The 113,544-nt window shown below is 64.1% G+C and carries 105 protein-coding genes, 1 tRNA gene and 1 other RNA gene (1 of these 107 only partly in view); 50 read left to right on the forward strand and 57 right to left on the reverse strand.

The annotated features are described in order from the left end of the window. Both NR193_RS00505 and NR193_RS00510 read right to left on the reverse strand, forming a co-directional pair. A protein-coding gene (locus tag NR193_RS00505) for a tripartite tricarboxylate transporter substrate binding protein (RefSeq protein ID WP_256748945.1) crosses the window boundary here: on the reverse strand, window positions 1–544 show its 5' portion. 401 nt of this gene lie to the left of the window's left edge; only the first 544 of its 945 coding nucleotides appear in the window; its start codon is at window positions 542–544; its stop codon lies beyond the left edge, outside the window. 307 nt (window positions 545–851) lie between these two features. Further along, complete coding sequence (locus tag NR193_RS00510) at window positions 852–1,916, reverse strand: ABC transporter substrate-binding protein (RefSeq protein ID WP_256748946.1); 1,065 nt, start codon at window positions 1,914–1,916, stop codon at window positions 852–854. A 119-nt stretch (window positions 1,917–2,035) separates the two neighbouring features. Between NR193_RS00510 and NR193_RS00515 the strand changes: the two genes are divergently transcribed. Next, the gene (locus tag NR193_RS00515; protein ID WP_256748947.1) at window positions 2,036–2,710 is read left to right on the forward strand and encodes a response regulator transcription factor; all 675 of its coding nucleotides are present in this window, start codon (window positions 2,036–2,038) and stop codon (window positions 2,708–2,710) included. Continuing rightward, entirely contained in the window at window positions 2,710–4,119 is a 1,410-nt protein-coding gene (locus NR193_RS00520; protein ID WP_256748948.1) for a sensor histidine kinase, read from the forward strand. Before NR193_RS00515 ends, NR193_RS00520 begins: the two co-directional genes overlap by 1 nt. Here the strand turns inward: NR193_RS00520 and NR193_RS00525 are convergent. The 18 genes from NR193_RS00525 to NR193_RS00610 form a co-directional block, all read right to left on the reverse strand. Continuing rightward, window positions 4,100–4,801 (reverse strand): tRNA (guanosine(46)-N(7))-methyltransferase TrmB, encoded by a 702-nt coding sequence (locus NR193_RS00525; RefSeq protein WP_256748949.1) that lies wholly within the window; start codon window positions 4,799–4,801, stop codon window positions 4,100–4,102. The genes NR193_RS00520 and NR193_RS00525 overlap by 20 nt on opposite strands. 21 nt (window positions 4,802–4,822) lie before the next feature. Beyond that, entirely contained in the window at window positions 4,823–6,088 is a 1,266-nt protein-coding gene (gene metK / locus NR193_RS00530) for a methionine adenosyltransferase (protein ID WP_256748950.1), read from the reverse strand. Window positions 6,089–6,256: 168 nt separating this feature from the next. After that, window positions 6,257–6,676, reverse strand: a complete 420-nt coding sequence (locus NR193_RS00535) for a helix-turn-helix domain-containing protein (protein ID WP_091579562.1) — start codon at window positions 6,674–6,676, stop codon at window positions 6,257–6,259. 139 nt (window positions 6,677–6,815) lie between these two features. Continuing rightward, window positions 6,816–8,408: an apolipoprotein N-acyltransferase gene (gene lnt / locus NR193_RS00540; protein WP_256748951.1), complete on the reverse strand. Its 1,593-nt coding sequence runs from the start codon at window positions 8,406–8,408 to the stop codon at window positions 6,816–6,818. A gap of 99 nt (window positions 8,409–8,507) precedes the next feature. Next, a complete protein-coding gene (locus tag NR193_RS00545) occupies window positions 8,508–8,978 on the reverse strand; it encodes a VOC family protein (RefSeq protein ID WP_256748952.1) in 471 nt (156 codons plus the stop codon). Between the two features lie 16 nt (window positions 8,979–8,994). After that, a complete protein-coding gene (locus tag NR193_RS00550) occupies window positions 8,995–10,089 on the reverse strand; it encodes a hemolysin family protein (RefSeq protein WP_256748953.1) in 1,095 nt (364 codons plus the stop codon). A 28-nt stretch (window positions 10,090–10,117) separates the two neighbouring features. Beyond that, window positions 10,118–10,624, reverse strand: coding sequence for an rRNA maturation RNase YbeY (gene ybeY, locus NR193_RS00555; protein WP_256748954.1), 507 nt, complete (start codon window positions 10,622–10,624; stop codon window positions 10,118–10,120). A gap of 18 nt (window positions 10,625–10,642) precedes the next feature. Continuing rightward, window positions 10,643–11,635, reverse strand: coding sequence for a PhoH family protein (locus tag NR193_RS00560; RefSeq protein ID WP_256749320.1), 993 nt, complete (start codon window positions 11,633–11,635; stop codon window positions 10,643–10,645). Between the two features lie 83 nt (window positions 11,636–11,718). Further along, complete coding sequence (gene miaB / locus NR193_RS00565) at window positions 11,719–13,077, reverse strand: tRNA (N6-isopentenyl adenosine(37)-C2)-methylthiotransferase MiaB (protein ID WP_256749321.1); 1,359 nt, start codon at window positions 13,075–13,077, stop codon at window positions 11,719–11,721. Between the two features lie 137 nt (window positions 13,078–13,214). Next, on the reverse strand, window positions 13,215–14,015 hold the full coding sequence (locus NR193_RS00570) for a 1-acyl-sn-glycerol-3-phosphate acyltransferase (RefSeq protein WP_256748955.1): 801 nt from the start codon (window positions 14,013–14,015) through the stop codon (window positions 13,215–13,217). Window positions 14,016–14,035: 20 nt separating this feature from the next. Beyond that, window positions 14,036–14,530, reverse strand: coding sequence for a ribosomal protein S18-alanine N-acetyltransferase (gene rimI, locus NR193_RS00575; RefSeq protein ID WP_256748956.1), 495 nt, complete (start codon window positions 14,528–14,530; stop codon window positions 14,036–14,038). Between the two features lie 61 nt (window positions 14,531–14,591). Next, the gene (gene tsaB, locus NR193_RS00580; protein WP_256748957.1) at window positions 14,592–15,269 is read right to left on the reverse strand and encodes a tRNA (adenosine(37)-N6)-threonylcarbamoyltransferase complex dimerization subunit type 1 TsaB; all 678 of its coding nucleotides are present in this window, start codon (window positions 15,267–15,269) and stop codon (window positions 14,592–14,594) included. Between the two features lie 109 nt (window positions 15,270–15,378). Next, window positions 15,379–16,485 (reverse strand): DUF1513 domain-containing protein, encoded by a 1,107-nt coding sequence (locus NR193_RS00585; RefSeq protein WP_256748958.1) that lies wholly within the window; start codon window positions 16,483–16,485, stop codon window positions 15,379–15,381. 65 nt (window positions 16,486–16,550) lie between these two features. Next, window positions 16,551–17,630: an imelysin family protein gene (locus tag NR193_RS00590; protein WP_256748959.1), complete on the reverse strand. Its 1,080-nt coding sequence runs from the start codon at window positions 17,628–17,630 to the stop codon at window positions 16,551–16,553. Next, on the reverse strand, window positions 17,630–19,228 hold the full coding sequence (locus NR193_RS00595) for a di-heme oxidoredictase family protein (RefSeq protein WP_256748960.1): 1,599 nt from the start codon (window positions 19,226–19,228) through the stop codon (window positions 17,630–17,632). The genes NR193_RS00590 and NR193_RS00595 overlap by 1 nt, the downstream gene beginning before the upstream one ends. Window positions 19,229–19,240: 12 nt before the next feature. After that, window positions 19,241–19,726 carry a bacterioferritin gene (gene bfr, locus NR193_RS00600; RefSeq protein WP_256748961.1) on the reverse strand — a complete coding sequence of 162 codons (486 nt, stop codon included), beginning with the start codon at window positions 19,724–19,726 and terminating at the stop codon, window positions 19,241–19,243. Then, window positions 19,692–20,003 carry a (2Fe-2S)-binding protein gene (locus NR193_RS00605; protein WP_256749322.1) on the reverse strand — a complete coding sequence of 104 codons (312 nt, stop codon included), beginning with the start codon at window positions 20,001–20,003 and terminating at the stop codon, window positions 19,692–19,694. The genes bfr and NR193_RS00605 overlap by 35 nt, the downstream gene beginning before the upstream one ends. A 131-nt stretch (window positions 20,004–20,134) precedes the next feature. Further along, window positions 20,135–21,427 carry an imelysin family protein gene (locus tag NR193_RS00610; RefSeq protein WP_256749323.1) on the reverse strand — a complete coding sequence of 431 codons (1,293 nt, stop codon included), beginning with the start codon at window positions 21,425–21,427 and terminating at the stop codon, window positions 20,135–20,137. A 453-nt stretch (window positions 21,428–21,880) separates the two neighbouring features. On the opposite strand from NR193_RS00610, the gene NR193_RS00615 reads away from it, so the two are divergent. After that, entirely contained in the window at window positions 21,881–23,134 is a 1,254-nt protein-coding gene (locus NR193_RS00615; protein ID WP_256748962.1) for an NAD(P)/FAD-dependent oxidoreductase, read from the forward strand. Window positions 23,135–23,164: 30 nt separating this feature from the next. Here NR193_RS00615 and NR193_RS00620 read toward each other — a convergent pair whose 3' ends face one another. Further along, window positions 23,165–24,442 carry a 4-aminobutyrate--2-oxoglutarate transaminase gene (locus tag NR193_RS00620; RefSeq protein ID WP_256748963.1) on the reverse strand — a complete coding sequence of 426 codons (1,278 nt, stop codon included), beginning with the start codon at window positions 24,440–24,442 and terminating at the stop codon, window positions 23,165–23,167. Between the two features lie 228 nt (window positions 24,443–24,670). Between NR193_RS00620 and NR193_RS00625 the strand changes: the two genes are divergently transcribed. Genes NR193_RS00625 through NR193_RS00635 form a run of 3 tightly spaced genes read left to right on the forward strand, consistent with a single transcriptional unit; the run spans window position 24,671 to window position 29,981 of the window. Next, complete coding sequence (locus NR193_RS00625; protein WP_256748964.1) at window positions 24,671–25,810, forward strand: efflux RND transporter periplasmic adaptor subunit; 1,140 nt, start codon at window positions 24,671–24,673, stop codon at window positions 25,808–25,810. Continuing rightward, complete coding sequence (locus tag NR193_RS00630) at window positions 25,807–26,886, forward strand: efflux RND transporter periplasmic adaptor subunit (RefSeq protein ID WP_256748965.1); 1,080 nt, start codon at window positions 25,807–25,809, stop codon at window positions 26,884–26,886. Before NR193_RS00625 ends, NR193_RS00630 begins: the two co-directional genes overlap by 4 nt. Then, window positions 26,883–29,981 carry an efflux RND transporter permease subunit gene (locus tag NR193_RS00635; RefSeq protein WP_256748966.1) on the forward strand — a complete coding sequence of 1,033 codons (3,099 nt, stop codon included), beginning with the start codon at window positions 26,883–26,885 and terminating at the stop codon, window positions 29,979–29,981. The genes NR193_RS00630 and NR193_RS00635 overlap by 4 nt, the downstream gene beginning before the upstream one ends. A gap of 16 nt (window positions 29,982–29,997) precedes the next feature. On the opposite strand, the gene NR193_RS00640 is transcribed toward NR193_RS00635, so the two are convergent. The 13 genes from NR193_RS00640 to ffs form a co-directional block, all read right to left on the reverse strand. Beyond that, window positions 29,998–30,378: a hypothetical protein gene (locus tag NR193_RS00640; protein ID WP_256748967.1), complete on the reverse strand. Its 381-nt coding sequence runs from the start codon at window positions 30,376–30,378 to the stop codon at window positions 29,998–30,000. Continuing rightward, window positions 30,375–31,124 (reverse strand): ABC transporter ATP-binding protein, encoded by a 750-nt coding sequence (locus tag NR193_RS00645; protein WP_256748968.1) that lies wholly within the window; start codon window positions 31,122–31,124, stop codon window positions 30,375–30,377. Before NR193_RS00645 ends, NR193_RS00640 begins: the two co-directional genes overlap by 4 nt. Next, window positions 31,121–31,969: an ABC transporter ATP-binding protein gene (locus NR193_RS00650; protein WP_256748969.1), complete on the reverse strand. Its 849-nt coding sequence runs from the start codon at window positions 31,967–31,969 to the stop codon at window positions 31,121–31,123. Before NR193_RS00650 ends, NR193_RS00645 begins: the two co-directional genes overlap by 4 nt. Then, the gene (gene nikC / locus NR193_RS00655) at window positions 31,966–32,892 is read right to left on the reverse strand and encodes a nickel transporter permease (protein WP_256748970.1); all 927 of its coding nucleotides are present in this window, start codon (window positions 32,890–32,892) and stop codon (window positions 31,966–31,968) included. The genes NR193_RS00650 and nikC overlap by 4 nt, the downstream gene beginning before the upstream one ends. Before the next feature lie 196 nt (window positions 32,893–33,088). Then, window positions 33,089–34,150: an ABC transporter permease gene (locus NR193_RS00660; RefSeq protein WP_256748971.1), complete on the reverse strand. Its 1,062-nt coding sequence runs from the start codon at window positions 34,148–34,150 to the stop codon at window positions 33,089–33,091. An 18-nt stretch (window positions 34,151–34,168) separates the two neighbouring features. Further along, window positions 34,169–35,812, reverse strand: a complete 1,644-nt coding sequence (locus NR193_RS00665) for an ABC transporter substrate-binding protein (protein ID WP_256748972.1) — start codon at window positions 35,810–35,812, stop codon at window positions 34,169–34,171. A gap of 262 nt (window positions 35,813–36,074) precedes the next feature. After that, entirely contained in the window at window positions 36,075–37,325 is a 1,251-nt protein-coding gene (locus NR193_RS00670; RefSeq protein WP_256748973.1) for a lytic murein transglycosylase, read from the reverse strand. Window positions 37,326–37,350: 25 nt separating this feature from the next. Beyond that, window positions 37,351–37,956, reverse strand: a complete 606-nt coding sequence (recR, locus tag NR193_RS00675; protein ID WP_256748974.1) for a recombination mediator RecR — start codon at window positions 37,954–37,956, stop codon at window positions 37,351–37,353. An 89-nt stretch (window positions 37,957–38,045) separates the two neighbouring features. Continuing rightward, window positions 38,046–39,041 (reverse strand): cell wall hydrolase, encoded by a 996-nt coding sequence (locus NR193_RS00680; protein WP_256748975.1) that lies wholly within the window; start codon window positions 39,039–39,041, stop codon window positions 38,046–38,048. 133 nt (window positions 39,042–39,174) lie between these two features. Continuing rightward, a complete protein-coding gene (locus tag NR193_RS00685) occupies window positions 39,175–39,582 on the reverse strand; it encodes a hypothetical protein (protein WP_256748976.1) in 408 nt (135 codons plus the stop codon). 19 nt (window positions 39,583–39,601) lie between these two features. Beyond that, complete coding sequence (locus tag NR193_RS00690; RefSeq protein ID WP_256748977.1) at window positions 39,602–39,925, reverse strand: YbaB/EbfC family nucleoid-associated protein; 324 nt, start codon at window positions 39,923–39,925, stop codon at window positions 39,602–39,604. Between the two features lie 30 nt (window positions 39,926–39,955). Next, window positions 39,956–41,776, reverse strand: coding sequence for a DNA polymerase III subunit gamma/tau (locus NR193_RS00695; RefSeq protein WP_256748978.1), 1,821 nt, complete (start codon window positions 41,774–41,776; stop codon window positions 39,956–39,958). Window positions 41,777–41,881: 105 nt separating this feature from the next. Next, an RNA gene (gene ffs / locus NR193_RS00700) (signal recognition particle sRNA small type) lies at window positions 41,882–41,978 on the reverse strand. Window positions 41,979–42,133: 155 nt separating this feature from the next. Here ffs and NR193_RS00705 point away from each other — a divergent pair. Genes NR193_RS00705 through NR193_RS00715 form a run of 3 tightly spaced genes read left to right on the forward strand, consistent with a single transcriptional unit; the run spans window position 42,134 to window position 43,891 of the window. Next, window positions 42,134–42,553 (forward strand): HIT family protein, encoded by a 420-nt coding sequence (locus NR193_RS00705; RefSeq protein ID WP_256748979.1) that lies wholly within the window; start codon window positions 42,134–42,136, stop codon window positions 42,551–42,553. Window positions 42,554–42,606: 53 nt separating this feature from the next. Next, the gene (gene nudC, locus NR193_RS00710; protein WP_256748980.1) at window positions 42,607–43,548 is read left to right on the forward strand and encodes an NAD(+) diphosphatase; all 942 of its coding nucleotides are present in this window, start codon (window positions 42,607–42,609) and stop codon (window positions 43,546–43,548) included. Between the two features lie 37 nt (window positions 43,549–43,585). Next, window positions 43,586–43,891, forward strand: coding sequence for a Dabb family protein (locus tag NR193_RS00715; protein ID WP_256748981.1), 306 nt, complete (start codon window positions 43,586–43,588; stop codon window positions 43,889–43,891). A 56-nt stretch (window positions 43,892–43,947) separates the two neighbouring features. Here NR193_RS00715 and NR193_RS00720 read toward each other — a convergent pair whose 3' ends face one another. Then, window positions 43,948–44,811 carry a prephenate dehydratase gene (locus NR193_RS00720; protein WP_256748982.1) on the reverse strand — a complete coding sequence of 288 codons (864 nt, stop codon included), beginning with the start codon at window positions 44,809–44,811 and terminating at the stop codon, window positions 43,948–43,950. A gap of 46 nt (window positions 44,812–44,857) precedes the next feature. After that, complete coding sequence (locus NR193_RS00725; protein WP_256748983.1) at window positions 44,858–45,586, reverse strand: 3-deoxy-manno-octulosonate cytidylyltransferase; 729 nt, start codon at window positions 45,584–45,586, stop codon at window positions 44,858–44,860. 193 nt (window positions 45,587–45,779) lie between these two features. On the opposite strand from NR193_RS00725, the gene NR193_RS00730 reads away from it, so the two are divergent. From NR193_RS00730 to NR193_RS00760, 7 genes are all read left to right on the forward strand, one after another. Further along, window positions 45,780–46,475, forward strand: a complete 696-nt coding sequence (locus NR193_RS00730) for a cytochrome c family protein (protein ID WP_256748984.1) — start codon at window positions 45,780–45,782, stop codon at window positions 46,473–46,475. A 168-nt stretch (window positions 46,476–46,643) separates the two neighbouring features. Further along, on the forward strand, window positions 46,644–48,521 hold the full coding sequence (locus tag NR193_RS00735) for an extracellular solute-binding protein (RefSeq protein WP_256748985.1): 1,878 nt from the start codon (window positions 46,644–46,646) through the stop codon (window positions 48,519–48,521). After that, window positions 48,521–50,389, forward strand: coding sequence for an extracellular solute-binding protein (locus NR193_RS00740; RefSeq protein WP_256748986.1), 1,869 nt, complete (start codon window positions 48,521–48,523; stop codon window positions 50,387–50,389). The genes NR193_RS00735 and NR193_RS00740 overlap by 1 nt, the downstream gene beginning before the upstream one ends. Window positions 50,390–50,419: 30 nt before the next feature. Next, complete coding sequence (locus tag NR193_RS00745; RefSeq protein WP_256748987.1) at window positions 50,420–51,514, forward strand: microcin C ABC transporter permease YejB; 1,095 nt, start codon at window positions 50,420–50,422, stop codon at window positions 51,512–51,514. Further along, a complete protein-coding gene (locus tag NR193_RS00750) occupies window positions 51,514–52,659 on the forward strand; it encodes an ABC transporter permease (protein WP_256748988.1) in 1,146 nt (381 codons plus the stop codon). The genes NR193_RS00745 and NR193_RS00750 overlap by 1 nt, the downstream gene beginning before the upstream one ends. Then, entirely contained in the window at window positions 52,656–54,287 is a 1,632-nt protein-coding gene (locus NR193_RS00755) for an ABC transporter ATP-binding protein (RefSeq protein WP_256748989.1), read from the forward strand. Before NR193_RS00750 ends, NR193_RS00755 begins: the two co-directional genes overlap by 4 nt. A 28-nt stretch (window positions 54,288–54,315) precedes the next feature. After that, complete coding sequence (locus NR193_RS00760; RefSeq protein WP_256748990.1) at window positions 54,316–55,257, forward strand: glyoxylate/hydroxypyruvate reductase A; 942 nt, start codon at window positions 54,316–54,318, stop codon at window positions 55,255–55,257. Between the two features lie 44 nt (window positions 55,258–55,301). On the opposite strand, the gene NR193_RS00765 is transcribed toward NR193_RS00760, so the two are convergent. After that, window positions 55,302–55,598 carry a hypothetical protein gene (locus NR193_RS00765; protein ID WP_256748991.1) on the reverse strand — a complete coding sequence of 99 codons (297 nt, stop codon included), beginning with the start codon at window positions 55,596–55,598 and terminating at the stop codon, window positions 55,302–55,304. 184 nt (window positions 55,599–55,782) lie between these two features. After that, the gene (locus tag NR193_RS00770; RefSeq protein ID WP_256748992.1) at window positions 55,783–56,700 is read right to left on the reverse strand and encodes a class I SAM-dependent methyltransferase; all 918 of its coding nucleotides are present in this window, start codon (window positions 56,698–56,700) and stop codon (window positions 55,783–55,785) included. Between the two features lie 107 nt (window positions 56,701–56,807). On the opposite strand from NR193_RS00770, the gene NR193_RS00775 reads away from it, so the two are divergent. Continuing rightward, the gene (locus tag NR193_RS00775) at window positions 56,808–57,815 is read left to right on the forward strand and encodes a ligase-associated DNA damage response exonuclease (RefSeq protein WP_256748993.1); all 1,008 of its coding nucleotides are present in this window, start codon (window positions 56,808–56,810) and stop codon (window positions 57,813–57,815) included. A gap of 4 nt (window positions 57,816–57,819) precedes the next feature. Beyond that, a complete protein-coding gene (locus tag NR193_RS00780) occupies window positions 57,820–59,421 on the forward strand; it encodes a cisplatin damage response ATP-dependent DNA ligase (protein ID WP_256748994.1) in 1,602 nt (533 codons plus the stop codon). 126 nt (window positions 59,422–59,547) lie between these two features. Here NR193_RS00780 and NR193_RS00785 read toward each other — a convergent pair whose 3' ends face one another. Continuing rightward, on the reverse strand, window positions 59,548–60,687 hold the full coding sequence (locus NR193_RS00785) for a hypothetical protein (protein WP_256748995.1): 1,140 nt from the start codon (window positions 60,685–60,687) through the stop codon (window positions 59,548–59,550). A gap of 333 nt (window positions 60,688–61,020) precedes the next feature. On the opposite strand from NR193_RS00785, the gene NR193_RS00790 reads away from it, so the two are divergent. Then, window positions 61,021–61,096 (forward strand) — tRNA-Thr (locus NR193_RS00790). Window positions 61,097–61,235: 139 nt separating this feature from the next. On the opposite strand, the gene NR193_RS00795 is transcribed toward NR193_RS00790, so the two are convergent. Both NR193_RS00795 and NR193_RS00800 read right to left on the reverse strand, forming a co-directional pair. Further along, entirely contained in the window at window positions 61,236–61,868 is a 633-nt protein-coding gene (locus NR193_RS00795) for a DsbA family protein (protein ID WP_256748996.1), read from the reverse strand. After that, on the reverse strand, window positions 61,861–62,553 hold the full coding sequence (locus NR193_RS00800; RefSeq protein ID WP_256748997.1) for a L,D-transpeptidase: 693 nt from the start codon (window positions 62,551–62,553) through the stop codon (window positions 61,861–61,863). Before NR193_RS00800 ends, NR193_RS00795 begins: the two co-directional genes overlap by 8 nt. Window positions 62,554–63,146: 593 nt before the next feature. Here NR193_RS00800 and NR193_RS00805 point away from each other — a divergent pair. The 8 genes from NR193_RS00805 to NR193_RS00840 all read left to right on the forward strand — a co-directional run bounded on the left by NR193_RS00805 (window position 63,147) and on the right by NR193_RS00840 (window position 68,920). Continuing rightward, window positions 63,147–63,335 (forward strand): YodC family protein, encoded by a 189-nt coding sequence (locus NR193_RS00805; protein WP_091584531.1) that lies wholly within the window; start codon window positions 63,147–63,149, stop codon window positions 63,333–63,335. Between the two features lie 203 nt (window positions 63,336–63,538). After that, window positions 63,539–64,006, forward strand: a complete 468-nt coding sequence (locus NR193_RS00810; RefSeq protein WP_256748998.1) for an EF-hand domain-containing protein — start codon at window positions 63,539–63,541, stop codon at window positions 64,004–64,006. A 45-nt stretch (window positions 64,007–64,051) separates the two neighbouring features. After that, window positions 64,052–64,594: an RNA polymerase sigma factor gene (locus tag NR193_RS00815; protein WP_256748999.1), complete on the forward strand. Its 543-nt coding sequence runs from the start codon at window positions 64,052–64,054 to the stop codon at window positions 64,592–64,594. Between the two features lie 119 nt (window positions 64,595–64,713). Then, window positions 64,714–65,166 (forward strand): hypothetical protein, encoded by a 453-nt coding sequence (locus tag NR193_RS00820; protein WP_256749000.1) that lies wholly within the window; start codon window positions 64,714–64,716, stop codon window positions 65,164–65,166. Further along, on the forward strand, window positions 65,163–65,618 hold the full coding sequence (locus tag NR193_RS00825) for a periplasmic heavy metal sensor (RefSeq protein ID WP_256749001.1): 456 nt from the start codon (window positions 65,163–65,165) through the stop codon (window positions 65,616–65,618). Before NR193_RS00820 ends, NR193_RS00825 begins: the two co-directional genes overlap by 4 nt. Window positions 65,619–65,726: 108 nt before the next feature. Next, window positions 65,727–66,011 carry a GCG_CRPN prefix-to-repeats domain-containing protein gene (locus tag NR193_RS00830; protein WP_256749002.1) on the forward strand — a complete coding sequence of 95 codons (285 nt, stop codon included), beginning with the start codon at window positions 65,727–65,729 and terminating at the stop codon, window positions 66,009–66,011. A gap of 118 nt (window positions 66,012–66,129) precedes the next feature. Next, on the forward strand, window positions 66,130–67,647 hold the full coding sequence (locus NR193_RS00835; RefSeq protein WP_256749003.1) for a DUF1800 family protein: 1,518 nt from the start codon (window positions 66,130–66,132) through the stop codon (window positions 67,645–67,647). 34 nt (window positions 67,648–67,681) lie between these two features. Further along, window positions 67,682–68,920, forward strand: coding sequence for a DUF1501 domain-containing protein (locus tag NR193_RS00840; protein ID WP_256749004.1), 1,239 nt, complete (start codon window positions 67,682–67,684; stop codon window positions 68,918–68,920). Window positions 68,921–68,945: 25 nt separating this feature from the next. Here the strand turns inward: NR193_RS00840 and NR193_RS00845 are convergent, their stop codons facing one another. The 5 genes from NR193_RS00845 to NR193_RS00865 form a co-directional block, all read right to left on the reverse strand. Further along, window positions 68,946–70,526, reverse strand: coding sequence for an indolepyruvate oxidoreductase subunit beta family protein (locus tag NR193_RS00845; protein WP_256749005.1), 1,581 nt, complete (start codon window positions 70,524–70,526; stop codon window positions 68,946–68,948). Next, on the reverse strand, window positions 70,519–72,672 hold the full coding sequence (locus NR193_RS00850) for an indolepyruvate ferredoxin oxidoreductase subunit alpha (protein WP_256749006.1): 2,154 nt from the start codon (window positions 72,670–72,672) through the stop codon (window positions 70,519–70,521). The genes NR193_RS00845 and NR193_RS00850 overlap by 8 nt, the downstream gene beginning before the upstream one ends. Window positions 72,673–72,718: 46 nt before the next feature. Further along, a complete protein-coding gene (locus NR193_RS00855; RefSeq protein ID WP_256749007.1) occupies window positions 72,719–73,201 on the reverse strand; it encodes a MarR family winged helix-turn-helix transcriptional regulator in 483 nt (160 codons plus the stop codon). After that, window positions 73,201–74,772 (reverse strand): NAD(P)/FAD-dependent oxidoreductase, encoded by a 1,572-nt coding sequence (locus tag NR193_RS00860; protein WP_256749008.1) that lies wholly within the window; start codon window positions 74,770–74,772, stop codon window positions 73,201–73,203. Before NR193_RS00860 ends, NR193_RS00855 begins: the two co-directional genes overlap by 1 nt. 78 nt (window positions 74,773–74,850) lie before the next feature. Then, window positions 74,851–75,642 carry a cyclase family protein gene (locus NR193_RS00865; RefSeq protein WP_091584595.1) on the reverse strand — a complete coding sequence of 264 codons (792 nt, stop codon included), beginning with the start codon at window positions 75,640–75,642 and terminating at the stop codon, window positions 74,851–74,853. A 119-nt stretch (window positions 75,643–75,761) separates the two neighbouring features. Here NR193_RS00865 and NR193_RS00870 point away from each other — a divergent pair, with 119 nt between their 5' ends. From NR193_RS00870 to NR193_RS00930, 13 genes are all read left to right on the forward strand, one after another. Then, window positions 75,762–77,336, forward strand: coding sequence for an NAD(P)/FAD-dependent oxidoreductase (locus NR193_RS00870; protein ID WP_256749009.1), 1,575 nt, complete (start codon window positions 75,762–75,764; stop codon window positions 77,334–77,336). Window positions 77,337–77,461: 125 nt separating this feature from the next. Next, on the forward strand, window positions 77,462–78,991 hold the full coding sequence (locus NR193_RS00875; RefSeq protein ID WP_256749010.1) for an ABC transporter substrate-binding protein: 1,530 nt from the start codon (window positions 77,462–77,464) through the stop codon (window positions 78,989–78,991). Window positions 78,992–79,081: 90 nt separating this feature from the next. Then, entirely contained in the window at window positions 79,082–80,089 is a 1,008-nt protein-coding gene (locus NR193_RS00880; protein WP_256749011.1) for an ABC transporter permease, read from the forward strand. Beyond that, window positions 80,082–80,930 (forward strand): ABC transporter permease, encoded by an 849-nt coding sequence (locus NR193_RS00885; protein WP_256749012.1) that lies wholly within the window; start codon window positions 80,082–80,084, stop codon window positions 80,928–80,930. Before NR193_RS00880 ends, NR193_RS00885 begins: the two co-directional genes overlap by 8 nt. Beyond that, window positions 80,927–81,805, forward strand: coding sequence for an ABC transporter ATP-binding protein (locus tag NR193_RS00890; protein WP_256749013.1), 879 nt, complete (start codon window positions 80,927–80,929; stop codon window positions 81,803–81,805). The genes NR193_RS00885 and NR193_RS00890 overlap by 4 nt, the downstream gene beginning before the upstream one ends. After that, window positions 81,798–82,634: an ATP-binding cassette domain-containing protein gene (locus NR193_RS00895; protein ID WP_256749014.1), complete on the forward strand. Its 837-nt coding sequence runs from the start codon at window positions 81,798–81,800 to the stop codon at window positions 82,632–82,634. The genes NR193_RS00890 and NR193_RS00895 overlap by 8 nt, the downstream gene beginning before the upstream one ends. Before the next feature lie 77 nt (window positions 82,635–82,711). Next, entirely contained in the window at window positions 82,712–83,311 is a 600-nt protein-coding gene (locus NR193_RS00900; protein ID WP_256749015.1) for a VOC family protein, read from the forward strand. A gap of 143 nt (window positions 83,312–83,454) precedes the next feature. Beyond that, window positions 83,455–85,749, forward strand: coding sequence for a bifunctional salicylyl-CoA 5-hydroxylase/oxidoreductase (locus NR193_RS00905; protein WP_256749016.1), 2,295 nt, complete (start codon window positions 83,455–83,457; stop codon window positions 85,747–85,749). Further along, window positions 85,746–86,519, forward strand: coding sequence for an SDR family NAD(P)-dependent oxidoreductase (locus NR193_RS00910; RefSeq protein WP_256749017.1), 774 nt, complete (start codon window positions 85,746–85,748; stop codon window positions 86,517–86,519). The genes NR193_RS00905 and NR193_RS00910 overlap by 4 nt, the downstream gene beginning before the upstream one ends. Continuing rightward, on the forward strand, window positions 86,513–86,983 hold the full coding sequence (locus NR193_RS00915) for a MarR family winged helix-turn-helix transcriptional regulator (RefSeq protein ID WP_256749018.1): 471 nt from the start codon (window positions 86,513–86,515) through the stop codon (window positions 86,981–86,983). The genes NR193_RS00910 and NR193_RS00915 overlap by 7 nt, the downstream gene beginning before the upstream one ends. Further along, window positions 86,980–87,792 carry an enoyl-CoA hydratase family protein gene (locus tag NR193_RS00920; protein WP_256749019.1) on the forward strand — a complete coding sequence of 271 codons (813 nt, stop codon included), beginning with the start codon at window positions 86,980–86,982 and terminating at the stop codon, window positions 87,790–87,792. The genes NR193_RS00915 and NR193_RS00920 overlap by 4 nt, the downstream gene beginning before the upstream one ends. Then, a complete protein-coding gene (locus tag NR193_RS00925; protein WP_256749020.1) occupies window positions 87,792–88,940 on the forward strand; it encodes an acyl-CoA dehydrogenase family protein in 1,149 nt (382 codons plus the stop codon). The genes NR193_RS00920 and NR193_RS00925 overlap by 1 nt, the downstream gene beginning before the upstream one ends. Window positions 88,941–89,004: 64 nt before the next feature. After that, entirely contained in the window at window positions 89,005–89,400 is a 396-nt protein-coding gene (locus NR193_RS00930; RefSeq protein WP_256749021.1) for a RidA family protein, read from the forward strand. A gap of 56 nt (window positions 89,401–89,456) precedes the next feature. On the opposite strand, the gene NR193_RS00935 is transcribed toward NR193_RS00930, so the two are convergent. Continuing rightward, complete coding sequence (locus NR193_RS00935; protein WP_256749022.1) at window positions 89,457–90,548, reverse strand: LLM class flavin-dependent oxidoreductase; 1,092 nt, start codon at window positions 90,546–90,548, stop codon at window positions 89,457–89,459. A gap of 123 nt (window positions 90,549–90,671) precedes the next feature. Between NR193_RS00935 and NR193_RS00940 the strand changes: the two genes are divergently transcribed. From NR193_RS00940 to NR193_RS00965, 6 genes are all read left to right on the forward strand, one after another. Then, a complete protein-coding gene (locus tag NR193_RS00940; RefSeq protein ID WP_256749023.1) occupies window positions 90,672–91,433 on the forward strand; it encodes an HpcH/HpaI aldolase/citrate lyase family protein in 762 nt (253 codons plus the stop codon). A gap of 202 nt (window positions 91,434–91,635) precedes the next feature. Further along, the gene (locus NR193_RS00945) at window positions 91,636–92,826 is read left to right on the forward strand and encodes a pyridoxal phosphate-dependent aminotransferase (RefSeq protein WP_256749324.1); all 1,191 of its coding nucleotides are present in this window, start codon (window positions 91,636–91,638) and stop codon (window positions 92,824–92,826) included. A 73-nt stretch (window positions 92,827–92,899) separates the two neighbouring features. Further along, window positions 92,900–93,697 carry an ABC transporter substrate-binding protein gene (locus NR193_RS00950; RefSeq protein WP_091584467.1) on the forward strand — a complete coding sequence of 266 codons (798 nt, stop codon included), beginning with the start codon at window positions 92,900–92,902 and terminating at the stop codon, window positions 93,695–93,697. A gap of 166 nt (window positions 93,698–93,863) precedes the next feature. Beyond that, window positions 93,864–94,538: an amino acid ABC transporter permease gene (locus NR193_RS00955; protein WP_256749024.1), complete on the forward strand. Its 675-nt coding sequence runs from the start codon at window positions 93,864–93,866 to the stop codon at window positions 94,536–94,538. 47 nt (window positions 94,539–94,585) lie between these two features. Next, window positions 94,586–95,860 (forward strand): cysteine desulfurase-like protein, encoded by a 1,275-nt coding sequence (locus NR193_RS00960; RefSeq protein ID WP_256749025.1) that lies wholly within the window; start codon window positions 94,586–94,588, stop codon window positions 95,858–95,860. A 1-nt stretch (window position 95,861) separates the two neighbouring features. Then, the gene (locus tag NR193_RS00965; protein WP_256749026.1) at window positions 95,862–96,335 is read left to right on the forward strand and encodes a GNAT family N-acetyltransferase; all 474 of its coding nucleotides are present in this window, start codon (window positions 95,862–95,864) and stop codon (window positions 96,333–96,335) included. 133 nt (window positions 96,336–96,468) lie between these two features. Here NR193_RS00965 and NR193_RS00970 read toward each other — a convergent pair whose 3' ends face one another. From NR193_RS00970 to NR193_RS00990, 5 genes are read right to left on the reverse strand one after another with little or no spacing between them, the layout of a single operon-like run. Further along, on the reverse strand, window positions 96,469–97,302 hold the full coding sequence (locus tag NR193_RS00970) for a dipeptide ABC transporter ATP-binding protein (RefSeq protein ID WP_091584458.1): 834 nt from the start codon (window positions 97,300–97,302) through the stop codon (window positions 96,469–96,471). After that, the gene (locus NR193_RS00975; protein WP_256749027.1) at window positions 97,299–98,150 is read right to left on the reverse strand and encodes an ABC transporter ATP-binding protein; all 852 of its coding nucleotides are present in this window, start codon (window positions 98,148–98,150) and stop codon (window positions 97,299–97,301) included. The genes NR193_RS00970 and NR193_RS00975 overlap by 4 nt, the downstream gene beginning before the upstream one ends. After that, window positions 98,150–99,061: an ABC transporter permease subunit gene (locus NR193_RS00980; protein WP_256749028.1), complete on the reverse strand. Its 912-nt coding sequence runs from the start codon at window positions 99,059–99,061 to the stop codon at window positions 98,150–98,152. The genes NR193_RS00975 and NR193_RS00980 overlap by 1 nt, the downstream gene beginning before the upstream one ends. Beyond that, the gene (locus NR193_RS00985; protein WP_256749029.1) at window positions 99,061–100,068 is read right to left on the reverse strand and encodes an ABC transporter permease subunit; all 1,008 of its coding nucleotides are present in this window, start codon (window positions 100,066–100,068) and stop codon (window positions 99,061–99,063) included. Before NR193_RS00985 ends, NR193_RS00980 begins: the two co-directional genes overlap by 1 nt. 43 nt (window positions 100,069–100,111) lie before the next feature. Further along, window positions 100,112–101,710 carry an ABC transporter substrate-binding protein gene (locus tag NR193_RS00990; RefSeq protein ID WP_256749030.1) on the reverse strand — a complete coding sequence of 533 codons (1,599 nt, stop codon included), beginning with the start codon at window positions 101,708–101,710 and terminating at the stop codon, window positions 100,112–100,114. Window positions 101,711–102,164: 454 nt separating this feature from the next. Between NR193_RS00990 and NR193_RS00995 the strand changes: the two genes are divergently transcribed. Continuing rightward, window positions 102,165–104,138 (forward strand): long-chain fatty acid--CoA ligase, encoded by a 1,974-nt coding sequence (locus NR193_RS00995; protein WP_256749031.1) that lies wholly within the window; start codon window positions 102,165–102,167, stop codon window positions 104,136–104,138. An 8-nt stretch (window positions 104,139–104,146) separates the two neighbouring features. After that, window positions 104,147–104,896 carry a methyltransferase gene (locus NR193_RS01000; RefSeq protein ID WP_256749032.1) on the forward strand — a complete coding sequence of 250 codons (750 nt, stop codon included), beginning with the start codon at window positions 104,147–104,149 and terminating at the stop codon, window positions 104,894–104,896. Here the strand turns inward: NR193_RS01000 and NR193_RS01005 are convergent. Beyond that, window positions 104,880–105,602: an HAD family hydrolase gene (locus tag NR193_RS01005; protein ID WP_256749033.1), complete on the reverse strand. Its 723-nt coding sequence runs from the start codon at window positions 105,600–105,602 to the stop codon at window positions 104,880–104,882. The two genes, NR193_RS01000 and NR193_RS01005, sit on opposite strands and share 17 nt — an antisense overlap. 5 nt (window positions 105,603–105,607) lie before the next feature. Beyond that, window positions 105,608–107,251: a glucose-6-phosphate isomerase gene (gene pgi, locus NR193_RS01010; protein WP_256749034.1), complete on the reverse strand. Its 1,644-nt coding sequence runs from the start codon at window positions 107,249–107,251 to the stop codon at window positions 105,608–105,610. 315 nt (window positions 107,252–107,566) lie between these two features. Here pgi and NR193_RS01015 point away from each other — a divergent pair, with 315 nt between their 5' ends. Both NR193_RS01015 and NR193_RS01020 read left to right on the forward strand, forming a co-directional pair. Next, window positions 107,567–109,060 carry a PLP-dependent aminotransferase family protein gene (locus tag NR193_RS01015; RefSeq protein ID WP_256749035.1) on the forward strand — a complete coding sequence of 498 codons (1,494 nt, stop codon included), beginning with the start codon at window positions 107,567–107,569 and terminating at the stop codon, window positions 109,058–109,060. A 187-nt stretch (window positions 109,061–109,247) separates the two neighbouring features. Continuing rightward, window positions 109,248–110,837 (forward strand): trimethylamine methyltransferase family protein, encoded by a 1,590-nt coding sequence (locus NR193_RS01020; RefSeq protein WP_256749036.1) that lies wholly within the window; start codon window positions 109,248–109,250, stop codon window positions 110,835–110,837. A gap of 19 nt (window positions 110,838–110,856) precedes the next feature. Here the strand turns inward: NR193_RS01020 and NR193_RS01025 are convergent, their stop codons facing one another. The 3 genes from NR193_RS01025 to NR193_RS01035 all read right to left on the reverse strand — a co-directional run bounded on the left by NR193_RS01025 (window position 110,857) and on the right by NR193_RS01035 (window position 113,531). Further along, a complete protein-coding gene (locus NR193_RS01025) occupies window positions 110,857–111,255 on the reverse strand; it encodes a hypothetical protein (RefSeq protein ID WP_256749037.1) in 399 nt (132 codons plus the stop codon). A 63-nt stretch (window positions 111,256–111,318) separates the two neighbouring features. Continuing rightward, window positions 111,319–112,710 (reverse strand): chromate efflux transporter, encoded by a 1,392-nt coding sequence (chrA, locus tag NR193_RS01030; protein WP_256749038.1) that lies wholly within the window; start codon window positions 112,708–112,710, stop codon window positions 111,319–111,321. Further along, a complete protein-coding gene (locus NR193_RS01035; protein WP_256749325.1) occupies window positions 112,707–113,531 on the reverse strand; it encodes a chromate resistance protein ChrB domain-containing protein in 825 nt (274 codons plus the stop codon). The genes chrA and NR193_RS01035 overlap by 4 nt, the downstream gene beginning before the upstream one ends. Window positions 113,532–113,544 lie beyond the last annotated feature (13 nt).

The raw sequence follows: 113,544 nt of genomic DNA on the forward strand, positions 1-113,544 counted from the left end.
CGCCGCCGGAAAAGGCGATGTAGTTGATCTTGGTGGGGTCCACGCCAACAGCCTTGGCAAGAAGGCCGGCAGCAATGTGGTCGGTCCCTCCGGCAGAGCCGCCGCCCCAGGAGACCGCGCCCGGATCGGCCTTGAGCTTGGCAACCAGCCCAGCCATATCCTTGATGTCGGACGCGGCCGGAACAACGATCGCTTCATATTCGCCGGTCAGCCGGGCGATCGGGGTGATCTGGTCGAGCGTCACCGGCGAGGCATTGGTAAGGATCGCGCCGACCATGACATAGCCACCGACGATGAGCTGGGTCGGATCGCCATTGGCCTGATTGACGAACTGCGCGAGGCCGATGGTGCCGCCGGCTCCGGGAACGTTGTTGACCTGCACGCTGCTCGATATCTTTTCGTCCTGGAGCGCGGTCTGCATCGAACGCGCCGTCTGGTCCCAACCGCCGCCGGGGGCTGCGGGAGCCATGATCTTGTAGTCGGCCGCTGCGGCCGGCAGGGCGAGTGCGCCCGCAATGATGGATGCCAAAACGAATTGCTTCATTGCCGTTCCTCCCTTGCTACCCGCATGTGCGGGGCAAATGCTTGTTCAGTTTCGAAGCCCGCGCCAGGCAGCGTCCCGAAATGACAAGGAAGGAGCTGGCCGGCTCAGGGTCCGGCCACTATGGGCAGCGTTTCCAGCCTACCTGCACGGCGGCAGTGCCGGCCGTCGGTAGTCTTTGCGGAAACGTGTTCGAAGTCCTCCCGAACTTTCCGAGCCTCGCCGCCTCCACGGATGGGCCAAAACCTACCTAGCATGGCAACCTGACATCAGACTGACACCGATGCAACAGGATAGGAATATCGCGCTGTCAGGGACTGCGCAGCGCAGCGTTCCAGCGTTCGATGAGGCGCATGCGCTTTACCTGATCGAGATAGACCATCAGGCCCGGGCTGACCGGGACCGGACGCAATTGTGCGCCGAGAACCTCCTGCATCCTGTTTGCCGTGTTCTCACCCGAAACGTCTGGATTGACGGCGGCGATCTCGAGTTCGCGCGCCATCACCGTCTGTCCTTCCGCGGACATGAAATATTCGAGATAGCGGCGACCGAGGTCGGGGGAGTGGGAGCCGGTCGGCACCAGCCCGATGCGCGACATCACCACCGTATAGTCCTTGGGCAGGACTATGCCGACGTCGGGATCTCTGGCGGCCCAGTCGGCGGCATAAGAACCCAGGATGTTGTAGCCAAGCACAAAGCGGCCATCGGCGATCCGCTCGAGGATGGCGGAGCTGGTCGAATAGAGCTTCACACCCGCCGCTCCCATGGCGCGGATCACCGACCAGATATCCGGATACTGCTCCTGGTCGCGCGCCATGAACATGAAACCAACGCCGGAACGCTCGATGTCGTAAGTGGCGATGCGGCCATAGACCTTGTCGCCCTGGGTCCTGAGGAAATCGACGAACTGGCCGCGCGTGGCTGGCGGCGGAACGTCCTTGAAGCTCGGCTTGTGATAGACGAACACCGCGGGCTCGAAGGTCAGCGCATAGGCCGTGTCGCGCCAGTTTGCCCAGCGCGGCCAGCGATCGGAGAGCGGCAGACGGCTTTCCTGAGCATAGCCGTCATTGGCGAGCTTGACCTGGAGGTCCATGGCCGAGGAAAAAGCAATGTCGGCGGTGCCCTTGCCGGCGTCCGTTTCGGCCACGACACGATCATAGATGTCGGTCGTCAACAAATCCTCGTAGCGCACAGCGACATCGGGATTGGCCCTCTGGAAGCCATCGATCATCGGTTTGGCCAAGGGCACGTCCAGCGAGGAATAGACGACCAGCGTGCGTGCGTTCGAAGCACCGTCAAGTGCGGGGAAGAGGGTGACCTCGGCCCGCGTGGGCGCCGAAAGACAAACCAGAACGGTGAGGATGGCCAAGCGCATGGTCGCCAGACCATGCATCAACAATGCGGGTCGTACAACGGCGACACGCGACGGACGCAAATGACGCGGCTCTGGACCTTTGCCTGTCGAATAGGCATCGTCGGTGCAGGGAGAACCCAGTGCGCATTCTGGTGGTAGAGGACAATCAGACGTTGGCCGGTGGGCTCGCGGCCGTGCTGAGAAGCAGCGGCTATGCCGTCGACGTGGTCGGCGACGGTGCGTCGGCCGTGGCGGTCCTTGCCACCGAGCGGTTCGACCTCGTCATTCTCGACCTTAACCTGCCCCAGATGGACGGTCTCGAAGTGTTGCGCACCATGCGCGGCCGACAGCATGACGCGGCGGTGCTGATCCTGTCGGCACGCCACTCGCTGGACGAAAGGGTCAAGGGGCTCGACCTTGGCGCCGACGACTACATGGTCAAGCCCTTCGATGTGGGCGAACTGGAGGCACGGGTCCGCACGCTGCTGCGCCGTCGCGCCGGCCTCAAGGCAGCCACCGTTGCCTTTGGCGAGGTAGTGCTCGACCTCAACACGCGCAGTTTCTCGTCCCTGGGAGCGGTGATCGACATTCCGGCGCGGGAGCTGGCATTTCTCGAAACGCTGTTCATGCGCGCCGGCAAGGTGGTGGCCAAGCAGGCGATTATCGAATCGCTTGCCGGTTTCGACGAGGATCTGAGCGCCAACGCCATCGAGCAATATGCCAGCCGCCTGCGCAAGCGGCTGGCGCCATACGGGCTGACGGTCAGAACCGCACGCGGCATTGGCTATTACCTCGAAAAGATCCCACGCGCCTGATGGTGCAGACAACGCCATATTCGCTGCGAGGGCGGCTGCTGGTCTGGCTGCTGGTGCCGCTGGTCATCATGGGCCTGATTGCGCTCGCCGACACCTATCGCGAGGCCGTGAACACGGCAAACGCCGTGTCGGACCGCGTGCTGGCCGGCTCGGCGCTGGCCATTGCCGAGCGCATCGTGGTGGCCGAGAACGGCGTGCTGGAGGTCGACGTTCCCTATGTGGCGCTCGAAATGCTGACATCGGCGGCACAGGACCGCGTCTTCTACCGCGTCGACGGCCCCGGTGGCGTCTTCATAACCGGATATCAGACGCTGCCGGTGATCAAAGGGCTCGCGCGGGAGGAAAGCGGCTATGCCGATGGCAGTTTTCGCGGCGAGCCTATCCGGCTGACATCGCTGTCCCGCGCCGCTTCGACGGGGGCGAGTTCCGTGCCCTTTGTCGTTACCGTCGCCGAAACGACGATTGCCCGCTCGCAATTGGCCCGGACCATCCTGTTGCGCTCCGCATTGCGCCTGGCCATCCTGATCGGCGGTGCAGCGGCCATCGTGTGGCTCGCCGTCACCTTTTCGCTGAGGCCGCTCTATCGGCTGCGCGATGCCATTGCCGAGCGCAACCCCGACGATTTGCACCCGATCGAACAAGCGGTGCCGAAGGAGGTGCGCGGGCTGGTCGACACCGTCAACTCGTTCATGGGAAGACTTGGTTCGGCACTCGGCGCGATGCGGCATTTCACGGGCAATGCGAGCCATCAGCTGCGCACGCCGCTGGCCATCATTCGCACACAGCTGGCGCTTTCGGCGCGCGCTCATTCGCTTGAAGAGGCACGCCGTGCCGCCGCGATCGGAGACGAGGCGATCGCCCATGCCGAGCGGGTCATCGCCCAGCTCCTGTTGCTGGCCAAGGTCGACGAAGCGACATCCGATCGGCTGAAGAGCCTTGGCGCGATCAATCTGACCGAACTTGCGCGGACGCTGACTGCCGACTTTGTCGCCCACGCCCACAGTGCCGGCATCGACCTCGGCTTCGAGGGCGAACGGGCGCAGTTTGTCCGCGGCGAGCCGATGCTGTTGAGCGAAATGATCCGCAATCTGATCGAAAATGTGCTCGCTTATGCCGGCAGCGGGACGGAGGCGACCGTCAAGGTCTTCGGTAGCGGCGCCGATGTCATTCTGGAAGTGGAAGACACCGGACCCGGCATTGCGGCGGGCAAACTGGATAGCGTACGCCAGCGCTTCGTGCGCGGCGACGCCGGCGGCAAGCCAGGAGCTGGGCTCGGCCTGCCGATCGTAGAGGAGATCGGGGCGCTGTTCGGCGGCCGGCTCGACCTGTCGGCAGGCAAGGACGATTGCGGCCTGCGCGTCCGCGTCACCTTTTCAACGGCGAACCGGGTCAGCCCCGCACGAAGGTAAGGTAGGCCGGCCGCCGGCCCTCACGAATGGCCTTCGCCTCGTAGCGGGTGCCGGGCCAACCGTCATAGGGACGATGCCAGTCCGCCGCCTCCGTAGCCTGCCAGGCGAACCCGCCATGCGCCCGGCAATGCAGCAAAGTCCAGTTTACATAGGTGTCGATGTCGGAGGCGAAGCGGAATTTTGAACCCGGCTTCAGGACGCGCGCGAAACGGTCGAGATTGACCGAGCTGACGAAACGGCGCTTCCAGTGCTTCTTCTTCGGCCAGGGATCCGGATAGAGAAGGTCGATGCCGTCGAGCGAAGCCTGCGGCAACCAGTCGAGCAGCCGGGTGGCGTCGTCGTCATAAACCCGAAGATTGGCGAGTGGCTTTTCCTTGACCGCTATCATCATCTTGGCCATGCCGTTGACGAAGGGTTCGACGCCGATAAAGCCGATCGTTGGCGCCTCGGTGGCGCGATGCAGCAGATGTTCGCCGCCGCCAAAGCCAATTTCGAGGCGAACGGCCGAAACATCCGCTTCAAACAGAGTGCGCGGATCAGCCGGCGGTTCAGCTGTCAGATCGAGCCGGTATCTGCCAAAGCCGCTTTCCAACGCGGCCGCCTGCTGCGGACGCATGGTCTTGCCGCGCCGGCGACCGAAAAATGCTTCGGTCGCGCGGCGTGGTCTATCCTTCGGTTCCATAGCGAGGCCTTGGCGCCGCTATCAGGCGGCAACCGCGTCCCTGAGTGCCTTGGCGAGATCGGTCTTTTCCCAGGAGAAAGACCCATCCCGGCCGGCCTTGCGGCCGAAATGGCCGTAGGACGACGTCTTGGCATAGATCGGCTTGTTGAGATCCAGATGACGGCGGATGCCGGACGGCGAGAGATCCATGACGGTGCGCAGCGCTTCCTCGAGCTTGGCCTCGTCGACCTTGCCGGTGCCGTGCAGGTCGACATAGACCGACAGCGGCTGGGCGACGCCGATGGCGTAGGAAAGCTGGATGGTGCAACGGTCGGCGAGTTTCGCCGCGACGACATTCTTGGCCAGATAGCGGGCCGCGTAGGCCGCGGAACGGTCGACCTTGGTGGTGTCCTTGCCGGAGAAGGCACCGCCGCCATGGGGTGCCGCACCACCATAGGTGTCGACGATGATCTTGCGGCCGGTCAGCCCGGCATCGCCATCCGGTCCACCGATGACGAACTTGCCGGTCGGGTTGATGTACCACATGCAATTGTCGGCGATCTTGAGGTCGCCCAGTGCCTCGCGGATATAGGGCTCGACAACCTGGCGCACCTTCTTGGAGTCCCAGCTTGCATCGAGGTGCTGGGTGGAGAGCACGATCTGCGTGGCTTCCGCCGGCTTGCCGTCGACATAGCGAACGGTGACCTGGCTCTTGGCGTCCGGCCCGAGCTTGCCGGCCTCGCCGCTGCCTTCGTGGCGGGCGGCGGCCAAAAGCTCGAGGATCTTGTGGCTGTAATAGATCGGCGCCGGCATCAGATCCGGCGTCTCACGGCAGGCATAACCGAACATGATGCCCTGGTCGCCGGCACCTTCCTCGCCCTGACGGTCTGAAGCGTTGTCGACACCCTGGCCGATATCGGGCGACTGGCCGTGCAGCAGGACCTCGATCTTCGCCGTCTTCCAGTGGAAGCCGGCCTGCTCGTAGCCGATTTCACGGATCGCCTTGCGGGCGACAGACTTGAACTTGGCCGGATTGACGATCGGGTGACCGGCGGCATCCTTCAGGATGTTGCCTTCCTTGTCCTTCTTCAGCAGCGTCTCGGGGACGCGCACCTCACCGGCGATGACGACGCGGTTGGTGGTTGCCAGCGTCTCGCAGGCGACGCGGACTTTCCACGGATCCATGCCGGTCTTCTTGGCTTCGCGATAGACCAGATCGACGATCTCGTCGGAAATCCGGTCACAGACTTTGTCGGGATGGCCCTCGGAAACGGATTCCGAGGTAAAGAAGTAATTCTGCCGCGTCACGGGTGTCCCCTCTTGAAAAACGATCGGCAGGCTGCCGATTTTGGCGCGCCACGTGTTAGCGGGGCGGAGCGCCGCTCGTCAAGCGGTGCCGCCGTCCTGGCATGAATGTCAATGCAGTTATCTTGTGCCACCGGCGGCAAGTCGCCGCCGGTGGCACGGGATTGCGGATCAGTCGGGATCGTCGGCGGAGAGGGACTTGACCAGATCTATGATCCTGCGGCGCACCTTGGCGTCGGCGATCTTGACAAAGGCCCGGTTGAGCTGAAGACCTTCGGGACTGCCGCAGAATTCGACGGCGAAAGCCATCGACGCATCTTCGGCAAAGCCACGGCCGGCAACGGCCTCCTGGCCCGGCGCATCCTCGAAAAAGAAGGCGACAGGCACGCCGAGTATGGAAGCGATCGCCTGCAGGCGGCTGGCGCCGACGCGATTGGTGCCCTTTTCATATTTCTGAATTTGTTGAAATGTGATGCCGAGATTCTCGCCCAGTTTCTCCTGGCTCATTCCCAGCATATTGCGGCGAAGCCGAATGCGGCTCCCAACATGGATGTCGATCGGATTCGGTTTCTTCTTGTTGTCTTCTGCCATTTTTTCCTCGCCGAATTTTTTCGGCTTTCTCTATTTTTTTCCTGCCCAAATGGAGCCGGAGGCAACTGCCCCAACAGAACGATCAACCGACTTCGAGAAATTTCAGGCGTTACAGTATGAGTTTCTAATGTGCGGGCTGTCAATTCACCCGTAGCCTTTGCCTTACGTTCAACAGCGCCGCCGCAACGGCAAACAGCAACATGATCAGCATTCCGTTAATCCACCGCTGGCCGGAGGATATGATCCTCTGTTCGGAAATCGGCACATGTGCATCGATGGCTCCGCGCGCGTCGATCGCCAGCGCATCGACGATGCGTCCGCGTGGATCGACAACGGCCGAGATGCCGTTGTTGGCGGCACGCAACAATGGCAATCCATTCTCCACCGCGCGAATCTGAGCCTGCCTGAAATGCTGGTACGGACCCGGCGTGTCGCCGAACCAGGCATCATTCGTGACGTTCACAATAAGCTGTGCTGACGTTGCGTCAACTGCCACCAGATCGGGAAAAATCACCTCATAACAAATAAATGGCAGCGCGCGAATACCGCCCGGCAGCGTGAGGGCATGCCGCTCGTTGCCAGCGGTAAACGTCATCGGCCCGGCAACCAACTGCTCGATGCCGAAACGCTCGAGCAAATCGGCGAAAGGCAGGTATTCGCCGAACGGCACCAGATGAACCTTGTCCACGGCATCAGTGATTTCACCCTTGTCGTCGATCGCCACCACGGAGTTGTAGTAGCGGCTGTCGGCGTTGGCGGCCGAGCCGCGTTCCTCGCGCACGACGCCGGCTATCAGCGTCTGGCCATCGCCCAGCATGTCGCCCAGCGCCGTCAACGCGTCGGGGCGCTCGGTGAACAGGAACGGCACCGAGGTTTCCGGCCACAGGATCAGTTGCGGCTTTGCATGACCGGGATCCGGTGCCTTGGCCGACAGGCCCATCAGGACCGCGAAGATGCGGTCGCGCACAGAAGCGTCCCACTTTTCCGACAGATCCACGGCCGGCTGGACGATACGGACATCCAGGCTGCGCGCCGCCGGCTTCTCGGGAGCGGCAAGCCTGACATAGCCGAAGCCGGCATGGGCAGCGGCGAGGATGACAAACAGCGCCGCGCCGAGGCGAAGATGCCGGCGCGCCGCCAGCAGCGCCGGCAGCGCGAAGAGGAACACGGCGAGTACGTTCATGCCGATCATGCCGGTGACCGAGACGCTCTGCATCAGCAAGGGCACGGGCATTGCGGCGTAGCCGATCGCATTCCAGGGAAAACCGGTGAACAGGAAGCCGCGCAGCCACTCCGCCAGCCCGAAGCCGAAGGCAAGGGCGGCAATACGGCCTATGTCGCTGCTCCACAAAAGCCGCGCCATCATTGCCGCAAAGCCATAGAAAAAGGCGAGCCCGAAGGGAATGCCGACCACCGCGAAGGGGAGCGCCCAGGCAAAGCTGTCGGCCTCGACCAGCAGCGCCGAGCCGATCCACCACAAGCCGGCAAGGAAATAGCCGAAGCCGAACCACCAGCCGACGGCAAAAGCCGGCCGCAGGCGCCGTAACAGGCTGCCGGACGCTTCGCCGGTGGCGCCGTCGAGCAGCCAGACCAGCAAGGGAAACGAGATGAAACAGGCGGCGAAGAAATCGTAAGGCGCCTGGCCAAGCACCGCCAGCGCCCCCGCGAGAAACGCGACGAGCGCGCGCCGCCAACCCCAAAGCAGAATTATCCGGCCGGCAAGGCGCTCCATGCATACTTCCGAGTCGCGCGAATCAGGAAGCAAGATTTAACAGGCTGTGGTCCGCGCTCCAAACGGCAGCGATCCCGCGAGAAGCGCGCCGGGGCCGAGTCAGCGATGCCAGCCGTCGATGCGCAGACCGCTCAATCGCTCCGCCTCTTCACGCGGAACCACGCGAATGGGTTGCGTGAAGGTCCAGACATGGCCCTCGGGATCACGGGCCCGATACTGACGTTCGCCATAAAACTGATCGGCTGGCTCCTGGATGATCTCCGCGCCCTTTGCCCTGGCTTGTTCGCAATGGGCGTCCAGCCCTTCCTTCAGGCGCACATAGACGCACTGGGTGTTCCTGCCGGCGACCGAAGCCGGGCTGGCGACGTAGTCGGCCCATTCGGAATCGACGATGATGTAGCTGTCGCCGAACCGCATCTCGGCATGGACGAGCTTCCCCTCGGCATCGCCGACCACCATGCTGCGCACGAAGCCGAAGGCCGCTTCAAGCCAGTCCAGCGCGGCACGAGGGTCCTTGTAGAAGACACCGGAGCCCAGACTCGAGTGCTTGAACGGGTCGTCGAGCGTCATCGGGCGAGCGACAGGCTCACGCCTGCTCGGCACGGGCGGTGGCGCGGCGGCGGCGTTCAGCCTTCTGGATTTGCACGATGCGCACGCGCTTGACGCGGCGCGGATCTGCATCGAGCACGTGGAACTCGAAGCCGGGAATGGCCTGCACCACCTCGCCCCGGGCCGGAACGCGGCCAAGCGTGTTGAAGATCATGCCGCCGATTGTGTCGACATATTCGCCGTGTTCGCCGGCGGCAAAATCCCCACCGATCATCTTGGCGACATCGTCGATCTCGGCCTTGCCGTCGACGATGAACACGCCGTCACCGCTCTGGGTGATCATCGGCTCGTCGTCGTCATGCTCGTCCTCGATGTCGCCGACGACCATCTCGACGATGTCTTCCAGCGAGGCGAGGCCATCGGTGCCGCCATATTCGTCGATCACCAGCGCCATCTGCGTGCGCGTCGTCTGCATGCGGCCCATCAGGTCGGAGGCAAGCATCGACGGCGGCACGAACAGCACCGGGCGGATCAGGTTGAGGTCGCCAATGGTGCGTGCGAGGTCGACCTGCGCGAGATCGAGAACCGTGGCGGCAGGGGTTTTCCTGCTCGTGCGGCCCTTCTTGACCCGCGCTATCTTGGTGATGTGGGCCAGCACGTCGCGGATATGGACCATGCCGCGCGGGTCATCGAGGGTCTCGGAATAGACCGGCATGCGGGAATGGCCGGATTGCTCGAAGGTGCCCAAGAGATCGCCGAGCGTCGTCGTGATCTCGACCGCCTCGATGTCGGCGCGCGGCACCATGACGTCCTCGACGCGCACTTCGCGCAGCCGCAGGATGTTGTTGAGCATGGCGCGTTCGCCGGGCGAGAAGGCGCCGGTATCGCTCGTCGTTTCGGCAAGCGCGCCGGCGATTTCCTCACGCAGACTGGTGCCGTTGCGCTGCCGGAACAAGCCCAAAACGCGTTCGAACAGGGAGGGACCGGCAGGCGAAGACTCGCTGGCAGCGCTGCCGGTGTTGGCAACACCTAGGGTAACGGTACTCGGACTTGATCCCTCTTCCGAAGTATCGGAAGCCTTGGTAGCACTGCCGGCGTCGGGGCGGGCGGCAGTCTCTGGTTTGTCGTTCATCGTCGTCCGGTCAATTGGTCTTTTGTAGTTACGCGTAGGGATCGGGAATGGCAAGCCTTGCGAGCGCTGCGCGTTCGACGGCCTCCATCTCCTCGGCCTCGGCGTCGGTCTCGTGATCATAGCCCATGAGATGCAGCAGGCCATGGATGACGAGATGGGAGATATGGTTCTCCAGGGGCTTCTCTTCCAGTGCCGCCTCGCGCGCGACAGTTTCAGCGGCCAGCACGATATCGCCCAGCATCGGCGGCAGCGGGCCACCCCTGGGGAACGGAAAAGCCGGGAAAGACAGGACGTTGGTTGGCTTGTCCTTGCCGCGCCAGCCGGCATTGAGCGTGCGTATGTGGGCATCGTCGGAAAAAACGACGCTGAGTTCGGAGCGTCCTGCCGCGCCGGTTTCGGCGAAGGCGGCACCGGCAGCCCGCTCGACCAGCCGCAAAAGTCCGGCCTCTTCAGGCCAGTTTCCCGCTTCGACGGCCAGGTCGATGTCGACGGGCAGCGATATCTCCCCACCGACCGGTTTTATGTCCTCAGGCATGAAGCCGCATCGTCAAAATCAATTCTCGGCGCCGAGGCCGCGCGCCAGCTTGGCATCCCGGTCGTACGCCCTGACGATTTCCGCCACCAGCGGATGGCGAACCACGTCGACATCGTTGAAGCGCACGGTCACCGCGCCTGCCACGCCGTCGAGGACACGCAAGGCTTCGACCAGACCGGATTTGGTGCTCGGGGGAAGGTCGATCTGGGTTGGATCGCCGGTGACGATCATGCGCGAGTTCTCGCCCAGACGGGTCAGGAACATCTTCATCTGCATCGGCGTGGTGTTCTGCGCTTCGTCGAGAATGACCGCGGCATGCGCCAGCGTGCGGCCGCGCATGAAGGCGAGCGGCGCGATCTCGATCACCTCGGCGGCAATGGCCCGCTCGACCTTGTCGGCCGGCATCATGTCGTAAAGCGCATCATAGAGCGGACGCAGGTAGGGATCGACCTTCTCCTTCATGTCACCCGGCAGGAAGCCAAGCCGCTCACCGGCCTCGACCGCCGGCCGCGAGAGGATGATGCGCTCGACCATGCCGCGCTCGAGCAGCATCGCCGCATGCGCCACCGCCAGATAGGTCTTGCCGGTGCCGGCCGGACCGATGCCGAACACGAGTTCCGACCGCTCCAGCGCCCGCATATAGGCGTCCTGGTTCAGCGAGCGGGCATAGATGGTCTTCTTGCGGGTGGTGATCTGGGCGGCGGAGACCTTGCCCTTGCGCTCCAGCGTCGGCAGGGTCAGCTGATCATCGGCGGCGACCGCCATGCGCACGGCGCCGTCGACGTCGGACTGACCGATATCCACGCCCTTCTGCAGAATGCCGTAGAGATTATCCAGGGCGCGGCGCGCCTGCTCGGCGGCCGAAGCGGACCCCTTGATGGTCAGCTGGTTGCCGCGCGAGCGAATGTCGACGCCGAGCTTCTGCTCGAGCCTGGCGAGATTTTCGTCGAACTGACCGTAAAGGGCGCTGGCAAGCTTGTTGTTGTCGAAAGTCAGAACGATGTGCGCCATGTCAGAAGCCCCAGATGCCGGTACCGGGGGCAGGTTCTTCAGCTCTGCTGCGCTCAACCGTCTCTCCTCATCTGCCGAGACCCTCAGGCCAATTCGGCGAACAGGCTGTTGTAGCCCGTCTTCGTGATTCGCACCTGGATAATGTCACCGATTTCGCCGGCCTTTTCATCAACAATAACCGGCTGCAGCCAAGGCGAGCGGCCAACCTTCTGGCCGGCCTGGCGGCCGGGCTTCTCGATCAGCGTGTCGATGGTCCTGCCGACGAGGCTCGAGCCGAAGTCCTGCTGCTGCTTCACGAGCAGCGCCTGCAGCCGCTGCAGGCGCTCATCCTTGACCGTTTCCGGCACATGGTCGGCCATCTCGGCGCCAGGCGTGCCAGGGCGGGGCGAATATTTGAACGAAAAGGCCGAGGCGTAGTTCACCTGGCGCACCAGTTCCATGGTCGCCTCGAAATCCGCTTCGGTCTCGCCGGGGAAACCGACGATGAAGTCACCGGAAAGCGCGATATCCGGCCGCGCGGCGCGGATGCGGTCGAGCAGCGCCAGATAGTCCTTCGCCGTATGCCGGCGATTCATCGCCTTGAGGATGCGGTCGGAGCCCGATTGCACCGGCAGATGCAAATAAGGCATCAACGCCGGCAGATCGCGGTGGGCGGCGATCAGTTCATCATCCATGTCGCGCGGGTGGCTGGTGGTGTAGCGCAAGCGCGCCAGCCCCGGGATTTCGGCGAGCCTGAACAGCAGCCGGCCAAGGCCCCATTCCTCGCCACTTTCGCCCTGTCCATGCCAGGCATTGACGTTCTGGCCGAGCAGCGTCACCTCGCGCACGCCGGCTTCCGCCAGACGCTGCGCCTCCGCGACGATCTGCGCCACCGGCCGCGACACTTCGGAGCCCCTGGTATAAGGCACGACGCAGAAGGTGCAGAACTTGTCGCAGCCCTCCTGCACGGTGAGGAATGCGGTTACGCCGCGCTTGATGACCTCGGCGCGCTTCGGCTGCGGCAGATGCTCGAACTTGTCCTCGATGGCGTAGTCGGTTTCGACGATCTTTTCGCCGCCGCGCACCCGCGCCAATACGTCGGGCAGCCGGTGATAGGTCTGTGGGCCGATGACCAGATCGACGGCCGGCGAACGGCGGATGATCTCGGCCCCTTCGGCCTGCGCCACGCAGCCGGCGACGCCGACCAGCATTTCGCGCCCGGTGCCGGCGCGTTCTGCCTTCATCTCGCGGATACGGCCAAGCTCGGAATAGACCTTTTCGGCCGCTTTCTCCCTGATGTGGCAGGTGTTGAGCAGCACCAGATCGGCCTCGCCGATGGTGTCGGTCGCGGTATAGCCGTCGGCGGCCAGCGCATCGGTCATGCGCTGCGAATCATAGACGTTCATCTGGCAGCCATAGGTCTTGATGAAGACCTTCCTGGTCGCTCCAGCCGGCGCGGCCATCCCTTCGGCGGTGGCGTCGATGTCGTCACGCTCTATCGTGTTCAAGTCCATCCGGCGGCTTCTAACGCCTTTCCGTGACAAAAAACAGACGATTCTCCGCGGCCACTGTCATGGTTGCCGGCGGGCGCGCGGCCCGGCTAACGGCTGGGGCGCGGATCGGCAAGCGCCGCGTGCATCATCTCGCGCACCTTGCTTTCCATCAGCTTCGATGTTTCCTTGCGGTTCGAACCCTTGGAAAAGGCGATCGGCTCGCCGAAATGCACCTCGACATCGAGGGCGCCCTCCGCTAGCAGCACCCTGAGATGCGGCATCAGGTCCTCATCGCCGATCCAGGCGGCAAGCGGGCGGTGCCGGCGGCCGAGCGGCACGCCATGCAGGCGCGTGTAAGCGATCGCCACCGGCTGGATGAACACCTGCTCCGTCGCGCCTTCCGAAATCGCCATCGAGGCGGCGCCAAACAGCGTGCTCTTGAACGGCAGGACGACGTTGCCGTCGCCTGTCGAGCCTTCGGCGAACAGCACCATGGCGTCGCCCTTGGCCATGCGGCTGGCGATTTCGCTTGCCTGGTCGCCCGACGAACGCTTGCGCTCGCGCTCGATGAAGACGGTGCGCTGCAGCTTCGACAGCATGCCGATCAGCGGCCAGCCTTCCATGTCCGCCCTGGCGATGAACTTCACGTCGACCATGGAGCCAAGCACCATGATGTCGGTCCAGGAGATGTGATTGGCCGCCACCAGCAACGGGCGCTTGGTCGAAAGCGTGCCGTGGACATGGACGCGCATGCCGAGCGCCCTGATGATCAGCCTGTGCCAGATCTTCAGGATGAACGTTTCCGGCCACCAGCCGGTCTTCATCGACAGGATCTGCAACGGCACGAGGATCAGCGAACCGGCAACGACGAGGCCCAGCGCCAGGAAAATCCTGATTTTCTTGATCATCGCCCTATCCCGGCCTCTGGCTAGCGAAGATCGCGGCGCATGACAAGCGCACCGGTCGGGCCGCGCTCGGGCGACTTGTAATAATTCGGACGCTTGCCGACCTCGCGGAAGCCCAGCCGCCGATACAGCGCGATCGCGGCGACATTGGTCTCGTCGACCTCGAGGAAGAGCGCTTCGGCGCGCTGCGCGTGCAGTTCGCGCAGCACCGCATCCATCAACTGCCAGCCAAGCCCCTGCCGGCGATGGGATCGCGCCACCGCGACGGTCAGGATCTCGCCCTCGCCGGCGGCCAGCCTGGCCAGCACGAAGCCGACCGGCGGCTTGGAGCCCTGCCCGGTTTCGCGCGCGGCATAGCCGAACACGGTCTCCTGTTCGAGCAAGGCGGCGAATTCGCCATCGGTCCACGGGCGGACAAAGTCCTCGCGGTGCAGCAGCGAGACCGCCGGGCTGTCGGCGATCTTCAGCGGCTCGAGCGCATAGTCCCGACGACGCGGCTGGAGAAAAGGTATGCGCATTAATTTCCGTTTTCTTGTTCGACCATGATCTTCTCCGAAAACCGGCTTCCACTTTTCGGAATCATGGTCCGAGCCTCGACAAAATGAACCCGGCCTGCGGCTTGGCGTCCGCACCGCGCAAATAGAGCGGTTTCGGCCTTTCGCCCTCCCCCTTGGCGGCGGCCAGCCGAGCGTATGTGAGAATGTCGGCAGTGGCCGTGCGAGGGCCGATATCGAAGGCGCGCCCGGCCGATGCGGCAATCTGCGCCGCCGCGGTGCCGGCAAGCACCGGAGAGCTTTCCGTCGCCATGGTGGTGGCATCCGCCAAGGTGGTCACCGCCGGACCGTAAGTCAAAACCGACATTTCATCGTAAAGGGCGGCATGGATTTCCTCGCGCCCGGCATCGAGCGCCGCCAGCACGGCGCGCCCCGGAAATGTCACGGCTGCTTCAGCCGCCAGTGCCTCGAGCGTTGTCACCCCGATCGCCGGAACCTTCAGCGCCAGTGCCAGGCCGCGCGCGGTGGAGACGCCGACACGCAGGCCGGTGAAGGAGCCGGGGCCGACAGAGACGGCAATGGCGCCAAGACCGGCATAGTTGGTTGCGGCTGCTTTGAGCGCTTCAGCGATGACCGCCATCAGGTGCTCGGCATGGCCCTTGCCGAGATCGAGCACCGAGCGGCCGAGTTCCCGCTTCGCCTCCGCATCATAGACGCAAGCGGCGCAGAGATTGGCGGCACAGTCGATGGCGAGCACTTTCATGAAACGACCGGTTCGAGAAACCGTTTCCCTGTGCCCGCCACGGCGCGCCACCGCAAGGGGATAGTGCATAATTTGTTAAGCGGCTTCGCTTCGGCCAGGCCGGAAGTGTCTATGCGACTGGCGCGATACGCAGCATATGGTTGTCCCAGACATAGTCTGGCTCGGACCGTGTCGCACCACTGCCCGCGACGATCTCGCCAGCGCCGGTCGTCGCCATGAAGGCGGTTCTGTCGGGCGCCACGCCGCAGACCTCGACCAGTGCGCTGGTCGAGACGACCTTGCCGCTCGCCGCATCGATCACGGCAAGCGAATTGCCCTCCGGCGACGAGACGGCGACGGTACCGGCAACCGGATTGGCGGCGACGGAGCCGATATAGTTGCGGAAGCCGGTCAGCACGTCCCGCGGCATGTCGAGCAGTTGCAAGTCCTTGCCGCGCGCAGCGCGGCCGACCAGCAGCGGGCGATCGGTGCCCGGCCCCCTGTACTGGCAACCGAACCAGACGGTGCCGGTCTGGTCGGTGTCCATGTGACGGATCGAAAGCTGGTGGAGTGCGGCCGGCAGTTCGTGCTTTTCGACGAGGTCGCCGGTGACGCGGTCGATGAGCACATAGGACGGCTTCATGGTCGCGATGTTGAGCTCGGCGCGGCCGTAGTCCGGGTGGGTCTCGATGCCGCCATTGGCGACGGCAATCGTCCTGCCGTCCCCCATGAGCAGAAGTTCGTGCGGCCCCATTCCATAGGTCGGGAACTCGCCGATACGGTTGAATTTTGCGCGCGCATCATAGACGCCGACCACGCCGGCGGCGTTGTCAAAGTCATTCTCGGTGGCGTAAAGCAAAGCGCCGTCGGTCGAGAACACGCCATGGCCGAAGAAATGCCGGCCGGCGATGCTGGCGATGGTCAGCGGCGCGTCGCGTCCATTGTGATCGAAGACGACCGCGAAGGTGCCGGGCTGGCGAGCAAAGACCACCGAACGCTTCGACACCGGATCGAAGGTGACGTCGTGGCCGCGATCGGGCAGATCGATCGCATGCAGGACCTTGCCGGCCTCGGACAGCACGGCGGCGCCATAGCTGCCATCGCGCTTGACGAATGCGGTGGCGAAGACGGCGTCGGCGGCAAGCGTCTTCGACCATGCCGAAGGCGCCATTGCAGCCATGAAGCCTGCCCCGGCGGCCCTGAGGAAATCACGGCGATCCATGAGTGGCGTTTTCAAGGATCAGTCTCTCTTTTCGAGCATGATCTTTTCCGAAAACCGGCTTCCACTTTTCGGGATCATGCTCAGTCCCCATCCAGCGACGAGAAGCCGGCGGTCAGGCCGAATTCGGCGGTCAGCCTGGTGCCGAACAGGGTCGACAGGCTGGAGGTGATCAGCGCGAAATGGTCGAGTTTGTCACGCAGCACGGGATCGGCAAGTGCCTTGTCGATCGGACCTTTGACGGCCTTGGCTGTGGCAACGCCGTTGACCAGCTGGATATGGATCGATTCCGCAATCCAGCGCGCATCGGGCGGCAATGCGTCGCCAAGCTTCGAAGCCTGGAACAGCGTATCGATGCCGGCGAGGTTTCCAGCCAGTGAATTGGTGGTGTTTTGCGAGCGCCAGTAGATCGCCTGTTTCGGCTTGTCCGCATCCGGCTTGCCGCCGAAAAAGCCTTTCAGGCGGACATCGCGGACCATTTCCAGCTCATTGATGAAGACGCCGACCAGTTCCGTCACCGCTTCGTTGCCGTCGCGGTAAAGCGGGTTCTGCGGCCCCGGATTGGCCCAAAGGGCGGCAAATCCGTCCGGTTTGTTCCAGGCATAGCTGACGTCGCCGGCCATGGTTTCGATGTTGCCGGCAAGGGCAGCGCCATAGGCGCAGCGATAGGAACCGCCTTTGCCGGTCAGCGCATCGGCGCCGTCGCCGTGAAGGACGAATTCCAGCGCGCCCAACCCTTGCATGGCAACGCTCTTGCCGGCCAGTTGAGCCGGATCGGTGGCGGTCGGGTCCTTGTCCACCAAGGCAGCCTGCACCTGTTTCAGGCCGATGCCCTTGCGATCCGGCCAGAACAGCATGCGTTCCAGCCGGTTGTTTTCCTTGATCGGCCCGAAGCCGATGATTTCGGCTGACGACCAGGCATCGACCGTGGCTGAAAATTCGGCACGCGCAGCGTCAAGCTCCCCTTGCGAGGGCGTGGTGCAGAGCTTGCGCACGGATCCGGTCAGGGTTTCCGCATGCTGGTGCAGGCTGGCATAGGCCGGGCGAACAAACCCATCGATCGCTCGCTGGATGATGTCGGAGGCTTTCACCGCCGCCGATGCCGGGAAGACGCCCAGCAGAGCCAGAGGCAGAACGAGAACCAGTGCGGAACGCTTCAGCATCAGAGTGACTCCAGGAATTTGACCAGGGCATCGCGGTCAGTGGCGCTGGCGGCGGCAAAACGGTCACGCGCCTTCTGTGCCTCGCCGCCATGCCACAGGATCGCCTCGGCCAAGGTGCGCGCGCGGCCATCATGCAGAAAGAAAGAGTTGCCGTTGACCGTTTCAGTGAGGCCGATGCCCCACAGCGGCGGCGTGCGCCACTCATTGCCCGTCGCTTCCCCCACGGCCTGGCCATCGGCCAGATCGGGTCCCATGTCGTGCAGCAGGAAATCGGAATAGGGCCAGATCAGCTGGAACGCCTGCGCCTTGTTGGGCGTGTCGCGACGGGTGACGAATTTGGGCGTGTGGCAGGCAATGCAGCCGACGTCGTAGAAGACCTTCTTGCCGGCCAGTACGTCCGGCTTGTCGAGGCCGCGGCGTGCCGGCACGGCCAGGTTCTGCGAATAGAAGGTGACCAGGTCCGTCACCGGCGGCGGTGCCTCGACCGGGCCGAGGCGCTGCTGCACGCCGTTCGGCATGGCGAGACATTTTGGCTGAGCTGCGGTGCAATCGCCCCAGTGTTTCGGCACTTCGGGCGTCGAGATGCCGATATCGCCGGCAAAGGCATCCGCCGCCTGCTGGCGGATCGACGCGGTCTGTGCCTTCCAGCCGAAACGGCCAAGCGTCAGCTCGCCGCTCTGGCCGTCGCGCACGATGTTCGGCCGGCCGGAAATGCCGTCGCCGTTGCGGTCGTCCGGGTCGGCGTTGGCGAGGATGTCCGCCGGCGCAATCTGTTCGATCAGGCCAAGGCCGATCATCGGTGGGGTCAGGCGCGGCGACAGCGTGGTGCGCGGATCGAGCGGCCCATAGGTGGGATCAGTGACCGAATAGGTGGGTTTACGCAGCGAAACCACGCTGTCGTCCGCCAGCGTCACCTGCCGTTCCTGATAGTCGACATGCATCCTGCCTTCGCTGCGCAGGCCGGGCACGGCCAGTTCCTGCAACTGCTTGCCATAGACCGGGTCGGGGAAATTGAGCACCTTGTGGTCGGCAAGCGCGGCTTTCTCTTGCGCGCTGCTCGCCTCGCGCGCCAGTCGCAGGAACATCGACGTGGTGCCGGCGTCACCTTCCGGCGGATGGCCGCGGCCATCCTTCAGATGGCAGTTCTGGCAGGCGCGTTCGTTGAACAGCGGACCAAGGCCGTCCGATGCCTGCGTCGAGGATGGCGACGACACCCAGTTCTTGCGGAAAAGGGCGTTGCCGAGCTTGAAGGTGCCCTCTTCCTCGAAGGTGATGTTGGCCGAGGATTGCGAGAAGGAATCGCGGCTGACGTCCTTCCGCGACGTTCCAGCGCCACCCTGCATCAGCTCGAATTGCTCGGGTTTGGAAAAATCGGTGGTCGGCCTGACGATGGCGGTGACGCGCGCCTGATCCTTCGCATCGAGGTCGGTGCGCTTGGCGGCGAGGCCGGCGGGCTGAGGGTCGCCGGCCATCGCGGAAGAGGTGAACGCCACCACGACGATGACGCAACGCCTGCCGACGAACCTGGCTGGTTTCTGACGGAGCGGCGAGCCTTCGGCCCGCCGCAAGCGGCGCACGAATTCTAGCAGGCGCCGCATTCCAGCATGCCCTTAATCCGCCTCGTCCGCCGATGCGGCGTTGAGCTGGCCGTATTTTTCCTCGCCAATCGAGGCAAGCAGGTCGAGCTGCGTCTCGAGGAAGTCGATGTGACCCTCCTCGTCAGCCAGCAATTCCTCGAACAGTTTCATCGTCACGTAGTCGCCCGCTTCCTCGCAGATCTCGCGCGACCGCTTGTATGCCGTGCGCGCGTCATACTCGCCGGCGAGATCGGATTCGAGCACTTCCTTCACATTCTGCCCGATGCGCAGCGGCGCGACGGACTGCAGGTTCGGGTGGCCTTCGAGAAAGATGATGCGAGCCACGAGCCGGTCGGCATGGTGCATCTCCTCGATCGATTCCGCGCGTTCCTTTTTCGCCAGCTTGGCATATCCCCAGTCTTCAAGCAGACGGAAATGCACCCAGTATTGATTGACGGCACCGAGTTCCAGAAACAGAGCCTCATTAAGCCGCTCGATGATCTGCTGTTCGCCTTTCATGGGTTCTGCTCCCGTATTGGACGCGCAGGCCTCTGACGCGATCCAGGTGTGAAACGACATCCACGCCGCTCGCCTCCGAGCGGGCGTGGTAATTTTCGGTGACCCGAATGATCGTTTCGACCACATTTGGAAAGCAGCCGCAACAACGACCGCGCTTCTGCATGGCATGATAGACCTTGGCCGGCACGATCAGTTGCCAGGGGTCCTGATCCAGCAGCCCGACGATCGTCTGCTCGATCTCCTTCTCGGTGATGATGTTGCAATGGCAGATCAGCATTACGTTGCTCTGGCTGACGGCGCTCCGGCACCGTTTGGCTGGTATTTCCTGGTCGGGCATGATTTTTTCCGAAAACCGGCTTCCACTTTCGCTTACGCGGGCCTCCGGTTCGGGTCACGCCATGACGGCTCTTACTTGAACACCTTGTCCGGCGCGTCGAGGCTGTCGGAACCCTCGAAGGCAATGTCGTTGAGCTTCAGCGAACCGACAGCGCGTTCAATCGACTTGGTCTGGTCGACCAGTGCGTCGATCGCTGCCTGCACGGTGGCGTTGCCTTGCGTGTTGCCCTCGGCGATCTGCTGGTCGTAGGCCTCGCCGGCCAGTGCCCGCGCCTTGATCGCCTCCATCCTGGCGACGCTGACATCGAGCTTGTCCGACAGCTCCTTGTCGATCGCCGGATCGGCCGCTTTCACCATATCCGACACCGAAGGACCCGAAACCACGGTGCCGTCGAGCCTGGCATAGCTGGCATGATAGGCGGCGCGAATGCCGATGGCGTCGTAGAGATGCGAGTTGTAGGTGTTGTCGGAAAAGCAGTCATGCTCCTCTTCCGGATCATGCAGCAGCAGACCAAGCTTCATGCGCTCGCCGGCCAGTTCGCCATAGGACAACGAGCCCATGCCGGTGAAGATGATCGAGATGGCGGTGTTCGGTTCGCCATCGACGAGGTTCTTGCGCGCGGCGCCGTCCTCTTTCCAGTCGTTGACCATCTTCTGCAGGTCGGAGACCAGAAGGTCGCTCGCCGACTTCAGGTACTGGGCGCGGCGGTCGCAATTGCCGCCGGTGCAGTTTTTGAGATCGTAGTCGGTATAAGGGCGCTCGCCGGCGCCCGGACCGGTGCCGTGCAGGTCCTGGCCCCAGAGCAGGAACTCGATGGCGTGATAGCCGGTGGCGACGTTGGCTTCGATGCCGCCGGCTTCCTGCAGCGTGCCGGAGAGGAATTCCGGCGTCAGGTTCGAGGCGTCGACCTTCTTGCCGTTGATCTCGATCTCCTTGTTGGCGATCACATTGGCCGTATAGAGCGAATTCGCGTCCGACTCGCTGCCGTAGCTCTTGGCGACATAGTCGATCAGGCCTTCGTCCAGCGGCCAGGAATTCACCTCGCCTTCCCAGTCGTCGACGATCTTGTTGCCGAACCGGTAGACTTCGGTCTGCTGGTAGGGAACGCGGGCCGCCTTCCAGACTTCGCGAGCCGCATTGAGCGTTTCCACCGAGGGTTTGGCGAGCAGCGCATCGACCGCCTTGTCGAGCGCCTGCGCCGTGGTCAGCGAGTCCTCATATTTGGCGAGCCCGATATCGGCATAGGTCTTGATGACCGCCTTAACGTCGGTTTCCGCCTTGGCCGGCAACACGAACACCGCCGCCGTCAGCAGCGCCGTGGCGCCGATCGCTGCAAGCCTGCCGCCATACCGTGCCGTGATCATCGCTCTCATGACTGCTATCTCCTCGAAATTCAGTGAAAAGCTGGCGCCAATGGCGCGGAAACGGACGGCCCACGCCAGGGCATGTGCATGCAACCGGAGGGGATAGGGACCGCGCGACGGCGCGGCTGGCGTAAGAAAGACACCGAAATGCCTCCAATCGAAAGGGTTCAAGGCCCAGACATCAAAGGGATGCGCTTGATGCGCGAGCCCTCCATAAAGCGTCGGCGCCGCTGGAAGTCAACTGGCGAAAGAGATAAAATTCAATTGAAACAACAGTTTAGAATTATTCTAAACTACAACTGTCAACTTTAGCCGCACCTCCTTGTGCCGCTCGCGCCGTGGAACCACATGATTGACAGACGCCATTCCGGGTGCGACCCGAACGCATACGCTCGCGACGGTGTCAGGCAGATGCCATCTGGCGAGACGTCCTAGAATCTGTCGAGGGCTGCGATGAAGAACGGTGTGGTCATTGTCGGTGCTGGTCATGCGGGCGTGCAAGCGGCCGCCAGCCTGCGCGAGGAAGGGTATGACGGGCCGGTGATCCTCGTCGGCGACGAGAACGAGCTGCCTTATCACAAGCCGCCGCTGTCCAAGACCTTCATCAAGGATGGCGAGGCGAAACCCCAGCCCTTGCGCGGCGAAGCCTTCTACAGCGGCGGCGCGATCGACTATCGGCCGGGCGTCAAGGTCGACCGGATCGATGCCGGCGGGCGGTTCCTGGACCTTGCCGGCGGTGGCGCGCTTGCCTTCGATCACCTGATCCTGGCGACCGGCTCGCGCCCGCGCACCCTGCCGCTGCCAGGCGCCGATCTGTCCGGCGTGGTGTCGTTGCGCTCGCTCGCCGATGCGCGGCTGATCCGCGACCTCAGCGCGCGAAGCGACGAGGTCGTCATCCTCGGTGGTGGCTTCATCGGGCTGGAGATCGCCGCCACGCTCAGGGCAGCCGGCCGCACGGTGACGGTGGTCGAGGCGGTCGACCGGCTGCTCGGCCGCGCCGTGGCGCCGGTCGTGGCGAGCCATGTCCGGCAAAGGCTGGAAGCGATCGGCGTGCGCATCCTCACAAGCACCAGCGTTGCAAGGCTGGAAGGCGAAAACGGCCATGTCGTGGCCGCGGTCACCTCGTCAGGTGAAAGGCTGCCCGTGCGCATGGTCATTGTCGGCATCGGCGCCGTGCCGAACGTCGAACTGGCTGAGGCCGCCGGCCTCGGCATCGCCAACGGCATTCGTGTCGATCACCAGATGCGGACCTCGGCGCCGGAAATCCTCGCGATCGGCGACGCCGCTTCCTACCGGCACTGGTTCACCGGCGGCGACGTGCGCCTGGAATCGGTGCAGAACGCCACCGACCAGGCACGGCTTGCCGCACGCACGATCACCGGCCATGCGGACGCCTATTCGGCGGTGCCATGGTTCTGGTCCGACATTGGCGACATGAAGCTGCAGATGGTCGGCCTGACCGCTGGCGGCGACAGCCATGTGGTGCTGGGCGACCTGCCCGACAACAAGTTCTCGATCTACCACTATGCCGGCGCCCGGTTGCTCGGCATCGAATCGGTCAACCGCCCCGGCGACCACATGCTTGGCCGCAAGATGCTCGGCGCCGGCTTTTCGCCGACACCGCAGACCGTCGCTGACGGCCCCGAGGGCCTGAAAGCGGCGCTGGCCGCTTTCCTTGAAAAGGAACCGGCCAGAGTGGCAGGATAATCCTGCCCCTCCAGGCCGGCACGCCCTCAATCAGGCGGCGCAGACTTCGCGGATCGAGCTTTCCAGAATGTCGAGCGCCTCGTTCATGACGCCGTCCTGGATGGTGATCGGAGCCAGGAAGCGGATGACGTTGCCGTAGACGCCGCAGGTCAACAGGATCAGGCCCTTGTCCAGCGCCTTCAGCCTGACCGCGTTGGCGATCTCGGCCGACGGCAGGCCTTTCTTGACGTCGTTGAACTCGACCGCGTTCATGAAGCCCGGGCCTCTGATATCGACGATTTCGGGTACCTCGTCGCGGATCGACTGCAGCCGCTGCTTCAATCGCCCGCCCAGCGCATTGGCCCGGTCGCAGAGCTTTTCCTCTTCGATCACGTCGAGCACGGCGTGCGCCGCGGCGACGCCGATCGGGCTGCCGCCATAGGTGCCGCCGAGCCCGCCGGGGCCGGGTGCATCCATGATTTCGGCGCGGCCGGTGACCGCGGCGAGCGGGAAACCGCCGGCCAGGCTCTTGGCCATGGTGGTGATGTCGGCCGCCACGTCGTGATGGTCCATCGCGAACATCTTGCCGGTGCGGGCAAAGCCGGTCTGCACCTCGTCGGCGATCAGGAGCATGCCGTGCTGGTCGCAGAGCTTGCGCAGCGCCACCATGAAATCGCGCGGCACTTCATAGAACCCGCCCTCGCCCTGCACCGGCTCGACGATGATGGCGGCAACGCGGGCGGGATCTACATCGGCCTTGAACAGGCGGTCGAGCGCGGCCAGCGAATCGGCAACCGATACACCATGCAGCGGCACCGGGAACGGCGCGTGATAAACGTCGCCCGGCATGGCGCCGAAGCCGACCTTGTAGGGAACGACCTTACCGGTCAGCGCCATGCCCATGAAGGTGCGGCCGTGGAAGCCGCCGGCGAAGGCGATGACCGCCGGGCGCCCGGTGGCGTTGCGGGCGATCTTGATGGCGTTCTCGACCGCCTCGGCGCCGGTGGTGACGAAGATCGTCTTCTTTTCGAACTTGCCGGGCAGCATGGCGTTCAGCCGTTCGGCCAACCGCACATAGCTCTCATAGGGTACAACCTGATGGCAGGTGTGGGTGAAGCGGTCGAGCTGTGCCTTGACCGCTTCGATCACCTTGGGATGGCGATGCCCGGTGTTGACGACGGCGATGCCCGACGAGAAGTCGATGTAGCGGCGGCCTTCGACATCCCAGATTTCCGAGTTTTCAGCCCGGTCGGCGTAAATCTGCGTGGTCATGCCGACGCCGCGTGAGATCGACTGGTTCTTGCGTTCGGAAATTGCTGAATTCTTCATGGTATCCCTCATCGGGCTGGCGCCCGTTCTCGTTTGATCACCGTCTTCTGACCTTATTTCACGTTTTCCTCAAGTCGGCACCACCAGCGGTCGATTGGGCCTGCGGCTCCAGCATGGCCTTAACCAGTCGGGCGATACGCCTGCGAGACCGGTTTTCTTTTTCCGAGGATCGATTATCCTCCCGGTTGTCCGCGAGGCATCGCGATCGGCCCGCGGCTGAGGGAGCCCATGAGCAGGAACGCGACATCGTCTGTCTCGCCGCCATCGGTCAAAGCTTCCAGCCTTTTGTCTTTTCCAGCCGCCTCGGCAATTTTTGCCTGCACGGCCGCGATGCTGCTTACCGGCTGCCAGAAGCAGGAGGCGGCTGCAAAAAAGCTGCCGGTGATGGTGCGCACGGAGACCGTGGCGATCGCCAACTTTGCACCGCGGACCTCGCTCACCGGGGTGATTGCCGCGCGCACGCTGAACAATCTGTCGTTCCGGGTCGGCGGCCGCGTCGCCGAGCGGCTTGTCGATGTCGGCCAGCATGTCGATCAAGGCACCGTGCTCGCGCGCATCGATCCGCAGGAGCAGGAGTCCGATTTGCGCTCGGCGCAGGCCGACCTCGACGCCGCGCAGGCGCAGTTGACCCAGTCCGCCGCCGCCTTCGAGCGGCAGAAGACACTTCTGGCCCAGGGTTTCACCACCAGGCGTGACTATGACGCGGCCGACCAGGCACTGAAGGTGGCGCAAGGCAGCGTCGATGCCGCGCAGAGCGCGTTCGCCAACGCCCAGCAGAACCTGTCCTTCACCGAACTCAAGGCAGGCGCCGCCGGCGTGATCACCGCCCGCCAAGTCGAAGCGGGGCAGGTGGTGCAAGCGGCGCAAACCGTCTTCACCGTCGCCGAGGACGGCGACCGTGACGCGGTGTTCAACGTCCAGGAAACTCTGGTCGCCAGGGCGCCGGCCTCTCCGGCGGTGACGATCACGCTGTTGTCCGACCCCCAGGTCAAGGCGACGGGCAAGGTCCGAGAAATCTCGCCGGTGGTTGATCCGGCTTCGGGTTCGATCCGGGTCAAGGTCAGCATTCCCGACACGCCCGCCGGCATGCCGCTGGGGGCGGCGGTCATCGGCTCGGTCAGCGCCAAGCCGACGAAGGCTGTCCTGCTGCCCTGGCAGGCGCTGACGTCGAGCGCCGGCAATCCGGCGGTGTGGGTGGTCGACCCCGCGACCAAGGCGGTGACCACGACGCCGGTCGAGGTGCTGGCTTTCGAATCGGGCACGGTCGTGATCGCCAAGGGGCTGGACGAAGGCCAGAGCGTCGTTACCTCGGGCGGACAGTTGCTCAGTCCTGGACAAACGGTCGAGATATCGGGAGCGGACCAATGAGCCAGCTGCCGCGTATCCTGCTTGGCCTGTTCGCGCTTGGCGCGCTCGCCGGCTGCTCGAAGTCGGATGAAAAGCCGCCGGAGATCGTCCGGCCGGTGCTGTCGGTGGTGGTCGAGCCGCGCACCACCCAGACCTTCGGCTTCGCCGGCTCGGTCGAACCGCAGTACAGCGCCGACCTCGCCTTCCGATTGCTTGGCCGGGTCGTCTCGCGTGACGTCAAGGTCGGCGACATCGTCAGCAAGGGCACGACGATCGCCGCGCTCGACCCGACCGCGCTGGAGCTGGCCGTCCAGGCGGCCCAGGCCGAACTTTCCAATGCCGAGGCGCAGTTCGCCAACGCCGCCGCCAGCGAGGAACGCCAACGCCAGCTGCTTGCCGCCGCCAACACCTCGCAGGCCGTCTTCGATGCCGCACAACAGGCGCGCAAGTCAGCCGAGGCCGGTGTCGAGCGGGCCAAGGCCGCGCTTGCCAAGTCGCAGGAGCAGCTTGGCTATGCCAGACTGTTCTCGGATTTCGACGGCGTCGTCACCGCTACCGGCGCCGAGGTCGGGCAGACGGTCTCGGCGGGCCAGACTGTCGTCACTGTGGCACGCTCCGATCTGCGCGAAGCGGTGGTCGATATTCCCGACCAGTTGACTGGCGATCTCGTCGCCGGCACGCCGTTCCAGGTCGTCCTGCAATCGCTGCCGACGATCGAGACCCAGGCCAAGCTGCGCGAGATCGCGCCGCAGGCCGAGGGCTCGACCCGCACCCGCCGCGTCCGGCTGACGCTCACCGACCCGCCGCAGGCCTTCAGGCTCGGCTCGACGGTGACCGCGACGCGCATGACCAAGGTGGCCCCGACGATCGAACTGCCGCTGTCGGCGCTGCTCGAAAAAGACGGCTCCGACAGAGTGTGGATCTTCGATCCGCAGACATCGAGTGTGAGCGCGCACGAGATCAAGGTTGCCGCCAAGGGCGCCGCCACCTTTACCGTCGCCGAAGGCCTGGAGGCCGGCATGCGCGTCGTCACCGCCGGCGTACATAGCCTGGCCGAGGGACAAAAAGTCAGGATTCTCGAAGGAGGGGCCACGTGAAAGGCTTCAACCTCTCCGACTGGGCGCTCAGCCACCGCTCCATGGTCTGGTATTTCATGCTGGTCTTCGTCGTCGCCGGTGTGTTCTCCTACCTCAATCTCGGCCGTGAGGAAGATCCAAACTTCACCATCAAGACGATGATCATCCAGGCCAACTGGCCGGGCGCGTCGGTCAAGGAGACCCTGCAGCAGGTGACCGACCGCATCGAGAAGAAGCTCGAGGAGCTCGACAGCCTCGACTTCACCAGATCCGTCACCACCGCCGGCCAGACCGTCATCTTCGTCAACCTGAAGGACACCACCAAGGCGCGCGATGTCGTGCCGAACTGGATTCAGGTGCGCAACATGGTCAACGATATCAAGGGGCAGTTTCCGCAAGGCGTGCAGGGACCGTTCTTCAACGACCGCTTCGGCGATGTCTTCGGCAATATATACGCCTTCACGTCGGACGGGCTGACGCCGCGCCAATTGCGCGACTATGTCGAGGACGTCCGCACAAAAATCCTGACCGTGCCCAATGCCGGCAAGGTCGATCTAGTCGGCGCGCAGGACGAGGCGATCTATCTCGAATTCTCGACCCGCCAGATCGCGGCCCTTGGCCTCAATCAGCAGGCGATCGTGGCCAGCCTGCAGGCGCAGAACGCGATAACGCCGTCGGGCGTCATCCAGTCGGGGCCGGAGCGCATCAGCGTGCGTGTAGGCGGCCAGTTCACCTCGGAGGAGAGCCTGCGCGCCATCAATCTGCGCGTCAATGACCGCTTCTTCCGGCTGAGCGACGTGGCGACGATTTCCCGGGGCTATGTCGATCCGCCGACGGCGCTGTTCCGCTTCAACGGCGAGGATGCGATCGGGCTCGCCATAGGCATGAAGCCCAACGCCAACCTGCTGCAATTCGGCGAAGCCCTGCATGAGGAGATGAACAAGGTGCTGGCCGACCTGCCGATCGGCGTCGGCGTGCATCTGGTGGCCGACCAGCCCGTCATCGTCGAGGAGGCCGTCTCCGGCTTCACGCGCGCGCTGTTCGAGGCGGTCGCCATCGTGCTCGCGGTGTCGTTCATCAGCCTCGGCATGCGCGCCGGCTTCGTGGTGGCGCTGTCGATCCCGCTGGTGCTGGCCATCACCTTCACGGTCATGGCCTATCTCGGCATCTCGCTGCAGCGCATTTCGCTCGGCGCGCTGATCATCGCGCTCGGCCTTCTGGTCGACGATGCCATGATCGCCGTCGAAATGATGGTGGCGCGACTGGAGGTTGGCGACACTCTGCGCAAGGCGGCGACCTATGTCTACACCTCGACCGCCTTCCCGATGCTGACCGGCACGCTGGTAACGGTCGCCGGCTTCATTCCGATCGGTCTCAACAACAGCGCCGCCGGCGAATACACCTTCACGCTGTTCGTCGTCATCGCCGTGTCGCTCTTGGTATCATGGATCGTCGCGGTGCTGTTCGCGCCGCTGCTCGGCGTCACCATCCTGCCGGCGACCATGAAGCAGCAGCATCACGACCAGCCCGGCCGCTTCACTTCGCTGTTCCGGCGCGTCCTGGTCGGCTCGGTGCGCCATCACTGGCTGACCGTCATCGCCACGGTGCTGTTGTTTGCCGCCTCGATCGCCGGCTTTGGCCTTGTCCAGCAGCAGTTCTTTCCGCCCTCCGACCGGCCGGAGCTGATCGTCGACTGGAACCTGCCGCAGAACTCATTCATCGCCGAGACCCGCGACCAGATGGAGCGCTTCGAGCAGCGGGCGCTGGTCGGCAATCCCGATATCGACCATTTCAGCTCCTATATCGGCCAGGGCGCGGTGCGCTTCGTGCTGGCCTATGACGTGCAGCCGGCCAATCCTTATTTCGGCCAGACCGTGATCGTCACCAAGAGCATCGAGGCGCGCAACCGGGTCAAGCCGGCGCTGGAAAAGCTGCTGCGCGAGGAGTTCGTGGGGACCGATGCCTTCGTCAAGCCGCTCGAATTGGGGCCGCCGGTCGGGCGCCCGGTGCAGTACCGCGTCGGCGGTCCCGATATCCAGACGGTGCGGGAGCTGGCACAACAGTTCTCCGGCGTGATTTCCGCGAATCCGAAGCTGGCAGCACCCACCTTCGACTGGAACGAGCCGCAGCGTGTGCTGAGGGTCGATGTGCTGCAGGACAAAGCGCGCCAGCTCGGCATCACCTCTTCCGACATTGCCAGCGCGCTGAACAGCACGGTCGGCGGCGCAACCATTACCCAGGTGCGCGACGCCACCTACCTGATCAATGTGGTGGCGCGTTCGCGCGAGGCCGAGCGCGGCTCGATCGGAACGCTGCAGAACATGCAACTGCCGACCGGCACGGGCGAATCCATCCCGCTCGCCGCGGTGGCCAATTTCCGCTACGAGCTCGAACAGCCGACGGTGTGGCGGCGCGACCGCATTCCGACGATCACCGTGCGCGCCGGGCTGGTCGGCGACGTGCTGCCGGCAACCGTGGTCAACGAGCTGAAGCCTTCGGTCGACGCCTTCATCGCCAAATTGCCGCCGCGCTATTCGATCGCCACCGCCGGCTCAGTCGAGGAAAGCGCCAAAAGCCAAGGGCCGATCGCGGCGGTGGTGCCGCTGATGCTGTTCATCATGGCGACCATCCTGATGGTGCAGTTGCAGAGCTTCCAGCGCCTGTTCCTGGTCGTTGCGGTGGCGCCGCTCGGCCTGATCGGCGTGGTGGCCGCGCTGGTGCCGAGTGGGGCGCCACTCGGCTTCGTCGCCATCCTCGGCGTGCTGGCGCTGATCGGCATCCTGATCCGCAACTCGGTCATCCTGATCGTGCAGATCGAGGACCTTGTCCGCGAGGGCAAGGACCGCTGGGCGGCCGTCATCGAAGCCACCGAGCACCGCATGCGGCCGATCGCGCTGACGGCGGCGGCCGCGAGTCTCGCGCTGATCCCGATCGCGCGCGAAGTGTTCTGGGGTCCGATGGCCTATGCCATGATGGGCGGCATCATCGCCGGCACCGCGATTACGCTGCTGTTCCTGCCGGCGCTTTATGTGACCTGGTTCCGGATCAAGGAGCCGAAGGGCCGAGAAGAACCGCCTATTTTGGAGACCGGCGAACCGGTGCAAGGCCCGACTTAAAGCGCTGCCGCATCATTCATTGTCGTTGGAGGGGTTCGGGGCGCGATTTGGCGCGCTGCCAAGGCGACGATTTTGAGCTGCGCCAGGCATGCCAGCCTTTTGGCAAATCGGCCAAAGCCAGGATGCTTTCATCAAGCTGAACCACCTCTTGCAGGCCGACGAGCATTATCTCGCGCTCATCCCAATCTCGAGTGTCGCTGCTGTAGAATTGCCAACTGCCACCTTCATCATCATCGTTGTCGTCATTGTCATCTTCATGCAAAACGTATGCGATCCAATCACCACGTTTAAATATGCTCTTGTCCGATAACACCGCGAGATTGGGTGGGTCTGTAAACTTCCATCCCTCCATGGGAATTCCCTGAACAGTGGTCATGTGGGCGGCCAGAAGGTTCAAGCGGTTCTCACAAACCCTTCGCTGGCTCGTAACAGATTGCGCGTGTAATCCTTTGTCACCCGGTGCCCGACAAGTTGGGCCGCCGTGAGATTCTCAACCGCCTCGCCGCCCTGCATCACCATCAGCCGCTCGCACATATGCGTGACGATGGCGAGGTCGTGGCTGACCATCAGGAAGGTCAGCTTGCGCCGCCGGCGGACTTCTTCCAGCAGGTTGAGCACTTCCGCCTGCACCGAGGCATCGAGCGCCGAGGTCGGCTCGTCGAGCAGCAGGATCGACGGTTCGAGAATGAGCGCGCGCGCGATCGCCACACGCTGGCGCTGGCCGCCCGACAGTTGATGCGAGTAGCGGAAGCGGAAACCGTTGCCGAGACCGACCTCATCGAGCGCCCGCTGGATGCGCTTTTCGCCGTCGGCAAAACCATGGATGGCAAGAGGTTCCTGCAGCAGGCGGTCGACGGTCTGGCGCGGGTGCAGCGAGCCGTACGGATCCTGGAAGACCATCTGCACTTCGCGGTAAAAGGCCTTGTCGCGGCGCGGCCCGAGTTTCTTGCCATTGACGGTGATGCTGCCCGAAGCGACCGGCGCGAGGCCGGCGATGGCCCGCAGCAGAGTCGATTTGCCGGAGCCGGATTCGCCGACGAGGCCGAAGGATTCACCTGACCTGACTTCGAGGCTGACACCTTTCAGCGCGCGAAACCGGTCGAAGATCACTTCCAGCCCGTCGATGGCAATCGCTGCTGTCATGCCGCCCACTCCGGCTTGCGGTCGAGCACCGGCAGCGGATGCCGTTCGAAGCCGATCCTGGGCATGCAGTTGAGCAGGCCGCGCGTGTAGGGGTGCTGGGCCCGGCCGAGTTCCGACGCCTTGAGCTGCTCGACCACCTTGCCGGCATACATGACGATGACGCGGTCGCAGAAGGACGAAACCAGGCGCAGATCGTGCGAGATGAAGATCAGCCCCATGCCGCGCTCGCTGACCAGCCGATCGAGGATGCCGAGCACGTCGAGCTGCACGGTGACGTCGAGCGCCGAGGTCGGCTCGTCGGCGATCATCATTTCCGGCCCGGCGATCAGCATCATGGCGATCATGGCGCGCTGGCCCATGCCGCCGGACACTTCATGCGGGTGCAGGTCGAAGACACGGGCCGGGTCGCGGATCTGTACCGCCTCCAGCATGGCCAGCGCGCGGTCGCGGGCCTCGGCCTTGCCGACCCTCTCATGCGTGCGCAGCGTCTCGACGATCTGGCGGCCGATGCTCATCACCGGGTCGAGCGAATATTTCGGATCCTGCAGGATCATGGCGATGCGTTTTCCGCGCAGCGCCCGGCGTTCGCGTGGCGACGCGGCGAGCAGGTCGATGCCGTCGAAGGCCAGCTTGTTTGCCGATATCCTGGCCTGCGGCGGCGTCAGGCCCATGATGGCGCGGCCGGTCTGCGATTTGCCCGAGCCGGATTCGCCGACAATGCCGAGCCGTTCGCGGCCGAGCGAGAAGGAGACGCCGCGCACCGCCTCGATCAGCCCGGTGCGGGTTGGAAAGGTGACGCGCAGATCGTCGACGTCAAGAAGTGCACCCTTTGGCTGCGTGCTCATTGGTCACCACTGCGGGGATCGAGCGCGTCGCGCAGGCCATCACCAAGCAGGTTGAAGCCAAGGCTGACGATGAGGATGGCGAAGCCCGGCGCACCGGCCACCCACCACTGGTCGAGCACGAAGCGGCGGCCCGAAGCGATCATGGTGCCCCACTCTGGCAGTGGCGGCTGCGCGCCGAGGCCAAGGAAGCCGAGACCCGCGGCGGTGAGGATGATGCCAGCCATGTCGAGCGTTACCCGGATGATCAGCGAGGAGATACAGAGCGGCATGATGTGGCGCAGCACGATACGGAAGGGCGAGGCGCCCATCAGTTGCACGGCCTTGATGTAATCGGAATTGCGCACGGTCAGCGTTTCGGCGCGGGCAATGCGGGCGTAGGGCGGCCAGGATGTGATGGCGATGGCAAGCACCGCATTCTCGATGCCGGGCCCAAGCGCGGCGACGAAGGCGAGCGCCAGGATCAGCTTGGGGAAGGCGAGGAAGATGTCGGTGATGCGCATCAGGACGGCATCGGTCCAGCCGCCGGCGTAGCCAGCGACAGTGCCGACCAAAAGGCCGATCGGCGCCGCTATGATGGCGACCAGGATGACCACATAAAGCGTCCAGCGCGAACCATAGAGAATGCGCGAAAGGATATCGCGGCCAAGGTCGTCGGTACCGAACCAGTGTTCGGCGCCGGGCGCGAGCAACCTTGAATTCTTGAGGTCGCCGAATGTCGGCGAATAGGGCGCCAGCACGCCGGCGAGCGCGGCAACGACCAGCAGGGCAATGATGATGAGCAGGCCGAGAAAGGCCAGCCGGTTGGCGGAAAAGCGCCGCCACGCGACATAGGCGCGGCCGAGCCTTGCCTGCATGCGCGAGGCCGGCCGCTCGCTGAGCAGCCAGTCGCGACGGGAGAGAGGACGGGCGTCGGAGGCGGTCATGACGATGCCTCTTGAAGCCGTCGACCCCCACTCCGGTCTGCTTCGCAGACCACCTTCCCCCCGTTCGACGGGGGGGAGGAAAGGCGCCAGGCGTGCGACCGGCTTTTCCTCTCCCCCGGGCAGGGGGAGAGGTGGCCCGAAGGGCCGGAGTGGGGGTGATTGGCCACAGCCGAGCCCGAAAGTGGGATACCTCTGCTCATCCTGTCTTGGTCCTCGGATCGAGCACGCGGTAGAGCAAGTCGGACAGGAGATTGATGCCGATGAACACCGAACCGATGACGATGGTGCCGCCAAGCACGGCGTTCATGTCGGCGTTCTGCAGCGAATTGGTGATGTAGAGGCCGATGCCCGGCCAGGAGAACACGGTCTCGGTCAGCACCGAACCTTCGAGCAGCCCGGCATAGGACAGCGCGATCACCGTCACCATCGGCACGGCGGCGTTGCGCAGCGCGTGGCCCCAGATGATGCGGGCTTCCGACAGGCCCTTGGCGCGCGCCGCGACGATGTATTCCTGGGTGAGCTCGTTGAGCATGAACGAGCGCGTCATGCGGCTGATGTAGGCGAGAGAAAAGTAGCCGAGCAGCGAGGCCGGCAGGATGATGTGGCGGAACGCGTCGTAGAAGACGTCCCACTGTCCCTGCAGCGCAGAGTCGAGCAGATAGAAGCCGGTGATCGGCGTGAAGGTGTATTCGTAGACGACGTCGAGCCGCGCCGGGAAGGCGACCCATTGCAGCTTGGCGTAGAACAGCACCAGCGCCAGCAGCCCGAGCCAGAAGATTGGCACGGAATAGCCGATCAAACCAATGATGCGCACGATCTGGTCGATGAGGCTGCCGCGCTTGACCGCGGCCAGCACGCCAAGCGGCACGCCGAACAGGGCACCGATCAATGTCCCCAGCGTCGCCAGTTCCGTCGTTGCCGGAAGGGCGCGGCGAATGTCGGTCATGACCGGATTGGTGGTCAGAACCGAGGTGCCGAAATCACCGTTCAGCGCGCTTTTCACATAGATGTAGAACTGCTCGATCAGCGGCAGGTCCAGACCCATTTCGCGACGCGTGCGCTCGACGACATTGGCCGGCGCCCGGTCGCCGAGCACCGCCAGCACCGGGTCGATCGGTATGACCCGGCCGATGAAGAAGGTGACCGCGAGAAGACCAAGATAGGTCGTGATCGCGATGACCAGGAAACGGCCGATGAATGATGCAAGGGCGACGGCGCGGGCGCTGCCGCGCCCGCCCTCGTTTTCAACCGCACTCATGCGGCGCGTCCGCGGGCGTTACTCTTTCGAGACCGGCCCGACGAAGTTGCTGTCGAAGCTCGGGCCGAGCGCGAAGCCCTTGAGGTTCTTGCGCAGGCCGGCCACTTCCAGCTGCTGGTGGATGACGACGAAGGGACTGGTGTCGAGGATCTTTTTCTCGAGGTCCTGGTACGTCGCAGCGCGCTTGGCTGAATCCTTCTCGAGCAGAGCCGCTTCCGTCTCCTTGGTCAGGTCCGGAATGTCCCATGCGTTGCGCCAGGCGAGCGTCTTGGTCTTGCCTTCATCCGAATTGTCCGGGTTCGAGGCAAAGGTCTGGGCGTTGGAGTTCGGATCGAAATAATCCTGGCCCCACTGGCCGATATAGATGTCGTGGTTGCGGGCGCGGTATTTGGTCAGCGTCTGCTTGCCGTCGCCGGGGATGATCTCCAGCTTGATGCCGGCCTGTCCCAGTGTCTGCTGGATCGATTCCGCCATGCCGGTCGTCGGCTGGCCGGTGCGTACGTCCATGGTTACGCTGAAGCCGTCAGGCAGGCCGGCCTTGGCCAGCAGTTCCTTGGCCTTGGCGACATCGAGCTTGAACGGATTCTCGTCCAGTTCACCCAGAACGCCCTTGGGCAGGAAGGTCTGGTGGATCTCGCCAATGCCCTTGAGGATGGTCGAGCTCAACGCATCATAGTCGACCAGATACTTGAACGCCTGGCGAACCTCGGGCTTGGCCAGGTTCGGGTTCTTCTGGTTAAGGCTGATGTAGTAGACGGTACCCTTCGGCGCGCTGGTGGTGGTGAGATCGGCGTTCTTGGCAATGGCGTCGAGGTCGTTCGGCTCGAGGTTGCGGGCAACGTCGATGTCGCCGGCTTCGAGCGCCAGGCGCTGGGCCGAGCTTTCCTTCATGTTGCGATAGATGACGCGGGCAAGCTTGGCCTTCTCGCCGTAGTAATTGTCGTTGCGCTCCAGCACGACAGCCTCGTTGGCACGCCATTCGCGCAGCTTGAAGACGCCGGAACCGGCATAGCCGGTCTTCAGCCAGGCATTGCCGAAATCATTGTCCCATTTGTAGTCGGCGCTCGGCGTGACAGCCGCGACATGTTCCTTGACCAGCTTGGCATCGACCACCGAAGCAACGGTGGCCGAGAGACAGTTCAGCACGAAGCTCGGCGCATAGGCCTTGTCGACGATGAACTGGAAGGTGGTGTCGTCGACGGCCTTGGCTTTCTCGGTGACGTTGTCGCCGCTGATGCCGAACTGGTCGATGATGAAGGCCGGGCTCTTGTCCAGCTTGACGGCGCGCTCGAACGAATAGGCGACATCGGCCGCCGTGATCGGATTGCCCGAGGCGAATTTCAGGCCAGGCTTGAGCTTGAAAGTGTAGGTCAGGCCGTCGTCGGAGACGCTCCAGCTATCGGCGAGGTCGCCCTTGACCTTGGAGGTGTCGCCGAGGTCGAGACGGACAAGCAGATCGTAGGTGTTGCCGGTGACCTCTGCGGTCGACAGTTCGAACGCCTCGCCCGGATCCATTGAGATGATGTCGTCGATGGCGAAGCCCTCGACCAGCGTGTCGGCGGGCGTGACAGCGAAGGCGGGTGCCGCGCCAATGAGCAGCGCGGAGATCGCCGCGCCCGCAAGCAAGGTGCGCGAGCGAAGAGCAAACTTTTCCATCATCATGGTGATCGTTCCCTGTTTTGTTGGTTTGTTGACCTGAGTTCCCGGCTCAGGGTTGCAGAATTCTTGTTGGAGCCAGACGACGGCCCTCTAACCCCTTACCGTCGTGGTTTTTGTCCAATTGGTCAACACCCTATCCGGCAGCCTGCCAGCCGGCAACGGGCATTTTCAGGACAGTGCATTGGACCAGAATGGGGCGGGCCAAGTCGACGCATATGTCGGCCAATCGAGGCCGCAGATTGGGAAAAATCTGCTAATTTCGGGGCTATTTCAGCGCCGCGACCAGGCTTGCGTCGGGAAAGCAGGTGGCGGCCTGGCCATTCTTTGCCTGCCATTCGCCGATCGACCGGCGGGTCTTGAAGCCGGGCAGGCCGTCGGCGCTGCCGACATCGTAGCCCTTGGCTTCCAACGCCCGCTGCAGCGCGGCGATGTCAGAGCGGTAGAGCCCGCCGACCGCGCCCCAATTGCCGGAAAAATTGCTGTCGCCATGGGCGATGCGATCGGCGCCATGACCGATGAACAGCGCGTAGAGGTCGCTGGTGTTGTATTCCTTCAGCACGTAGAAATTGGGCGTCGCGATAAAGGCCGGCCCGCTGCGCCCGGCCGGCATCAGCAGAAAACCCTCGGCCTTCAATTCGCTCGCCGGAAACGCTTTTCCGCCGACGCGCTTGATGCCCATCGCCGCCCACTGCGAAATCTTCTTGCCCTGGTCGGGACCTTCGAGCGAACAGGAGACGGTCTCCGGCACCGTGACCTCGAAGCCCCAGCCGCGCCCCCTCACCCAGCCATAGTGGACAAGGTAGTTGGCGATCGAGGCCAACACGTCTGGCGTCGAGTTCCAGATGTCGGCGCGGCCGTCGCCATCGAAATCCGCGGCGTGCTTCAGGAACGACGTCGGCATGAATTGCGGCTGGCCGAGCGCACCGGCCCAGGACGATTTCATCGCACCGACCGGGGCCAGTCCGCGTTCGACGATTTCCAGCGCGGCCAGAAGCTCGGTGCGAAAGAAATCCTTCTTGGTCGACATGAACGCCTTGGTGCCGAGCACCTCGAAGGCGTCGTAGGGCATCTTCGCCGCACCGAAGCCGGTCTCGCGGCCCCATATCGCCAACAACACTTCGCCCGGCACGCCATAGCGCTTTTCGATTGCAGCAAGTGTCCTGGCATTGGTGGCTTCGCGCGCGCGGCCGCCCGCGGTGACGGCGCCAATGGTCTTTTCGGCGAAGTAGGCTCCAGGTGAGCCGAACTCAGCCTGGTGCTGCTTCTGTGGCGTCGTCGCCTTCTCGCCCGGCTTCACCAGGTCGGGCAGCTTCAGATTGGGCTTGATGCCATCGAAAGCAGCATCGAAGGTCTTTTTGGAAATGCCCTTCGCCTTGGCTTGCGGCCACAGGTCGTTCTGCAGCCAGGCGCGGAACTGATCGTCGATCTTGGCGGCCGAGGCGGGAGCGGTCGAGACCACTGCCGCAAAGGCGAGGCAGAGAAAGATGAGGGCCGATTTCACAAAAGCAGGAACCATCTGCATCCCCTGCTCGCCAATTGCGTCAAAACGCCGTCCGCGAGCGCAGTGCCGCGGCCAGCGTGCCCTCGTCGAGATAGTCGAGTTCACCACCAACCGGCACGCCATGCGCGAGCCGCGTCACCTTGATGTCGAGACCGGACAGCTGGTCTGTGAGGTAGTGCGCGGTCGTCTGGCCCTCCACCGTCGCGTTGACGGCGATGATGACCTCCTTGACCTCGCCGCCGGCGACGCGGTCGATCAGCGAGCGGATGTTGAGCTGGTCGGGGCCGATGCCGTCGAGCGGCGACAGCGTGCCGCCGAGCACGTGGTAGCGCACATTCATCGCCGCCGCCCGTTCGAGCGCCCACAGGTCGGAGACGTCCTCGACGACGATGATGGTAGCGGCGTCACGGCGCGGATCGGTGCAGATCATGCAGGGGTCCGACGTATCGACATTGCCGCAGGTCGAGCAGATGCGCACCTTTTCGGCCGCCTCGCCCATGGCGGCGGCGAGCGGCGACAACAGCTGCTCCTTCTTCTTGATCAGATGAAGTGCGGCGCGCCTGGCCGAACGGGGACCCAACCCCGGCACCTTGGCCAGGAGCTGGATCAGGCGTTCGATCTCGGGACCGGCGATTCGCTTGGACATCGCTCTGATCTAGGATTTTTCAGAGCGCTTTGGAACATCCAGAGTCGGCAAGACCCGCCATATTGCTCTGGCGGACCCTGGGGTGCGGATCAGTTGGCTTCGAGCGGCCGGCTCTGGCTGACGATCATCGCGCCGATGGCGTCGGTGTCGTCCGGCGTCGACTGGAACCCCATCGAAGCCTCCTGCGGCGCGTTCTGGACCGAGCTGATGACCCTTTTGTTCAACGTTCCGCCAAAACGGGCGGCATCGGGTTCTTCCATCGGCTCCTGCATCGCCACCACTATCGGCTTGGCCGAGACGCGCGCCGACTTTGCCGTCGGCGCCGCGGATGCGGTCACGTAGGTCTGCTGGGCAGGGGCGGTGCGAGCGGTCGCCGTCTTGGGCTGATGTGCCGGTTCGACCGAGGCAGTCATAAAGGCCTGTTGCGCCGGAGCGGTACGGACAGACGTCTTGGCCGGACGCGCCGGCTCCGCGGAAGCGACAAGCACGGCCGGGACGGGGGCTGGTGTTTGGGCCGAGGCGATGGCGACCGTCGGCTCATCCGGCAGCGGCTGCCAGTTGCGGCCGCGCTTCTCGTAGAAGGCATTGCCGCCGGCAACCATGGTGTAGTGCATGTTCTTGTAGGGGAACCGCAGCCCGGCGGTGTGGAAATACATCGTGTTCTTGAGCTTGGCCTTGCGCTCGCCCTTGAGCACGGCGTCGGCGGCTTCCTCGACATCGGGCATCGCCCGCGAATTCATGGGCCGGGTCATGACGCCCGGCGCGAACTGCCCGCGCTCGCCCACCACCTCGCAGATGGTGCTGCCGTGGTTGCCGGAGCGCAGCCGGTTCATCACCACCGTGCCGACCGCGATCATGCCGTCGCGGCTCGACCGGTTGGACTCGAAGAACATCGCCCTCTCCAGGCATTCCTTGTCCTTCGGCGTGTGGCTGTAGGCCCGCGAGCTCAGGAAACTCGGCGTTATGGCGTCAGTCAGGCTTGCGACGGACATGCCGTGCGAGGTGGTCTGACTGCAAGCGGCCAAGAACAGGGGAGACGTAACGACGCCGAGCAACAGCGGCGTCTTCCATCGCGTGGCAATCAACAGGTAACCCTCTCACTTCGATGCCCGCCCCCAGGCTGCGGCAAGAATGAGACACTTTCAGGCAAAATGATGGCTAAAACGTTATTAATGAGGCACTGTTGCCAAATGGGCACAAATGCACGGTTTTTCCCGGCTACCGCGCGGCCGGCACGGCGGCTGGCTGGCCAGGCTCGACTTCTTCGACTTTCTCGGAAAACAGCCCTCTGTCGAGGAACAACGCCCGCGCGTTCCTGGCCGTCGGGGCGATCTTTCCCGGCCAATCGCTTTCGATGAACTCAGCCTTGGTGAAGTCCGAATTTGTCTCGCAGGCCGCCTCGAGGAGTTCAGCGATCTCCAGCACGATCGCGCGTTCGTCCCGAGAAAGCGCCGACGTGCCGGCCTCGATCGACGGGCGATGCACGAAATCCTCGAACAGATCGAAATAACCCTTGATGCCGACGAGATCGACGCCCGCATCGCAATCGGCCAGGATTTCCAGAATCTCGTAGATCCGGTTGCGGATACGCTGCTCGATCAGTCTTTCGGACGGCTCTTCGATCATGGCATACCGCCACTGAACGCTAGAAGGGCAGTTTCATTCCTGGCGGGATCGGCAGTCCGGCGGTCAGCGCCTTGGTCTTTTCCTGCATGATCTGCTCGACCTTGGTCTTGGCGTCATTGTGGGCGGCGAGAATCAGGTCCTCCAGGATCTCGACATCGTCCTCCTTGAACAAGGACCGGTCGATCTTCAGCGACTTCATCTCGAATTTTCCGGTCAGCGTCACGTTGACCAGGCCGCCGCCGGCCTGGCCGGATGCTTCCAGCGTGGCGATCTCGTCCTGCATGGCCTGGAACTTGGCCTGCATTTCCTTCGCCTTGCCCATCAGGCCGAGAAGATCTTTCATGGTCGGGTCCTTTGCGAATATTTGCTGGGATCAGGTCTCGTCGTCATCCGCCGGCGGTTCGACCGGCACATCGGCTTCAGCCGTCTCGGCTTCCGGCGCGTCGGGTATGCGCACGTCGATGATCTTCGCACCGGGAAAGCGCGCCAGGATGGCGGCGACGGTCGGGTCGCTCTTGGCATCGAGGAAGGCGTTCTCGCGCTTGGTCGATTCCATTTCGGCGAGGGTCTGGCCGCCCTCCTCCTTCGACAGCGAGACCAGCCAGTTGCGCCCGGTCCAGGCGCGCAACTTCGTCGTCAGGTCGTTGAGCAGCATCTTGGGGGCGTCGCTGGTCAGGCCGACATCGATACGGCCGGGCTCGATACGCACGAGACGGATGCAGCTCTTGACCAACACCTTGAAGGCGATGTCACGCTGCGCGTCGGCAAGAGCAACGATGTCGGCCAGCGATTTCAGCGGTACCTGCTGCGTCTCCAGCACCGGTTGCGGGGGCGCGACGAAGGCGACGGGAGCAGGCGCGGCCTCGACCAGCCGCATGGTCTGCGCACCGCCTGGTCCGGCAGGCATGCGCGTCTGCGCCACCGCGCTGCCGCCGCCATTGCCATTGCCGGAACCTGCTGGCGCTCCATTCGGGCGCGGCGCGCCATTTTGAACCGGTGCCGCGCCCTCGAGCGATCTCAACGCCTCGTCCAGCGTCGGCAGGTCGGCGGCGTGCGCCAGCCGGATCAGCACCATCTCGGCGGCACTGACCGGCCGGTTGGAAGACTGCACCTCGGGAATGCCCTTGAGCAGCATCTGCCATGTCCGCGACAGCACCCTGACCGACAGCGTCCTGGCGAAATCGGCACCGCGCTGCCGCTCGCCCTCGGACAGCGAAGCATCCTCGATTGCCGTCGGCACGAAACGCAGCCGGGTGACGAGGTGGTTGAACTCGGCAAGATCGGTCAGCACGGCGGCCGGATCGGCGCCGGTGTCGTATTGCGTGCGGAACTCGGCCAATGCCGCCGCCACGTCGCCCTTCATCACATGTTCGAACAGGTCGACGATGCGGGCGCGGTCGGCGAGCCCCAGCATCGCCCGTACGGCATCGGCACTGACGGAGCCGGCGCCGTGCGCGATCGCCTGGTCGAGGATGGAGAGCGAATCACGGGCCGAGCCTTCGGCGGCGCGCGCGATCATCGCCAGCGCGTCATCGTCGACCGAAATGCCTTCCTTGGCCGAAATCGAGGAGAGGTGGGCGACCAGCGCGCCGGCATCGATGCGCCTCAAGTCAAAACGCTGGCAGCGCGACAGGACGGTGATCGGAACCTTGCGGATCTCGGTGGTTGCGAAGATGAACTTGACGTGCGGCGGCGGCTCTTCCAGCGTCTTCAGCAGGCCGTTGAAGGCCTGCGTGGAAAGCATGTGCACTTCGTCGATGATGTAGACCTTGTAGCGGGCCGAGACCGGTGCGTAGCGCACGCGCTCGATGATATCCCTGATATCGTCGATGCCGGTGTGCGAGGCGGCGTCCATCTCGATGACATCGACATGGCGACCTTCCATGATTGCCTGGCAATGCTCGCCGAGCACGGCAAGGTCGACCGAAGGCTGGTCCATATCGGCGGTTTTATAATTCAGGGCCCGCGCAAGTATGCGCGCCGTCGTGGTCTTGCCGACACCACGCACGCCGGTCAGCATCCACGCCTGGGCTATGCGGCCGGTGGCAAAGGCGTTGGTGAGGGTACGCACCATCGGCTCCTGGCCGACCAGTTCGGAGAAGTTCGAAGGACGGTACTTGCGCGCCAGCACGCGATAGGCGACGGCCTTGCCATTCTCCAGGCTTTCTGGTCCCGAATTTCCGGCTTCGCTCATTCGCCCGTAAAGCTCCAAATGGCCGCGCCCGAAGGCGGCCGATTCCTGCGCATAGTCTCGCTCGCGCTGCAATGCGTCGTCAATGTCGCGAGAGGGGCCGATGAGGTGGGAGGCTGGAACAATGACCCGTTCCGGGCTCGTTAGGGCTGCTTCCTTCCGGACCTGACCCGGTTGGCGAGTGGATCGTCCACCACCAACCTCCCGCTTCCCATATCGGCAATTCGGCGATGAAATGCAAGTGCGCAGGCGAATTGGCACACCAAACCGTGAGGGGCATAATGATTCGCTTGCAGCCCCTGTGCCGCCGCTCTAGCGTTTATGAGTTCGAAAAAAACACGAAACGTAAGGGAAACGCCGATGCTGCCGGGCCTGAAGGCCGGATTCACGCTGGATGCCCGGCTGGAGGCGGACAGCGAGCAGTTGATGTGGCTTGGGCTGTGCGAATTGCGGGTGATGAACGATCGCCGCTGGCCATGGCTGCTGCTTGTGCCGCAGCGGCCGGGCGCGGAGGAAATTCACGACATGACGCCGCTCGACCAGGCAATGCTGACCTTCGAGACCAATATGGTGGCGCAAGCGCTGAAGAAGGCGACCGGCTGCACCAAGATCAACACCGGCGCGCTTGGCAACATCGTGCGCCAGTTGCACATCCATGTCATCGCACGTTCGGAAGGCGATCCCGGTTGGCCCGGCCCGGTGTGGGGGCACGGCCTGCGCGATCCCTACAAGCGTTCCGATCTGCGCCGGTTTGCCGAAACGATAAGGGCGGCGCTATAAGCCTTCCCTGTGTTCATCCCAAAACATGTCCATCCCAAAACACCAGAGTCCACATGAGCTTTCGCCTGTTTGACGCGCCCTTGCGCGAGCCGAGCCAGTTCGTCGGTTTTGCCGGCAACACGATCGACCGGCAGTCCGAGAACCGCGCCGACGATTCGGTCGACCAGGCGCTGGCCGATCCGACGACGCGGCTGCTTTTGATGAATGGCGGCCGGCTCTACCTGAAGCTCGGGAACAGCAGTCCCGACCCCTGGTTCGGCGCCGCCGAGAGCCAGCCCTTCAAGGTTTCGCTTGCCGGCGGCGTCCTGCTCGGCTTTTCCGAACAAGGACCCGTGCTGGCCGTTCCGGCCGGCGTCGATGCCGAACAGCTGCCCGAAACCATCAAGGCGATCGATTACCGCTCGGTCTACATGCAAGGGCTGATCGATGAAGCGGCCGCCGGCGCGATGGCGCAAGGTGCCGCCCTGCTCGCCTGGCATGCAAGCCATCGTTTCTGCAGCAAGTGCGGTACCGAATCACAGATGCGGGCGGGCGGCTACAAGCGGCATTGCCCGAATTGCGGCACCGAGCATTTTCCGCGCACCGATCCGGTGGCGATCATGCTGACGACGACGCGGGAGAAATGCCTGCTTGGGCGCGGCCGGCATTTCGCGCCGGGCATGTATTCGGCCCTTGCCGGTTTCATCGAGCCGGGCGAGACCATCGAGGCGGCGGTGCGCCGCGAAACGCTGGAGGAGGCCGGCATAAGGCTGGGCCGTGTCGTCTACCATGCCAGCCAGCCCTGGCCGTTTCCCTATTCGCTGATGATCGGCTGCTTTGGCGAGCCGCTCAATGAAGACATCCAGGCCGACCTCAACGAGTTGGAAGACTGCCGCTGGTTTGCCCGCGACGAAGTGCGCCTGATGCTTGCCAGGGAACATCCCGACAATCTGATCACGCCGCCGAAAGGCGCCATTGCGCACCATCTTATCCGCGCCTGGGTCGACGCCGAATAATGCCCGCGAATACTGAAAGACATTCCAGGAGAGACAAATGATCCGTCACACCGTCGTCTTCACGCTGAAGCATGCGCCACACTCGCTGGAGGAAAAGCGGTTTCTCGTCGACGCCAGGAAAATTCTCTCGGCGATCCGGGGCGTCACGCATTTCGAACAGTTGCGGCAGGTCAGCCCCAAGAACGACTACCAGTTCGGCTTCTCGATGGAGTTCGCCGACCAGGCCGCCTATACGAGGTACAACGACCATCCCGACCATGTCGCCTTCGTGCGCGATCGCTGGATTCCGGAAGTCGAGAAATTTCTCGAAATCGACTACGTGCCGCTCGGCGCGGTGATTTAGAGCATGATCCCGAAAAGTGGAAACCGGTTTTCGGAAGAGATCATGCTCAATAGGAACTAGTCCGCCACCTTCCACTGCTCACGCGACTCGCTGGCCGGATAGACGCCAAGGATCCGCACCTCGCGCGAGAAGAAGCGAAGCTCGTCCAGCGCCAGCTTGACCAGCGGATCGTCGGGATGGCCCTCGATGTCGGCGTAAAACAGCGTCGCCGTGAAAGCTCCCAGCTGGTAGCTCTCCAGCTTGGTCATGTTGATGCCGTTGGTGGCGAAGCCGCCCATCGCCTTGTAGAGCGCGGCCGGCACGTTGCGGACGCGGAAGATGAAGGTCGTCATCATCTTGGCGTCGGCCGAGGGGCGTTCGGCCCACTGCTTGTTCTTAGTCAGAACGACGAAGCGGGTGACGTTGCTGTCGGTGTCCTCGACATTCTCCTCGATGATGTCGAGCCCGTAGAGCGTCGCGGCCAGTGCCGGCGCCAGAGCGGCCATCGTGCGGTCCCTGACCTCGGAGACCAGCTTGGCGGCGCCAGCCGTGTCGCCAGCGACGATCGCCTTCCAGCCGTTCTTGCGGATGTATTTGCGGCACTGGCCAAGCGCGTGGATATGGCTGTGCACGGTCTTGATCTCGTCGCGCTTGACGCCCGGCAGCACCATCAGCTGGAAATGGATCGGCAGGAAATATTCGCCGACGATGTGCAGCTTCGATTCCGGCAAAAGGTGATGGATGTCGGCGACGCGCCCGGCAATGGTGTTCTCGATCGGGATCATGGCGAGATCGGCCTTGCCGGTCTCGACGGCATTGAACGCATCCTCGAAGGTCGGGCACGGCAACGGCTCCATCGTGGGATAGACGTTGCGGGAGGCGGTGTCGGAATTGGCGCCAGGCTCGCCCTGGAACGATATTCTGTTGGTCTTTTCAGGCATGGGCCAAGTCTCGATTCAAGGGGGGTCTCGGGTTCGAAAGGATTTCTCAGGTCGAAAGGATGGTTCTGGCGCGTTCGAGGTCTTCGGGCGTGTCGACGCCGAGCGGCAGCGAACGCACGATCTCGGCATCGATGCGCATGCCGGCCTCCAGCGCCCGCAGCTGTTCCAGCCGCTCGCGGCGTTCGAGCTGCGACGGCTTCAGCGCGACGAAACGCTCGAGCGCGGCGCGGCGGTAGGCATAGAGGCCGACATGATGATAGAGCGGCCCTTCGCCCCATGGCGCGGTGGCGCGGGTGAAATAAAGCGCCCTCAGCCGCGTGGCGGAGAGCGGCGAACCGACGATCTTGACGACGTTCGGGTTGGTCTTTTCCTCGTCGCGGACGATCTCGACGCCGAGCGTGGCGATATCCACGGCCGCGTTCTCGAAAGGCCTGAGCGAAGCGCCGATTATATCGGGATCGATGGTCGGCAGGTCGCCCTGCACGTTGACGATCGTTTCGACCTTTCTTGCAGGATCGAGGATCGTCAGCGCTTCGAAGATGCGGTCGGAACCCGATTCGTGGTCCATGCGCGTCATCACGGCCTCGAAACCATGCGCGCGTACCGCTTCCGCCACGCTTTGCGTGTCGGTCGCCACCACCACCCGGCCGAGCCCGGCCTCTGCGGCGCGGCGGGCGACATGGACGATCATCGGCGCGCCCGCGATGTCAGCCAGCGGCTTGCCCGGCAGGCGCGTCGAGGCCATGCGGGCTGGGATCAGGATCAACGTGGACATCGCAAGTGCCAGGCGTCTCAAAAGTGGAAGGGAAAAGTGGCAAAAGGTCTCACTGGAAGCGCCCTTATAGGTGTTGCAACGCCCGAGCAAAAGACCTAGTTTCCGCCCGATTTGACCGGCTCTGGAGGGCCGGTCTCGATACCGACGGACGGAGTGGACGGTTCGGTCCGCCGGAAAAGGGAGCAAGGGGCGTATGGATTCCAACGAAGTCAACAAGCTGCTCGCCGGATTGCTCGGAACCGTTTTCGTGGTGTTCTCGGTCGGCCTTGTGTCCAATGCGCTGTTTGCCTCGCCGCCCCCGGAAAAGCCCGGTTTCGCCATCGAAGCCGCCGAGCCCGCCGAAGGCGGCCCGGCCGCTCCGGCTGCCGAAGCCAAGCCGATCGCCGACCTGCTGGCGACCGCCAATGTCGAAGCGGGTGCGGCGGTCTTCAAGAAATGCCAGGCCTGCCATTCCGGTGAAAAGGGCGGCCCGAACAAGGTCGGCCCCGATCTGTGGGACCTCGTCGACCGCCCCGTCGCCGAACATGCAGGCTTCGCCTATTCGGCCGGCATGAAGGAATTCTCCAAGGGCGGCACCGAGAAGTGGACCTACGACAACATCAACCACTTCATCACCTCGCCGAAGAAATTCGTGAAAGGCACGGCCATGGGCTTCGCCGGCCTGCCCAAGGACGAGGATCGCGCCAACGTCATCGCCTATCTGCGCACCTTGTCGGACAGTCCCAAGCCGCTGCCGGCGCCAGGGGCCGCCGCCGACGCAACGGCGCCCGCCAAGCCCGCTGAGGCAGCCGCCCCGGCAAAGCCGGCTGATGCTGCGGCCCCGGCGAAGCCGGCGGCGCCAGCCGCTGCACCGGCTCCGGCCGCACCGGCACCGGCGCCTGCCCAATAAACAGATATCATTTCGACGATCTTGAAAAAGCCGGGTTCAGCCCGGCTTTTTCGTTAGGAAAAACGCATATGCGGCGACAAAGCCGCGCATGGCGGTTTTCACGAGCGCCAAATCATCTAGATTGCCTTCTGGACTGATCCGGGACAGGCATCGCGAAGAGGATAGTGCATGACGGTTGGCCGAACGCTTCTCAAGTCGTTGCTGGCGGCAGCCCTCCTGGCGGCGGGATTGCAGACCACCCGTGCCGACGAATGGCGCACCACCTCATCGCTGATCGGCGAGTCCAAATACGGCGACAATTTCCAGCACTACGACTACGTCAACCCCGATGCGCCCAAGGGCGGCACGCTGAATTCGGTGGTGCTCGGCACCTTCGACAGTTTCAACCCCTATGTCGTCCAGGGGTCGCCAGCGGCGGGCCTTGTCGGGTTCGGCGGTGGCCTGCTCTACGACACGCTGATGGAGCAGGCCACCGACGAAGGCAGCACGAGCCATCCGCTGATCGCCGACGCCTACAAATATCCGGCCGACTATTCCTCGGCGACCTACCGGCTCGACCCGCGCGCGAAATGGCACGACGGCCAGCCGATCACCGTCGATGACGTGATCTGGTCGTTCCAGGTGCTGAAGGCCAACAGCCCGCAATACAGCCGCTATTTCGAGAATGTCACCGACGCGGTGGCCGTCTCCGACCGCGAGGTCGAGTTCCATTTCAGCCAGAAGGGCAACCGCGAACTGCCCAAGATCATCGGCGATCTCGCCGTGCTGCCGAAACACTGGTGGGAGGGCACCGATGCCAGCGGCAAAAAGCGCGACGTAACCAAGCCGACGCTGGAAATCCCGCTCGGTTCGGCCGCCTACAAGATCGCCAGCTTCAAGCCGGGCTCGGAAATCATCTGGCAACGCGTGCCGGACTACTGGGCGGCCAAGCTGCCGGTAAAGATCGGTCGCGAGAATTTCGATAAGCGGCGCTACACCTATATCCTCGATGACAACGCCGCCTGGCTGGCCTTCACCAAGGGTGGGCTGGAAGACATCCACCGGGAGTACAGCTCGCGCAAATGGGCGACGGCCTATAATTTCCCGGCATTCCAGACTGGCGACGTCGTCAAGAAGGACTTCCAGACCCAGTCGCCACAACCAATGCAGGGCTTCGTCCTCAACCAGCGGCGGTCGCTGTTCCAGGACCGCCTGGTGCGGGAGGCGCTGACCATCCCCTTCGATTTCGAGAGCATGAACCGCACCCTGTTCTTCGGCTTCAACACCCGCACATCCAGCTATTTCCAGGGCACAAACCTGGCGTCGAGCGGATTGCCGCAAGGCAAGGAACTGGAGATCCTGGAAAAGTATCGCGACAAGCTGCCGCCCGAACTCTTCACCCAGGAATTCAAGCTGCCCGTCTACGATTCGCCGCAAGCGGAACGGAAGTACCTGAAGCAGGCGGTCGATCTCTTCGCCAAGGCCGGCTGGGTCATCAAAGGTGGCAAGATGGTCAATGCCAAGACCGGCGCGCCGTTCAAGTTCGAGATCCTCGGCTGGAACGACACAGATCAGGTGATCGCAAGCCCCTACATCGCCAATCTGCGCAAGATCGGTGTCGCCGCCACTTTGCGCATCATCGACCAGACCCAGTATATCAACCGCGTCAACAATTTCGATTTCGATGTCGTCACGGGCCTGTTCGGCCAGTCGGATTCGCCCGGCAACGAGCAACGCGATTTCTGGAGCTCGAAGGCCGCCGACGCGCCTGGTTCGCGCAATCTGATGGGCATCAAGGACCCGATCGTCGACGCACTGGTCGACCGCATCATCTTCGCCACCGACCGCGATGACCTTGTCGCCGCTACCCACGCGCTCGACCGCGTCCTGCTGTGGAACTTCTACGTCGTGCCACAATATCATCGGTCCGCAGTCTGGCTGGCCTATTGGAACAAATTCGGCTTCCCCGACAAGCAGCCTGCTTATGTCGGTGCCGATATCGACTCCTGGTGGATCGACCCGGACAAGGAGAAAGCGCTGGCGGCCAAATACAAGGGCAGCAATTGATGGCGGCCCTGCCCCGCCGCGATTTCCTGGCATTGGGCGGCGCCGCCGCGGCCGCCGTGCTTTTGCCCGGCCGGGCCTTCGCCAACATCGCGACCGGCACCAAGCTGCACGGCCTGTCTGCCTTCGGCGACCTCAAATACAAACCGGATTTCACACATTTCGACTATGTCAATGTCGACGCACCGACTGGCGGCATTTTCAATTTCGCCCCTCCGAACTGGGGCTACAACCAGGACACGCAGACCTTCAACACGCTCAATTCCTTCGCCAACAAGGGCGACGCGCCGCCGCGCATGGAGATGTGTTTCGATGCGCTGATGGTATCAGCGCTCGATGAGCCGGACGCTGTCTATGGCGAGATCGCCGACAGTGTAACGCTGTCGGACGACCGCAACGGCTTCACCTTTTCGCTTCGTCCGCAGGCGCGCTTCCATGACGGCTCGCCGTTGACGGCACAAGACGCCGCCTTCACCTTCAAGCTCTACAAGGACAAGGGCCACCCCGACCTGTCGCTGTCGTTGACGCATATGGTCGACGCCGTTGCCGTGGACGACCGCACGCTGCGGCTGACTTTTTCCGGCAAGCAATCCGCCCGCACCGTTCTCAACATCGTGCAGTTCCCGATCCTGTCGAGGGCCTTCTACACGGCAAACCCGTTCGACAGTTCGCAAATGAACCCGCCGCTTGGCTCCGGCGCCTACAAGGTCAGGAGCTTCTCGGCCGGCGCATGGATCGAATATGAGCGTGTGGCGAACTATTGGGGACGCGACCTCCCGGTCAATCGTGGCCTGAACAATTTCGACGTCATCCGCATCGAGTTCTATCAGAATCGCACGGCCGGTTTCGAAGCCTTCAAGAAGGGCGAGATCACCTATCGCGAAGAATTCACCTCGCGCGTCTGGGCCACCGCCTACGACTTCCCCGCGCTCACGGCCGGCAAAGTGGTCAAGCACGAATTTCCGGCTGAAAAGAAGCCCGCCATGCAGGGGACCGCGGTCAATCAACGACGCGAACAGTTTCGCGACGCGCGGGTGCGGCAGGCGATCGCACTGTGCTTCGACTTCGAGTGGACGCGGCGCAATTTCTTCTACGGCTCCTACGAACGCTCGCAATCCTGCTTCGAGAAATCGGCCTTTCGCGCCGAAGGGCCGCCTTCGCCGGAAGAGCTGGCCCTGCTGGAGCCGCTGCGCAGCCAGCTTCCGGCGGAAGTCTTCGGCGAGGCTGTGACGCAACCCGCCTCCGACGGCTCCGGCCGCGACCGCAAACTGCTTGGCCAGGCGGCAAAGCTTCTGGCCGCGGCGGGCTGGAAACGGTCGGGCGACTTTGTCGTCAACGACAAGGGCAGCAGGCTTTCGGCCGAGTTCATGGTCGATGACGACACCTTCGTGCAGATCTATTCGCCCTGGGTCGCCAACATGAAGGCGATCGGCATCGACGCCACCATCCGGCTGGTGGATTCGGCGCAGTATCAGTCCAGACAAGCAACGTTCGATTTCGATCTGCTGTCGGCCGCCTTCTCGTTCAGCGCGACGCCGACGCGCGACGATCTTGAAGTCTTCTTCCACTCGAGCACTGCCAACGTCTCCGGCTCGCGCAATTTGCCGGGCGTCGCAGACCCCGCGATCGACACGCTGATCGATGCCGTGGGCGCCGCAAAGGATCGTGAAAGCCTGACCGTGACGATGCGGGCGCTTGACCGGGTCTTGCGCGCGCGGCGCGATTGGATTCCTAGTTGGTTCCTGGCGAATCACCGAAGCGCCTATTGGGACATGTTCGGCTTCCCCGAACAGAAGCCCGATTTCGGCTTTCCGGTCGAGGCGCTGTGGTGGTTCGATAAGGGCAAGGCGGCAAAAATTGGCAAAGGCTGAGATATCAGTCCAACGAGGGCAGAAAGCCTGATGGGCGCCTATATCCTGCGCCGCATCCTTTTGATGATCCCGACCCTGTTCGGCATCATGGCGATATCCTTCGCCGTCATCCAGTTCGCGCCCGGCGGTCCGGTCGAGCAGGTCATCGCCAAACTGACCAACCAGGGCGGCAGCGATCGCCTCGGTGGCGGCGGTGGCGACGTGGGCGGCGGCAATTTGGATGTCGCCGGCGACGTCGGTTCGAAATATCGCGGCGCGCAGGGCCTCGATCCGGAATTCATCAAGAAGCTGGAAAAGCAGTTCGGCTTCGACAAGCCACCGCTCGAGCGCTTCGGCATGATGCTGTGGAACTACGCCCGCTTCGATTTCGGCGACAGCTATTTCCGCGACATCTCGGTGCTCGACCTGATCCTGGAAAAAATGCCGGTGTCGATTTCGATCGGGCTGTGGATCACGCTTCTCTCCTACATGATCTCGATCCCGCTCGGCATCCGCAAGGCGGTCAAGGACGGCAGTCCGTTCGACGTCTGGACCAGCGGCGTCGTCATTGTCGGCTATGCCATCCCGGGCTTCCTGTTCGGCATCATGCTGATGGTGCTGTTTGCCGGCGGGTCCTTCTGGGACTGGTTTCCGTTGCGCGGCCTGACTTCCGACAATTGGGACCAACTGTCCTGGTCGGGCAAGATCGTCGACTATTTCTGGCACATGACCTTGCCGCTGACGGCGCTGGTACTGTCGGCCTTCGCCACCACGACGCTGTTGACCAAGAACTCGTTCCTGGAAGAAATCCGCAAGCAGTACGTGGTCACCGCGCGCGCCAAGGGCCTGTCGGAACGGCAGGTGCTCTACGGCCACGTCTTCCGCAATGCCATGCTGATCGTCATCGCCGGTTTTCCAGGCGCCTTCATCTCGGCCTTCTTCACCGGCTCGCTGCTGATCGAGAACATCTTTTCGCTCGATGGCCTCGGCCTGCTCGGTTTCCGGTCGGTGGTCGAACGCGACTATCCCGTGGTGTTCGCCAATCTCTACATCTTCTCGCTTCTCGGCCTGTTCGTCGGATTGCTGTCCGACCTGCTCTACACCTGGGTCGATCCGCGCATCGATTTCGAGCGGAGAGACGTCTGATGTCGGAGGCCAGCGCCACTGCGGAGACGGCGCCCGCGCGGATCAAGCGGCCCTTCCTGTCGCCGCTCAACAAGCGCCGCCTGCAGAACTTCAAAGCCAACCGGCGCGGTTTCTGGTCGCTGTGGATCTTCCTCGTCCTGTTCGTGCTGTCGCTGTTTGCCGAATTCATCGCCAACGACAAACCGATCATCGCTTCCTACAAGGGCGAGATCCTGTTTCCGGTGCTGGTCGCCTACCCCGAGGAAAAGTTCGGCGGCTTCTATGCCGTCACCGACTACCGCGACCCGGTGATCCAGGACGAGATCAACGCCAATGGCTGGATGATCTGGCCGCCGGTGCGCTACTCCTACCAGACCGTCAACAACGCCATTCCGGAAGCCGCCCCGGCCAGGCCGTCCTGGGAGTATGACGCCAAGACACGCTGCAACCAGTACCCGCAAGGCGCGGCCGACCCGGCCTGCGTCGTCGGCAACTGGAACTGGCTTGGCACTGACGACCAGGCGCGCGACGTGCTGGCGCGTGTCATCTACGGCTTCCGCATTTCAGTGCTGTTCGGCCTGATCCTGACCGCCGGCTCGGCATTGATCGGCGTCGCGGCGGGCGCCGTGCAAGGCTATTTCGGCGGCTGGACCGATCTGCTGTTCCAGCGCTTCATCGAAATCTGGTCGGCGATCCCGGTGCTCTATCTCCTGCTGATCGTCGCCGCCATCCTGCCGCCGGGCTTCTTCATCCTGCTCGGACTGATGCTTCTGTTCTCCTGGGTGGCGCTGGTCGGCGTGGTGCGGGCCGAGTTCCTGCGCGCCCGCAACTTCGAGTATGTCAACGCGGCCCGGGCGCTCGGCGTGCCCAACCTGACCATCATGTTCCGGCACCTCCTGCCCAACGCCATGGTGGCGACATTGACCTTCCTGCCGTTCCTGCTCAGCGGCTCGATCTCGACGCTGACCTCGCTCGACTATCTCGGCTTTGGCCTGCCGCCCGGCTCCGCCTCGCTCGGCGAGCTGCTCAAGCAGGCGCAGCGCAACCTCAACGCGCCCTGGCTCGGCATTTCCGGTTTCGTCGTCATTTCGCTGATGCTGTCGCTGCTGGTTTTCGTCGGCGAGGCGACGCGCGACGCCTTCGATCCGCGCAAGACGTTCCGATGAGCGAGGCCCCCCTGCTCAGTGTACAAGACCTCAGCGTCGCCTTCGGCCAGGGCGGCAACCAGTCGATGGCGGTCGACCACATCTCCTTCGACATCGCCAAGGGAGAGACAGTGGCGCTCGTCGGCGAATCCGGCTCCGGCAAATCGGTGTCGGCACTGTCGGTGCTGAAGCTCTTGCCCTATCCGAGCGCCAGCCACCCCTCGGGAAAGATCCTGTTCCAAGGTGCCGACTTGCTTGCCATGGGCGAGAAGCAGTTGCGGCGGGTGCGCGGCAACAAGATCACCATGATCTTCCAGGAGCCGATGACCTCGCTCAATCCGCTGCACACGATCGAGCATCAGATCGTCGAGATCCTGAAGCTGCATCAGGGCATGGCCGACCGCCCGGCCAAGGCGCGTACGCTGGAACTGCTCAACGAGGTCGGCATTCGCGATCCGCAGAAGCGGCTCGATGCCTATCCGCACCAGCTGTCGGGTGGTCAGCGCCAGCGCGTGATGATCGCCATGGCGCTGGCCAACGAACCCGAACTGCTGATCGCCGACGAGCCGACGACGGCGCTCGACGTCACCGTGCAGGCGCAGATCCTCGAACTGCTGGCCGGCCTGAAGAGCCGCAAGGGCATGTCGATGCTGTTCATCACCCACGATCTCGGCATCGTCCGCAAGATTGCCGACCGGGTCTGCGTGATGACGAAGGGCAAGATCGTCGAGACCGGACCGACCAAGGAGATCTTCGCCAATCCGCGGCATGCCTATACGCGGCATCTGCTGGCGGCCGAGCCGAAAGGCAAGCCGCCGGCGGCCAATGCCGCCGCCAAGCCGGTGATGACGGGCAAGGACATCAGGGTCTGGTTCCCGATCAAGCAGGGTTTTTTCCGCCGCACAGTCGACAATGTGAAGGCGGTCGACGGCATCGATGTCACCGTGCGTGCCGGCCAGACGCTCGGGGTGGTGGGCGAGTCGGGCTCGGGCAAGACGACGCTCGGCCTGGCGCTGGCGCGCATGATCTCGTCGACCGGGACCATCCAGTTCAACGGGCACGACATCAACCAATTGTCCTTCAATGCCATGCGGCCGCTCAGGCGCGAGTTGCAGATCGTCTTCCAGGACCCGTTCGGCTCGCTCAGCCCGCGCATGTCGATCGCCGAGATCATCGAGGAAGGCCTGAAGATCCACGAGCCGAAGCTGTCGCCCGACCAGCGCGACGACAAGGTAGCCGCCGTGCTGAACGAGGTCGGCCTCGATCCGGCGACACGCAACCGCTATCCGCACGAGTTTTCCGGCGGCCAGCGCCAGCGTGTCGCCATCGCGCGCGCCATGGTGCTCAACCCGCGCTTCGTCATGCTGGACGAGCCGACGTCGGCGCTGGACATGAGCGTGCAGGCGCAGGTCGTCGACCTGTTGCGCAGCCTGCAGGCCAAGCACGACCTCGCCTATCTCTTCATCAGCCACGATCTCAAGGTCATCCGGGCGCTGGCCAATGACGTCATCGTCATGCGCAATGGCAAGATCGTCGAAGCCGGCCCTTCCGAGCAGATTTTTGGAAATCCGCAAACCGACTATACTCGGGCGTTGATCTCGGCCGCCTTCAAGATAGAGACGGCACCGGTCGGCATCGTCAGCCAGTGATTTGCGTAAAGAGGACTAGAAGATCGCGATGGAAAAAGGCCGTATCCTGCTTGCCGTCACCGGCTTTCATCCGCAGCGCTGGCGCGAGCTGTTGTCGGCGGAACGCGAGGTGGTGCTGGAGCCGGATGGCGCCAAGGACCCCTCGATCACCTATGCCGTGGTGTGGAAGCAGAAGCCGAACATTCTGGCGTCGCTGCCCAATCTGCGCGCCATCTTCTCGATCGGTGCCGGTGTCGACCATATCTTCGCCGATCCTGGCCTGCCCGATGTGCCGATCGTCAAGGTCGTCGCCGACAACCTTACCCAGTACATGACCGAATATGTCGTCTGGCGGGTGCTCGATCACCATCGCCAGGGTCTGCTCTACCGATCGCAGCAGCCGAAGAAGATCTGGCATGAGCCGCAGCAGAGGCCGGCCGGCGACATTTCCGTCGGCATCATGGGGCTCGGCAATCTCGGCCGCGCCGCTGCCTCGGTGCTTTTGTCGCTCGGCTTTGCCGTCAATGGCTGGTCGCGCAGCGACCGACCGATGGATGGGGTTGCGACCTATTCCGGCGAGGCCGGATTGATACCTTTCCTCAAGGCGACCGATATTCTGGTGGTGCTGCTGCCACTGACCCCAGACACCCGTGGCATCATCAACTATGGGGTGCTGAAGGAGTTGAGGAAACGCAACGGTCTTGGCGGCTCGGTGCTGATCAATGCCGGACGCGGACGCCTGCAGAAGGACGCCGACATTTTGCGGGCGCTGGATGACGGCACGCTGAAGGAAGCCAGTCTGGACGTGTTCGAGGTCGAACCGCTGCCGAAGACCAGTCCGTTGTGGAGCCATCCCAAGGTGTTCGTGACGCCACACACGGCCGCGACCTCCGACCCTGTCCACCTGGCGCCGATCATGCTGCGCCAGATGGATGCTTTCGAACGGGGCGAAAAGCTCGACAATCTGGTGGACCGCAAAGCGGGGTATTAGAGCGCCGCGTCCGAAAACCGGATTCCACTTTTCGGGGTCATGCTCTAACCCGGCAGCGCCAACTTCTTCTGCTTGTCCGGCTGGCCGCAGTCGCGGCGGTCGATCGACCGGTTCATGGCATCGATCTCGCCGGTCGCCTGGTCGGCATCGCGCTTGGCCTTGGAGCGCATGTCCGGCGTGAACGGGCCAAAGCCCATCGCCGGGTTGGAGAATGTCGGCTTGGCTTCGGTCGACAGATGGTATTGCTGCGCCAAACCGTTGCGCTGCGCGAGCAACTGGTCGCAGGGGACGCTGTCATACTGCAGGGAGGACTGTATGTTGGCGTCCTGCCTCTCGGACATCGAATTGCCCACGCAGCCGGCGGTGGCCAGGCAAGATGCCAAGACAATCATGTTCCAGCGCATCCGATATGCTCCTCCTGATATCCCGCCCTGATGCGACCAGATCGCAAATATCAGTCGCGCACGCAAATCAGACTTTTTCGCAGCACCGCTGTCTGTGAGGACGACGAAACAGGATTTGCATTCAACCTGCCGGCAGCCTGCCCGCCACAACGACCAGCCCTTCGACCGGTTCCCGGCGATCCTGCCGGATCACGGTTGTTTCCAGCGACAGGACCGTAAACCCGTTGGCAGCCAGCACTTCACGCACATGATGTTGCGAATGCGCGTAGCGACGCGATGGCAGCAACACGAAATCGCCATTGCCGGCCAGCCTCTCGACGGAAAAGGCGAACAGGCCATCCCCGGTCAGCAAGCCGGCAACCGTTTTCACCACGCCGTCCAGCGCGCCGACATAGATGAAGACATCGGCCACCGTCACCAGTTCGGCTCTCGGGCCGGCATAGGAAAAATCCCGCAAATCGGCCTTGCCCAGGAAATCGTAGACCCCCTTGGCCCGCGCCTGCTTCAGCATCCTGGCCGAAATGTCGTAGCCCTCCAGCCGATCGACGATCGGCCGCAGCCTTTGCCCCATCAGGCCGGTGCCGCAGCCAAGGTCGAGCGCCAGCGGGAAGCGGCCCGGCCTTGCCGTTTGGATGGCCTGATCGAGCAACTGCGGCAGCCGGTAACCCAGCTTCTCGACCAGCGATTCATCGAAGCTTTCGGCATAGTGGTCGAACAGCGTCTCGACGAAGGCACTGGGGAGCGCGTCAGTTGCCGGCGCCTTGCCGATCAATTGCAGGTTCAATGCGGCACCCTGACGATCCGTCGGATCGAGCTGCAGCGACATCGTCCATGCCTGCGCAGCCAGATCCGGCGCACCCGCCGCCTGCTGCATTTCGCCGAGGCGAAACCAGCCCATCGCCCATTGCGGCGTCAGCTCCAGCGCGCCGAGCAGCAATTCGGCCGCAGCCGCATGATCGCCATCCGCACACAGCATCTCGGCATAATCGGCGCGGCGATCGGCGTTCAAGTCGCCGGACGAGGCCTGTAGCGGTTTCATGGCGATGGGTCCTGTCGGCAAATGCAGCCGGCGATGCTGTATGCGGGAGTCAGCAGTCTCTGACAACAGGCTTCCCGTGGCGGAATTATATCCTATCTTGGAGAAACATGCGCGCCAGCGACCTGCTCCATCCCCGGCCCGAAGGCCTCTATTGCCCGCCGGGCGATTTCTTCATCGACCCGGTGCGGCCGGTCAACCGGGCGCTGATTACGCACGGCCATTCCGACCATGCGCGTTCCGGCCACCGCTCGGTGCTGGCGACGCAGCAGACGCTCGACATCATGGGCCTGCGCTACGGCGAGCACTTTGCCGACACGACGCAAGCAGCACGGCTCGGCGAGACGATTGTCCTCGACGGCGTCAGCGTCAGCTTCCACCCGGCCGGCCATGTGCTGGGCTCGGCGCAGATCGCCGTCGAGCACCAGGGCACGCGCATCGTTGCCTCCGGCGACTACAAGCGGCAGAGGGACGCGACGTGTCGGCCATTCGAGCCGATCCCGTGCGACGTGTTCATCACCGAAGCAACCTTCGGCCTGCCGGTGTTCCGCCATCCGCCCGACACCGAGGAAATCGCGCGCCTGCTGAAGTCGGCGGCGCAGTTTCCCGAGCGCTCGCATCTGGTCGGCGCCTACGCGCTCGGCAAGGCGCAGCGGGTGATGCGGCTGCTGCGCGACGCCGGCTATGACAGGCCGATCTACATCCATGGCGCGCTAGCGAAACTCAGCGAGTATTACCAGGGCCAGGGCATCGACCTCGGGACGCTCGAACCGGCAACGGTGGAGGGCGGCAAGCAAGATTTCGCGGGCGCCATCGTCGTTGGCCCGCCATCGGCCTTCGCCGACCGCTGGGCGCGGCGTTTTCCCGATCCGATCTCGTGCTTCGCGTCGGGCTGGATGCGCATCCGCCAGCGCGCCAAGCAAGGCGGCGTCGAACTACCGCTGATCATCTCGGACCACGCCGACTGGGACGAGCTGACCGGCACCATCAAGGAGACCGGAGCCGAGGAGATCTGGGTGACGCATGGCCGCGAGGAAGCGTTGGTGCGCTGGTGCGAGCTCGAAGGCATAGCCGCCCGGCCACTGCACCTTGTCGGCTATGAGGACGAGGGCGATTGAAGGCATGAACCGCTTCGCCGAGCTTCTCGACCGCCTGGTGCTGACGCCGTCGCGCAACGGCAAGCTGACCTTGCTGACCGACTATTTCCGCAGCGTCGAGGATCCCGACCGCGGCCTGGCGCTGGCCGCCATCACCGGTGACCTCAACATAGCCGCGGTCAAGCCGGCGATGCTGCGTGCTTTGGTCACCGAACGCATGGACCCGGTGCTGTTCGGCTATTCCTACGACTATGTCGGCGATCTCGCCGAAACGGTGTCGCTGGTCTGGCCGCAATCGCCCGGACACATTCCGAACCGTGAGCCGACGCTGGGCGAGGTCGTGGCGAAACTGCAGGCGGCAAGCCGCTCCGACGGACCGAAGGTGCTGGCCGGGCTGCTCGACAGCGCCGGCATCTCGGCGCGCTTTGCCATTATCAAGCTGGTCACCGGGGGCCTGCGTATCGGCGTATCGGCGCGGCTTGCCAAGCAGGCGCTGGCGGATTTCGGCAAGGTCGATGTCGCCGAGATCGAGGAGCTCTGGCACGGACTGTCGCCGCCTTACACGGCACTGTTCGCGTGGCTGGAAGGCAAGGCCGAGAAACCACAAAGCACGGCGATGGCGCTGTTCAGGCCGGTGATGCTGTCGAACCCGGTCGGCGATGGCGATCTCGAAAAGCTTGACCCCGCGGACTATGCGGCCGAGTGGAAATGGGACGGCATCCGTGTCCAGGCGGCAGCCGAAGGCGGCAGTCGCCGGCTCTATTCGCGCACCGGCGACGATGTCTCCGGCGCCTTTCCAGACCTCGCCGACGCCATGCATTTTTCCGCTGTCCTCGACGGCGAACTGCTGGTCGGCGATCCCCGAGAGGCGACGGGGACCTTCTCCGATTTGCAGCAGAGGTTGAACCGCAAGACGGTGACCGCAAAGATGCAGCAGCAATACCCGGCGTTCATGCGCTGCTACGATTTGCTGCAGGTCGGCGCCGAGGATTTGCGTGCCTTGCCGTTTCGCGAGCGGCGCGGCCGTCTCGAAACCTTCGTGCAGACACTCGATCCGAGCCGCTTCGATCTTTCGCCGTTCGTCCAGTTCGAGGATTGGCAAGCGCTGGAGGACCTGCGCCGGGCGCCGCCGCACCCGGTCATCGAAGGCGTGATGCTGAAGCGCTGGGACTCACCTTATGTCGCCGGCCGGCCGAAAGGTCCCTGGTTCAAGTGGAAACGCGATCCGCACACGGTGGATGCGGTGCTGATGTACGCCCAACGCGGCCACGGCAAGCGCTCGAGCTTCTACTCGGACTACACGTTCGGCGTCTGGTCCGGCGGCGAAGGCGAGGAGGAACTGGTGCCGGTCGGCAAGGCCTATTTCGGCTTTACCGACGAGGAGCTGAAGCAGATCGACAAATATGTCCGAGACAACACGGTCGAACGCTTCGGACCGGTGCGCTCGGTGCGGGCCGACCGCGACAACGGCCTGGTGCTGGAAGTCGCCTTCGAGGGGCTCAACCGCTCGACCCGCCACAAATCCGGCGTCGCCATGCGCTTCCCCCGCATTTCACGGCTGCGCTGGGACAAGCCGGCCAACGAGGCGGACCGCATCGAGACGCTGCAGGCACTGCTCGATCGCTGAGCCTGTTCCATCCCGATGGAATCGGGATGGGGCTCTATCTCTTTGTTTGAGCATGATCTTTCCCGAAAACCGGATTCCACTTTTCGGGATCATGCTCCAGGCCACTTCGTCCGGCACCGGATGCTCTTACGGCTCGACCGAAACGCGGATCTCGTAGATGTCCGCCGCCTTGCCCTGCTTGTCGAAGTCGGAATTGATGGCGATCGTGCCCGCCGAGCCCGGGTGCTTGTCGGGAAACTTCACGTCGAACAGATATTCGTTCTGCTGCTGGCCGACCGCATAGCGCTTGCGGCCGCAGTCGCCGAGTTCGCCGAAATTGCAGTCGACGGACATCTGCGTCTCCTTGCCGTCTTCGGAGCGGGCGATGATGTCGAACACGGCATGCTTGCCGGCGAGCTTCTCCAGCACGCCTTGCCCGACATCGAAGCTGATCGCCGAACCGGAGGCGCCGGACTGGATGCGCAGGAACGACCCGGTGTCGTCCTTCATCACCTCGGCCTTGGCATCCGACGGGGCGCTGACATGCGTCGGGTCGGTCGGCGAGAAGACATTGATCCAATCACGCGACTGGTCCGCCGCACCCGGCTTTGCCGGTCCGGTTTCGCCATCGGCCGGCGTGAAATCGTCGTCCTCGACTGTCGGCGGTGCTTGCGGAGGCGCAGTATCGAGTTGCGCCGGCGTCTTGAACACGCCGGTCTGCATGGCGAAAAACAGGCCGATGCCAATTGCGGCAAGCAGCGTCACGCCGAGGAAGATGGCGGTCAGCGGCAGGCGACGCCCCCTTATGCGCCGTTCATCGCGATCGGGCGCCACTTCGGCCGCGGCTTGCGCGGAGGCCGGAGCCGACATGTCGATGGCCGGCGCGGCAGGAAGACCCGGCGCGGGCATGATGTCGGGAACGACCGGCAGCACGCGCGAGTGCGGCGCATCGGAGCCGGATTGCACAGGTCCGTCGACAACGGGCGATGGCGCTGCCTGGCCAGCCTCGACCGTGGGTGCGGCATCGGCCGCAAGCTCGACCGCCGGGGCTTCGCCCCCCGGCGCGACATCCGGCACCGCCGGCAGGAACTCGGATTCGATTTCGGTGATCTTCGCCTGTATCGACTTGCGGCGATTGATGGCGAGTTCAACTGTTACACCAGGATTGGCCTGGAGCGCGCGGTCCAGCGCGGCGAAAGCCGATCGATAGACCTTTTCGCGGAACGCGCGGTCCTCGGCATTGCCCTTCTCCAAGGCGTTCCGGATCGCTTTTTCGATCGCGTCCAAGCGGGTCCCTCTGCACGTTTGCCCAACCTTGCCATGATCGTTAGCCGCAGGCGACCAATCAATCAACGGGCGAGCGGTGCATTCTGCCTTGTCGAGGTGTGCAAAGTCCATTCCGGCAGTGTTCCGATAACGAAATCAGCATGTTTCATCTATTTTCCCGCGCCTGGAGACATCAATCCTGCCGAGCCGCCACGTCACGACCAATTGGCGAAGGGTGCGTGGCCGGCTTTCGGCGGCGGCACGACACGCCGCATGAAATGCCAAGTCGCATCTTGAATTCGCGGCCGGTTGAGTCTATCACCCAGCCCATCTTGGAGGCCTTGGCTTCCCGGGGCCGCTTTAGCTCAGTTGGTAGAGCACCGCATTCGTAATGCGGGGGTCGCGTGTTCGAGTCACGCAAGCGGCACCATTTTCCTTTCCATTCCGTTGTCCTGTCGGATGCCGCTCGCTGTCTGCTCCAGCGGACCGCGACGCCGGCGGAGCAATCCGCTCCCGGCAGCGTCGCTATTCGCATAGCCCCTAAGGTCGGGACTGTAGCCTTGTCCAGCTCATTTTCTTGCGTCCTTCGCACGGGCCTCGGCTACCGCCTCCTGGAGTTGTGCGAAGTCGAGACCTCCGGGAATGAGAAAAGGCCCGACAATCCATGCTGGCGTTCCCTGGAGACCAATGGTTTCGGCCTGCAGGTTATTTCGGGCAAGAAGCAGGGTAATCTCGGCCTCGTGCTTGGCCGCATCCGCATCAAGTTTTTTCAGATCAATGCCAGCTGTCCGCAGGACCGCCCTGACCTCTTCATTCGCCGTGAACCGTCGAGGCGCGGACATCAGCGCGTCATGCGCAATGGCATACCTGCCCTGCCACTTTGCCGCGATTGCCAGCCGAGCGGCATATTCCGATACGGGTCCGAAGATGGGCCATTCCTTGTAAAGGACGCGAATGCGCGGATCGCTTGCCAACAGCTTCTTCAGTGCCGAGTGACTTTTCTTACAATATGGACAGTTGTAGTCCATGAATTCGGCAATCGTTACGTCCGCCGTATTCGACCCGACAAAAGGTATGTCTGGGTCGTTCATGATCTGCTCGGGAGTCATCGCCGCCCCACCGGACGTGGGTACCTGCTGCGCCGTTGCGAATGGAGTGGCGCATAGCAACACAAGCAGTAGGAGGATCCTTTGCTTATGCATTTTGTACTCCTGCATCAGTTTGCAGCACCAGGATTGGCGTTCCGTCGGGCACGCGCTCATAGAGGTCGATGACGTCCTGGAAGAGGAGGCGAACGCAGCCGCTGGAGACAGCCCGTCCAATCGAGCGGGCATCCATGTTTCCGTGCAAGCGGTAAAGCGTATCCTTGCCATCTTCGAAGATGTAGAGCGCCCTCGCACCGAGGGGATTGTCCCGGCCAGGCGACATGCCGTGGCGGTATTTCTCAAGCTCAGGCTGGCGGTCGATCATCTCGGAAGGCGGCGTCCACTTGGGCCATTTGCGCTTGTACTGGATTCTTGCCCGCCCACCCCAGGCGAAGCCATCCCGTCCGATACCGACTCCGTATCGGATGGCGTGGCCGTCTTCTTGGACGAGGTAAAGAAAGCGCCTGGGCGTATCGACGACGATCGTCCCCGGCTTCTCGCCCGTTGGATCCTTCACAACCTGCCGGTAATATTTGGGGTCAATCAAATCGATCCGCGCGGCCGGTACGGGAAACTGTTCATCGGGGATCGCGGCGTACATCAGCGCGGCATCGGGGAGCGCCGGCCGTGGGACGGCAACAAACGCCGCGCGGGGTGTGGTCGTACAGCCTGCCACGGCAACGGCCATCCCGGTGGCGCCAAACAGAAACTGCCTGCGCCCCATCATAAGTTGGGTTTTCATAGTTCAACCTTTCGAACGGCCTCGAAGGCGCTCGCAATATGTCATTGAAAGAGAAACTGGCGCGCCGCCAACAATGGCCGCGGCGCCTCTGGAAATCAGATCGCGGAGAAGACTCTCGGCGGCCTGAGATGCTCTTTGGCTGGAGTGGCCTTCATCGGGACCGGACTAAAGTACGGTCGCGACCACGCTATCGCTGTCGGAAGTTTTGCCTGTAGCGCGCCGGGTAAGCCGAGTTGCGGAAAACAGGGGACGGAAGCTGTCTTGACGGTGTTGAAACACGGCCGAAACGAAGACCGCTCGATCGTGCCGGAAGCGCTACCGACGGTCACCACAACGCCTCCCGCTGGCGCCTCGAATGAGGCTGCCAAGGCCCAAGCCGGCCAGATTCCAGCGGCTGTGGAAACGACCAGAAAGATAACTGCCAGCACTGTAGTCCGAACACACATCCAAGAGACCATACATGATGAATCCGTCAGATTGCCGCGCTGACGCAATTGTGATCTCTGCTTTTTGCGACGCCGGCGAAGGTCATCCGCCATTGTCGAGACCCCGGTTTGGTGTGAAACTTGGAGACTCAGAATGGGAGGTCGAAAATGTCCAACAGTTTCAGGACCGGAGACATCGTCAAGTTGAAGTCCGGAGGCCCCAGGATGACGGTGAGCGATGGCGCCGCCTCGGGCATGTATCTGTGCCACTGGTTCAATCGCGAGGGCGAGGTGTGGACCCCGCAACACGCCGCGTTCAAGCCCGAGCAGCTGGTGGTGGCCGACCAATCAAACTAGGCCATAGGCCGACGCGGCTTCGGCTGAGGGCGTCGGCGAGGCGCCGGGTTTGACGCGCGGGCGGAACCCGCGCCGAAGCGGCGCGCCCAGCCGCATAAAACTCAGCAGGCGCGACCGACGGATTTCTCTCGTCGCGGCGTTTAACGGTCGAAGCGTGACCGCGGCACAAGCCGTCGGTACCGCGCCAACCGGAGACGCAAAGCATGATCCGCCGTTCGATACTTGCCGCTGCCTTGAGCCTGCAGAGCGTTGCGGCTCTCGCCCAGACAACGACACAGTTCCCCGCCCCGACGCCGCCGACCACCGCTCCCACACAGCCGGCTGCCGCCCCGACGCCGCCGGCTGCCGCACCGGCTGCCCCGGCAAGGTCCGAGATCACGCTGGCCAAATTCCAGAAGCGGCGCGAAAAGGCGATCCTGGCGGCCGACACCGACGGCGACGGCAAGATCAGCCTGCCGGAATGGACAGCCTTCCAGGCCAAACGCACCGCCAAGGGCGACCCCGGCAAATCCTTCGCCCGTATCGATTCCAACCATGACGGCTTCATCGACCGCGCCGAACTCGATGCGTTCTTCGCCAAGCGCTTTGCCAGACTGGACAAGAATGCCGACGGCGTTCTGACGGCCGACGAAATGCCAGGCCATAAAACCGCTCCCAAACAGGAGCAATGACCAAGGGGTAATGACGCGCGATGACCATCAGGAGTGCGCCAACTGATGAGCGCCGATCCGGACGAGGAGCTGGTTCGCCGTGTCGGCGCCGGCGACCCGGCAGCCGTGCAAAGCCTGGTCGCGCGCAAGCTGCCGCGCATCCTGGCGCTGGCCGTGCGCATGCTCGGCGATGCGGCGGAGGCCGAGGACGTCGCGCAGGAAGCCTTCGTGCGGATCTGGCGCCATGCCTCGAGCTGGCGGCGTGGCAATGCGCGTTTCGACACCTGGGTCCACCGGGTGACGCTGAACCTCTGCTACGACCGGCTGCGCCGCAGGCGCGAATGGGTAACCGACGATGTACCGGACGTGGCCGATCCCGCACCGCTTCCCGATGCTCATCCGCGCGAAGACGCGCAGCGGGTCGAACGTGCACTGCAAGGCATAGCGCCGCGCCAGCGCGAGGCGATCATCCTGGTCTACTATCAGGAGATGTCCAACATCGACGCGGCGGCGACCTTGCAAATCAGCGTCGATGCCCTGGAGAGCCTGCTTTCGCGCGGCCGGCGGTCGCTGCAGGTAATCCTGGCCAGGGATGGCGCCGATGGCTGAGAACCGGGCGACCATGACCGTGCAGCGTTCATCCCGCCTTGCGGCCGCTGCCCGGTGGTCGGCTGCTGCCGTTCCAGCACCGCATGGGGACGCGGCACCAACGGGCAAGGGGAAAACAGATGGCTGAAGACACCGAGGACGAACGGGCAATGGATGCCAAGCGCTTTGCGGCCCTGGCCGCGGCCTATGGCGGTGACTTGCGGCGATGGCCGGAGGCCGAACGGATGGCAGGCGCGATCTTTGCCCCAAGCGAGATGGGCGATGCCATCTTGAGGCACGCCGGAAAACTCGACGCGCAGCTTGACGGCTATGCCGTCGAAGCGCCCGGCAAGGCCTTGCACGGCAGCATCCTGCGGGCCGCCGGCCGGCACATCGTTCAGCGCCGGCGACAGCTGTTCTGGCGGATGGGGCTGGCGCTTGCCGGCATTGGTCTGGCCGGCGCCGTCGCCGGGCTGGCGCTGGTGACCATCGTCACGCCCGAAGTCCAGCCCGATCATTACGTCCTTGATGCCAATGCGACGGCGTTCGGCGATGCCGGACCCGACAGCGATACGATCGAGGAAGACCTATGAGCATGAGCCGCGACCTCATCATCGCGTCGGTGGTGCTCAACGTCTTCCTGGCTGGGGCGCTTGCCGGCGGTGCCGTCTGGATACGAAGCGGCAAGTCGGGCCAGGGCTATTCCCTGGAGGCGGCCGGTGGTCGGCTTCCCGAGCAGGATCGCACGACATTCCGCAAGGCCCTGCGCGAAGTGCGCCGAGAATCGCGCCAGGTCATTCTCGACGGACAGCAGGCCAGGCGGGAAGCAGCGGACCTGCTGCAACAGCCGGTTCTGGACACGACCGCCCTGTCGGCGGCGCTGGAGCGGGCCCGCAATGCCGACGTCACCGTCCGCACGCGGCTGGAACAGCGCATCGTCGAGTTCGCGGCGGCTGGCTCCGCCGAGGGCCGTCGTGTGCTGGCGGAGGGACTGCTGCGGCGCGGCGGCCCGCAACCGTCCGCCACGCCAAAAAAAGCGCCGTGACGACCGACGGAAAATGCCGACGACGCCGTTTAACCGGGAGAAGGGCAGACCTGCCGGACCCGTGTGGTTCGAACAGGTTTTCAACCTCGGAAACACTCGGAGTATGACATGAATCGTCTGACAAAATACGCGATCGCCGCCGCTCTTGCGGTGACCGGAACCGTTGCGACGGTTGCGGCATCCTCGGCGATGCCGATGGCGCCGCTCGCCCCTGCCGCCCCGGCGCTGGTCGAGCATGTCGCCTGGGGCTGCGGGCCTGGCTGGCATCCCAATCCGTGGGGACGCTGCGTCCCCAACCGTGTGGTGGTCTACCCTCGTCACCACTATCGGCATGGGCCGGCCTTCTATGTCTGGCATCCGCACCGTCACTGGCACCGCTGGCATCGCTGGTAGGAACGCGTGGGGGCCGGCCATCGCGCCGGCCCCCCACGACCCTGGTTGAACAGCCAGGAAACGGCTCGAACGGGCTTCATGCGCCAGGCGCGGGAGGCTCAAGCGATGGTGAGCTGACTTGGCTATCCCGGCCTCCAATTCCCCGCCCCCTGATCCGGTCCTCGTCGCCTTCAACCGATTCGGGCTTGGAGCACGGCTCGGCGACCGCGACAGCATGGCCGGCGATCCGCGCGGCTATCTCAAGGCGGAACTGCGGCAACCCGACATCGCCATGATCTCGCTTGACGATCCGGCCTATGCCGGCTTGCTGGGCAGCACGCCCGCCATCCAGGCTAGCATGGCGGCAAATTACCAGCGCAAGCTCGACCGTGAGCACATGACCGCGACGGCGTCGCAGTCAGCGACAACCAACGCCCCAGTCTCGCCTGCCCCAGTTCCACCTGTCCAAGTCACGCCCGTCCAACCCATGCCGGCCCAACCCATGCCAACGCCCGCGCTGCCCGGCAAACCCGCCGTGCCGGCGGTCGAGGCGAAATTGTTCCGGGCGGAAGCCCAGGCGCGTTTCGACAAGGCTGTTCGGGCCAAGGCCGGCTTCGTCGAACGCCTCGTCTGTTTCTGGTCGAACCATTTCTGCGTCTCGGTGGCCAAGGACAACATCGTGCGGGCGAGCGCCGGCGCCTTCGAACGGGAAGCCATTCGCCCTTTCGTGCTCGGCCGCTTCGCCGACATGCTGCTCGCGGTGGAACGTCATCCGGCGATGCTGTTCTATCTCGACAACCAGCAGTCGATCGGTCCGGAGTCCCGCGCCGGCAAGAACCGCCAGCGCGGCCTCAACGAGAACCTCGCCCGCGAGATCCTGGAACTGCACACGCTCGGCGTCGGCAGCGGCTACACCCAAGCCGACGTCACCAGCTTCGCGCGCATCCTGACCGGCTGGACGGTGGCCGGACGCGAAGGCCGGCTGGGCGAGCCCGGCAGTTCCGTGTTCAACGCCAATGCGCATGAGCCGGGCGCCGCGGTGCTGCTGGGCAAGACCTACCCGGCCGGCGGCATGGGGCAGGCCGAGGCCGCGCTCAACGATATCGCACGCCACCCGGCGACGGCGCAGCACATCGCCGCCAAACTGGCCCGCCATTTCATATCCGACGATCCGCCGCCGGCAGCGGTCGCACGCCTCGCCAGGGTCTTCACCAAGACGGATGGCAATCTGAGAGCGCTGGCGCTTGCCCTCGTCGACATGCCGGAGGCGTGGTCGACGCCGCTGGCCAAGATGCGCTCGCCCTTCGACTATGTCGCCGCCATCAGAAGGGCGGCCGGCCTCAGTCCAGCGAGCGATCCAGGCCAGTCGCTCAGTTGGCTCAATGCGCTGGGCGAGCCGCTGTGGCAGCCGCCGGGACCGAACGGCTTTTCCGACCAGGCGGACAGCTGGGCGTCGGCCGAAGGGATGAAGATCCGCCTCGACATCGCCTGGCAGGCTGCCCGGCAGGTCAAGGATATCGGCAATCCCAACGACATGCTCGATGCGCTGATCGGTCCCGCCGCCTCGCCGGAGACGCGGCAAGCGGTCGCGCGGGCCGAATCCAAGCAGCAAGGGCTGGCGCTGTTGCTGATGGCCCCGGAATTCCAACGACGATAGTTCCAACGCGGATCGTTCCGGCGGAGATGATGGCATGAACCTGCTGTGCGAAGTCCCTCACCCTTCCCGTCGCGCCGTGTTGATGACCGGCGGTGCACTGTTTGCCTGGGCCTACATGCCCCGCTTTGCCCGCGCCGCCGACAATCGCGACCCGCGCCTGATCGTCATCGTCCTGCGCGGTGCGCTGGACGGGCTCTCGGCGGTCGGCCCGGTCGGCGATCCCGATTATGCCGCCCTGCATGGCGACATCGCCTTGTCGCTGGCAGGCCCGCACGCGGCGCTGCCGCTCGACGGCTTCTTCGCGCTCAATCCGGCGATGCCGGTGTTTGCGCGGCTGTTCAGAAACGGCCAGGCGGCGGTGGTGCATGCGGCCGCGACCGGTTACCGCGAACGCTCGCATTTCGATGGCCAGGATGTTCTGGAAAGCGGCTTTGCCGGCCCCGGCCATGTCGCGACCGGCTGGCTCAACCGGGCGCTGGAGAGCTTGCCGGCGGGCGATCGCGTGGCAACGCTTGGCGGGCTGGCCGTCGGACCGTCGACACCGCTGGTGATCCGCGGCGCAGCACCGGTGCTCGGCTGGGCGCCGCAATCGCTGCCGGCGCCGAGCGACGGGCTGGCGGCGCGCGTTCTCGATCTCTACCGGCATCGCGACCCAATTCTGGCGGTGGCCCTGCAAAAAGGGCTCGACGCCGACCGCATGGCGCTCGACGACCAGATGGGCGCCACGGCGATGAAGCCCAAGGGCGGTCTCGACAGCGCAGCCGGCATGCGGCAGGCAGCCCAAGGCGCGGCCAAGCTGATCGCGGCCGAAGACGGGCCGCGCGTTGCCGCACTGGCCTTCGACGGCTGGGACACGCATGTCAACGAGGGCGGCGCGACCGGCCGGCTCGCCACCTTGCTCGGCGGCCTCGACGGCGCCTTCGACGAATTCCAAAAGGGCCTCGGCGACCGCTGGAAGGACACGGCGATCGTCGTCATCACCGAGTTTGGACGCACGGCCCGGATCAACGGCACCGTCGGCACCGATCATGGCACCGGCACCGTGGTGCTGCTGGCCGGTGGCGCGATCAAGGGCGGCCGTGTCATCGCCGACTGGCCGGGCTTGAAGCCGGCTCAACTCTACGAGCAACGTGATCTCGCCCCGACCAGCGATGTCAGGGCGGTGCTGAAAGGGCTGCTCGCCGACCAGTTCGGCCTTTGGGCCGCCGTACTCGGCGACAAGGTGTTTCCGGAGTCCGCGGCGGTGAAGCCGATGCGGGGGCTGATCGCGTGACGGCGGAAGAGCGGCAAGACGTTCGTTAGCGGGCTGTGTTGTCGTTGAGCGTCGCCACGGTCTTCAGCGCACCGTCGAGCATGTCGCCCTTCTCGTCCTTCAAGGCCATCTCGCGCAGGCGCCGGATCCAGTCGGCGGCGTCCGTGCGGCCCTTGAGCAGATCGAGCGCCGACAGCACCCGGTCGAATTTCGACTGGGCGCGGACATGGGTGTCGCTGTAGCCCTTGATCAGCCGGCGGCAGTTGAGGATCTCGACGGCCAGCGCGTAGTCTTCCGGCACATAACTGAGCGCCAGCGCATACCAGCGGTCGAGATGAGCGGTCTCGACCTTGTGGCGCAGCAGGCGGCGGCGCCAGCGGCGCAGGCCGCCGATGAACCAGAGTGCTGCAAATCCGGCAAAGCTGTCGGTGCGGATACGGCGGCCGTGGTTGATGCGGCGATCGAGAAAGGCGGCGAGCTGCGGCCGGTTCTCGATGTAGCTGCCCAGGCTCGCCGGCAAAGTGCCGCAGAACTCCTCGATGCGCGGATGGAAATATTCGGTCACCTGCAGGATCGAGCCGTCCTTGACGCCGACCTCGCGGCGCACCCGCCTGTCGCGCGTCGAACGCGTCTTCAGGTCGGCAACGCGGATCATGTCGTCGTAGCACAGGGCGTTGGCCAGATGCTTCGCGGCCGCGATCGATAGCGAATAGGCATGATCGGCGCTGTCCAGCGCGACGGCGCGATCCAGGCGGTCGAGATACTCGCCACCATAGGCGATGTCCTGGTAGTCGACGACTTTTTTCAAGCCGCGAAGCGCCATGTCGCGAAGAGGTTCCGGCGCCGCATCGACACGAGTTTCCAGCGCCTGCCAGCCTTTCAGCAGGTTTTGCGGGCCGCTCACTCGCCCGGCCCCCGGGACAGGCTGGGCAACCTTCGGCTCTACGGTTTTTTGCGCCGGCGCGGCCGTGCCACGCGCGCGATCATAGGCGGCACCGAAGGCGGCAAGGCTGGCCTTCACACCACGGCCCCCGGCACCGATCGCCTGCTCGTAGCTTTCGCGAGAGAACGGCAGCGCGTCGGACCCGGCCAGCGCGCCAAGCAGGCTGGCCGAGATCATCGAGCCGTTGTCGGCGGCGATTTTTTCCATGTCGAAAGCGATGAAGCGCTTCGATGCGGCCTCGGCCGTCGCATGCACCTTGGAAGACGAAGCCCGGCCGTCACCGGGCTCGATCTTTTCCGACACGGCGGCGATGCGGTGCGACGAAGCGATCAGCGTGGTGCGCTCGGGCGTGACGAAGCCGCGGATGATGGCGCGGCCAGCCTCCATCAATTCCGCCGCGATCAGAATGTCGACGTCGCCTTGCGAGGGCGACAGCGCGAAGACCGGCAGCCGGCCGGTGTCGCGGGCCATCTCGACATAGTAGATGGTGGCACCGGTGCGCTGGGCGACGCCGGCGACCGAGGTCGATTGCGCGACATATCCGTTGCGCTCGGCAACGTCGGTGATCCAGTCGGCCAGCACGCCGCCGCCCTGACCGCCGACCGCCAGCACGGCAAGCTTGATGACGCGCTCGTCATCCTGAGCGCCGGCCCGGGCGCGAAATGGCGGGACAGCGTCAAGCATCGGCGAAGGTCAGGCGCCGGCTCTCGCGGCGCCGCTGCAACAGGCTGATGGTGGCGCGGCGCGCCGCTTCGAGGAAGCGGTCCCAGCGGTTCGGATTGTGCACGACGTCGGCGCGATAGAAGGACGGGCAAAGCACCGCCGCATCGGCGACCTCGCCGCAATTGCCGCAGCCGACGCAGCTCTGGTCGATATGCGCCACCGGATCGTCGCGCAGCGGATCGTCGAGCGACTTCACCGACAGCGAGGGGCAGCCGGACAGCCGCATGCAGGCGTGGTCGCCGGTGCAGATGTCCTCGTCGACGCCGAACTTCGGTTTCACCACCCGCTCGCCGCCCTTGATCGCCTTGTCGACCAGCGGCTTTTCGCGGCGTTGCCGGTTGAGCATGCATTCGGACGAGGCGACGATGACCTTCGGCCCCTTCTCGTCCGTCGTCAGCGCCTCGCGCAAAGTGTCCTGCATCCTGGTCACGTCATAGGTGCGGTCGACATGGCGCAGCCATTTGACGCCCATGCCTTTCACCGCCTCGGTGATCGGATGCTTCGTCGACTTGGTCTTGTTGCCGGCGCGGGACGACAGAATGTCCTGTCCGCCGGTCGCTGCCGAGTAGAAATTGTCGACGATGACGATGACGCCGTCGTTCTTGTTGAACACCGCATTGCCGATCGAGGAGGTCAGGCCGTTGTGCCAGAAGCCGCCATCGCCGACGAAGGAGATCGAGCGGCGCTTGGCGTCCGGCGAATTGAACGCCGAGGCGGAGGCCGGCCCCAGACCGTAGCCCATGGTGGTGGCGCCGAGCTCGAAAGGCGGCATGATCGAGAACAGATGGCAGCCGATATCGGAAGCGATATGGTGCTTGCCGAGCTCCTGCTCGACCAGCTTGGTGGCGGCAAAGATCGGCCGCTCCGGACAGCCGATGCAGAAGCCCGGCGGACGGCCAGGAACCACGTTGATCAGGTCCGCGGTGTCGACGCCGTCGCCAACCTTGTTGGGCGCGCGCACCTCGCCCGGCAGCAGGTGCGGCGCTTCGGCGCGCAGGAAGGCGCCGATGCCGTCGAGCATGACCTGGCCGGTGTATTCGCCGGCCATCGGCAGATGCTCCTTGCCGACCAGCCTGGTGCCGCGCCCGGCCTTGTGCAGCATCGAGGCAAAGGCCTGTTCGATGTAGTTGGGCTGGCCTTCCTCGACGACGAGCACCGACTGCTTGCCCTCGCAGAAGGACAGGAACTCGTCGTCGATCAGGGGATAGACGGCGTTGAGCACGTAGAGCGGCACGTCGGTGTCGCCATAGGTGTCGGCGAGGCCGAGACGCTGAAGCGCGCGGATGACCGAATTATACATGCCGCCCTGCATGACGATGCCGACCGAGCCGTGGTCCGAGCCGAAGAATTCGTTGATCCTGTTCTTGCGGATGAAATCGACCGCCGCCGGCCAGCGCTTCTGCACCTTTTCCTTCTCGTGCAGGAAGGAGGCGGGCGGCAGCACGATGCGGCCGGTGTCGCGGCGCGGTGCTTCCAACGCATCGGCCACCGTCATCGGCGGCCGCTTGTTGTCCTTGGCGGTGAAATGGCCATGCACGTGGCAGCAGCGGATGCGCACCTGCAGCATGACCGGCGTGTTGGAAATCTCGGACAGCTCGAAGCCGTCCTCCACCGCCTTGACGATCGACGGCAAATTGGGCCGCGGATCGAGCAGCCAGACCTGGCTCTTCATGGCAAAGGCATGGGAGCGCTCCTGCATGATCGAGGAGCCTTCGCCATAGTCCTCGCCGACAATGATCAGCGCGCCGCCGGTGACGCCGCCGGACGCGAGATTAGCCAGCGCATCGGAGGCGACATTGGTGCCGACGGTCGACTTGAAGGTCGCGGCGCCGCGTATCGGATAATGCACCGAGGCCGCCAGCATGGCAGTGGCGGTAGCTTCCGAGGCACTGGCCTCGAAATGCACGCCGAGCTCGCCCAGAATGTCCTGTGCGTCGGCCAGCACATCCATCAGGTGGCTGATCGGCGCACCCTGATAGCCGCCGACATAGCCGACGCCGCATTGCAGCAGCGCCTTGGTGATGGCGAGAATGCCCTCGCCGGCAAACTCCTCGCCGGCGCCGAGCCGGAGCTTCTCGACTTCCTTGGCAAAAGACCGTTCGGCCATGTCGGCCTCCTTCCGTTACCGCCGGGCGGGCCGGCGATGCGTACATCTAGATGTCGTGCTTGCGAATGTTCTTCAGCATCTTCTGCAGCGTCGCGATCAGCGCCGCGTATTCGGCATCGTCGACATCGTCGAACATCGCCTCGAACGCGTCATGCATGGCCGGCCAGGCGCGCGCGAACTCGGCGCGGCCATCGTCGGTCAGGAACACATGGCGGATACGGCTGTCGGTGACCCCCTGCTCGCGCCGCACGAACCCTTGCGCCTCCAGCGTGTCGAGCGTCCGGCTCAAGGTCGACTGCTCGATGACCGTATAGACCGAGAGGTCGTTGACGGTGACGCCGTCGGTGACCGACAGCACGGCAAGCGTGCGCACTTGGGGAATGGTCAGGCCCTGCTTGCGGAAATCGTCGCGCAAGGTGGCGTTGTAGCGCCCCATGATGCGGTTCATCAGATAGGGCGCGAATTGCTGCAGGCCGATCTGCCCCAAGGTCGAAATGCGCTGGCGGTTTTCCGGAACCTTCTGCTCCATCACAGCCTCCCCGCCAAGAGAAAGCCAGAGCCGCCGCCCAGGCCCGCGCCCGGATGAGTCGAAGCGCCGATATGGTAGAGGCCCTTGATGCCGGTCTGATGGTTGCGGCTGGCCTTGAACGGCCGCCACAGGAACGACTGGTCGAGGGTCGACGAGCCGCCATAGGGGTCGCCGCCGACCAGATTGATGTTCATCGCTTCCAGATCGGCCGGGGAATAGGCGCGGCGCGCAATGATGCTGTCCTTGAAGCCGTCAATATGGCTGGCAAGGATCGCCTCGACGCGATCGGCATAGGCCTCGCGCAACGCTTCGGTCCATTGCCCGTCAGGCGGTGCCTGCAGCTTGCCGGCGGCGTCGCCCTTGATGTGCCGGGGCGCCTCGGGCAGTTGCAGCCACAGGATCGCCTTGCCCTGCGGGCAGCGTGACGGATCAAGCGCATGCGGCTGGCCGACACAGATGGTCGGCACCTCGGGCAGCATGCCGCGTGCCGCCTCGTTGCAGGCCTTCGACACGCCATCGAGCCCGGGCGTCAGGTGCAGCAACGCCACCTTGTCCAGTCCTTCGCCGCGCCATGCCGGAGGCCTGTCGAGGGCGTAGTGGATCTGGAAGTTGCCCTTGCCGTAGCGGTATTTCCGCGTCGCCTCGACGTCGTCCCCGGGAGCCTCGCTGCCGAGCAGCCGGCCGTAGAGCTGCGTCGGCGTCACCGAGCAGATGATGCTCTTCTTCGCATGGACCGTTTCGCCCGAGGCCAGCCGAACGCCGGTGGCGCGCCCTCCGGTCACGATGATGGAGGCAACGTCCGCTTCGGTGGATATGACGCCGCCGCGCTCGGTGATGAGCGCCTCGAAGGCCGACAGCAGGTTCTTCGCTCCGCCCTTGACGATCGGCGCGCCGGCGGCTTCGAGCGCGAAGGCGATGACCTTGGCGATCTGGCCGGAAAAAGCGTCTTCCGGCCCAAGGCCGGCATGCAGCACCCAGGGCGCCCATAGCGCGCGGATGGTCTCCGACTGGTAGGTGCTTTCCAGCCAGCCGCGCGCCGGCACCAGGGCTTCGCCGAGAAAGGCGGCAAGATTGCGCGGGCTTCGCCGCCAGGCTTCGCCCGCCAGCAGCTTCGTCGTCGGGTAGGACCAAAGGCTGCCGCCGAGCAGGCCGAACAGCAGGCCGGCATTGCGTTCGATGCCGCCGACATCAGCCGCGTGCCGGTCGCCGTCTCCCGCCGCGATCGCGTTCAGGGCGGCAACGTTGGCGGCACGGTCGGTGCCGAGCACGGCATGGCTGCCGTCAGGCCGCAGCACGCCGGTCGGCGTGACGGTGTTGCAGAACTCCAGCCCATGCCGTGCAAGGTCGGCGCCAAGTGCCGCAAAGGCAGGCGAGGTGATGAAAAGCACGAAGGTGGTCGCCATCACATCATGGATGAAACCGGGCGCGGTGATCTCCTCGGTGCGCATGCAGCCGCCGATGCGGTCGTTGCGCTCGAGGACGAGCACCTTGGCGCCCTTGCCGCCGAGCATCGCCGCGCAGACCAGCGCGTTGATGCCGCTGCCGACGATGATGTGATCCGGCTTAATCACCTTGATCTGCCTTCGTTCAGCGTGTGTCATCCAGCTTGGGCACGATCTCTTGCGAAACCGGCCCTCGCCTTGGTGCGATCATGCCTTCGAGACGAGCGCCAGCGCGCGGATCGGGCTGCCGGTGCCATGCTCGATCTTGAGCGGCGCCGCGATCAGGATCGCACCCTTCGGCGGCAGCTGGTCGAGGTTGCACAGGCTGGCAAGCCCGTAGCGGTTGGCCTTGTGCATCAGGCTGTGCGCCGGGAATGGCGGCTCCATGCCGCCGGCCTTGCCGGCGTCGGTGCCGATGGTCTCGCTGCCCCAGCCCTTGATGTTCTTGCTGATCAGGTACTGGATGGCCTCGGCCGTCGGGCCGGGCGTGTGCGGACCGGTCTCATTGGCATTGAGGAACTCGGCTTCCGAGCCATTGCGCTTGTACCAGTCGGTGCGCATCACCACCCACTCGCCGGCATTGATGGCGCCATGCTTGGCTTCCCAGGCCTTGATGTGGTCGACGGTGAGCAGGAAATCGTGATCGGCGGCGGCTTCCTTCGAACAGTCGATTACATTGACCGGGCCGACGAAGTTCTGCGCCGGAATGGTATCGGTGGCGCCGTCCGGATAGTCCTTGCCGGTGATCCAGTGCTTGGGCGCGTCGAAATGCGTGCCCGAATGCTCGCCGAGCTTGAGCCAGTTCCACGCCCACCAGGGACCGTTCTTGTCGTAGGCGGAGATGGTGTGGATCTCGACCTTCGGCGTGTCGACGGCGAGTTCCGGCGGCAGCTTGATCAACGGGGTGTCGGGACCGAGCGGTGCCGACAGGTCGACCACCTTGATGGCGCCTGAAAGAAGCTGGCCGGCGACTTCGCCGAGGAGTTTTTGGGTGTCCATGGTCTCTGTTCCCTCTTTCGTGATGATGATCAAGGCTCGTCGCGGCCCTTAATATCCTACTAGACGAAAACATATGCATCTGCAATTATCTTTAAGCATAAAGGAAATGGGAACGGGGCGTGAGCGAGTTCGACGCCATCTTTGTCGGGGCGGGCCACAACAGTCTGGCATGCGCCGCGCATTTGGCGCTCAAAGGCTGGAAAACCGGGATTTTCGAGCGCAGTGCAACAATCGGCGGCGCCGTCCAGACCCGCGAATTCACCCTTCCCGGCTTCCGCAACGATTTCGGTGCGATGAATCTGAGCCTGTTCGCCGGCTCGGCCTTCCATCAGAAATATGCAAATGAATTGAAAGCGCAGGGGCTGGAGTTCGCGCCGGTCGCCGACTGTTTCGCGAGCGCCTTTCCGGACGGCCGCTGGTTTGGCGTCAGCAACGATCTGGAAAAGACCGCTGCGCGCATGGCCGCCTTCTCGGCCGCAGATGCCGCGACATGGCGCAGGCTGGTCGCCGCCTTCCCGGCGGAGGCCGAGCATCTGTTCCGGCTGCTGGGCTCGCCGATGAGCGCCCGCGCGCTGGCCGGCACCGCGTGGAACCTGTGGCGCAAGAAGGGTATCGCCGGCGCGCTCGACACCGGGCGATTGCTGCTGTCGTCGCCACGTGCCTGGCTCGAGGAGAACTTCGAGTCCGCGCATGTCAGGGCAACGCTCGCCACCTGGGGCATGCATCTCGACTTCGCGCCCGACATCGCCGGCGGCGCCGTGTTCCCCTATCTGGAATCGATGGCCAACCAGAGTTTTGGCATGGTGCTGGGCAAGGGCGGCGCCGACACCATCATCCGCGCGCTCTCGGGCATGGTCACGGCCGCCGGCGGCAAGATCGTCACTGGGGCCGAAGTGGCCGAGATCACGGTTTCCGCCGGCAAGGCCACCGGTGTACGGCTCGCTTCCGGCGAGACGCATACCGCCACCAAGGCCGTCATCGCCGGCGTTGCGCCGAAGGCGCTGACCGGCAAGTTGCTACCCAACGGTTCCGGCGACGCCGGCTTCGACACGGCGATGCAAAAGTTCCGGCACGCGCCGGGGACGATGATGATCCATCTGGCGCTCGACGATCTGCCGGACTGGCGCGCCGGCGCCGAGCTTCGGCAATTCGCCTATGTGCATCTGTCGCCGTCGCTCGACGCGATGTCGCGGACCTATCAGCAGGCGATGGCAGGCATGCTGCCTGACGAGCCGGTGCTGGTCGTCGGTCAGCCGACCGCGATCGATCCGTCTCGCGCACCTGAAGGCAAGCACGTGCTGTGGGTGCAGGTGCGCATGCTGCCCGCCGAAATCCTCGGCGACGCTGCCGGCAAGATCGCGCCGGACCACTGGGACAAGGTCAAGGACCGCTACGCCGACCGCGTTCTCGACATCATCGAGACCTACGCGCCCGGCCTGCGAAACAATATCCTGGGCCGCTCGGTGTTTTCGCCCATCGACCTGGAACGCGAGAACCCGAACCTCGTCGGCGGCGACCAGGTCTGCGGCAGCCACCATCTGGCGCAGAATTTCTTGTTTCGCCCGGCGCGCGGTTTCGCCGGCTGGAACACGCCGGTGGCGCATCTGCATCTCACGGGTGCCGCGACGTGGCCGGGCGCCGGCACCGGTGCGGCCTCGGGCTACATGCTCGCGCAACAGCTTGGCGGGAGGTAGAAGCCGAAGATTTCCAGAGGTGCCGAAGATTTCTAGAGGTGAAGGAGGGCAAGGCGCTGCTGCCCAAGGAGCCTGAACCAATGAACTGCCGCGCAAAGAAAATACAACCAACAAGGGGAACGACCATGACAATCAACAGACGCGAATTGCTCGGATACAGTGCCGCGGCACTCGGCGTGGCCGCCGTCGGCCTGCCACGGATCGCCAAGGCGGCTGCCGGCGAATTGACCATCGCCTACAACGTCAACCTGCCGTCCTGGGATCCGACGACCGGACCTTCGGCGGTCAACCCGACGATCCAGGGCCTCTACCAGTCGGTGTTCGACCAGTTCATCCCGCAGAAGCCGGACCTGTCCTTCGCACCGGGCCTGCTGACCGAGTGGGGCTGGAACGACGACCGCACCAAGATCATGATGACGGTGCGCGAAGGCGTGACCTGGCATGACGGCTCGCCGTTCACGGCCGAAGACGTGGTCTGGTCGCTGCGGCGGGCAGGTGACGAAAAGACCGGCAACCCTATCCAGTTCGTCTGGAAAAACGTCAACAACTTCAAGATCGACGGCAACAAGATCACCGGCGACGTCGTGCAGTTCGACCCGGTGTATTTCAAATGGATGTCGTTCCTGACCGGCTACATCATGCCCAAGGCATATTACGAGAAGGTCGGCGCCGAAGGCTTCGAGAAGGCGCCGATCGGGACCGGCCCGTACATGGTCGAGAAGTTCGAGCGCAACGCCTTCCTGCGGCTCAAGGCCAACCCGACCTACTGGGGCGGCAAGCCTGCCTTCGAGAACGTGACGATCAAGTTCGTCACCGATGCGGCGAGCCGCGTCGCCGAGATCGAATCCGGGTCCTCGCAGGTGACGCTCGAGATCCCCTATGAGGAGTATGACCGGCTGATCGCCAAGGACGGACTTGCCGGCTCGTGCAAGAACGTCTCCGACATCGGCATGATCTTCTTCAACGACATCGAGGCGATGCTGGACAAGAACGTCCGCCAGGCAGCGGTGATGTCGATCGACAAGAAGCTGCTCGTCGACCGCCTGCTGCGCGGCTACGGCCAGCCCATCGACACGCTGGAGACGCCGGAATACACGGCCTACGATGCGTCGATCAAGGTCGAGCACAATCCGGAAAAGGCCAAGGAATTGCTGGCCGCCTCCGGCTATTCGCCGGAAAAGCCGGTCAAGTTCACCATCCAGACGACCAAGGGCTTCAAGCCCAAGGACTACGAGATGATCCAGGCGATCGTCGGCATGTGGCGCAAGGTCGGCATCGAGGCAACGATCGAGGTCTACGAGATCGCCAAGCATTACGAGCTGCGCGCCGCCGACAAACTGGCGCCGGCCGCCTTCTACAACTGGGGCAATGCCATCGGCGACCCGACCACCTCGACAGGCTTTGCCATGTATGGCCCGAGCCCGCATTCGGTGTGGGACAGCCAGGACCTGATCGACATGATCAACCCGCTTTGGGGCGAGAAGGACGAGGCCAAGCGCATTGCCGGCTGGAAGGCGGTCGACAAATACATCGCCGAGCAAGCCTATGTGCTGCCGCTGATGCAGTATGCGCAGCCGATCGTGCACGCCAAGGGCGTCAATGTGGTCCAGCATGTGTCCGGAGCGCTGCTGCCGGCCCTGATGACCCCGGCCTGATATCGGTCCGGGATTGCCGCGCGCCGTCGACAGCGACGGCGCGCATTTTCCATCAGGCATACGAGCCCGCGGGCTCCTGCAAAGATTTACATGCTCCTGCAAAGATTCCTGATCCGCCTTCTGACGATGCTGGTCACGCTGTTCGGCGTGGCCGTCGTCGTCTTCGTCGTGATCCGCGTCGCGCCCGGCGATCCGATCGCCATGATGTTGCCGCCCGGCGCGACCGATGCCGACATCGCGCGGCTGCGCGCGCTTTATGGTCTCGACAAGACCATCTTGCAGCAATTCTTCATCTGGCTGTCCGGCGTTGTCAGGGGCGATTTCGGCACCTCGATCTCGCTGCGGCAGGACGTGCTGGGGCTGGTCTTCAACCGGCTGCCGGCGACGCTGGAACTCGCCATCGTCGCGCTCATCATGGCGGTGGCGATCGGCGGCACGACGGCCATCCTCGGTGCCCGCGAACGCGGCACGGCGGTCGAGGCCGGCATCGACATCGCCAGTGGCACCGCCCTTTCCATTCCCGACTTCCTGTGGGGCCTGGTGCTGATCCTCCTGTTCGGCGTGCTGATCCCTGTCTTCGATATTTCCGGCCGGGTGTCGCCGCAGCTCGACCTGCCCTTCGTCACCCAGTTCTACCTGTTCGAGAGCTTGCTGCGGCTGCGCTTTGACCTGACCTGGGATCTCTTGAAACACATGCTGATGCCGGCCGTCGCGCTGGCGCTGCCGCTGGCGGCGATCATTGCGCAGCTGTTGAAACAGTCGCTGAAGGAAGTGCTCGACCTCGATTATGTCGTGCTGGCGCGGGTGAAAGGTTTCTCGGAAACGCAGGTCATCCTGCGCGAGGCGTTGAAGAACGCAGCGCTGCCGACGCTGACCCTGGTCGGGGTACAATTCACCTTCCTCATCGGCGGCACGGTCATCGTCGAGCGGCTGTTCTCCTATGAAGGCCTCGGCAACATGGCGATCGATGCCGTCATCAACCGCGACCTGCCGCTGATCCAGGGCATCGTGCTGGTCTTCGCGCTGTTGTTCGTGCTGATCAACCTCATCGTCGACATGATGTATGCGCTGCTCAATCCGAGGTTGCGCCATGGATGACGGCCGCATTTCAAGACACGGCTCGGGCGCGAAACTGTGGTTGGCCGGCGGCTGGCTGCTGCTCGCACTGCTGGCCGCGATCTTCGCGCCACTGGTCGCGCCGCAGGACCCGCTGGCGCAGGACCTGATGCTCGAGCGGCTGCCGCCGTTCTGGATGAGCGGCGCCGAACCCGGCTACTGGCTCGGCACCGACAGTCTCGGCCGCGATCTCCTGTCCCGGCTGATCTTCGGCGCCCGCATCGCCTTCATCGTCGCTTTCGCGGCAGCCACCGCCGCGTGCCTGGTCGGCTCGACGCTCGGGCTGATCGCCGGCTATTTCGGCGGCTGGGCCGACCGCATCATCTCGCGCATCGTCGATGTCTGGATGGCATTTCCGCCGGTGTTGTTCGCCATCCTCCTGGTCGCCGTGCTCGGCACCGGGCTGAGTTCCGTCATCATCGCCATCGCCGTCATCGACTGGACGCGCTTTTGCCGGGTGATCCGCGCCGAAACGATGGGCCAGTCGCGCATGGACTATGTCGAGAACGCCCGCATCGCCGGCTATGGCCGCATCGGCATCATGCTGCGCGAAGTGCTGCCCAATGTGGTGCCGTCGATCGTCGCGTTGCTGTCGCTGGAAATGGGCATCGCCGTCATCGTCGAGGCCATCCTGTCCTTCGTCAACCTGTCGATCTCGACCGACGATCCGACCTGGGGCGGCATCATCGCCGAGGGCCGGCTGTCGATCCATCAGGCCTGGTGGGTGCTGGTGTTTCCGCTGATCACGCTGATCCTCACCGTGCTGTCGTTCAGCCAGTTCGGCGAAGGGCTGAAGGCGCGTTTCGACCCGGTGCTGCGATGAGCGCCTGCCTCGACATCAGGGATTTGAGCGCCGTGCTGCCCAACGGCCAGCGCGTGCTGCGCTCGGTATCGCTTGCGGTTCAGCCCGGCGAGGTCCGTGCACTGGTCGGCGAGAGCGGCGCCGGAAAGACGATGATCGGCAAGGCGGTGCTCGGCGTCTTGCCGTCGAGCGTGCGCATTGTCGAAGGCGACATGCTGCTCGAGAGCGAAGACCTGGGCAAATTGCAGCCAAAGGCGCGCCGCACGCTGATTGGCGCCCGCACGGCTCTGATCCCGCAGGATCCGCTGACCGCGCTCAATCCATCGCGCCGCATCGGCCCGCAGATGACCGACCGGCTGGTGCGCATTCTCGGCTGGAGTGGCGAGAAGGCCGATCAGCGCATCCGCCAATTGCTGGACGAGGTGCAGATCCGCGACCCCGACCGCGTGCTGAAAAGTTATCCGCACGAGCTTTCAGGCGGCATGCGCCAGCGCGTGCTGATCGCGGCCGCCTTCGCCGCCGAGCCACGCCTGATCGTCGCCGACGAACCGACCACGGCATTAGACGTCACCGTGCAGAAGCAGATCCTGCGGCTGATCGCGCAGTTGCAGCGCGAGCATGGCACCGCGATCCTGTTTGTCACCCATGATCTCGGCGTCGTCGCCAAGATCAGCCAGAAAGTATCGGTGCTCTATGCCGGCAAGGTGGTGGAAGAGGCCGACACGGCTGCTCTCTTCGCCGCACCGCAGCACCCCTACACGCGAGCACTGATGGCCGCCACACCGCGCTACACCGACCCGTTCGCTTCGCTGAAGCCGGTGGACGAGACGGTGCTGGCCGGGCTTGCCGCCGAGATCGCTTCCGCCGACCAGGCCTGGAGGCGACCGCATGGCTGAGCCGCTGTTTTCCGTGCGCGGGCTGAAGGTCGCGCTGCCCGACATGACGCGCAAGCCGCTGATCGGCCGCGCGCCATTGGCCGAAATCCTGAAAGGCCTGGATTTCGATCTGCCGAAGGGGTCGGTGACCGGCATCGTCGGCGAGTCTGGGTCGGGAAAATCGACGCTCGGCCGCGCCCTCGTGCGCCTGCTGGAACCTAGCGCCGGCAGCGTCATCTTCGACGGCCGCGACATCACCCATCTGCCGGAAGCGGAACTGCGGCCCCTGCGCCGCAACCTGCAGATGATCTTCCAGGATCCGATGTCGTCGCTCAACCCGCGTCGCACCATTGCCAGCATCATCGCAGCGCCCCTCAGGCAGAACGGCCTTGGCGACAATCTCAAGGCCCGCGTCGCAGAGGCGTTGCAGCGCGTCGGCCTGCCGCAGAGCTTCGCCAGCCGCTACCGCCACGAACTGTCGGGCGGCCAGCGCCAGCGCGTCGGCATTGCGCGGGCGCTGGCGCTGTCGCCGAAATTCGTGCTGGCCGACGAGATCGTCTCCGGGCTCGACGTGTCGACGCAGGCGCAGATCCTCACCCTTCTGGAGAAGCTGGCGGCGGAGATGGGCCTGACCGTCGCCTTCATCAGCCACGATTTGTCGGTGATCCGGCGGCTGTGCCGGCAAGTGATCGTCATGCGCGAAGGCATGATCGTCGAGGCGAGCGCCACCGACGCGTTGTTCGAAAACCCGCGGCAAAGCTACACGCGCGACCTGATCTCAGCCATCCCGCTGCCGGAAATCGATGCCGGCTGGCTGGACATCCCGCCTGCCGCCAGGGCCCCGACATGAATGCATACGCACGCCGAAAAGCGGGCCTCGGACGTGCGACTGCAAAGACCGAAGTCCCGCCAATGGAGAGGACTGACATGAAAACGATACTTCGAAACGCAACGCTCGCGGCGGCCATCCTTGGCAGTGCCGGCATGGCCGCGGCCAGCTCGATCCCCGGCATGCACGGGCACGATCACACCGGCATCACGGTTCCCGACATGAAGCAGGCGGTCGACTTCTTCACCGACGTGGTCGGCTGCAAGAAAGCGATGTCGTTCGGCCCGTTCGCCGACGACAAGGGCACGTTCATGCAGGATCTGCTGGGCGTGGACCCCAAGGCGGTGATCCAAGAGATCACCATGGTCCGCTGCGGCTACGGTTCGAACATCGAACTGTTCAAATACACCGCACCGGACCAGAAGGACTTGCAAGCCCGCAACAGCGACATCGGCGGCTTCCACATCGCCTTCTATGTCGACGATGTCGCCGCCGCAAAGGCGTATCTCGACGCCAAGGGCGTGAAGACCCGATTGGGACCGCTACCGGTCAAGGAGGGGCCCGCCGCCGGCCAGACCATTCTCTATTTCCAGGCACCCTGGGGCCTGCAACTGGAAGCGATCAGCTATCCGACCGGCATGGCTTACGAGAAAGGCGCCGAGACCGTGTTGTGGAGCCCAAAGAACCCGGAAAAATGATCTGACGGCGCACTTGCATGGCGAAACGCAAGCGCGCCTTCGCCATTGTCCGGATAATCGTTTCGATATGAAACTTTAAGCTTGAAATAATTTGCCGCCGGCGCGATACTTAAGATAAGCAAAGCGAAGAGGAGATCGCACAGATGAAGGTTGCGGTTCTCGGCGGCGGACCAGCCGGCCTCTACTTTGCCATCTCGATGAAGCTCAGGGACGCCGCGCATGATGTGACGGTGTTCGAGCGCAACCGCGCCGATGACACGTTCGGCTGGGGCGTCGTGCTGTCGGCCGAGACACTCGAAAACCTGTCGAAGAACGATCCGGTCAGCGCCGTCTGGATCAAGAAGCACTTCGCCTACTGGGACGACATCGCCGTCATCCATGATGGCGTGCGCACGGTTTCGACCGGCCACGGCTTCTGCGGCATCGGCCGCAAGCGGCTGCTCATCCTGCTGCAGCGCCGCGCACGCGAACTCGGCGTCAAGCTGATGTTCGAGACCGACATCGCCGACCCCAAGCCTTATATGGAGACGCATGATCTGGTCGTCGCCGCCGACGGGCTGAACTCCAGGGCGCGCAACACCTTCGTCGACATCTTCAAGCCCGATATCGACACCCGCAAGTGCAAGTTCGTCTGGCTCGGCACCAAGCAGAAGTTCGACGACGCCTTCACCTTCATCTTCGAGAAGACCGAGCATGGCTGGGTGTGGGCGCACGCCTACCAGTTCGACAGCGACACCGCGACGTTTATCGTCGAGTGCAGCGAACAGACATGGCAGGCTTTCGGCTTCGGCTCGATGTCGCAGCAGGAATCGATCGCCACCTGCGAGCGCATCTTCGCCAGGCATCTTGGCGGACACGCGCTGATGACCAATGCCAACCACATCCGTGGCTCGGCCTGGATCAATTTTCCGCGCGTGCTGTGCGAGCGCTGGTCCTACAAGAACCTGGCGCTGATGGGCGATGCCGCGGCATCGGCGCATTTCTCGATCGGCTCCGGCACCAAGCTGGCGCTGGAAAGTGCTGTGGCGTTGGCCGACTATGTCGAGTCCGAACCGGACCTCGACGCCGCATTCCGCAAATATGAGGATGCCCGCCGCACCGAGGTGCTGAAGCTGCAGTCGGCGGCGCGCAATTCGCTCGAATGGTTCGAGGAGGTCGAGCGCTATCTCGGCCTCGATCCGGTGCAGTTCAACTATTCGCTGCTGACCCGCTCGCAGCGCATCAGCCACGAGAATCTGCGGCTGCGCGACGCCGAATGGCTGGGTGGCGCCGAGGAATGGTTCCAGCGCCAGGCAGGCGCCGCCGCCAACAACCTTCGCCGCGCCCCGATGTTCGCGCCGTTCAAGCTGCGCGACATGAGGCTCGAGAACCGGATCGTCGTCTCCCCGATGGCGCAGTACAAGGCCGTCGACGGCTGTCCGACCGATTGGCATTTCACGCACTATGCCGAGCGCGCCAAGGGTGGTGCCGGGCTGGTCTATATCGAGATGACCTGTGTCAGCCCCGAAGGCCGCATCACGCCCGGCTGCCCCGGATTCTATGCGCCCGAACATGAAGTGGCGTGGAAGCGGCTGGTCGATTTCGTCCACACCGAGACCGAAGCCAAGATCTGCGCGCAGATCGGCCATTCCGGCGCCAAGGGCTCGACGCGGCTCGGCTGGGAAGGCACCGACGTGCCGCTGACATCCGGCAACTGGCCTGTGATGGCGGCGTCGCCCGTGGCGTGGTCGCCGCAGAACCAGGTGCCGAAGGCGATGGACCGCGCCGACATGGACAGGGTACGCGACGAATTTGTGGCCTCGGCCGAGATGGCCGATCGCTGCGGCTTCGACATGCTCGAGATCCATGCCGCGCACGGCTATCTCCTGTCGTCCTTCATCACGCCGGTCACCAACCGGCGCACGGACGCGTATGGCGGTTCGCTGGAAAACCGCATGCGCTATCCCCTCGAGATCTTCCGCGCGGTGCGCGCCGCCTGGCCGGCGGAGAAGCCGATCTCGATGCGCATTTCGGCCAATGACTGGGTCGGCATCGAAGGCGTGACGCCAGCCGACGCGGTCGAGATCGCGCGGCTGCTGCATGAGGCCGGCGTCGACATTTGCGACGTCTCGGCCGGCCAGACCTCCGCGCTGGCGAAACCAGTCTATGGCCGCATGTTCCAGACGCCGTTTTCCGACCGCATCCGCAACGAGGTCGGCATGGCGACGATGGCGGTCGGCAACATCTACGAACCGGACCATGTCAATTCGATCCTGATGGCCGGCCGCGCCGACCTCGTCGCATTGGCAAGGCCACATCTTGCCGATCCCTACTGGACGCTGCATGCGGCGGTCACGCTCGGCGATCGCGGCGTCAAATGGCCCGACCCCTATCTGCCTGGCCGCGACCAGCTCTACAGGTTGGCCGAGCGTGATGCGGCCGCAGGGCTGAAAGTATGACGGCCGCGACAGCGATCGCCGGCAAGCATGCGCTCGTCACCGGCGGTGGCTCCGGCCTCGGCCGGGCAATCGCGCTGGCGTTGGCAGAGGCTGGCATCGACGTCACCATCTGCGGGCGCCGGGAAGCGGAACTCGCCAAGGTGGCCGGCGAAAATGACCGCATCTTCGCCATCGCCGCCGATGTCACCAATGAGGCGGCAATGACGTCCCTTTACGAGACGGCCGAAGCCGCGCGTGGGCCGTTCGACATCGTCGTCGCCAATGCCGGCATGGCCGGCAGCACGGCGGCGCACAAGACCTCCCTTGCCGATTGGCAGCGCACGCTCGACGTCAATTTGACCGGCGCCTTCCTGACGGTGAAGCCGGCGCTGGCCGGCATGGCGGGGCGAAAGGCGGGCCGGATCGTCTTCATCGCCTCGACCGCCGGACTGAAAGGCTACGCCTACGTCGCGCCTTATGTCGCCGCCAAGCATGGCGTCGTCGGCCTGATGCGGGCGCTGGCGGCCGAAACGGCGAAGTCAGGCGTGACCGTCAACGCGGTATGCCCGGGCTTCGTGGAAACCGAAATGCTGGAGGCGTCCATCCAGCGTATCATCGAAAAGACCGGACGCTCGGTCGAGCAGGCACGGTCGAGCCTTGCCTCGACCAATCCGCAAGGCCGCTTCATCCAGCCGCAAGAGGTTGCCGCCGCCGTCCTTTGGCTGTGTGGCGATGGGGCGGCGTCGATCACCGGACAGACGATTTCCATTTCAGGAGGCGAAACATGGTAGCCGGCCCGCTGCCCGCGCCGTCAGGACCCGGCAAGGACCGCTTGCGTCTGTGGATCAGGCTGCTGCGTGCCTCGCGCACGATCGAGGCCGAGCTGCGCGAGCGGCTGAAAAAGGAATTCAACACGACGCTGCCGCGCTTCGATGTGATGGCCGCGCTCTATCGGGCGCCGGAAGGCATGCTGATGAGCGACCTGTCGCGCTTCCTGCTGGTGTCCAACGGCAATGTCACCGGCATCGTCGACCGGCTGGTCTCGGAAGGGCTGGTCGCCCGCGCCCGACGCAATGGCGACCGCCGCACCTCGATGGTGCGGCTGACCGAGGAAGGCTCGCGAACCTTCGCCACCATCGCCGCGGTGCATGAGGGCTGGATCGGAGAATTGCTGGGCAAGGTCAGCGAGGACGACGCGCGCCGGTTGACCGGCATGCTGACCTCTTTCCGCAGCAACTGGGAGGGACGCGAATGACCGCAATGGCCGGGCTCAAGCCGAAGCATTTCCTGTGGCAGGTCGAGGGCAGGATCGCAAAGGTCCGGCTCGACCGGCCGGAGCGCAAGAACCCGCTGACCTTCGACAGCTATGCCGAGCTGCGCGATACGTTCCGCGACCTCGTCTATGCCGACGATGTCGACGCCGTGGTGTTCCTGTCCAATGGCGGCAATTTCTGCTCAGGCGGCGATGTCCACGACATCATCGGCCCGCTGGTCAAGATGGACATGAAGGAGCTCCTCGCCTTCACCCGCATGACCGGCGATTTCGTCAAGGCGATGCTCAATTGCGGCAAGCCGATCATTGCGGCTGTCGATGGTGTTGCGGTCGGCGCCGGCGCCATCATCGCCATGAGTTCCGACATCCGCATCGCCACGCCGGAAGCCAAGACGGCGTTCCTGTTCACGCGCGTCGGCCTTGCCGGCTGCGACATGGGCGCCTGCGCGATCCTGCCGCGCATCATCGGCCAGGGCCGCACCGCCGAACTGCTCTACACCGGCCGCACGATGACGGCGGCGGAAGGCGAGCGCTGGGGATTCTACAACCGGCTGGTCGACGCCGCTTCCCTCGAGGCCGACGCGCTCGACATGGCGGCGCGCATCGTCTCCGGCCCGACCTTCGCCCACGGCATCACCAAGACGCAGCTCAACCAGGAATGGTCGATGGGTCTCGACCAGGCGATCGAGGCGGAAGCGCAGGCGCAAGCGATCTGCATGCAGACGCGCGATTTCGAGCGCGCCTACAAGGCATTCGTGGCCAAGGAAAAGCCGGCGTTCGAGGGCAATTGATGGCTGACAAGAGTTTCCTCTCCTGGCCGTTCTTCGAGGACCGCCATCGCCAGCTGGCCGAGCGGCTGGAGGCATGGTGCGCAAAGAACCTGCCGGTCGACCATCACGATGTCGATGCCGCCTGCCGCGCGTTGGTGAGCAAGCTCGGCAGGGACGGCTGGCTGAAGCCGACGGCCATCGACACCGACAATCCGGGCCCACTCGACGTGCGTACGCTGTGCATCACGCGCGAGACGCTCGCCCGCCATGATGGGCTGGCCGATTTCGCCTTCGCCATGCAGGGGCTTGGCACCGGCGCGCTCAGCCTGTTCGGCACGCCCGAGCAACAGCAATGGCTGGCGAAGACGCGCGCCGGCAAGGCGATTTCCGCTTTCGCCCTGTCGGAACCACGCTCGGGGTCGGATGTCGCCAACACCGAGATGACGGCGACCCGCGATGGCGACAGCTATGTTCTGTCCGGCGAGAAGACCTGGATCTCCAATGGCGGCATCGCCGACCTCTACGTCGTCTTTGCGCGCACCGGCGAGGCGCCGGGCGCCAAGGGGCTCTCCGCCTTCCTCGTGCCTGGCGACGCCAGGGGTCTCGGCATCGCCGAACGGCTTGAAGTGATCGCGCCGCATCCCTTGGCGCGCCTGTCGTTCGATCAGGTCCGCCTGCCAGCCTCGGCGTTGATCGGCAGGCCGGGCGACGGTTTCCGCATCGCCATGTCGGTGCTCGATGTATTCCGCTCGACCGTCGGTGCGGCAGCACTCGGCTTTGCCCGCCGGGCGCTGGATGAAAGCATCAAGCGGGTGGCCGAGCGCAAACTGTTCGGCGCGCCGATGGCCGAACTGCAGATGGTGCAGGGCCATATCGCCGATATGGCGCTCGACGTCGATGCGGCGGCCCTTTTGGTCTACCGCGCCGCCTGGACCAAGGACATGGGTGCGGCGCGGGTCACCCGCGAAGCGGCTATGGCCAAGCTGTTCGCCACCGACAAGGCGCAGGAGGTGATCGACAAGGCGGTGCAGCTGCACGGTGGCGACGGTGTTCGCAAAGGCCATATCGTCGAAAGCCTGTATCGCGAGGTCCGCGCGCTGCGCATCTACGAGGGCGCCTCGGACGTGCAGAAAGTGGTGATCGCGCGGCAAGTGATGGGCGCGGCGTGACGGCAGGAAATTTGACGGGCATTCGATTTTGAGACTTGATTTTTAGGATACCGGGAGGCTTGAAATGCACACGATCCTGCAGCCGGAAGGCTGGGCGAAGCCGGTCGGCTATGCCAATGGCGTCGCCGCGCGTGGGCAACTGGTCTTCGTCGGCGGACAGGTCGGCTGGAACGGGCAATGCCAGTTCGAAACCGACGACTTTGTCGGCCAGGTGCGGCAGACGCTGGAGAACATCGTGGCGGTGCTGGCCGAGGCCGGTGCGGAGCCGCGGCACATCACCTCGATGACCTGGTATTTTACCGACAAGGCCGAATACCTCGCCAATCTCAGGGGTATCGGCGAGGCCTATCGCGAGGTGATCGGCCGGCATTTTCCGGCGATGGCCGCCATGCAGGTGATGGCATTGGTCGAGGACCGCGCCAAGGTGGAGATCCAGGCCACCGCCGTTATCCCGGAATAACGAATTCGTTGTTCAGGAATAACCAATCGCCGGAATAATTGTCCGTCCGGAATAATCTATTCGCGAAGCCCAGCTTGCCTCAGCAGCGGCAGCACGTGGTCGCAGAAATAGGGCAGCTCCTGCGTGTAGTTGACGAAGGACAGCGCGATGCCCTGATAGCCATGCCCGGCAATGGCGACCATTTCGGCCGCGATCGTTTCCGGCGTTCCGATCAGCGGGTACGTGCCGGCGCCGCCAGCAAAGCGCTGCCGGTAGCGCTCGTAGGCATGCGGGTCGTGCGACTGCGAGAATTCCTTCTTGCCCGCCATATGGGCATCGACCGCGTCGTGGTCGGCCATATCAACGGCATAGCGCGTGTAATAGGCCTGCGCCTCTTCCATCGTCGGGCGGCAGACGACATGCGCCACGGTGTAGACGCCGACATCTCGGCCCACTCTGTCGGCCCGCTCGCTGATATCGGCGACATGCTTGCCGGCGTCGCTCATTTCGGAAAATGTCGTGAACAGATAGTCGCATCTGGCGGCGGCGAAATCGCGACCCGGCCCGCCGAACGCCGCATTCATGGTCACTGGTCGCGGGACTTGCAGACTGGCCGGCCGGCTCACCGCTTCCTTGAGGCGATAATAGGTGCCTTCATAGTCGAGGGGCTCGGCGGACGCATAAAGCCTTTCGAGGATTTCGATCCATTCGGCCGCCTGGTCGTAGCCCTTCTCGACCAGCGGCGTGCCGAACATGCCGAATTCCTTGGGGTTCCAGCCGCAGACGATGTTGAGCCCGGCGCGGCCCTGGCTGATGTGGTCGACCGTCGCCAGCGCCTTGGCTGCATAGAGCGGATGCACGAGCGGCACGTGCACGGTCATGAACAGGCCGATCTGTTCGGTGGCCACGGCAAGGGCTGCTGCCCAGGTGAAGGTCTCGAACGACCATTCGCGCACCTTGTTGCGGCCGCCGAAACCGCGCCAACGCGCGATCGGCAGCATGAACTCCAGGCCGGCGCGGTCGGCGATCTGGGCCGCCGTCAGATTGTCCCGCCAGCTTGCCGTCCAGCGTTCCGGCACGTCGGTGATGGCAAGGCCACCATCCGCATTGGTCGAAAAGACGCCAAGCTTCAGTTTGTTGGAGCCGTGCAGGGGATGTGGTTTCTTCATGTCGCGACCTCTCGGCGGGAGATGGCACGCTACGGCTCCGTGAAAATATTTCAAGCATGAAATAGCTTCGCCTCGCCATCGTTTGCGGATATGGAATTGGGCAGGACGAGAAAGGGGATCGGCATGAGCGAGTTCCGCCAGAAATGCACCGGCAAGACGCGCCTCATCGGTTCGTTTGCCGCCATTCCTCATCCCGTCGCGGTCGAAGTGATGGCGCAGTCCGGCCTCGATTTCCTCTGCATCGACTGGGAGCATGCCCAGATCTCGCGCGACATGATCGAGAGCATGGTCCGGGCGGCAGACGTCCATCGCGTTCCGGCGATGGTGCGCGTTCCCAGCCATGCGCCGGAAGCAATCCAGGCGGCGCTGGACAGCGGGGCGCAGGGCGTGCTGATCCCGCGCGTCTCGACCGCTGCCCAGGCCGAAGCAGCCGTGAAAGCCTCGCGCTATCCGCCACTGGGCGAGCGCGGCGTCGGCCCCGGCCGAGCCGCAGGCTACGGCTATCGCATTCCCGAATATCTTGCCGATGCCAACGACAGGATCGTCGTGGCGATACAGGTCGAGACATCAGAGGGGCTGGCCAACATCGAAGCGATCGCCGCCGTCGACGGCGTCGACGTGATCTTCGTCGGTCCCGGCGACCTTTCGGTGTCGATCGATGCGATTGGCCCGAAAGGCGCCGACAGGCTGAATGCGGCGATCAGGACGATCATCGGCGCGACGACCGCGCACGACAAGACCGCCGGCATATTTTGCGCCAGCCCGCAGCCTGTCGGGCAATGGGCAGCCATCGGCGCCAGCTTCTTCATCCTGGCCAGCGACACGATGTTTCTCGGCGCCGGTGCTGCGGCCAACTGTGCCGCAGCACGCGACGAATTGGCGTGAGACGAGCGCAGCTGACACAAAAATGCGTATCGGCCGGGCAACATGCCGGCCAAACTTTTTAAGCTTAAAACTTTTGCCTTGAAAAGTGTCGTGGTTTGGATAAGCATTCCAAAGTCGATGGCGCCTGCCGTGCCGGACGGGCTTGCCGGCCAGTCCATCGTGGTGCTCCGGGTGGGTTCAAAGGGTTCAGTCCTTGTCGTTCATGCTGCCCCAATCATCGTCCAGTGCGCGCTATGCTTTCGATGGCGTGCGCGCTCAAATCCGTGATCTGCACACCGAGAACATCGCCAACCTTGCCGTGCGTGCGCGCGAACTCGGCGACGTGATCGCGCTCTGGTATGGCGAAGGCGACATGGTCACGCCGGCCTTCATCCGCGACGCTGCCAAGGCAGCCTTCGATGACGGCCTCACCTTCTACGTGCCCAACATGCGTGGCCATGGGCCTCTGAATGAAGCGCTGTCGGAGTATCAGACGCGCCTGCACGGCCGACCGATTCCCATCGCGCGCACCACCGTCACGCCGGGCGGCATGCAGGCCTTGTACCTGGCGCTCGAGCTGCTGGTCGATACCGGCACCAATGTCGTCTATGTCGCGCCGCAATGGCCCAACATCCACAACGCCATCCACCTGATCGGTGGTGAGCCGCGGCCGTTTTCGCTCGACTTCAAGGGCGACTGGCATCTCGACCTCGACCGGCTGTTCGCGACCTGCGACGCGCGCACGCGGGCGATCTTCCTGTCGACGCCCTCCAACCCGACCGGCTGGACCGCGTCGCGCCAGGAGATGCAGGCCCTGCTCGACTTCAGCCGGCGCACTGGCATCTGGATCATTTCCGACGAGGTCTATGGCCGGCTCTATTTCGACGGCGACGTTGCCCCCTCCATCCTGCAGATCGCCGAGGACGGCGACCGGGTGCTGTCGGTCAACAGCTTCTCCAAGGCCTGGGCGATGACAGGCTGGCGCATTGGCTGGCTGACGCATCCATCCGGGGTGGCCGACCAGCTCGGCGCCATGACCCAGTATATCAACAGCGGCACGGCGGCTCCGATCCAGGCCGGCGCTGTTGCGGCCATCCGCCAGGGCGAACCGCTGGTCGAGGAGATCAGGCAGCGGATCAGGACCGGCCTCGACCTCGCCTATATCAGGCTGGGACAGATTCCGGGCATCATCCTGCCGGCGAAACCGCGTGGCGGCATGTATGCCTTCTTTGCCTTGGAAGGCGAAAGTGATGCCCGGCAGGCCTGCGCCAAGATCCTGGAGACGGCGCGTGTCGGGCTGGCGCCTGGCCATCTGTTCGGAAGTTCGGCAACGGCCTTCCTGCGGATGTGCGTCTGCCGTGAACGCGACCAGATAGCGACCGCGCTCGACCGCATGGTCGCTGCCATGAATTGACGCCCTGCCGGAGGTGGGGCGGCAAAAAACCGTGCGGGGCCAACCCGCCCGATCAACAACAGAGGGAACACAAATGAGCTTCACTCGCCGCAATCTGCTTCTTCTCGCTGCCGCCATCGGCATCGCCGCCGGCCCCGCCACCGCCTATGCCGCCGACGTGCTGAATGTCGGCGCCTACCCGACCAATCCGCCCTTCGAGTACAAGAACGAGAGCGGCACCTTCGAGGGCTTTGAGGTCGACATCGTCAACGAAGCGGCCAAGCGCGTCGGCATGACCACCGATATCGCCGATCTCGGCTTCCAGGCGCTGTTCGCCGCCACCACGTCGAAGCGCATCGACGTGGCCATTTCGTCGATCACCATCACGCCGGAGCGGCTGAAGTCGCAATCGTTCACGCAGCCCTACTATGATTCCGACATGGGCATCGCCACCAAGACCGACAGCCCGATCAAGGCCGAGGCTGACCTCAAGGGCAAGATCGTCGGCGTGCTGTCCGGATCGACCGGCGAAACCTGGGTCAAGGCGCATCAGGAGGCTGACGGCTTCAGTGACGTGAAGGGCTATGACACGCAGCAGAACCTGCTGCTCGACCTCAGCGCCGGCCGCGTCGATGCCGCCGTCAGCGACATTCCGGGCATGCAGTATTCCTTCACCAAGATGAAGGACCTGACGGTCAAGGAGCGCATCAAGACCGGCGAACAGTACGGCCTGATGATGACCAAGGACCACCCGCTGCTCGGCAAGCTGAACGACGCCCTGACCGCGATGAAGAAAGACGGCACGCTGGCCGCGATCCACAAGAAGTGGTTCGGCAGCGACGCCCCCGCCGACTCTTCGACGGTCAAGGAAATGCCGCTGCCGAAGGCCTGAGCGGCAATGCACTGAAATCGTGCCGGCTTTCCAGGCCGGCACGATTCATTTGATGCCCTGGCGCCAGCTTCCGCGCAAACCGTCTCGCCATCGGCGAGGCCGAGAATTTAACTGAGCACCCTTTGCTCTGGCGTCACGGGACGCAAAACGGTTCGGGAACGCTCCCATGTCGCTGCTGGACACCTTCTTCAACCCCGATGTCATCATGTCCAGCCTGCCGGCGCTGCTGCGCGGCTTCCTGAACACGCTGCTGCTCGGGCTGCTCAGCATCGGCATCGGCATCCCCATCGGGCTGGTGATCAGCCTGCTGCGGCTCTACGCGCCGAAGCCGCTGCGGTGGCTCGCGATCGGCTACACCGACATCTTCCGCGCTTTGCCGGTGCTGGTCGTGCTGATCCTGATCTACTATGCGCTGCCCTTCCTCGGCATACGCCTGTCGTCCTGGGCCTCGGCGGTGACGGCGTTTGCCATCATCATGTCGGCCTATTCGAGCGAAGTGTTCCGTTCCGGCATCGAAAGCATTCCGCGCGGCCAGTTCGAGGCGGCGCAGGCGCTTGGCCTGCCGTTCCTGCTGACCTTGCGCAAGGTGGTGCTGCCGCAGGCGGTCCGCGTGGTCATCCCGCCGATGACCAGCAATTGCGTCTCGATGTTCAAGGATACCTCGCTCGCCTCCACCGTGGCGCTGCCGGAACTCCTGAAGGAAGCGACCAACGCGCAGTCGCTTTACGCCAACCCCTCGCCGCTGATCGGCGCAGCCCTTGTCTATCTCATCTTCCTCTGGCCGATGGTCCGCCTCGTCAGCCTGCTCGAGCGCCGCTTCAAGACCGAGAAGACACGCTGACCTCGCCAACTGATCCCAACCGCCAAGTCCTTCGCAGGAGCATACCCGTGAACAAGCATCAAACCGACAAAGCGAACGCCACCGCGTTCCCCGTCGACACCATCCGCGCCATGTTTCCCGCCTTGCAGCGGGCCGGCGACTTCATCTTCCTGGACAACGCCGCCGGTGCGCAGATCCCGCAGAGCGTGCTCGACGCGGTAACCAACCATCTGGTCGCGCACAATGTGCAGCGCGGCGGCCGCTACGGCCGCAGTGTCGCTGTCGACCAGGCGGTCGCCGATGCGCGCGCGAGCGTGGCATTGCTGATCAATGCCGCCAGTCCCTCGGAAATCTGCTTCGGCATGAACGCCACCTCGTTCATCCGCCTGGTCAGCCTCGGCATCGGCCAGATGCTTCAGGAGCGCGACGAGATCGTCATCACCGACATGGATCATGACGCCAACATCGCGACATGGCTGGCACTGGAGCAGGCCGGTGCCAAGTTCAAATGGTGGCGGATGCGCGACGACGGCAACCTGCATGTCGACGATCTGCGCCCGCTGGTTTCCGATCGCACCCGTCTCGTTGCCTGCACGGTGACGGCGCATTCGATCGGCTCGATCGTCGACGTCGCCTCGGTGGCCGAAATCGCGCATGCGGCCGGTGCGGAAGTGTTCCTCGATTGCGTGCATTACGGGCCGCACGGGCTGATCGACGTGCAGGCCTGGGACTGCGACTATCTCGTCTGCTCCGGCTACAAGAACTTCTCGCCGCATATGGGCTTCCTGTGGGGCCGCTTCGAAACGCTGAAGCGGCTGCCGACCTTCCGCGAGGATTTCATCCCCGACGAGCCGCCCTACAAGGTCGAGGCCGGCACCTTCATCTACGAGAATGTCGCGGGCATGGATGCCGCCGTGCAGTATCTGGAACTGATCGGCCGCAACCTTGCGCCATCCAACAACCGCTCGCGGCGCGAAAACATCGTCGCCGGCATGGGCGCCATCCGCGACTATGAGCTGCTGCTGGCGCGCGAGATGCTCGCCGTGCTGAAAGGTTGCGGGGCGACCATCTATGGCGTCGCCGACGAAGCCCGCATCAATGAGCGCGTACCGACCTTCTGCTTCAACATCGGCAGGCTGTCACCGCAACGGATCGTCGAGGAAATGGCCGAAATGCAGATCGGCATCCGCGATGGCCACATGTACGCGCCGCGGCTGATGAAGCGTCTCAACCTCTCGATGGACAGCGGCGCCATCCGCGCGTCGCTGGTCCATTACAACACGGTGGAGGAGGTCCGACGGTTCGGCGAAGCGCTGCGCGCCATCATCGCCAAGTTGTCCTGAAATGGCTGGTCCCGGCGACTCCGCTCCGAGCGCCAATGACGCGACACCTCTTGTTGTGCTCAGTGAACCCACACCAGAGGACATCGTCGCGCTCGAGGATAGCCTCTACGGCTTCAACGTCGCCGCCACCGGCGTCGATGACGGTCGCTATTTGTCGATCTTCCTGAAGAGGAACGACGGGACGATCTACGCCGGCCTCCACGGGCATAGTTGGGCGGGCGTGTGCGAAATCAAGACGCTATGGATCGCCGACAGCGAGCGCGGCAAGGGCCTTGGCTCGCGCCTCCTCGCTGCCGCTGAACAGGAAGCGCGGCTGCGCGGATGCCATGTCATCCATCTCTCGTCCTTCACCTTTCAGGCGCCGGAGTTCTACGAGAAGCATGGATTCCAGCGGCTCACGCAACTCGAGGACTTCCCGCGCGGCCACGCCAATGTCTTGCTCGTAAAAACGCTGGCGCCCGCCGCGCCCGCCTAGAGCCTGTTCCATCCCGATGGAATCGGGATGGGGCTCTATCTCTTTGTTTGAGCATGATCTTTCCCGAAAACCGGATTCCACTTTTCGGGATCATGCTCTAGTTTGCCTTGTCGGAAGACCGTGACAGCCGGAGTCAGGCGGCAGCCTTCTTCTTCGCCAGTCTCGCCTTGATCGAGGCAATGTCGGCGCGCGGCGTCGCCGCGAACAGCGTCCTGGTGTAGCTGTGCTTGGGATCGGCGAAGACCTCCTCGCGCGAGCCGTATTCGACCGCCTCGCCGAAATACATCACCATCACATCATCGGCGATATAGCGCACCACGGACAGGTCGTGGCTGATGAAGACGTAGGTCAGCTGGAACTCGTCCTGCAGGTCGGCAAGCAGGTTGAGCACCTGCGCCTGCACCGAAAGATCGAGCGCGGAGACGGGCTCGTCCAGCACCAGCAGGCTCGGGTTGAGCATCAGCGCGCGGGCAATGGCGATGCGCTGGCGCTGGCCGCCCGAGAACATGTGCGGGTATCGGTTGTAGTGCTCGGGTCCGAGGCCGACCTTCTTCAGCATCTTCATGGCGAGGTCGCGCCGTTCCTCGGCCGGCTTGTTGGTGTTGATGAGCAGTGGCTCACCCAACACGTCGCCGATCTTCTGGCGCGGATTGAGCGATCCGTAGGGGTTCTGGAAGACGATCTGCACCTTGCGGCGCATCTCCTTGGTCAATCCGTTCCTGGCGATGTCGACCTTGTTGCCGTCGATGAACAGCTCACCCGACGTCGCCGGATCGATCAGCGTGATGATGCGGGCAAGCGTCGACTTGCCGCAACCGCTTTCACCGACGATGGCCAGCGTCTTGCCCTTGTCGACGCTGAACGAAACGCCCTTGACCGCATGCACCGTGCGCTGGCCGCGAAACAGGCCGCCACCAATATGGTAGTCGCGCACGATGTTCTTGCCTTCGACGACCTTGATGCTCATGCGGCGGCTCCCGAGGGCGCCGGCTCGAACAGCATGTCGGACACGGTCGGCAGCCGGTCGCCGACGGCATTCTCCGGCAGCGCCGACAAAAGCGCGCGGGTGTAGTTGCTCTTCGGCGATTCGAACAGAGACAGCACGTCGGCCTCTTCCATCTTGCGGCCCTTGTACTGGACGATGACGCGGTCGGCGGTCTCGGCCACCACGCCCATATTGTGGGTGATCATGATCAGGCCCATGCCGTATTTGGCCTGCAGAGAGACCAGGAGATCGAGGATCTGCTTCTGGATGGTGACATCGAGCGCCGTCGTCGGCTCGTCGGCAATCAGCAGCTTCGGATTGCAGGCGATGGCGATGGCGATCATGACGCGCTGGCACTGGCCGCCCGACATCTGGTGCGGGAACGAATTCAGCCGCTCGGCCGGCTCGGCAATGCCGACCTGCGTCAGGAGTTCGATGGCGCGCGCCCGGCGCTGTGCACCATCCATGCCCATATGGAAGCGCAGAACCTCTTCAATCTGGAAGCCGACGGTGAAGCAGGGATTGAGGCTGGCCATCGGCTCCTGGAAGATCATCGATATGTCCTTGCCGATGATCTTGCGGCGCTCGGCCGGGCTCAGCTTCAGAAGCTCGCGGCCATTGAAGCTCATGCGGTCGGCGGTGACCTTGGCGGTCCATGGCAAAAGGCCCATCACCGCCAGCATCGAGACCGACTTGCCGGAGCCGGATTCGCCGACGATGGCCAGCACTTCGCGCTCGTCGACATGCAGCGAAACACCATCGACCGCCCGGAACGGACCAGACGCGGTCTGGAATTCGACGACGAGATTCTGGATCTCGAGCAGCGCCATCACGACCTCCTCAGTTTCGGATCGAGCGCGTCGCGCAGACCGTCGCCGATCAGATTGATGGCAAGCACGGTGATCAGGATCGCAAGGCCGGGGAAGGTCACCACCCACCAGGCGCGCAGGATGAATTCGCGCGCCGAAGCGAGCATCGTGCCCCATTCGGGCGTCGGCGGTTGGGCGCCGAGGCCGAGGAAGCCGAGAGCGGCCGCTTCGAGAATGGCGTTGGAGAATGACAAGGTGCCCTGGACGATCAGCGGTCCCAGGCAATTCGGCAGGATGGTGCGAAGCATCAGCCTGATATGGCCGGCGCCGGCGACCTTCGCCGCCACGACATATTCGCGGCTCTTCTCCGCCATCACGGCGGCGCGCACCAGCCGTGCGAAATGCGGCTGCAGGACGAGCGCGATGGCCAGCATCGCATTGAACAGGCCGGGGCCAAGAATGGTGACCAGGACGAGCGCCAGGAGCAGCGACGGGAACGCCAGGATGAGGTCCATCAAGCGCATGATCGCCACGTCGACCCAGCCGCGGAAATAGCCGGCCAGCAGACCGAGCGTGATGCCGCCGGTGAGCGCCAGCGTGACCACGACCGCGCCGATGAGCAGCGAAAAGCGCGCGCCGAAGAGCAGGCGCGAAAGGATGTCGCGACCGACAGGATCGGTGCCGAGGAGATATTGCGCGCTGCCGCCGGCCTGCCAGGCTGGCGGTCTCAGAAACGCGGTCTTGTCCTGAATATCGGGCGCATAGGGCGCCAGCAGCGGCGCAAACAAAGCCGCCAGCACCAGCAGGATGAAGACGAACAGGCCGATCACGGCGCCGCGGTTGACGGAAAAATAGTGCCAGAAGGTCCTGAACCCGGTCAGGCGGTCAGGATTGCCGGCGGCGAGCGCGGTGACTTCGGTCGACTGGCTCATCACGCGGCCCGTATGCGCGGGTTGATGACGGCGTAGAGCACGTCGACGATGAGGTTCACGGCCATGACGATGAGGGCGATCAAAAGCAGACCTGACTGCACGACGACATAGTCGCGCTTGAAGATGGAATCGACCATCCACTTGCCGATGCCCGGCCAGGCGAAGATGGTTTCGGTGAGGATGGCGCCGGCGAGCAGCGTGCCGATCTGCAGGCCGATTGTGGTGACCACCGGGATGAGCGCATTGCGCAACGCATGCAGACCGACCACCCGCGCCGGCGACAGGCCCTTGGCGCGCGCCGTGCGCACATAGTCCTCGCCCAGGACTTCCAGCATGGCCGAACGCGTCTGGCGGGCGATCACCGCCAGCGGGATGGTGCCGAGCACGATCGCCGGCAGGACCAGGTGGCTCAACGCCGAGCGGAAGGCATCCCACTTGCCATAGAGCAGGGTATCAATGGTCATGAAGCCGGTGATCGGCTTGAAGAAGAACTGCAGGCCGATGCGGCCCGAAACCGGTGTCCAGCCGAGATAGCCGGAGAAGAAGATGATCAGCAGCAGGCCCCACCAGAAGATCGGCATGGAATAGCCGACGAGCGCCGTGCCCATCAGCGACTGGTCGAACCAGGAACCGCGCTTGACCGCCGCGAAGATGCCCGCCGGGATGCCGAGCACCATGGCGAAAATCATGGCGAAGAACGACAGTTCCATTGTTGCCGGAAAGAGGGTCTTGAACTCTTCCATCACCGGGCGCTTGGACGAGATCGAGACGCCGAAATCACCGGTCGCGACCTCACCGACATAGCGGGCATATTGCTGCCAGATCGGCAGATTGTAGCCGAACTGCTGCTTGAGCTCCTCGTAGCGCGCCGGCGCCACGCCGTGTTCACCGGCCATGGCAAGGATGGGATCGCCTGGCAGCAGCCTGACGAAGGCGAAGGCACAGATAGTGATGCCGACAAGCGTCGGAATCAAAAGTGCAATTCTGTGAAGAATATATTTGAGCATGGCGAAGGGGGCGGCGCTCTAGAGCGCCGCCCCACTCAATATCTTATTCAGCTTTGTCGACGCCGTCGAAGCGGTGAATGCCGAGCGGGTCCATCATGAAACCGCTGACATTCTTGCGCACGACCGCGTAGACTTGGCTATGTGCCAGCAGGAAGGCCGGAGCCTGCTTCTGGAAGACCACCTGCGCCTGTTCGTAGAGCTTGGTGCGCTCGCCCTGGTCGCTGGTCTTCTTGGCCTTCTGGATCAGGTCCTCGAAGTCCTTGTCGCACCAGCTCGAGTAGTTCGAGACGCCGATAGCGGAGCAGGCGAACAGCGTGGCGAAGAAGTTGTCCGGATCGCCATTGTCGCCGGTCCAGCCAATCTGGAAGGCGCCTGGACGATCCTTCTTCTTGCCCTCCGAGCGATACTTGGTCCACTCGTAGTTGACGATCTCGGCCTTGACGCCGACCTTGGCCCAGTCGGCCTGGATCAGTTCGGCGGCACGCTGGAAGTTCGGGTTGTAAGGACGAACGCGATCGGAAGCCCAGAGCTGGATTTCCGTGAGCCCGGCAGCGGCCAGCACCTTCTTGGCGGCTTCCGGATCATAGGCGTCGGACTTCACATCCTTGTTCCACGACCACATGGTCGGCGGGATCAGGTTTTCGGCCGGCGTGGCGCCGGCATCCTGGAACAGCGACTTGATCAGCGATTCCCGGTCGATGGCCTGGTTGAGCGCATGGCGCACCTCAGGCTTGTCGAGTGGCGGGATGGTGGTGTTGTAGCTCATGTAGCCGATGTTCAGGCCGGCCTGATCCATCAGCGTCACGTCCTGGTTGGCCTTGATCGTGCCGATGTCGGCAGGGTTCGGATAGGGCGCGATATCGCATTCGCCGGCGAGCACCTTCTGGATGCGGGCGGTCGCGTCAGGGGTGATGGCGAAGACGAGATCGTCGATCTTCTCCTTGCCCTTGAAATAGTCCGGGTTGGCCGCATAGCGGATGACCGAATCCAGCTGGTAGTCGACGAACTGGAACGGACCGGTGCCGATCGGCTTGGTGGAGAAATCGGCCATCTTGCCGGACTTCTCCAGCTGGTCGGCATATTCCTTCGACACGATAGAGGCGAAGTCCATGCCGAGATTGGCCAGCATCGGCGCATTCGGCTCGGTCAGCGTCAGCTTGACGGTCAGGTCGTCGACCTTTTCCCACTTGGCGACGTATTTCGGCATGTCCATGCCGGTGTAGTAGTCCCAGGTCAGGTTGGGCAGATACTTGTCACCGTTCCACGGATTGGCCTTGTTGAACTGACGATCGAAAGAGAAGACCACGTCATCCGCATTGAGGTCGCGGGTCGGCTTGAAGAAATCGGTGGTCTGGAACTTCACGCCCGGATGCAGGTGGAAGGTATAGACCAGGCCGTCGTCGGAGATTTCCCACTTGTCGGCAAGGCCGGGCTCGACCTCGGTACCGCCATGCTTGAATTCGACCAGGCGCGAATAGACGGTACGCGACGAGGCATCGAAGTCGTTGCCGCCGGTCGTCGTACCTGGATCAAAATTGGCAGGCGACGCTTCCGAGCAATAGACAAGCGTCTTTGCATTGGCCATGCCGCCCAGGACGCTTGCGGCCAGCAACGCGGCCGCAAAAGCGAGTTTCTTTTTCATTGAGCACTCCCTGATGTTCTTCCAAGCCCCTCTATCAGGCTCGCGAAGCGCGCATATAAGCACCGTTTTTCCGGCTTTGGAACACCCCGTTTGCTTACCCCGCGGGAAGCAGGAAAAAAATCCGCCATTTTGCCAAATGGCAGAAAAAATTAGCAGTTTTTTCCATTCACGCTATTATTAACAACCGCATTTTTTTATTGATCGCCAATCTGGCGATATTGATAGCGCGCGTGCCTTCGCTCGGCCGCGAATACGGGAAGAGCCCGGTTCGAAGTGGCGGCGGCGGGAAAGATTTTCGGCGGCAAATCTTTCCCGCCCTGCCGCAGGGGCAAGACTTGCACGGCCGCCAATAGAGGCAATACATAGAAGATATCCAGGCAGCAGCGGAGGATGTCCCTGATCAATTCAGGGGCGAGCGCGGCGCGGACGAACAGAACGATCCAGGGAGGAACGGGTGGCAAAAACAGCAAAGAAGGCAGCGCCGGCAAAGGCACCGGCCAAGGCGGCCTCGAAACCGGCCGCCGGCCCTGACCGACAGGGGGCGCCCGCCACCAAAGCTGCGACCGCGAAGGCAAAAGCGAAGCCGGCAACGAAATCGTCCCCGGTAAAGACGGCAGCCAAGACCACCCCGACAAAGACCGCGTCGCCAAAGGCGGCTCCGGCGAAGGCTGCGGCTTCGAAAGCCGCGCCGGCCGCGAAGCCCGTCGCAACTGCCGCCAAGAGACTGCCGAAGGCGCTGACCGCGCTCGCCGCCGGGCTGCCGGAAAAGCCGTGGCTCAAGAGCTATCCGAAGAACATGCCGGCCGAAATCGGCGTCCTGCCCTACAGTTCCATCGGCGACTTCCTGGTCGCCACCTGCAAGCAGTTTTCCGCCCAGCCCGCTTTCACCTGCATGGACAAGTCCATCAGCTACTCCGATATCGAGCGGCTGTCGGCGGCCTTCGGCGCTTATCTGCAGTCGAAAGGGTTGCAGAAAGGCGCGCGCGTCGCCCTGATGATGCCGAACGTGCTGCAATATCCCGTGGCGATGATGGCCATCCTGCGCGCGGGATACACCGTGGTGAACGTCAACCCGCTCTACACACCGCGCGAACTCGAACATCAGCTCAAGGATTCTGGCGCGCAGGCCATCGTCATTCTGGAGAACTTCGCCAGCACCTTGCAGGCCGTGATCGCCAGGACCGCGGTCAAGCATGTCGTCGTCGCGGCGATGGGCGACATGCTTGGCGGCCTGAAGGGGACCATCGTCAACCTCGTCGTGCGCCGCGTGAAGAAGATGGTGCCGGCATGGTCGCTGCCCGGCCATGTCAAGTTCAACGCGGCCGTGAAGGCCGGTGCCGGCCTGCGTTTCACCCCAGCCATTGTGGCGGCCGGCGATGTCGCCTTCCTGCAATATACCGGCGGCACCACGGGGATTTCGAAAGGCGCGGTGCTGCTGCACAGCAACGTGCTGGCCAATGTCGTGCAGAACGCGCTGTGGCTGGAGGACGCCTATTCCCACAAGCCGAAGCCGGCGCATCCGAACTTCATCTGCGCGCTGCCGCTCTATCATATCTTCGCGCTGACGGTGAACGCGCTGATGGGCATGCAGCAAGGCGCCCGCAACGTGCTCATTCCCAATCCGCGCGACATCCCGGGTTTCGTCAAGGAACTGGCAAAATATCCGGTCCACATCTTTCCGGGTCTCAACACGCTGTTCAACGCGCTGCTCAACAACGAGGATTTCCGCAAGCTCGACTTCAAGCCGCTGATCCTGACGCTGGGCGGCGGCATGGCGGTGCAGAAGGGCGTCGCCGAACGCTGGAAGTCGCTGACCGGCTGCCCGGTCACCGAAGGCTATGGCCTCTCGGAAACTTCGCCGGTGGCCACCGCCAACAAGTTCAGCGCCAGCGATTTCACCGGCACGATCGGCCTGCCGCTGCCGTCGACGGAGATCGCCATTCGCGACGACGACGGCAACAACCTTCCGCTCGGCGAGGTCGGCGAGATCTGCATCAGGGGACCTCAAGTGATGGCGGGGTACTGGAACCGGCCGGACGAGACCGCCAAGGTGATGACCAAGGACGGCTATTTCAAATCCGGCGACATGGGCTTCATGGACGAGCGCGGCTACACCAAGATCGTCGACCGCAAGAAGGACATGATCCTCGTCTCGGGCTTCAACGTCTATCCGAACGAACTCGAGGAAGTCGTCGCCCAGCATCCGGGCGTGCTCGAAGTCGCGGCGGTCGGCGTGCCGGACGAACATTCGGGCGAAGTGCCGAAGCTGTTTGTCGTCAAGAAGGATCCGGCGCTGACCGCCGAGGCGCTGACCGCCTATTGCCGCGAGAACCTGACCGGCTACAAGCGGCCCAAATACATCGAATTCAGGACCGAGTTGCCGAAGACGCCGGTCGGCAAGATCCTGCGGCGGGCGCTACGGGAATAGGCAGGATCTTGGGTGACAAGCTCGCCACCGACGAGGCGCCAGATCGGCGCTCGCGCCTCGACCCGGCGACGTTCATCAAGGAGAACATGCGCCTTGTTGCCGTACCTGCGCTTCCCGAGATCCAGTTCTACACGGCTCATCCCGGCAGCGGATTAAGGCGGCTCGTCGAGCCCGAAGACGAGAACGACGAGGACGGTTCGCCGGAGCCACAACCGCCCTACTGGGCCTATGCGTGGGCTGGCGGCACCGTGCTCGCGCGCTATGTCCTCGACCGTCCGACGACCGTGGCCGGGCGGCGCGTGCTCGACCTCGGCGCCGGCTCCGGCATTGTCGGCATTGCCGCAGCGAAGGCCGGGGCGCGCGAAGTGATCGCCGCCGAGATCGACCGCAACGGCGTCGCCGCGCTCGGCCTCAACGCAGCAGCCAACGGCGTTGCCATAACGGTGATCGGCAAGGATATCACCACGGGTTCGCCACCCGCGATCGACCTGGTGCTCGCCGGCGATGTGTTCTACGGGCAGGACGTCGCCTGGCGGGTCATTCCCTTCCTCGACCGCTGCCTCGCCGCCGGCATCGAAGTCCTGGTCGGCGACCCGGGCCGTGCCTACCTGCCACGATCGCGGCTGCTTCTGCTTGCCGAATACGAGGTGCCGGATTTTGGCCAGACGAAAGGCAAAGCACTGGAGCCGAGCGGCGTCTTTCGTTTCGAGGCGAATATGGTACCCGCCAGTGCTGCCGATATCAGATCGTCTCCTTGACCCGGGCCGAAAGGAAATCCGGCAGATCGGCAACGGAATCGAGGACGGCGTCGGCAATGCCGGCCAGCGATTCACGGGTGCCGGTGCCCGAGAGCACGCCGATCGCCAGGCCGCAGCCACCGGCCCGCGCCATTTCGAGATCGTGGCGGTTGTCGCCGACCATGGCGATCGCCGACGGCTGCAGGCCGGTGAGATCGCAAAAGGCCAGGATCGTATCGGGCGCCGGTTTGGGATTGGCGACCGCGTCGTAGCCATAGGCCGCGTCGAACAGTTGGGCGACGCCGAGCGTGACCAGCGTCCTTTCCGCGCCGCTGGTCGAATCGTTGGTCGCGACACCAAGCCGGTAGGATTTCCTGTGCAGGGTGTTGAGCGTCTCGACGATGCCCGGCAGTGCCACCGCCATCGCCGAGCCCTGCGCCGAGGTGATCTCGTTGAAGCGGGCGACGGCCAGCATCTGGTCCTCGTCGGACAGGCGCGGAAACCACAGCTCGACGACGTCCATGTTGGTGCCCGAGGCAAAGATCGAATCGGGCTTGAAACGTCGGTTGACGAAATCGAAGCCGGCCGCGGCGAGCAGCCTGTCGGCTTTCCAGCGATCGCCTTCGGACGCATCCATGGCCATGAAATCGGCGACGCCAAGCCAGGTCGCGTTGAAGTCGACAAGCGTCCCGTCCTTGTCGAACAATATTCCCTTGATGTCTGCCAAGCGCTTCACTCCGACCCACGCAGATGATGGATGTATTCCACCAGACCAGCGGTCGAGGCATCCCGCTTTGCGGCACTTTCCTTGCCCTCCACGACAGGCAAAAGGCCGGTGGCCAGTTCCTTGCCGAGCTCGACGCCCCATTGGTCGAAGGAGTTGATGTTGAAGAGCGTTCCCTCGACGAAGACACGGTGCTCATAGAGCGCGATCAGCCGGCCGAAGGTGCGCGGGTCGAGTTTCCGGTAGAGGATGGTCATCGAGGGCCGGTTGCCGGAGAAGACGCGGTGCGGGGCGATCTTGTCGACCTCGGCAGGCTTCATGCCCTTGGCCAGCATCTGGGCGCGCGCCTCCTCCAGCGTGCGGCCCTTCATCAGCGCTTCCGACTGCGCCAGGCAGTTGGCGAGCAGCAGATCGTGCTGGTGCTTGAGCTCCGGCTCGTGGCCGACGGCCGCGGCAAGGAATTCGACCGGGATGAAATCGGTGCCCTGGTGCAGCAGCTGGAAGAAGGCATGCTGGCCGTTGGTGCCGGGTTCGCCCCAGACCAGCGGCCCGGTCGGCGTCGTCGCCGCCAAACCTTCGAGGGTGACGCTCTTGCCGTTCGATTCCATGTCGAGCTGCTGCAGATAGGCCGGCAGCCTGGACAGGCGCTGGTCGTAGGGGATGACGGCGCGAGCCGGATATCCGCAGATCACGCGATGCCACCAGCCGACCAGCCCCAGAAGCGCCGGCAGGTTCTCCTGGATGGGCGCGGTGCGGAAATGCTCGTCCATCTCGTGCGCGCCATCCAGGAAGGCGCGAAAATTTCTCGGGCCGACAGCGATCATCACCGGCAGGCCGATCGCGCCCCAGACCGAATAGCGGCCGCCGACCCAGTCCCAGAAGCCGAAGACGCGGTCGGCCGCGATGCCGAACTTCGCCACCAGGTCGAGCGCGGTCGAGACGGCGGCAAAGTGCTTGCCCACCGCATCCTTGCCGAGCGCTTCCTGCACCCATTTGCGCGCCGTCTCGGCATTGGTCATCGTCTCGACGGTGGTAAAGGTCTTGGATGCGATGATGAAAAGCGTGGTCTCGGCGGAGAGGCCCTTCAGCGTGTCGTGGATGTGGGCGCCATCGATGTTGGAGACGTAATGGGCGCGCGGCCCGTCATGATAGGGCGCCAGCGCCAGCGTCGCCATGGCCGGACCGAGATCGGAACCGCCGATACCGATGTTGACGATGTCGGTGATCTTCTTGCCGGTGGCGCCGGCCGCCTTGCCGGAACGCACGGCATCGGCAAAGGCGCCCATCGCGTCGAGTACGGCGATGACGTCCGCCTTGACGTCCTGGCCATCGACCGTGACGCCCTTGCCGGTCAGGTTGCGCAGCGCCGTGTGCAGCACGGCACGATCCTCGGTCAGGTTGATCTTCTTGCCGGCGAACATCGCGGCGCGACGGCCTTCGAGGTCGGCGGCCTTGGCGAGCTTTTCCAGCAAGTCCATGGTGACCGCGTCGACAGCGCATTTCGACCAGTCGAGCAGAAGGTCGCCGTCGGTGGCGGAGAATTTCTCGAACCGCTGCGGATCGGCGGCGAAGGCCTGGCGCATGCTGGCAGGTGCGGCAGCGCGATGATCGCGCAAGGCGGCAAGCTGTTTTTGAAAGGCTGACTGATCCACTGGCGGGGGGACTCCTGACGTTTTCGACGCACCATATCAGACCGGATGTTTCCGGCGCGTGTCGTCGCGCCAAAACTATTGAGCCGAATTCCATCCGGTTCAATGCGCAGCGATGACGCAGTGCACCATGCGGCGATGATGCAGTGCATCACGCGGCGATGATGCAACGCATCACGCGGGGCAGGATTTCGGCCGAAGGATCACTGGCATAAATCTCAAAGATCAGAAAAATTGATTGGCGCAACACCTTGTGCCACCGTTACATTCGACTGGTCCAGCCAAGCGAAAAAAGCTGGCCATCGAGGAACATCTTCCATGCCACAGCGAAACGACACGGCGATATGGTCCGGCCTGTTCCGGATTTCGGCCGAATCCGGCCAGACCCTGCAGGCGCAGATCCGCCAGGCCATCGTTGCAGCCATTCTCGATCGCCAGATCGCCGCTTCGATGCCGCTTCCCTCGTGCCGGATCCTCGCCGAGAAACTCGGCGTGGCGCGCGGAACCGTGGTGCTGGCCTTCCAGCAACTCGTCGACCAGGGATTCCTGGTGGCGCGCGAGCGGCGTGGCCATTTCGTCAATCCCGACGTGCTGGCGACACCGGCCAAGCCGCACCAGAAGGCGCCCGACCAGGCCAATGAGATCGACTGGAAGGCCCGCCGCCAGATCGCCGCCAGCGACATGCCGCCGCCGGCCAAGCACGAGAACTGGATCAAGTCGTCCTACCCCTTCGTCTACGGCCAGTTCGACCCGGCGCTGTTCCCGACCGCCGAGTGGCGCGAGTGCAACCGCATGGCGCTCGCGGTGCTTGAGATCCGCAACTGGGCGTCCGACATGGTCGATCGCGACGATCCGCTGCTGATCGAGCAGATCCAGGCGCGGCTCTTGCCCCGGCGCGGCATTTTCGCCAATCCCGACGAGATCATCGTCACGCTGGGCGCCCAGAATGCGCTCTACATGCTGGCGACGCTGCTGATGACCAAGGGCTCCAAGGTGGCGATGGAGGACCCCGGCTACCCCGACGCACGCTCGATCTTCCGGCTAGCGGGCGCCGACATCCAGCCGGTGCCGGTCGACCAGTCCGGCATCGTAACCGGTTCTATTCCCAATGATTCCGGCTTCGTCTTCGTTACGCCCAGCCATCATTGCCCGACCATGGTGCCGCTGTCGGCGGAACGGCGGCAGGATCTCCTGGCACGTGCCAACCGCCACAACCAGATCATCATCGAGGACGGCTATGACAGCCAGTTGCTCGACGAGGCGCCGCAGCAGGCGCTGAAGAGCCTCGACCGCTCCGGCCGCGTCGTCTATGTCGGCTCGATGTCGAAGACGCTGGCTCCGGGGCTGCGGCTTGGCTATATCGTCGCTTCCGCTGGACTAATCTCCGAGCTCCGGGCCCTGCGCCGCTTCATGCTGCGCCATCCGCCAGCCAACAACCAGCGCGCCGTCGCGCTGTTCCTGTCGCTCGGCCACCACGAGGCGCTTGTGCGCCGGCTGTCGAGCGCCTTCGACGAGCGGCGCAAGCGCCTTGTCCATGCGATTTCCGCTTTCCTGCCGGAATGGCGTTCGACCGATTCGGCCGGCGGCACGTCGCTGTGGCTCGAGGGGCCGCGCGGCACCGATGCGCGCGGGCTGGCCGAGGCCGCGGCCTCGCGCAGCGTCATCATCGAGCCGGGCGACCGCTTCTTCGACCGCACCGAAAAGCCCTCGCGCTTCATGCGCTTGGGCATCTCCTCGATCGCGCTGCAGCACATCGAGCCCGGCATCCGCGAACTGGCCACCGCGGCCGGACGCAGGCCTGCCGCCGCCTGATCCCTCGACCGATCCTTCAGAGCCGCGCATGCGCGGCTCTAGGTCCTTTAGCTCTGGCATATGCAACCGGACTGGCTGGCTCATAGGCTGTGCCAATGCCGGCGGCATAGTCGAGGCATAAGGGGAAGAAGCAGCCGATGGTGGACCAACCGCCGCGCCCTGCTTCTCTGAAAGGTGGAGTGTCTGCATGTCTGTGGTTCTTGAAAAGCAGGAAGCGGCGGCGGATCAACGTTCGCGCCGCTCCGGCGGACGCGAAGCGCGCCGTGCCATGCGGGCCGCGCCGCTGGCCGACGACATCAAGCCGGTACGCGCCGGTCTCGAAGGCGGCAGCTACGGACCGCTGACCGGGAACGACCAGGAGCGCATCCACGAGGCGGTGCTGACCCTGCTGGAAACGGTCGGATTCGCCAACGCCATTCCCTCCTGCATCGAAGCGCTGACCGAGGCCGGCGCCACCTACGCCGACGACGGCCGCGTCCGCTTCCCGCGCGCGCTGGTGCTCGATACCATCAAGAAAGCGGCACGGAATTTCACCCTGCACGGCCAGGACCCCAGGCACGACATGCTGATCAAGGGCAAGCGTGTGCACTACGGCACGGCCGGAGCCGCCGTCCATCTGGTCGATGTCGAGAAGCGCGAATACCGCGAGTCGCTGCTGCAGGACATCTATGACGCCGCCCGCATCGTCGAGGGGCTCGACAACATCCATTTCTTCCAGCGGCCAATGGTGCCGCGCGACATTCCCGATCCGCTCGAAATGGACTTCAACACGCTCTATGCCTGCGTGATGGGCACGTCCAAGCATGTCGGCACCTCGTTCACCGTGCGCGAGAACGTGCAGCCGGCGCTCGAGATGCTCTACGCCATTGCCGGGGGCGAGGAGAACTTCCGCGCCCGGCCGTTCGTCTCGAATTCCAACTGCTTCGTCGTGCCGCCGATGAAATTCGCCGAGGACGCCTGCGGCGTGCTCGAAGCCTGCGTCGAGGGCGGCATCCCGATCCTCCTGCTCTCGGCCGGACAGGCAGGCGCCACGGCGCCGGCGGCGATTGCAGGCGCTGTGGTGCAGGCAGTGGCCGAAGTGCTGGCCGGCCTCGTCTATGTCAACGCCATCAAGCCTGGGCATCCGGCGATCTTCGGCACCTGGCCGTTCGTTTCGGATCTCAGGACCGGCGCCATGTCGGGCGGTTCGGCCGAGCAGGCGGTGCTGACCGCGGCCTGCGCGCAGATGGCGCAATTCTACGACCTGCCGGGCGGCTCGGCCGCCGGCATGACGGATTCGAAGCTGCCCGACATCCAGTCCGGCTATGAAAAGGGCATCACCGATGTGATGGCCGGCCTTGCTGGGCTCAACCTGGTCTATGAGTCGGCCGGCATGCACGCCTCGCTGCTCGGTTTCTGCCTGGAAAGCCTGATCATCGACAACGACATGCTCGGTCACTGCCTGCGCTGTGTGCGCGGCATCGAAGTGTCCGATGAATCGCTGTCGATCGACACCATCGCCGATGTCTGCCTGAAGGGACCGGGACATTATCTCGGCAACGAGCAGACGCTGCGGCTGATGCAGACCGAATATTTCTATCCGGCCGTCGGCGACCGGTTTTCGCCGAAGGAATGGAACGAGAAGGGCCGACCCGACATCCTGCAGCGGGCGATCATCGAGAAGAAGCGTGTCCTTGCCGAGCGCTTCCCGCGCCATGTCCCCAAGCTGGTCGACGACAAACTGCGCACCCGCTTCGGCGACATGATCAAGCTGCCGCGCGGCAGCATGGGCGGATAAGCCACTTCCCTCGAAGCCGTCAGTCGGCGCTCAGCCCGTAGCGCTCGACGACCTCGGCACCGATCAGCTTGGCGTGCAGCGTCATCAGCACGATTTGCGCATCGAAGCTGTCGCCGGTCTCGAGGGCTGTTTCGATCCGGCGCTCCGCGTCGAGCCTGCCCTGAAGCCCGTTGGATCGTTCGAAGGCTTCCGGCCCGGCAATGCAATAGCTGAACAGCCGCGCCACCTCCGGATAGGCCTGGCCAGGCGGCTCGTCTGGCCAGCGATCCTTCATCAGATTGACGATGGTGAGTTTCACCCCCTCCGGCACGAGGGCGGGATGAAGGTCAGCGCCACGCAATGCGGTGTCGAGCTGCCTGAGATCGCCCGAGCGGCCGAACATTCCGAGGAAGCCGAGGGAAGAGCGTCGTCCCGCCATGATGGTCCAATCCGTTTCCAACCAATTAGGTGGTTCGCAAGCGGAATACAAAGGCAGCGGCATCTAGCCGCTCGCCGCCAGCAGCAAGACACCGGCAAGGGCGGATCCGGCAAGCGTCGGCAGCATGCCGGCTTTCAGCCTCAGGATGGCGATCATGGCGGCACCGGAAAGCAGCGCCGCGCGCCAGTCGATCGACGAAAACACCGGCACATTCATGCCGAGGCCCATGTTGCGAACCTCCCGGAAGATGACGTGCAAGGCAAACCACAAAGCGAGATTCATGATGACGCCGACAACGGCGGCGGTGATCGCGCCCAGCGCGGCGGACAATGCCTTGTTGCCACGCAGGGCTTCGATATAGGGCCCGCCTAGGAATATCCAGAAGAAGCACGGCGTGAACGTCACCCACAAGGTCAGCAGCGCTCCAAGCGATCCGGCAAGCAACGGGTGCAGCGGCCCGGAATGGCGGAACGCGGCGATGAAGCCGACAAACTGCAACACCAGAATGAGCGGACCTGGCGTCGTTTCGGCGAGCCCAAGACCGTCGACCATTTCACCGGGCGCGAGCCAGCCGAAGGACTGCACGGCCGCCTGCGCGACATAGGCGAGGACCGCATAGGCGCCACCGAAGGTGACGACCGCCATGAGACTGAAGAACCTGCCTATCTCGGTCCAGACACTTGCAGAGCCGGTGAACCACCAGATCGCAAGAACGGGCCCGAGCCAGATCGGCAGCCAGATCGCGACAGTGCGCGGCGCGTGCCATGTCGTCGGCTCGACATGGGTGAGTTCGCCGCGCTCGAACATCAGGTCGACGGCCCCCTTGATGTCGGCAACATCGCCCTTGCCATGCGCGGAGCCGGAAAACAGGCCGGGAGCAATGCGGTCCCCCAGCCATCCCGTCAGGCCCGCGAGCAGGATGATGAGCGGGAACGGCACATTCAACGCATAGATGGCGATGAAGGCCGCGAGCGCGATCGACACCATGACCCGGTTCTTCAGGGCACGCCGGCCGATCCGGATCACCGCCTCGATGACAATGGCAAGCACCGCCGCCTTCACCCCGAAAAACAGCGCCTCGACGAGCGGTACGTCGCCATAGAGCATGTAGAGGCTGCTCAAGATGAGCATGACAAGCGCGCCCGGCACGACGAACAGGATACCGGCGACAAGGCCGCCGAGCGTCTTGTGCAGCAGCCAGCCAATGTAGACGGCAAGTTGCTGGGCTTCCGGGCCAGGCAGCAGCATGCAGTAGTTCAGCGCATGCAGGAAACGCTGTTCACCGATCCAGCGCCGCTCCTCGACCAGTTCCTTGTGCATCAATGCAATCTGCCCGGCCGGTCCGCCGAAGCTGAGCAGTCCGATTTTCGCCCAGACCTTCACGGCTTCGGCGAAGGTCGGTGCAACCGGTGCCTGGACGCTCCCAGCTTCGTCTTCCGGGACCAAAACGCTCATGACGGTTTGCCGGTGCCGGCAGCGGGCCAGTTGTGGGTTTCTTCGGTGGCGTCGCGACACCAACGGAAGAACGCATCGTAGAGCAGCATGCCTGCTTCCAGTTGCTCCAGATCGTCGCGGAACATACGCGACAGGCCAAGCGAGGCAGCCAGAAAGCCGGCCGCCTGGGGCACCAGGTCGAGGCTTGCGGTGTCAGCGGCGCGCACGATCACCGCAAGGCGGTCCAGCGCCTCGGATTTCAGCTCGAACTCCTCGATCATCGTGTCGAAGGTGCAGCGTTCGCCGCGATGGCTCCAGAACACGTTGTCGATGTCGAAAGGCACGGCCTGAAAGCGGTCGGCCACGGCAGGCACTTCGGCCGCCTCGACAAACAGGAAGATCGCGAGAGGATCGATAAAACGCCGGATCAGCCATGGGCAAGCGATGCGATCCACCTTCGGGCGGGCTCGCGTCACCCATACGGTGCGGGCCTTTTCGTCTCGCGATGGCAATTTGTCGGTGCGGACCAGAAGCCCCTTTGCATCGCGCCAGGCTTCGAAGCCGCCTTCGAGGGATTCGGCGGAAATCCCCTCGTGCCGCAGCCAGGCGGCGACGCCTTGCGAAAGCTTCTGCCCTTTCTGGCAGACGACGGCCACTGGCTTGCCGGCGAACGCGGCGGCCCAGGTCGAAACGGTTTTGAAATCGCGCCGGGTCGAGGCCGGCAGCACGCGGGGATCCGCATCAAAATCTTCGTCAATGCGAACATCGATGATTACCGGAGCACCCGGCAGACCGACCAGACGGGACAGTTGCGATACGGTGATAGCGGTTGTTGACGGCATGGCGTCCACCTCC

The sequence above is a fragment of the Mesorhizobium sp. Mes31 genome, assembly GCF_024519675.1.
Taxonomy (GTDB): Bacteria; Pseudomonadota; Alphaproteobacteria; order Rhizobiales; family Rhizobiaceae; genus Mesorhizobium.

What these genes read in the sequence shown, in the direction of transcription:
- NR193_RS00510 (WP_256748946.1), bottom strand. Translation starts at nt 1,916, where the DNA reads ATGCGCTTGGCCATCCTCACCGTTCTGGTTTGTCTTTCGGCGCCCACG.
- NR193_RS00520 (WP_256748948.1), top strand. Translation starts at nt 2,710, where the DNA reads ATGGTGCAGACAACGCCATATTCGCTGCGAGGGCGGCTGCTGGTCTGG.
- NR193_RS00525 (WP_256748949.1), bottom strand. Translation starts at nt 4,801, where the DNA reads ATGGAACCGAAGGATAGACCACGCCGCGCGACCGAAGCATTTTTCGGT.
- NR193_RS00535 (WP_091579562.1), bottom strand. Translation starts at nt 6,676, where the DNA reads ATGGCAGAAGACAACAAGAAGAAACCGAATCCGATCGACATCCATGTT.
- lnt (WP_256748951.1), bottom strand. Translation starts at nt 8,408, where the DNA reads ATGGAGCGCCTTGCCGGCCGGATAATTCTGCTTTGGGGTTGGCGGCGC.
- NR193_RS00545 (WP_256748952.1), bottom strand. Translation starts at nt 8,978, where the DNA reads ATGACGCTCGACGACCCGTTCAAGCACTCGAGTCTGGGCTCCGGTGTC.
- NR193_RS00550 (WP_256748953.1), bottom strand. Translation starts at nt 10,089, where the DNA reads ATGAACGACAAACCAGAGACTGCCGCCCGCCCCGACGCCGGCAGTGCT.
- ybeY (WP_256748954.1), bottom strand. Translation starts at nt 10,624, where the DNA reads ATGCCTGAGGACATAAAACCGGTCGGTGGGGAGATATCGCTGCCCGTC.
- NR193_RS00560 (WP_256749320.1), bottom strand. Translation starts at nt 11,635, where the DNA reads ATGGCGCACATCGTTCTGACTTTCGACAACAACAAGCTTGCCAGCGCC.
- miaB (WP_256749321.1), bottom strand. Translation starts at nt 13,077, where the DNA reads ATGGCCGCGCCGGCTGGAGCGACCAGGAAGGTCTTCATCAAGACCTAT.
- NR193_RS00570 (WP_256748955.1), bottom strand. Translation starts at nt 14,015, where the DNA reads ATGATCAAGAAAATCAGGATTTTCCTGGCGCTGGGCCTCGTCGTTGCC.
- rimI (WP_256748956.1), bottom strand. Translation starts at nt 14,530, where the DNA reads ATGCGCATACCTTTTCTCCAGCCGCGTCGTCGGGACTATGCGCTCGAG.
- tsaB (WP_256748957.1), bottom strand. Translation starts at nt 15,269, where the DNA reads ATGAAAGTGCTCGCCATCGACTGTGCCGCCAATCTCTGCGCCGCTTGC.
- NR193_RS00590 (WP_256748959.1), bottom strand. Translation starts at nt 17,630, where the DNA reads ATGCTGAAGCGTTCCGCACTGGTTCTCGTTCTGCCTCTGGCTCTGCTG.
- NR193_RS00595 (WP_256748960.1), bottom strand. Translation starts at nt 19,228, where the DNA reads ATGCGGCGCCTGCTAGAATTCGTGCGCCGCTTGCGGCGGGCCGAAGGC.
- bfr (WP_256748961.1), bottom strand. Translation starts at nt 19,726, where the DNA reads ATGAAAGGCGAACAGCAGATCATCGAGCGGCTTAATGAGGCTCTGTTT.
- NR193_RS00605 (WP_256749322.1), bottom strand. Translation starts at nt 20,003, where the DNA reads ATGCTGATCTGCCATTGCAACATCATCACCGAGAAGGAGATCGAGCAG.
- NR193_RS00610 (WP_256749323.1), bottom strand. Translation starts at nt 21,427, where the DNA reads ATGATCACGGCACGGTATGGCGGCAGGCTTGCAGCGATCGGCGCCACG.
- NR193_RS00615 (WP_256748962.1), top strand. Translation starts at nt 21,881, where the DNA reads ATGAAGAACGGTGTGGTCATTGTCGGTGCTGGTCATGCGGGCGTGCAA.
- NR193_RS00620 (WP_256748963.1), bottom strand. Translation starts at nt 24,442, where the DNA reads ATGAAGAATTCAGCAATTTCCGAACGCAAGAACCAGTCGATCTCACGC.
- NR193_RS00625 (WP_256748964.1), top strand. Translation starts at nt 24,671, where the DNA reads ATGAGCAGGAACGCGACATCGTCTGTCTCGCCGCCATCGGTCAAAGCT.
- NR193_RS00630 (WP_256748965.1), top strand. Translation starts at nt 25,807, where the DNA reads ATGAGCCAGCTGCCGCGTATCCTGCTTGGCCTGTTCGCGCTTGGCGCG.
- NR193_RS00645 (WP_256748968.1), bottom strand. Translation starts at nt 31,124, where the DNA reads ATGACAGCAGCGATTGCCATCGACGGGCTGGAAGTGATCTTCGACCGG.
- NR193_RS00650 (WP_256748969.1), bottom strand. Translation starts at nt 31,969, where the DNA reads ATGAGCACGCAGCCAAAGGGTGCACTTCTTGACGTCGACGATCTGCGC.
- nikC (WP_256748970.1), bottom strand. Translation starts at nt 32,892, where the DNA reads ATGACCGCCTCCGACGCCCGTCCTCTCTCCCGTCGCGACTGGCTGCTC.
- NR193_RS00660 (WP_256748971.1), bottom strand. Translation starts at nt 34,150, where the DNA reads ATGAGTGCGGTTGAAAACGAGGGCGGGCGCGGCAGCGCCCGCGCCGTC.
- NR193_RS00665 (WP_256748972.1), bottom strand. Translation starts at nt 35,812, where the DNA reads ATGATGATGGAAAAGTTTGCTCTTCGCTCGCGCACCTTGCTTGCGGGC.
- NR193_RS00670 (WP_256748973.1), bottom strand. Translation starts at nt 37,325, where the DNA reads ATGGTTCCTGCTTTTGTGAAATCGGCCCTCATCTTTCTCTGCCTCGCC.
- recR (WP_256748974.1), bottom strand. Translation starts at nt 37,956, where the DNA reads ATGTCCAAGCGAATCGCCGGTCCCGAGATCGAACGCCTGATCCAGCTC.
- NR193_RS00685 (WP_256748976.1), bottom strand. Translation starts at nt 39,582, where the DNA reads ATGATCGAAGAGCCGTCCGAAAGACTGATCGAGCAGCGTATCCGCAAC.
- NR193_RS00690 (WP_256748977.1), bottom strand. Translation starts at nt 39,925, where the DNA reads ATGAAAGATCTTCTCGGCCTGATGGGCAAGGCGAAGGAAATGCAGGCC.
- NR193_RS00695 (WP_256748978.1), bottom strand. Translation starts at nt 41,776, where the DNA reads ATGAGCGAAGCCGGAAATTCGGGACCAGAAAGCCTGGAGAATGGCAAG.
- NR193_RS00705 (WP_256748979.1), top strand. Translation starts at nt 42,134, where the DNA reads ATGCTGCCGGGCCTGAAGGCCGGATTCACGCTGGATGCCCGGCTGGAG.
- nudC (WP_256748980.1), top strand. Translation starts at nt 42,607, where the DNA reads ATGAGCTTTCGCCTGTTTGACGCGCCCTTGCGCGAGCCGAGCCAGTTC.
- NR193_RS00715 (WP_256748981.1), top strand. Translation starts at nt 43,586, where the DNA reads ATGATCCGTCACACCGTCGTCTTCACGCTGAAGCATGCGCCACACTCG.
- NR193_RS00720 (WP_256748982.1), bottom strand. Translation starts at nt 44,811, where the DNA reads ATGCCTGAAAAGACCAACAGAATATCGTTCCAGGGCGAGCCTGGCGCC.
- NR193_RS00725 (WP_256748983.1), bottom strand. Translation starts at nt 45,586, where the DNA reads ATGTCCACGTTGATCCTGATCCCAGCCCGCATGGCCTCGACGCGCCTG.
- NR193_RS00730 (WP_256748984.1), top strand. Translation starts at nt 45,780, where the DNA reads ATGGATTCCAACGAAGTCAACAAGCTGCTCGCCGGATTGCTCGGAACC.
- NR193_RS00735 (WP_256748985.1), top strand. Translation starts at nt 46,644, where the DNA reads ATGACGGTTGGCCGAACGCTTCTCAAGTCGTTGCTGGCGGCAGCCCTC.
- NR193_RS00740 (WP_256748986.1), top strand. Translation starts at nt 48,521, where the DNA reads ATGGCGGCCCTGCCCCGCCGCGATTTCCTGGCATTGGGCGGCGCCGCC.
- NR193_RS00745 (WP_256748987.1), top strand. Translation starts at nt 50,420, where the DNA reads ATGGGCGCCTATATCCTGCGCCGCATCCTTTTGATGATCCCGACCCTG.
- NR193_RS00750 (WP_256748988.1), top strand. Translation starts at nt 51,514, where the DNA reads ATGTCGGAGGCCAGCGCCACTGCGGAGACGGCGCCCGCGCGGATCAAG.
- NR193_RS00755 (WP_256748989.1), top strand. Translation starts at nt 52,656, where the DNA reads ATGAGCGAGGCCCCCCTGCTCAGTGTACAAGACCTCAGCGTCGCCTTC.
- NR193_RS00760 (WP_256748990.1), top strand. Translation starts at nt 54,316, where the DNA reads ATGGAAAAAGGCCGTATCCTGCTTGCCGTCACCGGCTTTCATCCGCAG.
- NR193_RS00765 (WP_256748991.1), bottom strand. Translation starts at nt 55,598, where the DNA reads ATGTCCGAGAGGCAGGACGCCAACATACAGTCCTCCCTGCAGTATGAC.
- NR193_RS00770 (WP_256748992.1), bottom strand. Translation starts at nt 56,700, where the DNA reads ATGAAACCGCTACAGGCCTCGTCCGGCGACTTGAACGCCGATCGCCGC.
- NR193_RS00775 (WP_256748993.1), top strand. Translation starts at nt 56,808, where the DNA reads ATGCGCGCCAGCGACCTGCTCCATCCCCGGCCCGAAGGCCTCTATTGC.
- NR193_RS00780 (WP_256748994.1), top strand. Translation starts at nt 57,820, where the DNA reads ATGAACCGCTTCGCCGAGCTTCTCGACCGCCTGGTGCTGACGCCGTCG.
- NR193_RS00795 (WP_256748996.1), bottom strand. Translation starts at nt 61,868, where the DNA reads ATGCATAAGCAAAGGATCCTCCTACTGCTTGTGTTGCTATGCGCCACT.
- NR193_RS00800 (WP_256748997.1), bottom strand. Translation starts at nt 62,553, where the DNA reads ATGAAAACCCAACTTATGATGGGGCGCAGGCAGTTTCTGTTTGGCGCC.
- NR193_RS00805 (WP_091584531.1), top strand. Translation starts at nt 63,147, where the DNA reads ATGTCCAACAGTTTCAGGACCGGAGACATCGTCAAGTTGAAGTCCGGA.
- NR193_RS00810 (WP_256748998.1), top strand. Translation starts at nt 63,539, where the DNA reads ATGATCCGCCGTTCGATACTTGCCGCTGCCTTGAGCCTGCAGAGCGTT.
- NR193_RS00815 (WP_256748999.1), top strand. Translation starts at nt 64,052, where the DNA reads ATGAGCGCCGATCCGGACGAGGAGCTGGTTCGCCGTGTCGGCGCCGGC.
- NR193_RS00820 (WP_256749000.1), top strand. Translation starts at nt 64,714, where the DNA reads ATGGCTGAAGACACCGAGGACGAACGGGCAATGGATGCCAAGCGCTTT.
- NR193_RS00825 (WP_256749001.1), top strand. Translation starts at nt 65,163, where the DNA reads ATGAGCATGAGCCGCGACCTCATCATCGCGTCGGTGGTGCTCAACGTC.
- NR193_RS00830 (WP_256749002.1), top strand. Translation starts at nt 65,727, where the DNA reads ATGAATCGTCTGACAAAATACGCGATCGCCGCCGCTCTTGCGGTGACC.
- NR193_RS00840 (WP_256749004.1), top strand. Translation starts at nt 67,682, where the DNA reads ATGAACCTGCTGTGCGAAGTCCCTCACCCTTCCCGTCGCGCCGTGTTG.
- NR193_RS00845 (WP_256749005.1), bottom strand. Translation starts at nt 70,526, where the DNA reads ATGCTTGACGCTGTCCCGCCATTTCGCGCCCGGGCCGGCGCTCAGGAT.
- NR193_RS00850 (WP_256749006.1), bottom strand. Translation starts at nt 72,672, where the DNA reads ATGGCCGAACGGTCTTTTGCCAAGGAAGTCGAGAAGCTCCGGCTCGGC.
- NR193_RS00855 (WP_256749007.1), bottom strand. Translation starts at nt 73,201, where the DNA reads ATGGAGCAGAAGGTTCCGGAAAACCGCCAGCGCATTTCGACCTTGGGG.
- NR193_RS00865 (WP_091584595.1), bottom strand. Translation starts at nt 75,642, where the DNA reads ATGGACACCCAAAAACTCCTCGGCGAAGTCGCCGGCCAGCTTCTTTCA.
- NR193_RS00875 (WP_256749010.1), top strand. Translation starts at nt 77,462, where the DNA reads ATGACAATCAACAGACGCGAATTGCTCGGATACAGTGCCGCGGCACTC.
- NR193_RS00880 (WP_256749011.1), top strand. Translation starts at nt 79,082, where the DNA reads ATGCTCCTGCAAAGATTCCTGATCCGCCTTCTGACGATGCTGGTCACG.
- NR193_RS00885 (WP_256749012.1), top strand. Translation starts at nt 80,082, where the DNA reads ATGGATGACGGCCGCATTTCAAGACACGGCTCGGGCGCGAAACTGTGG.
- NR193_RS00890 (WP_256749013.1), top strand. Translation starts at nt 80,927, where the DNA reads ATGAGCGCCTGCCTCGACATCAGGGATTTGAGCGCCGTGCTGCCCAAC.
- NR193_RS00895 (WP_256749014.1), top strand. Translation starts at nt 81,798, where the DNA reads ATGGCTGAGCCGCTGTTTTCCGTGCGCGGGCTGAAGGTCGCGCTGCCC.
- NR193_RS00900 (WP_256749015.1), top strand. Translation starts at nt 82,712, where the DNA reads ATGAAAACGATACTTCGAAACGCAACGCTCGCGGCGGCCATCCTTGGC.
- NR193_RS00905 (WP_256749016.1), top strand. Translation starts at nt 83,455, where the DNA reads ATGAAGGTTGCGGTTCTCGGCGGCGGACCAGCCGGCCTCTACTTTGCC.
- NR193_RS00910 (WP_256749017.1), top strand. Translation starts at nt 85,746, where the DNA reads ATGACGGCCGCGACAGCGATCGCCGGCAAGCATGCGCTCGTCACCGGC.
- NR193_RS00915 (WP_256749018.1), top strand. Translation starts at nt 86,513, where the DNA reads ATGGTAGCCGGCCCGCTGCCCGCGCCGTCAGGACCCGGCAAGGACCGC.
- NR193_RS00920 (WP_256749019.1), top strand. Translation starts at nt 86,980, where the DNA reads ATGACCGCAATGGCCGGGCTCAAGCCGAAGCATTTCCTGTGGCAGGTC.
- NR193_RS00925 (WP_256749020.1), top strand. Translation starts at nt 87,792, where the DNA reads ATGGCTGACAAGAGTTTCCTCTCCTGGCCGTTCTTCGAGGACCGCCAT.
- NR193_RS00930 (WP_256749021.1), top strand. Translation starts at nt 89,005, where the DNA reads ATGCACACGATCCTGCAGCCGGAAGGCTGGGCGAAGCCGGTCGGCTAT.
- NR193_RS00935 (WP_256749022.1), bottom strand. Translation starts at nt 90,548, where the DNA reads ATGAAGAAACCACATCCCCTGCACGGCTCCAACAAACTGAAGCTTGGC.
- NR193_RS00940 (WP_256749023.1), top strand. Translation starts at nt 90,672, where the DNA reads ATGAGCGAGTTCCGCCAGAAATGCACCGGCAAGACGCGCCTCATCGGT.
- NR193_RS00945 (WP_256749324.1), top strand. Translation starts at nt 91,636, where the DNA reads ATGCTGCCCCAATCATCGTCCAGTGCGCGCTATGCTTTCGATGGCGTG.
- NR193_RS00950 (WP_091584467.1), top strand. Translation starts at nt 92,900, where the DNA reads ATGAGCTTCACTCGCCGCAATCTGCTTCTTCTCGCTGCCGCCATCGGC.
- NR193_RS00955 (WP_256749024.1), top strand. Translation starts at nt 93,864, where the DNA reads ATGTCGCTGCTGGACACCTTCTTCAACCCCGATGTCATCATGTCCAGC.
- NR193_RS00965 (WP_256749026.1), top strand. Translation starts at nt 95,862, where the DNA reads ATGGCTGGTCCCGGCGACTCCGCTCCGAGCGCCAATGACGCGACACCT.
- NR193_RS00970 (WP_091584458.1), bottom strand. Translation starts at nt 97,302, where the DNA reads ATGAGCATCAAGGTCGTCGAAGGCAAGAACATCGTGCGCGACTACCAT.
- NR193_RS00975 (WP_256749027.1), bottom strand. Translation starts at nt 98,150, where the DNA reads ATGGCGCTGCTCGAGATCCAGAATCTCGTCGTCGAATTCCAGACCGCG.
- NR193_RS00980 (WP_256749028.1), bottom strand. Translation starts at nt 99,061, where the DNA reads ATGAGCCAGTCGACCGAAGTCACCGCGCTCGCCGCCGGCAATCCTGAC.
- NR193_RS00985 (WP_256749029.1), bottom strand. Translation starts at nt 100,068, where the DNA reads ATGCTCAAATATATTCTTCACAGAATTGCACTTTTGATTCCGACGCTT.
- NR193_RS00990 (WP_256749030.1), bottom strand. Translation starts at nt 101,710, where the DNA reads ATGAAAAAGAAACTCGCTTTTGCGGCCGCGTTGCTGGCCGCAAGCGTC.
- NR193_RS01015 (WP_256749035.1), top strand. Translation starts at nt 107,567, where the DNA reads ATGCCACAGCGAAACGACACGGCGATATGGTCCGGCCTGTTCCGGATT.
- NR193_RS01020 (WP_256749036.1), top strand. Translation starts at nt 109,248, where the DNA reads ATGTCTGTGGTTCTTGAAAAGCAGGAAGCGGCGGCGGATCAACGTTCG.
- NR193_RS01025 (WP_256749037.1), bottom strand. Translation starts at nt 111,255, where the DNA reads ATGGCGGGACGACGCTCTTCCCTCGGCTTCCTCGGAATGTTCGGCCGC.
- chrA (WP_256749038.1), bottom strand. Translation starts at nt 112,710, where the DNA reads ATGAGCGTTTTGGTCCCGGAAGACGAAGCTGGGAGCGTCCAGGCACCG.
- NR193_RS01035 (WP_256749325.1), bottom strand. Translation starts at nt 113,531, where the DNA reads ATGCCGTCAACAACCGCTATCACCGTATCGCAACTGTCCCGTCTGGTC.